This is a genomic window from Nocardia sp. NPDC004151 (assembly GCF_042874235.1).
Lineage (GTDB): Bacteria > Actinomycetota > Actinomycetes > Mycobacteriales > Mycobacteriaceae > Nocardia.
Genome location: NZ_JBIAMR010000015.1, coordinates 1 through 112,130 on the forward strand (window position 1 = coordinate 1; position 112,130 = coordinate 112,130).

At 69.0% G+C, this 112,130-nt stretch carries 107 protein-coding genes, 3 tRNA genes and 2 pseudogenes (1 of these 112 running past the window's edge); 55 read left to right on the forward strand and 57 right to left on the reverse strand.

The features are described from left to right. Positions 1-198 precede the first annotated feature (198 nt). Positions 199-642 (forward strand): MarR family transcriptional regulator, encoded by a 444-nt coding sequence (locus ACFYTS_RS28005; protein ID WP_357286206.1) that lies wholly within the window; start codon positions 199-201, stop codon positions 640-642. 42 nt (positions 643-684) lie between these two features. Here the strand turns inward: ACFYTS_RS28005 and ACFYTS_RS28010 are convergent, their stop codons facing one another. Continuing rightward, a complete protein-coding gene (locus ACFYTS_RS28010; RefSeq protein ID WP_387308399.1) occupies positions 685-2,640 on the reverse strand; it encodes a gamma-glutamyltransferase family protein in 1,956 nt (651 codons plus the stop codon). 229 nt (positions 2,641-2,869) lie between these two features. Between ACFYTS_RS28010 and ACFYTS_RS28015 the strand changes: the two genes are divergently transcribed. Beyond that, positions 2,870-4,339 (forward strand): amino acid permease, encoded by a 1,470-nt coding sequence (locus ACFYTS_RS28015; RefSeq protein ID WP_387308401.1) that lies wholly within the window; start codon positions 2,870-2,872, stop codon positions 4,337-4,339. A 276-nt stretch (positions 4,340-4,615) separates the two neighbouring features. Next, positions 4,616-5,077 (forward strand): hypothetical protein, encoded by a 462-nt coding sequence (locus tag ACFYTS_RS28020; protein WP_357286214.1) that lies wholly within the window; start codon positions 4,616-4,618, stop codon positions 5,075-5,077. Positions 5,078-5,123: 46 nt separating this feature from the next. On the opposite strand, the gene ACFYTS_RS28025 is transcribed toward ACFYTS_RS28020, so the two are convergent. Next, on the reverse strand, positions 5,124-6,788 hold the full coding sequence (locus ACFYTS_RS28025; protein ID WP_357286217.1) for an FAD-binding dehydrogenase: 1,665 nt from the start codon (positions 6,786-6,788) through the stop codon (positions 5,124-5,126). A 122-nt stretch (positions 6,789-6,910) separates the two neighbouring features. On the opposite strand from ACFYTS_RS28025, the gene ACFYTS_RS28030 reads away from it, so the two are divergent. After that, a complete protein-coding gene (locus ACFYTS_RS28030) occupies positions 6,911-8,146 on the forward strand; it encodes a DNA glycosylase AlkZ-like family protein (RefSeq protein ID WP_357286220.1) in 1,236 nt (411 codons plus the stop codon). Positions 8,147-8,176: 30 nt separating this feature from the next. Here ACFYTS_RS28030 and ACFYTS_RS28035 read toward each other — a convergent pair whose 3' ends face one another. Together ACFYTS_RS28035 and ACFYTS_RS28040 are read right to left on the reverse strand one after the other, a co-directional pair. Continuing rightward, on the reverse strand, positions 8,177-8,524 hold the full coding sequence (locus ACFYTS_RS28035) for a hypothetical protein (protein WP_357286222.1): 348 nt from the start codon (positions 8,522-8,524) through the stop codon (positions 8,177-8,179). 118 nt (positions 8,525-8,642) lie between these two features. Further along, complete coding sequence (locus ACFYTS_RS28040; protein ID WP_387308404.1) at positions 8,643-8,855, reverse strand: hypothetical protein; 213 nt, start codon at positions 8,853-8,855, stop codon at positions 8,643-8,645. Between the two features lie 96 nt (positions 8,856-8,951). On the opposite strand from ACFYTS_RS28040, the gene uvrC reads away from it, so the two are divergent. The 8 genes from uvrC to ACFYTS_RS28080 all read left to right on the forward strand — a co-directional run bounded on the left by uvrC (position 8,952) and on the right by ACFYTS_RS28080 (position 17,910). Beyond that, the gene (gene uvrC, locus ACFYTS_RS28045; RefSeq protein ID WP_387308407.1) at positions 8,952-10,949 is read left to right on the forward strand and encodes an excinuclease ABC subunit UvrC; all 1,998 of its coding nucleotides are present in this window, start codon (positions 8,952-8,954) and stop codon (positions 10,947-10,949) included. Between the two features lie 199 nt (positions 10,950-11,148). After that, complete coding sequence (gene rapZ, locus ACFYTS_RS28050; RefSeq protein ID WP_387308409.1) at positions 11,149-12,156, forward strand: RNase adapter RapZ; 1,008 nt, start codon at positions 11,149-11,151, stop codon at positions 12,154-12,156. After that, positions 12,153-13,211, forward strand: coding sequence for a uridine diphosphate-N-acetylglucosamine-binding protein YvcK (yvcK, locus tag ACFYTS_RS28055; protein WP_387308411.1), 1,059 nt, complete (start codon positions 12,153-12,155; stop codon positions 13,209-13,211). The genes rapZ and yvcK overlap by 4 nt, the downstream gene beginning before the upstream one ends. Then, positions 13,202-14,185 carry a DNA-binding protein WhiA gene (gene whiA, locus ACFYTS_RS28060; RefSeq protein ID WP_120736392.1) on the forward strand — a complete coding sequence of 328 codons (984 nt, stop codon included), beginning with the start codon at positions 13,202-13,204 and terminating at the stop codon, positions 14,183-14,185. The genes yvcK and whiA overlap by 10 nt, the downstream gene beginning before the upstream one ends. Positions 14,186-14,398: 213 nt before the next feature. Further along, positions 14,399-15,418: a type I glyceraldehyde-3-phosphate dehydrogenase gene (gene gap, locus ACFYTS_RS28065; protein ID WP_357083207.1), complete on the forward strand. Its 1,020-nt coding sequence runs from the start codon at positions 14,399-14,401 to the stop codon at positions 15,416-15,418. A 6-nt stretch (positions 15,419-15,424) separates the two neighbouring features. Next, complete coding sequence (locus ACFYTS_RS28070; protein WP_357286237.1) at positions 15,425-16,636, forward strand: phosphoglycerate kinase; 1,212 nt, start codon at positions 15,425-15,427, stop codon at positions 16,634-16,636. A gap of 3 nt (positions 16,637-16,639) precedes the next feature. Further along, the gene (gene tpiA, locus ACFYTS_RS28075; RefSeq protein ID WP_357286240.1) at positions 16,640-17,425 is read left to right on the forward strand and encodes a triose-phosphate isomerase; all 786 of its coding nucleotides are present in this window, start codon (positions 16,640-16,642) and stop codon (positions 17,423-17,425) included. A 56-nt stretch (positions 17,426-17,481) separates the two neighbouring features. Continuing rightward, a complete protein-coding gene (locus tag ACFYTS_RS28080) occupies positions 17,482-17,910 on the forward strand; it encodes a nitroreductase/quinone reductase family protein (RefSeq protein ID WP_357286242.1) in 429 nt (142 codons plus the stop codon). A gap of 244 nt (positions 17,911-18,154) precedes the next feature. Here ACFYTS_RS28080 and ACFYTS_RS28085 read toward each other — a convergent pair. Continuing rightward, a pseudogene (locus tag ACFYTS_RS28085) lies at positions 18,155-18,343 on the reverse strand (L-histidine N(alpha)-methyltransferase); the annotation flags it as partial. Between the two features lie 56 nt (positions 18,344-18,399). Between ACFYTS_RS28085 and ACFYTS_RS28090 the strand changes: the two are divergent. The 4 genes from ACFYTS_RS28090 (at position 18,400) to ACFYTS_RS28105 (ending at position 22,442) form a co-directional block, all read left to right on the forward strand. Then, positions 18,400-18,591, forward strand: a complete 192-nt coding sequence (locus ACFYTS_RS28090) for a hypothetical protein (RefSeq protein WP_387308416.1) — start codon at positions 18,400-18,402, stop codon at positions 18,589-18,591. 230 nt (positions 18,592-18,821) lie between these two features. After that, a complete protein-coding gene (locus ACFYTS_RS28095) occupies positions 18,822-19,409 on the forward strand; it encodes a TetR/AcrR family transcriptional regulator (RefSeq protein WP_357286245.1) in 588 nt (195 codons plus the stop codon). A 55-nt stretch (positions 19,410-19,464) separates the two neighbouring features. Beyond that, positions 19,465-21,144, forward strand: coding sequence for a 3-oxosteroid 1-dehydrogenase (kstD, locus tag ACFYTS_RS28100; RefSeq protein WP_387308418.1), 1,680 nt, complete (start codon positions 19,465-19,467; stop codon positions 21,142-21,144). Positions 21,145-21,341: 197 nt separating this feature from the next. Further along, positions 21,342-22,442 (forward strand): DUF5685 family protein, encoded by a 1,101-nt coding sequence (locus ACFYTS_RS28105; protein WP_387308420.1) that lies wholly within the window; start codon positions 21,342-21,344, stop codon positions 22,440-22,442. A gap of 57 nt (positions 22,443-22,499) precedes the next feature. Here ACFYTS_RS28105 and ACFYTS_RS28110 read toward each other — a convergent pair whose 3' ends face one another. Further along, positions 22,500-22,910, reverse strand: coding sequence for a hypothetical protein (locus tag ACFYTS_RS28110; protein WP_387308422.1), 411 nt, complete (start codon positions 22,908-22,910; stop codon positions 22,500-22,502). Positions 22,911-23,063: 153 nt separating this feature from the next. On the opposite strand from ACFYTS_RS28110, the gene ACFYTS_RS28115 reads away from it, so the two are divergent. From ACFYTS_RS28115 to ACFYTS_RS28125, 3 genes are read left to right on the forward strand one after another with little or no spacing between them, the layout of a single operon-like run. Beyond that, the gene (locus tag ACFYTS_RS28115; protein WP_387308424.1) at positions 23,064-23,324 is read left to right on the forward strand and encodes an FG-GAP repeat domain-containing protein; all 261 of its coding nucleotides are present in this window, start codon (positions 23,064-23,066) and stop codon (positions 23,322-23,324) included. Positions 23,325-23,350: 26 nt separating this feature from the next. Beyond that, positions 23,351-24,469, forward strand: coding sequence for a galactose oxidase-like domain-containing protein (locus ACFYTS_RS28120; protein WP_387308426.1), 1,119 nt, complete (start codon positions 23,351-23,353; stop codon positions 24,467-24,469). A gap of 35 nt (positions 24,470-24,504) precedes the next feature. Then, positions 24,505-25,281 (forward strand): enoyl-CoA hydratase-related protein, encoded by a 777-nt coding sequence (locus ACFYTS_RS28125; protein WP_387308428.1) that lies wholly within the window; start codon positions 24,505-24,507, stop codon positions 25,279-25,281. A gap of 150 nt (positions 25,282-25,431) precedes the next feature. On the opposite strand, the gene ACFYTS_RS28130 is transcribed toward ACFYTS_RS28125, so the two are convergent. Continuing rightward, positions 25,432-26,256 carry a TIGR02452 family protein gene (locus ACFYTS_RS28130; RefSeq protein ID WP_387308430.1) on the reverse strand — a complete coding sequence of 275 codons (825 nt, stop codon included), beginning with the start codon at positions 26,254-26,256 and terminating at the stop codon, positions 25,432-25,434. A gap of 118 nt (positions 26,257-26,374) precedes the next feature. Here ACFYTS_RS28130 and ACFYTS_RS28135 point away from each other — a divergent pair, with 118 nt between their 5' ends. The 5 genes from ACFYTS_RS28135 (at position 26,375) to ACFYTS_RS28155 (ending at position 30,453) form a co-directional block, all read left to right on the forward strand. Further along, on the forward strand, positions 26,375-26,737 hold the full coding sequence (locus ACFYTS_RS28135; RefSeq protein ID WP_357286259.1) for an ACT domain-containing protein: 363 nt from the start codon (positions 26,375-26,377) through the stop codon (positions 26,735-26,737). Between the two features lie 124 nt (positions 26,738-26,861). Then, positions 26,862-27,233: a BlaI/MecI/CopY family transcriptional regulator gene (locus ACFYTS_RS28140; protein WP_357083165.1), complete on the forward strand. Its 372-nt coding sequence runs from the start codon at positions 26,862-26,864 to the stop codon at positions 27,231-27,233. A gap of 283 nt (positions 27,234-27,516) precedes the next feature. Further along, positions 27,517-27,897 carry a hypothetical protein gene (locus ACFYTS_RS28145; protein ID WP_357286261.1) on the forward strand — a complete coding sequence of 127 codons (381 nt, stop codon included), beginning with the start codon at positions 27,517-27,519 and terminating at the stop codon, positions 27,895-27,897. 100 nt (positions 27,898-27,997) lie between these two features. Next, positions 27,998-29,134: a PLP-dependent cysteine synthase family protein gene (locus ACFYTS_RS28150; RefSeq protein WP_387308434.1), complete on the forward strand. Its 1,137-nt coding sequence runs from the start codon at positions 27,998-28,000 to the stop codon at positions 29,132-29,134. Between the two features lie 47 nt (positions 29,135-29,181). Next, positions 29,182-30,453: an MFS transporter gene (locus tag ACFYTS_RS28155; RefSeq protein ID WP_387308637.1), complete on the forward strand. Its 1,272-nt coding sequence runs from the start codon at positions 29,182-29,184 to the stop codon at positions 30,451-30,453. A 12-nt stretch (positions 30,454-30,465) separates the two neighbouring features. Here the strand turns inward: ACFYTS_RS28155 and ACFYTS_RS28160 are convergent, their stop codons facing one another. The 6 genes from ACFYTS_RS28160 to ACFYTS_RS28185 all read right to left on the reverse strand — a co-directional run bounded on the left by ACFYTS_RS28160 (position 30,466) and on the right by ACFYTS_RS28185 (position 37,443). After that, on the reverse strand, positions 30,466-31,407 hold the full coding sequence (locus ACFYTS_RS28160) for a M56 family metallopeptidase (RefSeq protein ID WP_357286264.1): 942 nt from the start codon (positions 31,405-31,407) through the stop codon (positions 30,466-30,468). Positions 31,408-31,700: 293 nt separating this feature from the next. Further along, a complete protein-coding gene (locus ACFYTS_RS28165; protein WP_387308436.1) occupies positions 31,701-33,800 on the reverse strand; it encodes a thiamine pyrophosphate-dependent enzyme in 2,100 nt (699 codons plus the stop codon). A 278-nt stretch (positions 33,801-34,078) separates the two neighbouring features. Continuing rightward, positions 34,079-35,563 carry an Ig-like domain-containing protein gene (locus ACFYTS_RS28170; protein WP_387308438.1) on the reverse strand — a complete coding sequence of 495 codons (1,485 nt, stop codon included), beginning with the start codon at positions 35,561-35,563 and terminating at the stop codon, positions 34,079-34,081. Positions 35,564-35,747: 184 nt separating this feature from the next. Beyond that, positions 35,748-36,305 (reverse strand): exonuclease domain-containing protein, encoded by a 558-nt coding sequence (locus tag ACFYTS_RS28175; protein WP_387308440.1) that lies wholly within the window; start codon positions 36,303-36,305, stop codon positions 35,748-35,750. 60 nt (positions 36,306-36,365) lie between these two features. Further along, positions 36,366-37,145: an META domain-containing protein gene (locus ACFYTS_RS28180; RefSeq protein WP_387308442.1), complete on the reverse strand. Its 780-nt coding sequence runs from the start codon at positions 37,143-37,145 to the stop codon at positions 36,366-36,368. A gap of 19 nt (positions 37,146-37,164) precedes the next feature. Continuing rightward, complete coding sequence (locus ACFYTS_RS28185; protein WP_387308444.1) at positions 37,165-37,443, reverse strand: lipase family protein; 279 nt, start codon at positions 37,441-37,443, stop codon at positions 37,165-37,167. Between the two features lie 56 nt (positions 37,444-37,499). Between ACFYTS_RS28185 and ACFYTS_RS28190 the strand changes: the two genes are divergently transcribed. From ACFYTS_RS28190 to ACFYTS_RS28200, 3 genes are read left to right on the forward strand one after another with little or no spacing between them, the layout of a single operon-like run. After that, a complete protein-coding gene (locus ACFYTS_RS28190; protein WP_357286281.1) occupies positions 37,500-38,126 on the forward strand; it encodes a TetR/AcrR family transcriptional regulator in 627 nt (208 codons plus the stop codon). A gap of 34 nt (positions 38,127-38,160) precedes the next feature. After that, positions 38,161-38,622: a VOC family protein gene (locus tag ACFYTS_RS28195; protein ID WP_357286284.1), complete on the forward strand. Its 462-nt coding sequence runs from the start codon at positions 38,161-38,163 to the stop codon at positions 38,620-38,622. A 12-nt stretch (positions 38,623-38,634) separates the two neighbouring features. After that, positions 38,635-39,408 (forward strand): MerR family transcriptional regulator, encoded by a 774-nt coding sequence (locus tag ACFYTS_RS28200; protein WP_387308447.1) that lies wholly within the window; start codon positions 38,635-38,637, stop codon positions 39,406-39,408. 36 nt (positions 39,409-39,444) lie between these two features. Here the strand turns inward: ACFYTS_RS28200 and ACFYTS_RS28205 are convergent, their stop codons facing one another. Further along, entirely contained in the window at positions 39,445-39,921 is a 477-nt protein-coding gene (locus tag ACFYTS_RS28205; RefSeq protein WP_387308449.1) for an excalibur calcium-binding domain-containing protein, read from the reverse strand. A gap of 210 nt (positions 39,922-40,131) precedes the next feature. Here ACFYTS_RS28205 and ACFYTS_RS28210 point away from each other — a divergent pair, with 210 nt between their 5' ends. From ACFYTS_RS28210 to ACFYTS_RS28225, 4 genes are all read left to right on the forward strand, one after another. Next, the gene (locus ACFYTS_RS28210) at positions 40,132-40,428 is read left to right on the forward strand and encodes a hypothetical protein (protein WP_387308451.1); all 297 of its coding nucleotides are present in this window, start codon (positions 40,132-40,134) and stop codon (positions 40,426-40,428) included. Between the two features lie 72 nt (positions 40,429-40,500). Continuing rightward, positions 40,501-40,586: transfer RNA gene (locus ACFYTS_RS28215), tRNA-OTHER, on the forward strand. 117 nt (positions 40,587-40,703) lie between these two features. After that, a tRNA-Met gene (locus tag ACFYTS_RS28220) sits at positions 40,704-40,780 on the forward strand. An 85-nt stretch (positions 40,781-40,865) separates the two neighbouring features. Further along, positions 40,866-40,941, forward strand: a tRNA-Glu gene (locus ACFYTS_RS28225). Positions 40,942-41,032: 91 nt separating this feature from the next. Here the strand turns inward: ACFYTS_RS28225 and ACFYTS_RS28230 are convergent. Continuing rightward, positions 41,033-42,271 (reverse strand): S8 family serine peptidase, encoded by a 1,239-nt coding sequence (locus ACFYTS_RS28230; RefSeq protein WP_387308453.1) that lies wholly within the window; start codon positions 42,269-42,271, stop codon positions 41,033-41,035. A 241-nt stretch (positions 42,272-42,512) separates the two neighbouring features. Between ACFYTS_RS28230 and ACFYTS_RS28235 the strand changes: the two genes are divergently transcribed. Both ACFYTS_RS28235 and ACFYTS_RS28240 read left to right on the forward strand, forming a co-directional pair. Continuing rightward, complete coding sequence (locus tag ACFYTS_RS28235; RefSeq protein WP_357286296.1) at positions 42,513-42,647, forward strand: LPXTG cell wall anchor domain-containing protein; 135 nt, start codon at positions 42,513-42,515, stop codon at positions 42,645-42,647. Then, complete coding sequence (locus ACFYTS_RS28240) at positions 42,644-43,036, forward strand: DUF6221 family protein (protein WP_387308455.1); 393 nt, start codon at positions 42,644-42,646, stop codon at positions 43,034-43,036. Before ACFYTS_RS28235 ends, ACFYTS_RS28240 begins: the two co-directional genes overlap by 4 nt. 99 nt (positions 43,037-43,135) lie before the next feature. On the opposite strand, the gene ACFYTS_RS28245 is transcribed toward ACFYTS_RS28240, so the two are convergent. After that, the gene (locus tag ACFYTS_RS28245; protein WP_387308457.1) at positions 43,136-43,300 is read right to left on the reverse strand and encodes a hypothetical protein; all 165 of its coding nucleotides are present in this window, start codon (positions 43,298-43,300) and stop codon (positions 43,136-43,138) included. Positions 43,301-43,616: 316 nt separating this feature from the next. On the opposite strand from ACFYTS_RS28245, the gene ACFYTS_RS28250 reads away from it, so the two are divergent. Together ACFYTS_RS28250 and secG are read left to right on the forward strand one after the other, a co-directional pair. After that, positions 43,617-45,962, forward strand: coding sequence for an ATP-binding protein (locus tag ACFYTS_RS28250; RefSeq protein WP_387308459.1), 2,346 nt, complete (start codon positions 43,617-43,619; stop codon positions 45,960-45,962). A 454-nt stretch (positions 45,963-46,416) separates the two neighbouring features. Then, entirely contained in the window at positions 46,417-46,650 is a 234-nt protein-coding gene (secG, locus tag ACFYTS_RS28255; RefSeq protein ID WP_154789531.1) for a preprotein translocase subunit SecG, read from the forward strand. 28 nt (positions 46,651-46,678) lie between these two features. On the opposite strand, the gene ACFYTS_RS28260 is transcribed toward secG, so the two are convergent. From ACFYTS_RS28260 to ACFYTS_RS28280, 5 genes and pseudogenes are all read right to left on the reverse strand, one after another. Continuing rightward, positions 46,679-47,620, reverse strand: coding sequence for an RNA-guided endonuclease InsQ/TnpB family protein (locus ACFYTS_RS28260; RefSeq protein WP_387308640.1), 942 nt, complete (start codon positions 47,618-47,620; stop codon positions 46,679-46,681). 226 nt (positions 47,621-47,846) lie between these two features. After that, complete coding sequence (locus ACFYTS_RS28265) at positions 47,847-48,032, reverse strand: hypothetical protein (RefSeq protein ID WP_387308648.1); 186 nt, start codon at positions 48,030-48,032, stop codon at positions 47,847-47,849. Further along, positions 48,033-48,170 (reverse strand): annotated as a pseudogene (locus ACFYTS_RS28270) (helix-turn-helix domain-containing protein); the annotation flags it as partial. Positions 48,171-48,235: 65 nt separating this feature from the next. Beyond that, positions 48,236-48,577, reverse strand: coding sequence for a hypothetical protein (locus ACFYTS_RS28275; RefSeq protein ID WP_357286312.1), 342 nt, complete (start codon positions 48,575-48,577; stop codon positions 48,236-48,238). Beyond that, positions 48,570-48,857, reverse strand: coding sequence for a hypothetical protein (locus ACFYTS_RS28280; RefSeq protein WP_357286315.1), 288 nt, complete (start codon positions 48,855-48,857; stop codon positions 48,570-48,572). Before ACFYTS_RS28280 ends, ACFYTS_RS28275 begins: the two co-directional genes overlap by 8 nt. A gap of 148 nt (positions 48,858-49,005) precedes the next feature. Between ACFYTS_RS28280 and ACFYTS_RS28285 the strand changes: the two genes are divergently transcribed. Beyond that, positions 49,006-49,671: a DUF1361 domain-containing protein gene (locus tag ACFYTS_RS28285; protein ID WP_357286318.1), complete on the forward strand. Its 666-nt coding sequence runs from the start codon at positions 49,006-49,008 to the stop codon at positions 49,669-49,671. An 18-nt stretch (positions 49,672-49,689) separates the two neighbouring features. On the opposite strand, the gene fadD8 is transcribed toward ACFYTS_RS28285, so the two are convergent. Genes fadD8 through ACFYTS_RS28300 form a run of 3 tightly spaced genes read right to left on the reverse strand, consistent with a single transcriptional unit; the run spans position 49,690 to position 53,405 of the window. Then, a complete protein-coding gene (fadD8, locus tag ACFYTS_RS28290; RefSeq protein WP_387308462.1) occupies positions 49,690-51,297 on the reverse strand; it encodes a fatty-acid--CoA ligase FadD8 in 1,608 nt (535 codons plus the stop codon). 23 nt (positions 51,298-51,320) lie between these two features. Beyond that, positions 51,321-52,514: a beta-ketoacyl synthase N-terminal-like domain-containing protein gene (locus tag ACFYTS_RS28295; protein WP_357286323.1), complete on the reverse strand. Its 1,194-nt coding sequence runs from the start codon at positions 52,512-52,514 to the stop codon at positions 51,321-51,323. Positions 52,515-52,556: 42 nt separating this feature from the next. Further along, positions 52,557-53,405, reverse strand: coding sequence for an SDR family NAD(P)-dependent oxidoreductase (locus ACFYTS_RS28300; protein ID WP_387308464.1), 849 nt, complete (start codon positions 53,403-53,405; stop codon positions 52,557-52,559). 53 nt (positions 53,406-53,458) lie between these two features. Between ACFYTS_RS28300 and ACFYTS_RS28305 the strand changes: the two genes are divergently transcribed. The 3 genes from ACFYTS_RS28305 to ACFYTS_RS28315 all read left to right on the forward strand — a co-directional run bounded on the left by ACFYTS_RS28305 (position 53,459) and on the right by ACFYTS_RS28315 (position 56,642). Beyond that, complete coding sequence (locus ACFYTS_RS28305; protein WP_387308465.1) at positions 53,459-54,430, forward strand: alpha/beta fold hydrolase; 972 nt, start codon at positions 53,459-53,461, stop codon at positions 54,428-54,430. A 125-nt stretch (positions 54,431-54,555) separates the two neighbouring features. Continuing rightward, positions 54,556-54,948 carry a PaaI family thioesterase gene (locus ACFYTS_RS28310; RefSeq protein ID WP_357286332.1) on the forward strand — a complete coding sequence of 131 codons (393 nt, stop codon included), beginning with the start codon at positions 54,556-54,558 and terminating at the stop codon, positions 54,946-54,948. A gap of 296 nt (positions 54,949-55,244) precedes the next feature. After that, on the forward strand, positions 55,245-56,642 hold the full coding sequence (locus ACFYTS_RS28315; RefSeq protein ID WP_357286335.1) for an amidase: 1,398 nt from the start codon (positions 55,245-55,247) through the stop codon (positions 56,640-56,642). 99 nt (positions 56,643-56,741) lie between these two features. Here the strand turns inward: ACFYTS_RS28315 and ACFYTS_RS28320 are convergent, their stop codons facing one another. From ACFYTS_RS28320 to tkt, 11 genes are all read right to left on the reverse strand, one after another. Then, on the reverse strand, positions 56,742-57,905 hold the full coding sequence (locus ACFYTS_RS28320) for a lactate 2-monooxygenase (protein ID WP_357286338.1): 1,164 nt from the start codon (positions 57,903-57,905) through the stop codon (positions 56,742-56,744). A 159-nt stretch (positions 57,906-58,064) separates the two neighbouring features. Then, a complete protein-coding gene (locus tag ACFYTS_RS28325; protein ID WP_387308467.1) occupies positions 58,065-59,489 on the reverse strand; it encodes an FAD-binding oxidoreductase in 1,425 nt (474 codons plus the stop codon). A 53-nt stretch (positions 59,490-59,542) separates the two neighbouring features. After that, complete coding sequence (locus ACFYTS_RS28330) at positions 59,543-62,464, reverse strand: BTAD domain-containing putative transcriptional regulator (RefSeq protein WP_387308468.1); 2,922 nt, start codon at positions 62,462-62,464, stop codon at positions 59,543-59,545. Positions 62,465-62,690: 226 nt separating this feature from the next. Beyond that, a complete protein-coding gene (locus ACFYTS_RS28335; protein WP_387308470.1) occupies positions 62,691-63,347 on the reverse strand; it encodes a hypothetical protein in 657 nt (218 codons plus the stop codon). A 52-nt stretch (positions 63,348-63,399) separates the two neighbouring features. Further along, entirely contained in the window at positions 63,400-66,261 is a 2,862-nt protein-coding gene (locus ACFYTS_RS28340) for a BTAD domain-containing putative transcriptional regulator (RefSeq protein WP_387308472.1), read from the reverse strand. A gap of 119 nt (positions 66,262-66,380) precedes the next feature. Continuing rightward, positions 66,381-67,190 carry a hypothetical protein gene (locus ACFYTS_RS28345; protein WP_357286351.1) on the reverse strand — a complete coding sequence of 270 codons (810 nt, stop codon included), beginning with the start codon at positions 67,188-67,190 and terminating at the stop codon, positions 66,381-66,383. A 197-nt stretch (positions 67,191-67,387) separates the two neighbouring features. After that, the gene (gene pgl / locus ACFYTS_RS28350) at positions 67,388-68,125 is read right to left on the reverse strand and encodes a 6-phosphogluconolactonase (RefSeq protein ID WP_387308474.1); all 738 of its coding nucleotides are present in this window, start codon (positions 68,123-68,125) and stop codon (positions 67,388-67,390) included. Then, positions 68,118-69,026, reverse strand: a complete 909-nt coding sequence (opcA, locus tag ACFYTS_RS28355) for a glucose-6-phosphate dehydrogenase assembly protein OpcA (RefSeq protein WP_357287695.1) — start codon at positions 69,024-69,026, stop codon at positions 68,118-68,120. Before opcA ends, pgl begins: the two co-directional genes overlap by 8 nt. A gap of 25 nt (positions 69,027-69,051) precedes the next feature. Further along, positions 69,052-70,587: a glucose-6-phosphate dehydrogenase gene (gene zwf, locus ACFYTS_RS28360; protein ID WP_357287703.1), complete on the reverse strand. Its 1,536-nt coding sequence runs from the start codon at positions 70,585-70,587 to the stop codon at positions 69,052-69,054. Positions 70,588-70,616: 29 nt separating this feature from the next. After that, on the reverse strand, positions 70,617-71,747 hold the full coding sequence (gene tal / locus ACFYTS_RS28365) for a transaldolase (protein ID WP_387308476.1): 1,131 nt from the start codon (positions 71,745-71,747) through the stop codon (positions 70,617-70,619). 5 nt (positions 71,748-71,752) lie between these two features. Further along, on the reverse strand, positions 71,753-73,894 hold the full coding sequence (tkt, locus tag ACFYTS_RS28370) for a transketolase (protein ID WP_357287690.1): 2,142 nt from the start codon (positions 73,892-73,894) through the stop codon (positions 71,753-71,755). 370 nt (positions 73,895-74,264) lie between these two features. Here tkt and ACFYTS_RS28375 point away from each other — a divergent pair, with 370 nt between their 5' ends. The 3 genes from ACFYTS_RS28375 to ACFYTS_RS28385 all read left to right on the forward strand — a co-directional run bounded on the left by ACFYTS_RS28375 (position 74,265) and on the right by ACFYTS_RS28385 (position 77,120). After that, entirely contained in the window at positions 74,265-75,281 is a 1,017-nt protein-coding gene (locus ACFYTS_RS28375) for a heme o synthase (protein ID WP_387308644.1), read from the forward strand. A 145-nt stretch (positions 75,282-75,426) separates the two neighbouring features. Beyond that, positions 75,427-76,299 (forward strand): alpha/beta fold hydrolase, encoded by an 873-nt coding sequence (locus ACFYTS_RS28380; protein WP_387308478.1) that lies wholly within the window; start codon positions 75,427-75,429, stop codon positions 76,297-76,299. A 176-nt stretch (positions 76,300-76,475) separates the two neighbouring features. Beyond that, positions 76,476-77,120: a dihydrofolate reductase family protein gene (locus ACFYTS_RS28385; protein WP_387308480.1), complete on the forward strand. Its 645-nt coding sequence runs from the start codon at positions 76,476-76,478 to the stop codon at positions 77,118-77,120. A gap of 194 nt (positions 77,121-77,314) precedes the next feature. Here ACFYTS_RS28385 and ACFYTS_RS28390 read toward each other — a convergent pair whose 3' ends face one another. The 10 genes from ACFYTS_RS28390 to ACFYTS_RS28435 form a co-directional block, all read right to left on the reverse strand. Then, a complete protein-coding gene (locus ACFYTS_RS28390) occupies positions 77,315-77,752 on the reverse strand; it encodes a hypothetical protein (protein WP_387308482.1) in 438 nt (145 codons plus the stop codon). Between the two features lie 17 nt (positions 77,753-77,769). Next, the gene (locus ACFYTS_RS28395) at positions 77,770-78,534 is read right to left on the reverse strand and encodes a hypothetical protein (protein WP_387308484.1); all 765 of its coding nucleotides are present in this window, start codon (positions 78,532-78,534) and stop codon (positions 77,770-77,772) included. 37 nt (positions 78,535-78,571) lie between these two features. Then, positions 78,572-80,152, reverse strand: a complete 1,581-nt coding sequence (locus tag ACFYTS_RS28400; RefSeq protein ID WP_387308486.1) for a long-chain fatty acid--CoA ligase — start codon at positions 80,150-80,152, stop codon at positions 78,572-78,574. 20 nt (positions 80,153-80,172) lie between these two features. Further along, positions 80,173-80,829, reverse strand: coding sequence for a 3-oxoacid CoA-transferase subunit B (locus tag ACFYTS_RS28405; protein ID WP_387308488.1), 657 nt, complete (start codon positions 80,827-80,829; stop codon positions 80,173-80,175). A gap of 1 nt (position 80,830) precedes the next feature. Continuing rightward, positions 80,831-81,595 (reverse strand): CoA transferase subunit A, encoded by a 765-nt coding sequence (locus ACFYTS_RS28410; protein ID WP_357287668.1) that lies wholly within the window; start codon positions 81,593-81,595, stop codon positions 80,831-80,833. Continuing rightward, on the reverse strand, positions 81,592-82,194 hold the full coding sequence (locus tag ACFYTS_RS28415; RefSeq protein ID WP_387308490.1) for an RBBP9/YdeN family alpha/beta hydrolase: 603 nt from the start codon (positions 82,192-82,194) through the stop codon (positions 81,592-81,594). Before ACFYTS_RS28415 ends, ACFYTS_RS28410 begins: the two co-directional genes overlap by 4 nt. 24 nt (positions 82,195-82,218) lie before the next feature. Beyond that, a complete protein-coding gene (locus tag ACFYTS_RS28420) occupies positions 82,219-83,559 on the reverse strand; it encodes an MFS transporter (RefSeq protein ID WP_387308492.1) in 1,341 nt (446 codons plus the stop codon). Between the two features lie 136 nt (positions 83,560-83,695). Further along, a complete protein-coding gene (locus tag ACFYTS_RS28425) occupies positions 83,696-84,748 on the reverse strand; it encodes a 3-keto-5-aminohexanoate cleavage protein (RefSeq protein ID WP_357287660.1) in 1,053 nt (350 codons plus the stop codon). A gap of 47 nt (positions 84,749-84,795) precedes the next feature. Next, positions 84,796-85,689, reverse strand: coding sequence for a TauD/TfdA dioxygenase family protein (locus ACFYTS_RS28430; protein WP_387308496.1), 894 nt, complete (start codon positions 85,687-85,689; stop codon positions 84,796-84,798). A 36-nt stretch (positions 85,690-85,725) separates the two neighbouring features. Next, positions 85,726-86,700, reverse strand: coding sequence for a quinone oxidoreductase family protein (locus tag ACFYTS_RS28435; RefSeq protein ID WP_387308498.1), 975 nt, complete (start codon positions 86,698-86,700; stop codon positions 85,726-85,728). A 117-nt stretch (positions 86,701-86,817) separates the two neighbouring features. On the opposite strand from ACFYTS_RS28435, the gene ACFYTS_RS28440 reads away from it, so the two are divergent. Then, positions 86,818-87,828, forward strand: a complete 1,011-nt coding sequence (locus ACFYTS_RS28440) for an AraC family transcriptional regulator (RefSeq protein WP_357287653.1) — start codon at positions 86,818-86,820, stop codon at positions 87,826-87,828. An 87-nt stretch (positions 87,829-87,915) separates the two neighbouring features. On the opposite strand, the gene ACFYTS_RS28445 is transcribed toward ACFYTS_RS28440, so the two are convergent. Next, positions 87,916-89,319, reverse strand: coding sequence for a hypothetical protein (locus ACFYTS_RS28445; protein WP_357287650.1), 1,404 nt, complete (start codon positions 89,317-89,319; stop codon positions 87,916-87,918). 212 nt (positions 89,320-89,531) lie between these two features. Beyond that, positions 89,532-90,998: an FAD-dependent monooxygenase gene (locus ACFYTS_RS28450; RefSeq protein WP_387308501.1), complete on the reverse strand. Its 1,467-nt coding sequence runs from the start codon at positions 90,996-90,998 to the stop codon at positions 89,532-89,534. A gap of 83 nt (positions 90,999-91,081) precedes the next feature. Between ACFYTS_RS28450 and ACFYTS_RS28455 the strand changes: the two genes are divergently transcribed. After that, entirely contained in the window at positions 91,082-91,687 is a 606-nt protein-coding gene (locus tag ACFYTS_RS28455) for a TetR/AcrR family transcriptional regulator (RefSeq protein ID WP_387308503.1), read from the forward strand. Positions 91,688-91,695: 8 nt separating this feature from the next. On the opposite strand, the gene ACFYTS_RS28460 is transcribed toward ACFYTS_RS28455, so the two are convergent. Continuing rightward, on the reverse strand, positions 91,696-92,661 hold the full coding sequence (locus ACFYTS_RS28460) for a quinone oxidoreductase (RefSeq protein WP_357287642.1): 966 nt from the start codon (positions 92,659-92,661) through the stop codon (positions 91,696-91,698). 108 nt (positions 92,662-92,769) lie between these two features. Here ACFYTS_RS28460 and ACFYTS_RS28465 point away from each other — a divergent pair, with 108 nt between their 5' ends. After that, positions 92,770-93,120: a hypothetical protein gene (locus ACFYTS_RS28465; RefSeq protein WP_357287639.1), complete on the forward strand. Its 351-nt coding sequence runs from the start codon at positions 92,770-92,772 to the stop codon at positions 93,118-93,120. Then, the gene (locus tag ACFYTS_RS28470; RefSeq protein ID WP_357287637.1) at positions 93,117-93,872 is read left to right on the forward strand and encodes a GntR family transcriptional regulator; all 756 of its coding nucleotides are present in this window, start codon (positions 93,117-93,119) and stop codon (positions 93,870-93,872) included. Before ACFYTS_RS28465 ends, ACFYTS_RS28470 begins: the two co-directional genes overlap by 4 nt. A gap of 67 nt (positions 93,873-93,939) precedes the next feature. On the opposite strand, the gene ACFYTS_RS28475 is transcribed toward ACFYTS_RS28470, so the two are convergent. Both ACFYTS_RS28475 and ACFYTS_RS28480 read right to left on the reverse strand, forming a co-directional pair. Continuing rightward, positions 93,940-94,389: a PTS glucose transporter subunit IIA gene (locus tag ACFYTS_RS28475; RefSeq protein WP_357287635.1), complete on the reverse strand. Its 450-nt coding sequence runs from the start codon at positions 94,387-94,389 to the stop codon at positions 93,940-93,942. A gap of 5 nt (positions 94,390-94,394) precedes the next feature. Continuing rightward, the gene (locus ACFYTS_RS28480) at positions 94,395-94,625 is read right to left on the reverse strand and encodes a PTS glucose/sucrose transporter subunit IIB (protein WP_357199242.1); all 231 of its coding nucleotides are present in this window, start codon (positions 94,623-94,625) and stop codon (positions 94,395-94,397) included. A 123-nt stretch (positions 94,626-94,748) separates the two neighbouring features. Here ACFYTS_RS28480 and ACFYTS_RS28485 point away from each other — a divergent pair, with 123 nt between their 5' ends. From ACFYTS_RS28485 to nagB, 5 genes are read left to right on the forward strand one after another with little or no spacing between them, the layout of a single operon-like run. Beyond that, complete coding sequence (locus ACFYTS_RS28485) at positions 94,749-96,038, forward strand: PTS transporter subunit EIIC (protein ID WP_357287633.1); 1,290 nt, start codon at positions 94,749-94,751, stop codon at positions 96,036-96,038. Continuing rightward, the gene (locus ACFYTS_RS28490) at positions 96,035-96,298 is read left to right on the forward strand and encodes an HPr family phosphocarrier protein (protein WP_357287631.1); all 264 of its coding nucleotides are present in this window, start codon (positions 96,035-96,037) and stop codon (positions 96,296-96,298) included. Before ACFYTS_RS28485 ends, ACFYTS_RS28490 begins: the two co-directional genes overlap by 4 nt. Further along, on the forward strand, positions 96,288-97,943 hold the full coding sequence (gene ptsP / locus ACFYTS_RS28495) for a phosphoenolpyruvate--protein phosphotransferase (RefSeq protein ID WP_387308507.1): 1,656 nt from the start codon (positions 96,288-96,290) through the stop codon (positions 97,941-97,943). Before ACFYTS_RS28490 ends, ptsP begins: the two co-directional genes overlap by 11 nt. Next, positions 97,940-99,106, forward strand: coding sequence for an N-acetylglucosamine-6-phosphate deacetylase (locus tag ACFYTS_RS28500; protein ID WP_387308509.1), 1,167 nt, complete (start codon positions 97,940-97,942; stop codon positions 99,104-99,106). The genes ptsP and ACFYTS_RS28500 overlap by 4 nt, the downstream gene beginning before the upstream one ends. Then, positions 99,094-99,876: a glucosamine-6-phosphate deaminase gene (nagB, locus tag ACFYTS_RS28505; RefSeq protein ID WP_357287625.1), complete on the forward strand. Its 783-nt coding sequence runs from the start codon at positions 99,094-99,096 to the stop codon at positions 99,874-99,876. Before ACFYTS_RS28500 ends, nagB begins: the two co-directional genes overlap by 13 nt. A 3-nt stretch (positions 99,877-99,879) precedes the next feature. On the opposite strand, the gene ACFYTS_RS28510 is transcribed toward nagB, so the two are convergent. Then, the gene (locus ACFYTS_RS28510; RefSeq protein ID WP_357083014.1) at positions 99,880-100,272 is read right to left on the reverse strand and encodes a limonene-1,2-epoxide hydrolase family protein; all 393 of its coding nucleotides are present in this window, start codon (positions 100,270-100,272) and stop codon (positions 99,880-99,882) included. Between the two features lie 172 nt (positions 100,273-100,444). Here ACFYTS_RS28510 and ACFYTS_RS28515 point away from each other — a divergent pair, with 172 nt between their 5' ends. Next, positions 100,445-101,317, forward strand: coding sequence for a class I SAM-dependent methyltransferase (locus ACFYTS_RS28515; RefSeq protein WP_387308512.1), 873 nt, complete (start codon positions 100,445-100,447; stop codon positions 101,315-101,317). Between the two features lie 409 nt (positions 101,318-101,726). On the opposite strand, the gene ACFYTS_RS28520 is transcribed toward ACFYTS_RS28515, so the two are convergent. Both ACFYTS_RS28520 and ACFYTS_RS28525 read right to left on the reverse strand, forming a co-directional pair. Then, a complete protein-coding gene (locus tag ACFYTS_RS28520; RefSeq protein WP_387308514.1) occupies positions 101,727-102,407 on the reverse strand; it encodes a class I SAM-dependent methyltransferase in 681 nt (226 codons plus the stop codon). 46 nt (positions 102,408-102,453) lie between these two features. Continuing rightward, on the reverse strand, positions 102,454-103,104 hold the full coding sequence (locus tag ACFYTS_RS28525; protein WP_387308516.1) for a TetR/AcrR family transcriptional regulator: 651 nt from the start codon (positions 103,102-103,104) through the stop codon (positions 102,454-102,456). A 120-nt stretch (positions 103,105-103,224) separates the two neighbouring features. On the opposite strand from ACFYTS_RS28525, the gene ACFYTS_RS28530 reads away from it, so the two are divergent. Then, positions 103,225-104,511 (forward strand): oxygenase MpaB family protein, encoded by a 1,287-nt coding sequence (locus ACFYTS_RS28530; RefSeq protein ID WP_387308518.1) that lies wholly within the window; start codon positions 103,225-103,227, stop codon positions 104,509-104,511. Positions 104,512-104,524: 13 nt separating this feature from the next. Continuing rightward, a complete protein-coding gene (locus tag ACFYTS_RS28535) occupies positions 104,525-105,589 on the forward strand; it encodes a lipocalin-like domain-containing protein (protein WP_387308520.1) in 1,065 nt (354 codons plus the stop codon). Between the two features lie 31 nt (positions 105,590-105,620). On the opposite strand, the gene ACFYTS_RS28540 is transcribed toward ACFYTS_RS28535, so the two are convergent. The 4 genes from ACFYTS_RS28540 to mptB form a co-directional block, all read right to left on the reverse strand. Further along, positions 105,621-106,598 carry a heme A synthase gene (locus tag ACFYTS_RS28540; protein ID WP_387308522.1) on the reverse strand — a complete coding sequence of 326 codons (978 nt, stop codon included), beginning with the start codon at positions 106,596-106,598 and terminating at the stop codon, positions 105,621-105,623. A gap of 96 nt (positions 106,599-106,694) precedes the next feature. Next, positions 106,695-107,477 carry an ABC transporter permease gene (locus tag ACFYTS_RS28545; protein ID WP_357287613.1) on the reverse strand — a complete coding sequence of 261 codons (783 nt, stop codon included), beginning with the start codon at positions 107,475-107,477 and terminating at the stop codon, positions 106,695-106,697. Continuing rightward, positions 107,474-108,406 carry an ABC transporter ATP-binding protein gene (locus ACFYTS_RS28550; protein ID WP_357287611.1) on the reverse strand — a complete coding sequence of 311 codons (933 nt, stop codon included), beginning with the start codon at positions 108,404-108,406 and terminating at the stop codon, positions 107,474-107,476. Before ACFYTS_RS28550 ends, ACFYTS_RS28545 begins: the two co-directional genes overlap by 4 nt. After that, positions 108,403-110,085, reverse strand: coding sequence for a polyprenol phosphomannose-dependent alpha 1,6 mannosyltransferase MptB (gene mptB / locus ACFYTS_RS28555; protein ID WP_387308525.1), 1,683 nt, complete (start codon positions 110,083-110,085; stop codon positions 108,403-108,405). The genes ACFYTS_RS28550 and mptB overlap by 4 nt, the downstream gene beginning before the upstream one ends. A gap of 165 nt (positions 110,086-110,250) precedes the next feature. On the opposite strand from mptB, the gene ACFYTS_RS28560 reads away from it, so the two are divergent. Further along, on the forward strand, positions 110,251-112,130 hold the 5' portion of the coding sequence (locus ACFYTS_RS28560; RefSeq protein WP_387308527.1) for an MMPL family transporter. Its footprint extends 274 nt past the window's final position; 1,880 of the gene's 2,154 nt are visible here — the first part of the coding sequence; its start codon is at positions 110,251-110,253; its stop codon lies off the right edge, out of view.

Genomic DNA, 112,130 nt, shown 5'->3' on the forward strand with positions numbered 1-112,130 from the left:
TCGATGTCTTGTGGGCCATGCTGCGCGACAACAGAGTGTTCACCCCCGCCCCGCCGGTCGCGCAAACGGCTTGACTTAGTCATTGAGATTCTCCTCATCGTCAAACTATGTGCACTATACACATCAAGTGCATGATGCATAATAGGTGCTCGGAGCCCGTCACACGTAGGGTGCAGGGGGACCGCGGAGAGGACGGAATTGACCAAGCCCAGCGAATTGCTCGAGTTCGAGACCATGCTGTTCGGCCGGTACAGCCTGATTCCGCGCAAAGGTGACAACGGCCTCGACCGCAGCGCCTATCTGCTGCTCAGCCTGCTGCGTGGGGAGGGGCCGATGTCGATCGGTCAGCTCAGTGACACGCTGGGGCTGGACGCCTCCACCCTCAATCGGCAGACCGCCGCACTCCTGCGCGCGGACCTGGCCGAACGCATCCCCGACCCCGACGGCGGCATCGCCCGCAAGTTCCGTGTCACCGCCGAAGGCGCCGCCCGGCTCGATGCCGAACGCGCGCAGAGTCTTCGGCATCTCGATGAGATCCTGGCCGGCTGGTCCGATGAGGACGTTTCGGCGCTCGCGTCGTTACTGGCCCGATTCAATGCCGATATCGAGAGCTACCGCGGGCGGCACTGGCCCCGCTCGTGAGGCTCGACGCGTCCGGCCCGTGGCCGGACGCGCCCGACGCGGCTAGCGCGGGCCGCCGAGCACCGCGCCCTCGCGGCGGGGATCCGCGCCGCCGATCCAGCCGTCGCCGTCGCGGGCCAGCGCCGAGAGCCCGCTCGATTGCGGCGCCACCGACACCTGATCGCCGGACGTGCGCAGCTTCTGGACCAGTACGTCGTGGTCGCCGTTGTCGGCGGCGTTCACCGCCGGGTGCTCGCCGCCCACGTTCGTGGTGGGCGTGTTGGCCGCGCCGAAGTCGATCATCGACACCGCCTGCTGCGGATTCAGTCCCCAATCCAGCAGGGCGACCAGGGTTTTCACCACGAACTGGATGATCACCGCCCCGCCCGGCGACCCGGTGACATGGGTGAGCGCGCCGCGGCCGCCGTCGGGATTGCGGTCGAACACCAGGGTCGGAGCCATGGAGCTGCGCGGCCGCTTGCCCGCGTCGATGCGGTTGGCGACCGGCGCGCCGTCCTTGTCCCGGGGTTCGGCGGAGAAGTCGGTGAGCTGGTTGTTGAGAATGAACCCGTCCACGAAATGGAAGGACCCGAACGCGGATTCGACCGTGGTGGTCATCGACGCCGCGTTGCCGTACTTGTCGACGATCGAGATGTGGCTGGTGCCGTGTTCGGGCTGCTGCGGCCCGTTGCCGACCGGGACCGGCCCGAAGTCGCCCGGTTTGGCGGTGCCCAGACTCCTGCCCGGGTCGATGAGCGCGGCCCGCTGCTTCAGGTAGTCCGGATTCAGCAGGGTCTGCGGTGAATTGCCCGGCAGTGGAACGAAATCCGAGTCGGCGATGTACTTGTCGCGGTCGGCGTAGGCCAGCCGCTCGGCCTCGGCGATCAGGTGCACGGCCTCGGCGGTGGGCTTGCCGCCGTCGCGCGCGGCGGTGCTGTCGCCGGATACGTCGGTCGGTTTCATCGCGGCCAGATCGAAATTCGACAGGATGCCCAGCGCCGCCTCGACGGTGATGCCGCCCGAGGACGGATTCGGCATGCCGCAGATCTCGTGAGTGCGATACGGCGAGCACACCGCGGTGCGCTTCTTGGCCTGGTACGCCGACAGATCCGCGAGTGCCAGCAGGCCGGGGGTGCGCCCGCCGGAGGTGGTGGCGGTGGTGTCGACGATATCGGCGGCGATGGCCCCGGTGTAGAAGGCGTTCGCGCCGTCGGCGGCGATGGCCGAGAGAGTCTTGGCGAAGGCCGGATTCACCAGCGTGGTGCCGGCCTGCTTCGGATTGCCGTCGGGGAGCAGGAAATACGCGCGGGCGGCGTCGTCGCGGGCCAGATCCGCGGTGGAGGCCGCGATCTGGGTGGCCATGCGCGGGGAGATCGTGAAGCCGTCGTCGGCGAGGTTCACCGCGGGGGTGAACAGGTCGCGCCAGGGTTGCCTGCCGTGCTCGGTGTGCGCGAGTTCCAGCATGCGCAGCACGCCCGGCACGCCGATGGAGCGGCCGCTGGCGCGCGCGTTGGGTTGCGGCACAGTGTGATCGGTGGGGCTGATGTAGCGCAGGTAGTCCTCGGTGGCTGCCCGGGGCGCGGTCTCGCGGCCGTCATAGGCGTCGACGGTCCTGGTCGCGGCGTCGTAGTACATGAGGAACGCGCCGCCGCCGATGCCGGTGGCCTGCGGCTCGACCAGGTTCAGCACGGTCTGCGCCACGATCAGCGCGTCCGCGGCGGTACCGCCGTCGCGCAGTACCCGGCAGGCGGCCTCGGTGGCGACGGGATTGGCGGTGGAGACCGCGAATCCGCCGGTGCGGACCGGTGTCATGCCGGTGCGGTAGCCGGTGGCGACCTCCGGACGCAGCGCCAGATTCGTGGTACTGGGCCCGGCCGGAACACCGGAGGCGACCGGAGTTCCGTTGGGGGACACCGTGCACGACGTGCTCTCGTTAGCCGACGACGAACAGGCGGTGAGCATTCCGATCGACAGCAGCAGGGCGGCAGCGCCGCTCCCGGTTCGTCGCAAGCGCCTCATGACCGGACTCTAGCCCCGTGAGCGCGCGGGGGCGGCGGTTTGACCGGTCTGCTCACCTATGGATCATCAGCACTTCCATGGCAATCGCCGATGAATCGACTCGAACCGCTGCTCGGGCAGCCGGTAACGACGGCGCTGACCCGTCCCGGAGCGCCGATATGGCCCTCAGCAAACGACAGGGTACTCTCGGACGGCCTCGTTTCACGATAGCGGAGGGTTAACCCGGCATATGACCGAGATCCGGACAACTGCCACCAGCCTCAATGCCGAGGACAGCGGCTACCACAAAGCCCTGAAACCCCGGCAATTGCAGATGATCGCCATCGGTGGCGCCATCGGCACCGGCCTGTTCCTGGGCGCCGGCGGTCGCCTCGCCAATGCCGGGCCGTCGCTTTTCCTGGTGTACCTGATCTGTGGCGCGTTCGTCTTCTTCATCCTGCGCGCCCTCGGCGAACTGGTGCTGCATCGCCCGTCCTCGGGCTCGTTCGTCTCTTACGCGCGCGAATTCTTCGGTGAGAAGGCCGCATTCGTGGCCGGGTGGATGTACTTCCTGAACTGGTCCATGACCGGCATCGTCGATACCACCGCGGTCGCCACCTATCTGCACTACTGGGGTCCCTTCCAGCCGGTCGCGCAATGGCTGCTGGCGCTGGGCGCGCTGGTCATCGTGCTCGGCATCAATCTGGCGTCGGTGAAGTGGTTCGGCGAGATGGAATTCTGGGCCGCCATGATCAAGGTGCTCGCCCTGGTCACCTTCCTGGTGGTCGGGACCGTCTTCTTCGCGGGGCGGTTCGAGGTGGACGGCCAGGCCACCGGCTTCGGCATGATCTCCGCCGCGGGCGGCTGGTTCCCGACCGGCGTGCTGCCGCTGGTCACCGTCACCTCGGGCGTGGTGTTCGCCTATGCCGCCGTGGAAATGGTCGGCATCGCGGCGGGCGAGACCGAGAACCCGGCGAAGATCATGCCGCGTGCCATCAATTCGGTCATCCTGCGTATCGCGCTGTTCTATTGCGGCTCGGTGATTCTGCTCGCGCTGCTGCTGCCCTACACCGCCTACAAGGCGGGGGAGAGCCCGTTCGTCACCTTCTTCGCCAAACTCGGTGTCGCGCACATGGGCTCGATCATGAATTTCGTGGTGCTCACCGCGGCCTTGTCGAGTTTGAACGCGGGCCTGTATTCGACCGGCCGCATTCTGCGTTCGATGGCGATGAACGGCAGCGCGCCGAAATTCACCGCGCGTATGTCGAGTGCGGGTGTGCCCTACGGCGGCATTCTGCTCACCAGTGTCATCGCATTGTTCGGTATCTGGCTGAATTACATCGTGCCGTCGCAGGCGTTCGAAATCGTGCTGAATGTTGCCTCGCTGGGCATTCTGGCGTCCTGGGCGACCATTGTGCTGTGTCAGTTGAAGCTGTTCTACCTGGCGAAGCAGGGCCTGGCCGAGCGGCCCGCGTTCCGGATGTTCGGCGCTCCCTATACCGGGATCGCGACGCTGGTGTTCCTGGGGTTGGTGCTGATCCTGATGGCTTTCGACCGGCCGGTCGGTACGTGGACGGTGGCCAGCCTGGTGATCATCGTGCCCGCGCTCGCCATCGGGTGGCGCATCGCCAGCCCGCGGGTGCTGGCCATCGCCAAGATGCGCGAGGGCTACACCGGGGAATTTCCCGTCATTCCGCCGATCCCCATGGACGACAAGTAGTTTCCGGCTCCCGGTAGTACACTGGGAAACTGCCTCCGGACCTGGTCTTTCAACGGCCGCACGCGAAATGGCGTGCGGCCGTTATGTGTTCGAGATCACTTTATGCAGAGTGCACCTATCGGCTGTGGTCATGGTCATAACTTCGGGAATGAGATTGTCCGGACTCTGAACATTTGGTTAGCGTCTGGTTCGGCGGGTCGCAGGGGGCGCGCCACCAGGGGTTACTCAACGAGGAGTGCTGTGAGTTCGTTATCGGCTGTTGCCGACGAGGTGGAAATGACACCGATAGTCACGGGGAACGGCGTTCCTGCCACATTTTTCGAGCGGGTGATCGACGGCGTGCGGGGGTTGCGCCGCGAGAGCGCTGCGGCCGAGGTGCCCGCCAAGGTACGCGAAACTCAATTCGCCGCCCTCGGCGCGATGGGGCTCGCGATGCTGCACTGCCTGCTCTCGACCACCGGCGGCCTGGACTGTGTCGCGGGCAGCATCGGCCACTTCTTCGCCGCCTGGGTCACCGGCGGTGTGGCGCTGCTGTTCGGCCTGCGGTCGCGCTGGATCTGGGTGACCGCGCTGGGCGTGTCCAGCCTGCAGGTCTTCCTGGGGGTGTTCACCCTGATGTCGGCCGAAATGCCCACGGGCGTAGGACCGTTCACCGTGCTCGGCGGCGTCATGGTCTCGGGCATCGTGCTGGCGCTGCTGCTGCGCCGCGACTGCTACCGCTGGTTCGCCGTCGACTGACGACGGTCGCCGCCCATCGGAATCCGATGGGCGGCAACCGAAGTCGTCATTTCAGGGTGCGGCCCAGGGCCCGTCCGGCGGCCCGGCCGGAGAAGATGCAGCCGCCCAGGAAGGTGCCTTCCAGCGCGTTGTAGCCGTGCACCCCGCCGCCACCGAAACCGGCGACCTCGCCGGCGGCGTACAGCCCCGGGAACGGGGTGCCGTCGGGGCGGATGACCTGCGAGTCCAGATTGGTCTGCAGGCCGCCCAGGGTCTTGCGGGTGAGGATATTGAGCCGCACGCCGATCAGCGGGCCGTGCGCCGGATCGAGGATCTTGTGCGGCGTGGCCACCCGGCCGAGCTTGTCACCCAGGTAGCGCCGGGCGTTGTTGACGGCCATGAGCTGGGCGTCCTTGCTGAATTTGTGCTCGACGTCCCGGTCGCGCGCCACGATCTGCCGTTCGATGTCGGCCGCGTCCAGCTGTGGGCCGCGCGAGATCTTGTTCATCCCCGCGATCAGTTCGGGCAGCGTATCGGCGACCACGAAGTCGACGCCGTGCTGCTTGAACGCCTCCACCGGGCCCGGCGCGCCCTTGGCCACCCGGCTCTTGAGCGTGAGCTTGAGATCCTTGCCGGTGATATCGGGATTCTGCTCCGAGCCCGAGAGCGCGAACTCCTTCTCGATGATCGACTGGGTCAGGATGAACCACGAGTAGTCGTGGCCGGTGGCCAGGATCTGCTTCATCGTGGCATTGGTGTCGAAACCCGGGAAAGCCGGTGCGGTCATGCGCTTTCCGTTGGCGTCGAACCACAGCGACGACGGCCCGGGAATGATGCGGATGGCGTGATCGGGCCACACCGGATCCCAGTTGTGGATGCCCTCGGTGTAGTGCCACATGCGATCCCGGTTCACGATCCGCCCGCCCGCGGCCTCGGTGATGCCGAGCATGCGGCCGTCGACGTACGCCGGGACGCCCGCGATCATGTGCTCCGGGCAGGGTCCGAGCCGCTCGGTGGGCCAATTGCGCCGCACCAGTTCGTGATTGTGGCCGATGCCGCCGGAGGAGACGATCACGGCGGCGGCGCGCAGATCGAACTCGCCGGTCACCGTGCGTGAGGACGCGACGCCGCGGTCCTCGGTGGAAGCCTCCAGCACGCTGCCGCGCACGCCGGTGACGGCGTCGTCCTCCACGATCAGCTCGTCGACGCGATGCCGGAACGCGAATCCGACCTGCCCGCGCCGCTCGGCCTCGAGCACGGGTTCGAGGAACACCCGCACGATTTCGGGTCCGGTGCCCCAGGTGAGGTGGAAGCGCGGCACCGAATTGCCATGCCCGTCGGCGGATTCGCCGCCGCGTTCGGCCCAGCCGACCAGCGGCGTCACCCGCAGACCGAGGTCGTGGAGGTACTGCCGCTTCTCGGTGGCCGCGAACTCCACGTAGGCGCGCGCCCACTGCCGCGCCCAGTGGTCCTCGTCCTCGCGGTCGAAGCCCGCCGAGCCCAGCCAGTCCTGCATGGCCAGCTCGAGGCTGTCCTTGACGCCGAGCCGCCGCTGTTCGGGGCTGTCCACGAAGAACAGTCCGCCCAGCGACCAGAACGCCTGCCCGCCCAGGTTGGCACGGTTCTCCTGATCCAGAATCAGGACCCGCTTACCCGCCTTGACCAGCTCGTGCGTGGCGACGAGACCGGCCAGACCGGCCCCGACCACGATGACATCCGGGTTCTCGATCATGCCCATTTCCTTGGTGTCGAAGTTCGATACACGAATGTATCCAACGAGGTCGCTACTGTACAGATGCTCGATACAGTCGTGTATCGAGCAGGGTTGTCGGTGGGTCGTGGCATGGTTCGAGTGTGCCGACATCGCCGACCGGATCCCTGTCACTCGCGGCGGCGCGCCGCATCGCACTCGCGGCCCAGGGGTTCGGGTCCGCCCGCCCCAGCGCACCGCCCACCCGGCGCACGGTCATGAAGGTCCTCGACAGCACCCGGCTGCTCCAGCTGGACTCGGTGTCGGCGGTAGTGCGGGCGCACTACGCGCCGGTGTTCAGCCGCGTCGGGGCCTACGACCGGACTCTGCTCGACGATGCCGCGTGGGGGCACAGCGCGCGCAAGCCGCGACAGCTGATCGAATACTGGGCGCACGAGGCGGCGCTGATCCCGGTGCAGGACTGGCCGCTGATGCGCTGGCGCATGGTGCAGTACCGGCACGGGCGCTGGAACGGGATGCGGCAAGTGCTGGAACGCAATCCGGGTCTGGGCGACGATGTGCTCGGCGTCGTCAAGGAGTACGGCGCGAGCACGGCGGGGGAGATCGAACGGCACCTGGAGCTGGATCGGCCACGGGCCAAGGACAATTGGGGCTGGAACTACAGCGACACCAAGGTGGTGTGCGAGGCGTTGTTCGCTGCTGGGGAGCTGACCGTGCCCCGCCGGGTCGGCTTCCAGCGGCACTACGACCTCGCGGCGAGTGTCCTACCCGCCGAAGTGGTTTCCCGCGAACCGGACGAGGCGGACGCGATCCGCGAGCTGGTGCGGCGCGCGGCCCGGGCGCACGGCGTGGGCACCGAGACCGATCTGCGCGACTACTACCGGCTCACCCGCCGCCAGACCGAGCCCGCCATCACCGATCTGCTCGACAGCGGAGAATTGGAGCGGGTCACCGTGCAGGGCTGGGACAAGCCCGCCTACCTGCACACCGAGGCTCGCACGCCCCGCCGTGTCACCGGTGCGGCCCTGTTGTGCCCCTTCGATCCGCTGATCTTCTTCCGTGATCGCACCGAGCGGCTGTTCGACTTCCACTACCGCATCGAGATCTACACGCCGGAACACAAACGGGTGCACGGCTATTACGTCTTCCCGTTCCTGCTCGACGGTGAACTCGTCGCGCGGGTGGACCTGCGCGCCGAGCGCGCGAGCGGGCGATTGCTGGTGCCGGGTGCCTTCGCCGAGCCGGGCCGCGACCACGCCCGGATCGCCGGGGCTCTGGGCCGCGCACTGCGGGAGATGGCGGACTGGCTGGAACTGGACACCGTGGAAGTGGGCGAAAAGGGCGATCTCGCACCGCGTTTGCGGCGTGAGATCGCCTAGCCATCCAGGAGCGCCCGGATCACCGACGGTTCAGAACGGGCCGTCGGTCCAGGCGTTGAGCACGATTCCGTTCTTGCCCTCGCCCCTGCACTCGATGGTCATGGGGATGAGCGGCCGCGGCGAGTCGCCCACGATGTAGGTGGGGGACTGGTAGCCGTTACCGACCTGCCGTGCCCCGAGGCACTGCACCACCGCGGCGTACCACGTGTCCGCGGGGCAGGTGAAGGTGGCGGTATCGAGCGTCCGGTCGATACGGCAGGGCGAATCGGCGTGGGCGGCCGGAGCCGCCACCGCGATCAGGCCCGCCGCGCCGATGCCGAGTGCGGAACCGATCGCGAGCGAGCGGCGGCGCGGGTGGAGATGGTGATGGTTCGTCATCGGATCAAGCTCCCTCGTGTACGGACAGATCAAGCGAACAGTTCGTCCATACTGACCCGCGAGACCCTCCGTACCGTCGAAACGCGCGGAGATCGATGTTCCGGCGTGGCGCGCTCGATCAGGCGGCCTGCAGGTCGGCCGGGGAATTCAGCACCGCCCCACCGCGGAACAGGGTGGGCGCCCGGTACCCGGCCAGCTCCCCGGACACCAGGATCGACGCGTCGGCGGACTCGGCCGTGGCGGGCACGGACACCGCCACCAGGGCGGCCGCGGCCGGGCAGACCGCTCCCACGATGGCGAGCGAGCGGCGGCGAGTACGCAGACGGATCATGTGGGGTTTGCCTCTCCTGGCGAATGATCTTGCCGGTACTTCGTCGCCGAGAGCGCCGCGGATGGGGTGTCGGAGGAACTGACTAACCTGGACCCCGTGGCAGATCCCGCGACCTACCGGCCCGCCCCGGGCACCATCCCCGTCCAACCGGGCGTCTACAAGTTCCGGGACAAGTTCGGACAGGTCATCTATGTCGGCAAGGCGAAAAGCCTGCGCCAGCGGCTGAACTCGTACTTCGCCGATGTGGCCGGGCTGCATCCGCGCACCCGCCAGATGGTGACCACCGCCGCCGGCGTCGAGTGGACCGTGGTGTCCACCGAGGTGGAAGCGCTGCAGCTGGAATACAACTGGATCAAGGAATTCGATCCGCGCTTCAATGTCCGCTACCGCGACGACAAGTCGTACCCGGTGCTGGCGGTCAGTCTGAACGAGGAGTACCCCCGCGTCTTCGTCTACCGCGGCGCGCGCAAGAAGGGTGTGCGCTACTTCGGGCCGTACGCCCACGCCTGGGCCATCCGCGAGACCCTGGATCTGCTGCTGCGGGTGTTCCCGGTGCGCACCTGCTCGGCCGGAGTCTTCAAGCGGCACAGCCAGATCGGGCGGCCGTGCCTGCTCGGCTACATCGACAAGTGCTCCGCGCCGTGCATCGGCCGGGTGAGCGCGGCCGAGCACCGCGACATCGTGGACGACTTCTGCGACTTCCTCGCAGGAAAGACCGACCGCCTGGTCAAGCAGCTGGAACGCCGTATGCACGAGGCCGCCGACGAGCTCGACTTCGAGAACGCCGCCCGGCTGCGCGACGATGTGCAGGCGCTCAAGCGCGCGCTCGAGAAGCAGGCGGTGGTGCTGGGCACCGGCACCGACGCCGACGTCATCGACTTCGCGGTCGACGAGCTCGAGGCCGCGGTCCAGATCTTCCACGTCCGCGACGGGCGGGTGCGCGGCCAGCGCGGCTGGGTGGTCGACAAGTCCGGCGACGCGATCGACGCGGCGGCGGCCGGGGGTGAGCTGCCGGCACTGGTCGAGCAGTTCCTGACCCAGTTCTACGGCGAGCAGACCGCGGTCGCGGAGCAGAGCGGTGACGAGCAGCCGGGTGCGGTGGTTCCGCGGGAAGTGCTGGTCCCGGCCCTGCCCAACGATCACGAGCAGGTGCAGCAGTGGCTGTCGGGCCTGCGGGGGTCGGCGGTGCAGCTGCGGGTGCCCCAGCGCGGGGACAAGAAGGCCCTGGCCGAGACGGTGCAGCGCAATGCGCAGGAAGCCCTCGCCCAGCACAAGCTCAAACGCGCTGGCGACCTGACCGCGCGGTCGGCGGCGCTGCAGGAACTGCAGGACGCCCTGGATCTGGACAGCGCCCCGCTGCGCATCGAGTGCGTGGACATCTCGCACGTGCAGGGCACCGATGTGGTGGCCTCGCTGGTGGTGTTCGAGGACGGGCTGGCCCGCAAGTCGGAGTATCGGCACTACACCATCAAGGAGGCCGCCGGGGAGGGCCGCTCCGACGACGTCGGCAGCATCGCCGAGGTGACGCGGCGCCGCTTCGGCAAGCTGCGCCGCGAACTCGACGCCGCCGAGGCCGCCGAGCTCGAATCCGATTCCGAGGCAACCGAACCCGGGCTGCCCGGCATCGACCCGAAGACCGGCAAGCCGCGCCGCTTCTCCTATCCGCCCAACCTGTACGTGGTGGACGGCGGTGCGCCGCAGGTGAACGCGGCCGCGGAGGTGCTCGACGAGCTGGGCATCACCGATGTCGCGGTGATCGGCCTGGCCAAGCGCCTGGAAGAGGTGTGGGTGCCCAACGAGCCGGACCCGGTGATCATGCCGCGCACCAGTGAGGCGCTGTACCTGCTGCAGCGGGTGCGCGACGAGGCGCACCGCTTCGCCATCACCTTCCACCGCTCCAAGCGGTCGCGGCGGATGACGGCGTCGGCGCTGGATTCGGTGCCGGGCCTGGGGTCGACTCGCAAGACCGCACTGGTGACGCATTTCGGATCGGTCGCCAAGCTCAAGGAGGCTACGGTGGAGCAGATCACCGAGGTCCCGGGCATCGGCGTGGCGACGGCCAGGGCGGTCCTGGACGCGTTGCGTCAGCAGTAGAGCGTCGGCGTTTCGCGGCGCGCCGGATGGGGACCCACCGGGTAGAGTGCGACACGCCGAACGGGAAATTTGCGACACGCCGTGTGTGCTGGTCGGGAGTGGAAATCACAGCTGTGTTGCGCTCCCGCCGCTCGCCTGCCGGGTTCGCGGGCGTCGGTGCAGGATGATCGAGGGAACTCCAGACACGAACCGGTAGGACATGACGCGCGTCGAAGACAGCACAGCTACTGCCGAGAACAGCCCGGCAACCGAATCAGGCGAGTCCCAGCCGAATCCCCGCAAGGGGCGGCCCGGTTCCGAACCCGCTCCGGTCGAGGTGGTCATCGTGACCGGCCTGTCCGGCGCCGGCCGCGGCACCGCGGGCAAGGTGCTCGAGGACCTGGGGTACTACGTCGCCGACAATCTGCCGCCCGAATTGATCGGCCGCATGGTCGATCTGGGCCGCTCCGCAGAACCACCGATCCGCAAACTCGCGCTGGTCATGGACGTGCGCAACCGCTTCTTCACGGGGAATCTGTCCGCGGTGGTCGAACAGCTGCGGTCCGCGGGCGTGCGCACCCGCATCCTGTTCCTCGAGGCCTCCGACGACGTGCTGATCCGCCGCTTCGGCTTCGCGCGCCGCCGCCACCCGCTACAGAGCGAGAGCGCCGACGGCACCCTGACCGCCGGCATCGCCGCCGAACGTCGCCGCCTCGACCCGGTGAAGACCGCCGCGGACGTCGTCATCGACACCACCGCGCTGTCGATCCACCAGTTGCACCGCAAGCTCGAGGAGGTCTACGGCGGTGACGCCGCCACCGTACTGCAGTTGACCGTGCAATCGTTCGGGTTCAAGTACGGAGTCCCGCTCGACGCCGACATGGTGTTCGATTTGCGTTTCCTGCCGAATCCACATTGGATTCCCGAACTCCGCGAAAAAACCGGGCAGGACGCCCCGGTCAGCGAGTATGTGTTGTCGCGCCCGGGTGCACAGGACTACCTGGGCACCGCGCACCATCTCGTCGACCTGACGACCGAGGGCTACCGCCAAGAGGGGAAGCGATACATGACCGTGGCAGTGGGCTGCACCGGCGGTAAACACCGCAGTGTGGCGATAGCGGAGGCGCTGGGTGACGCGTTGGCGGGCCGTGCGGCGGAGAGCGATTCGGGTGCCGAGCTGCCTCAAGACGTGGTGCGCGTGGTCCACCGAGATCTGGGGCGGGAATGAGTGAGAGCACTTCCGGCCGCACCGCCAATCCCGCCTTCGTGGCGCTCGGCGGTGGGCACGGGCTGTACGCGACGCTGACCGCCGTGCGGCGGCTCACGCGCAAGATCACCGCGGTGGTCACCGTCGCCGACGACGGCGGCTCTTCGGGACGCTTGCGCGCCGAGCTGGGCATGCTGCCGCCGGGCGATCTGCGAATGGCCTTGGTGGCCTTGGCCGAAGAGGCCGACGGGCACTGGGCGCGAACTTTGCAACACCGCTTCGGCGGCACCGGCGCGCTGGCCGGGCACTCGGTCGGCAATCTGATTCTGGCGGGCTTGACAGAGGAGCTGGGCGACCCCGTCGCGGCCCTGGACGAGGCCGGAAAGATTCTGCGGGTCACCGGAAGAGTGCTACCCATGTCGCCGATCGCGCTGACCATCGAGGCGGATGTCTCTGGGCTGGAAGGCGATCCGCGGGTGAGTCGCTGCATCCGCGGTCAGGTGGCGGTGGCGACCACGCCGGGCAAGGTGCGCCGGGTGCGGCTGATCCCCTCGGATCCGCCCGCCTGCCCCGAGGCGACCTCGGCGATCGAGCACGCGGACATGGTGGTGCTGGGCCCCGGGAGCTGGTTCACGAGCGTCATTCCGCACGTGCTGGTGCCCGATTTGCACGAAGCGCTGCTGCATACGCGGGCGCGGAAAGTGCTGGTGCTCAACCTCGCTGCCGAACCGGGCGAAACGGCCGGATTCTCCGCGGAACGGCACCTGCATGTATTGTCCCAGCACGCACCGGATTTCACAGTCGACCATGTTCTGGTGGACTCCGGTTCCGTACCCGAGGGTAGGGAACGCGAACATCTGGCAAGAGCTGCCGAACAGCTGCGTGCGCGAGTAACCTTCGCTGATGTCGCCGAGGCGGGGACGGACCGGCACCACCCCGGAAAGCTTGCCGCCGCACTGGATCAGGTGATCCGGCAACCTCGGCCGGAATCAGCAGGGCTTCGAGTCGAAGGACGGCATATGGGCCAACGTGTGCGGTCCGGGTTGGGTGGAAAGGAGCGCGTCTCGTGGCGATGACAGCGGAAGTGAAGGACGAGCTGAGCCGGCTCTCTGTATCACAGGTGAGCTCGCGCAAAGCGGAATTGTCCGCGCTACTGCGGTTCGCCGGTGGATTGCACATCGTCGGCGGTCGGGTGATCGTCGAAGCCGAAGTGGATATGGGTTCCATAGCGCGTCGGCTGCGTCGAGAGATCTTCGAGCTGTATGGATACGGCTCGGACGTGCATGTCCTCGGCGCCGGAGGGCTCCGGAAAACCTCCCGGTATGTAGTGCGAGTTTCCAAGGAAGGCGAGGCGCTGGCGCGCCAGACCGGTTTGCTCGACGTGCGCGGCCGGCCGGTCCGGGGCCTGCCCGCGCAAGTCGTGGGCGGCAGCATCGGCGACGCCGAAGCGGCTTGGCGCGGGGCGTTTCTCGCGCACGGCTCGCTCACCGAGCCGGGCCGGTCCTCGGCGCTCGAGGTGAGCTGCCCCGGCCCGGAGGCGGCGCTCGCGCTCGTCGGCGCGGCCCGGCGCATGGGCATCTCGGCCAAGGCGCGCGAGGTGCGCGGCACCGATCGCGTCGTGGTGCGCGACGGTGAGGCCATCGGCGCCCTGCTCACCCGCATGGGTGCGCAGGACACGCGGCTCACCTGGGAGGAGCGGCGGATGCGCCGCGAGGTCCGGGCGACCGCGAACCGGCTGGCCAATTTCGACGACGCGAACCTGCGTCGGTCGGCCCGTGCGGCGGTCGCGGCCGCGGCCCGGGTGGAGCGCGCGCTCGAGATCCTCAGCGACGATGTGCCAGACCACTTGGCCGCCGCCGGCAAGCTGCGCGTGCTGCACCGCCAGGCCTCCCTGGAGGAGCTGGGCCAGCTGGCCGATCCGCCCATGACGAAAGACGCTGTGGCGGGCCGGATCCGGCGACTGCTGTCGATGGCGGATCGGCGCGCCAAGGAACTCGGCGTGCCCGACACCGAAAGTGCCGTCACCGCAGAGCTGCTCGAAGAGGCCTGAAACGGCCGCGGTGCCGCTTACACTGAGCGGAACCGCACGGTGATTCCGTCCGGAAGCGTCGCAACCCCATGGTTGCGGCGCTTCCGGTCGTCTGTGGCGAAAATGATCGTTTTCGTATGTTCACCGTGGCGGGGGTGTGTCCGTGATGTTTCTGTTACAGGGCTAGGGTTAGCACCGCAACGGAAACGATCCGCAAAGCTGAGGAGCGAAAACGTGACTGTCCGGGTAGGTATCAACGGCTTCGGCCGTATCGGGCGCAACTTCTTCCGAGCCGTCGAGGCGCAGAAGGCCCTCGGCACCACCGACATCGAGATCGTGGCGGTCAATGACCTGACCGACAACAAGTCGCTGGCGACCCTGCTGAAGTACGACTCGATTCTGGGCCGCCTGCCGCAGGACGTTTCCCTGGACGGCGACGAGACCATCGTCGTGGGCGACCAGCGCATCACCGCGCTGGCCATCAAGGAGGGCCCCGCCGCCCTGCCGTGGGGTGACCTGGGTGTCGACGTGGTCGTCGAATCCACCGGTATCTTCACCGATGCCACCAAGGCCAAGGGCCACCTGGCCGCCGGCGCCAAGAAGGTCATCATCTCCGCGCCCGCCAAGGGTGAGGACATCACCATCGTGATGGGCGTCAACGACGACAAGTACGACGGTTCGCAGAACATCATCTCGAACGCGTCCTGCACCACCAACTGCCTTGGCCCGATCGCCAAGGTGCTCAACGACTCCTTCGGCATCGAGCGTGGTCTGATGACCACCGTGCACGCCTACACCCAGGACCAGAACCTGCAGGACGGCCCGCACTCGGATCTGCGTCGCGCCCGCGCCGCCGCGCTGAACATCGTGCCCACCGGCACCGGCGCCGCCAAGGCCATCGGCCTGGTGCTGCCCGAGCTGCTCGGCAAGCTCAACGGTTACGCGCTGCGCGTGCCGGTTCCGACCGGTTCGCTCACCGACCTGACCGTCGACCTGGCGCGCGCCGCCTCGGTCGAGGAGATCAACGCCGCCATGAAGGCCGCCGCGGACGGCCCGATGAAGGGCATCCTGAAGTACAACGTCGACCCGATCGTCTCCTCCGACATCGTGACCGACCCGCACTCCTCCATCTACGACGCGCCGCTGACCCAGGTCATCGACAACCAGGTCAAGGTCGCCTCGTGGTACGACAACGAGTGGGGCTACTCCAACCGTCTCGCCGACCTCGTCGGCCTCGTCGGCAAGTCCCTGTAAGCGCCGATGACGATCAAGACTCTCCAGGATCTGCTGAACGAGGGCGTCGAGGGCCGCGGCGTGCTGGTGCGCTCGGACCTGAACGTGCCGCTCGACAACGGCGTCATCACCGACCCGGGCCGCATCATCGCGTCCGCGCCGACCATCAAGGCGCTGGCCGAGGCCGGTGCCAAGGTCGTGGTGACCGCGCATCTGGGCCGCCCCAAGGGCGAGCCGGACCCGAAGTTCTCCCTCGCCCCGGTCGCCGCGCGACTGGCCGAGGAGCTGGGCCGCAATGTCCAGCTGGCCGGTGACGTGGTGGGCCAGGACGCGCTCGCCCGTTCCGAGGGCCTCACCGACGGTGATGTCATGCTGCTCGAGAACATCCGCTTCGACGCGCGGGAGACCAGCAAGGACGATGCCGAGCGCACCAAGCTCGCCAACGCCCTGGTCGAACTGGTCGGCGACGACGGCGCTTTCGTGTCCGACGGTTTCGGCGTGGTGCACCGCAAGCAAGCGTCGGTCTACGACGTGGCCAAGCTGCTCCCGCACTACGCGGGCAACCTGGTCGCGGCCGAGACCGAGGTGCTGAAGAAGCTCACCGAGGACCCGGCCCGCCCGTACGCGGTCGTGCTCGGCGGCTCCAAGGTCTCCGACAAGCTCGCGGTCATCGAGGCGCTCGCGCCGAAGGTCGACACGCTGGTCATCGGCGGCGGCATGTGCTTCACCTTCCTTGCCGCACAGGGCCTTTCGGTGGGCACCTCGCTGCTGCAGGAAGAGATGATCGACACCTGCAAGGACCTGCTCGACAAGTACGCCGATGTCATCCACCTGCCAGTGGACATCGTGGTGGCCGACAAGTTCGCCGCGGACGCGGAGTCGAAGACGGTGCCCGCCAACGAGATTCCGGACGGCTGGATGGGTCTGGACATCGGCCCCGACTCGGCCGCTCGCTTCGGCGCGCTGCTGACCGAGGCCAAGACGGTGTTCTGGAACGGCCCGATGGGCGTGTTCGAGTTCGAGAAGTTCTCGGCCGGTACTCGCGGTGTCGCCGAGGCGATCGCCACGGCCACCTCGAAGGGCGCGTTCACGGTCGTCGGCGGTGGCGACTCCGCCGCGGCGGTGCGCACCCTGGGTCTGCCCGATGACGGTTTCTCGCACATCTCCACCGGTGGCGGCGCGTCGTTGGAATACCTGGAGGGCAAGGAACTCCCCGGTCTCGCGGTTCTGGAGGACTGAGCCATGGCACGTAAGCCTTTGATCGCCGGCAACTGGAAGATGAACCTCAACCACCTCGAGGCCATCGCTCTGGTGCAGAAGATCGCGTTCGCGTTGCCGGAGAAGTATTTCGACAAGGTCGACGTCACGGTGGTTCCGCCGTTCGTGGACCTGCGCAGCGTGCAGACGCTGGTCGAGGGTGACCGTCTGCTGATCACCTACGGTGCCCAGGACGTCTCCACCCACGATGAGGGCGCCTACACCGGCGAGATCAGCGGGTCCATGCTCGCGAAGCTGGGTTGCAGCTTCGTCGTGGTGGGCCACTCGGAGCGGCGTCAGTACCACAACGAGGACGACGCCACCGTGCTGGCCAAGGCCAAGCAGGCGCTGAAGTACGGCATCACCCCGATCGTCTGCATCGGTGAGGGCCTGGGCGTCCGCGAGAGCAAGACCCACGTGGAGTACAACCTCGAGCAGCTGCGCGGTTCGCTCAAGGGCCTGACGGCGGAGGAGATCTCCAAGGTCGTCGTCGCCTACGAGCCGGTCTGGGCCATCGGCACCGGCAAGGTCGCCACCCCGGCCGACGCGCAGGAAGTCTGCGGCGCCATCCGCAAGGAGCTCGCCGAACTGGCGAATCCCGAAGTGGCCGCGGGCGTCCGCGTCCTCTACGGCGGCTCGGTCAACGCCAAGAACGTCGGCGAACTGGTCGGCCAGGCCGACATCGACGGCGCCCTGGTGGGCGGCGCGTCGCTGAAGGGTGACGAGTTCGCCACCCTCTCGGCCATCGCCGCCGGCGGTCCGCTGCCGTAACGGTTTCCGTCGCACAGGGCCGGGCATCCCACGGATGCCCGGCCCTTGTCGGCAGAATGACCGGTATGAGCGACTGGAATACGAACATCATCAACGAGTTCCGGGCCAATGCGGGCCGGGTGGGCGGGCCGTTCGAGGGCGCGCCGATGATCCTGGTGCACCACCGCGGCCGCAAGACCGGTCGTGAGCTGGTCACTCCCACCATGTACATGGCCGATGAACAGGACCCGGCCGTCGTCTACATCTTCGCCTCCAAGGCGGGCGCGCCGACCAACCCGGACTGGTACTACAACCTGACCACCGCGGGGAAGGCCGAGGCCGAGATCGGCACCGAGACCTTCCCGGTCATGGTCGCCGAGGTGACGGGCGCGGACCGCGACCGGATCTTCGCCGAGCAGGCCCGCCGGTACCCGGGCTTCGCCGAGTACGCGGAGAAAACGGCTGGGATCCGGACAATTCCGGTGCTGGCGCTGCGTCGCCTCTGAGTCGATTGGACCCGGGCCCGGCCTCGGGCCGGGGCCGGGGCTCGGCTCGCGGGCATCCGGGCGCGCAGGGCTGCGGCCCGGCGAGAATGCGGTGAAGCGGGCGGTCATCGCGTCGGCGGGGGATGCGCCCGAGGTGAGGGCCTGGTGGACGGCGTGGGAGTCTTCGAGCGCGTCGCGGGCGCCGAATCCGGCGGCGGGGGTGATGGCGTGGTCGGCGTCGCCCGGCGCTGCTGACGTGGACGGATTCGGCGCCCGCCAGGAAACGCATCTCGATCCACTCGTTCTCGGTGTCCCGGAGGGCGATGTGCGCGAACTTGTCCGGCACGAAGTCCGCGCCCAGGCGGGCGTTGAGGACGTGCAGCACATTGCGATTGAATTCCGCGGTGACACCGGCGGCATCGTCGTGGGCGGGGAGCAGCACCGCCGGCGGCAGGGGCGGTGCCACGAACCATCGAACCACCGAACCACTGGGCCGCCGGGTCGCCAGACATGGCCGAAGTGCTGAAAACCGCACCGGCGGAATCTATTTCGGCGAAGAACTGCAACGTGGGGGCGCGGTGGGGGTTCGACCGGCTTGGTGGTCATGCCGTACACGACGTTGTCGCCGGGGTGGACGGGGACGTGGGTGGGTTCGATCCGGGGCCGGACCACCGAATCGATGCCGTCGGCCCCGATCAGTAGCTCATCGGTGATGTCGTCGGTGAGTGCTGTCCGGGTTACCTCTCGGCCGTAGTGCATTCCGCGCCGCGGTGAGACGGGAACGCGAGTTCGGCCGAATCGCGGCATGTCAGGGGCTATGTCGCCGGTATTTGCCTGGTTTGTGAAGATCGATGGCTAGATGACTGCGAATCCACTCTTGACAGTAACTGTCATAAAGGGAGATGCTGTCGGTGACGGAAGGAGGTCTGCGGATGTCACTACGGGAGCGGCAACGGCGGCAGATCCGGGCCGAGATTCAGCGGGCGGCGTTCGAGCTGTTCGCGGCGCAGGGATTCGGCGAGGTGACCACCGAGCAGATCGCGGCGGCCGCGGGGGTGTCGGCCAGTACCTATTTCCGGCATGTGCGCAGCAAGGAGGATCTGCTGCTCGATCCCGTGCGTGAGGGCGGGGCCCGGATCGTGACGCTGCTGGAGGAGCGGGACGAGGACGAATCCGCGGATGTGGCGCTGGCGCAAGCGATTCTGACTCGATCCACGAGTTCGACCGCGCAGGACCTGGAGCAGTGGCGGGCGGCGTTCCAGACCGCACCGCATCTGCTGGAGCGGGTCGCGCTGATCACGCCGGAGCATCGGGCGCGTTTGGTGGAGCTGGTCGCGGAGCGGATGGGGCGGGACGCGGGCCAGGACAGCACGCCGGGCCTGCTGGTGCATCTCATGCTGGCGGCGGCGGAGTTCGGATACCTACAGTGGCTGCGGAATTCGGCGCATGCAGAGATGTCGCTGGCGGTGTGCGTCGAGGGTGCGCTCGACGCCGTGACAGGGGAGCGCTGGCGCGGCTGAAAAGCCTTGGCGTGTCAGTGAACAGCTTCGAACAGAACAATCAGGGTGAGGAACAATGCAGGACAACAAGGCGACCGGCCAGAGCTTCGATGTGATCGTGGTGGGATCCGGCGCGGCAGGGATGGCGGCGGCGCTGACCGCCGCGAAGCACGGGCTGACGACGGTGATCGTCGAGAAAGCCGCCCACTGGGGCGGGTCGACGGCGAGATCCGGTGGTGGCGTGTGGATTCCGGGCAACTCGGCACTGCGAGGATCCGCTCCGGCCGATGACCTCGAGGCCGCGCGGGTCTATCTGAAGGACATCATCGGTCCGGGGGTGCCGCCCGAACGCATCGACACCTTCCTCGACCGTGGCGCGGAGGCGTTCGACTTCCTCGCCGCGCATTCGCCGCTGCGGATGCGGTGGGTGCCGGGCTATTCCGACTACTACCCGGAGGCTCCCGGCGGCCGCTCGCACGGCCGATCGGTCGAGCCCACCCCGTACAACGCCACCGGGCTGGGCGCCGAATTGCGCACCCTGGAACCGGATTACGTGCGAGCCCCGAAGAATGTCGTGATCACCCAGGCCGAGTTCCGGCAGCTGCACCTGGGCTTGCGCAACCCGCGCAGCCCGCTGACCGGCGCTCGCGTCGCGGGCCGCTGGCTGGCGGCGACCGTGCTGCGCCGCCGCGTCCTCGCCCGCGGCCAGGCCCTGAGCGCCATGCTGCGCGCGGGTCTGCTGGCGGCGAACGTCCCGCTGTGGCTGGAGACGCCGTTACTCGACCTGCGTACCGAGGACGGCCGGGTCACCGGCGCGGTGGTGCGCCGCGACGGTCGCGAGCTGATGCTCACCGCCCGGCGTGGCGTGATCATCGCGGCGGGCGGTTTCGAGCACAACGAGGCCATGCGCAAGCAGTACCAGCGCGAACCCATCGGCACCGACTGGACCGTCGGCGCGAAGGCCAACACCGGCGACGGCATCCGCGCCGGCGAGAATGCCGGTGGCGCGGTCGAGTTCATGGCCGACGCCTGGTGGGGCCCGTCCATCCCGCTGCCCCGGCTGCCCTGGTTCTGCCTGGCCGAACGCAACCTGCCCGGCAGCATCGTGGTCAACGATCGCGGCGAGCGGTTCATGAACGAGTGCCTGCCCTATGTGGAGGCGACCCATGAGATGTACGGCGGCGAATACGGCCAGGGTGCGGGTCCGGGGGAGAACCTGCCCGCCTGGCTGATCTTCGACCAGCGCTACCGCAACCGCTACCAGTTCGCGGGCGTCCCGCCCCGGCAGTCGCTGCCGGGCCGCTGGTTCAAATCGGGCGCACTGACCCGCGCCGACTCGCTCCCCGAACTCGCCGAGAAGATCGGCATCCCGGTCGAGAACTTCCGCGCCACGGTGACCCGCTTCAATGAATTCGCCACCGTCGGAACCGATCCCGACTTCGGCCGCGGCAACAGCGCCTACGACAACTACTACGGCGACCCGCGCAACCGCCCGAACCCGAACCTCGGCGCGCTGGAGACCGGTCCGTACTACGCCGCCAAGCTGGTCCCCGGTGACCTCGGCACCAAGGGTGGCCTGAGCGCCGACACCGACGGCCGCGTCCTTCGGACGGACGGTTCGGTGGTCGAGGGCCTGTACGCGGCGGGCAATGCCAGCGCCCCGGTCATGGGCCACACCTACGCCGGTCCCGGCGCGACCATCGGCCCCGCCATCGTCTACGGCTACCTCGCCGCCCTGCACGCGGCGGGTAAATAGCCGCCGGGCGGCAGGCCGGCACCGCGCCGCCGTCGAGCGTGAGAACGGCGGCGGCGTGGGGCCGACCGGCCGCGAGCTGTCGCGCTGTCGCGCAACCGAATTCGATCTACACCGTCCACGCGGTGTCGGCGGGTAACACGCGGTGCGGATTCGCGATCCGCCCGACCAATGCCCCGTGAAGGGTTACCGTCGAGAGGGTGTTCGGCATCATCCGGCCCTGCCGTCACCGGCTGGGCGAGGAACTCGGGCGGGCGTGGCTGGCGCAACTGTGCGGCCTGTGCCTGGCCTTGCGGGACGACCACGGTCAGAGCGCCCGCATGGCAACCAATTACGACGGGCTGATCATTTCGGCCCTGGTGGAGGCGCAGTCCACCGCGCCGCCCACTCGCCGAGCGGCCGGGCCCTGCCCGCTGCGCGGCATGCGACGCACGGATGTCGCCACCGGCGACTGTGTCCGGCTGGCCGCCACGGTCTCACTGGTCCTGGCCGCCGCCAAGGTGCGCGATCACGTCGACGACCACGATGGGGTCGCGGGCACGGCCGGATTCCGTCCTGCCGCCCGGCGGATCGCCCAACGCTGGGTCCGTCAGGGTGAATCCACCGGCGCGGGACTGGGTTTCGATACCGGCGTCCTGGTGACGGCGGTGGACCGGCAGACCGAGATCGAGGCCGCCGCCGTGGTGGGGACCCCGTTGCTCACGGTCACCGAACCCACCGAGACCGCCACCGCGTCCGCTTTCGGGCACACCGCGGTCCTGGCGGGCCGCCCCGGTAATGTGGCCGCCCTGACCGAGGTCGGCCGATTGTTCGGCCGCATTGCGCATCTCGTGGACTCGGTCGAGGATCTGACCGATGACGTGGCCCGCGGCAAATGGAATCCGCTGGTGGCAACGGGGACCGATGTCGCCGAGGCGCACCGGTTGTGCACCGATGCCTTGCTGGGCATCGAATTGGCGTTGGCGGAAGTGGAATTCACCGATTCGCGGCTGATTCACACACTGCTGAAACACGAATTGGGTCGCTCGGCGACCCGGACCTTCGGCGGCTCCGCGCCCGCGTGCGCGAATCATGCCGTCGTCGCACCGCAGTCGCGTTGGCGTCGGCGCGGTCCGGACCCGTGGGGCCCGCCGCCGGGCTACGGCGGATACGGCCCGGGGCCCGGCTATTACGGGCGCGCGCCGCGTCGCCGCAGCGGTTGCTGCCTGCCGTGCTGCGAGGGCTGCGTGTGCTGCGGTGAGGGCTGCTGCTGTTGTGGCGAGGGCTGTTGCTGCTGTGAGGAAACCTGCCGCGACTGCTGAGGTCGACGCGGGTCCGGTGAGCCGCCCCCACCGGGTGGGCGGCTCACCGCTCGCGTATCAGTGCGACGAGCCCGAGGAGGAGCCGGTCGGGAGGAAGCCGCCGATGCTGCCGGTGCTGAAGTTCGAGGAGCCGGACACGGTGGTGGTGGTGTCCAGGGTCCAGGTGCCGCAGCCGCTGGTGAAGAAGGCGACATCGGTGGACTTGATCTCGACGGTGGCCTTGCCGCCGACCGCGCCGCCGGCCTCGATGGTGGCGCCGGTGCCGCCAGAGAGGGAGGACAGGCGCGCCCAGGCACACAGCTGGGTCGCGGTCGTGGTCTTATAGACGCCGGGCTGGATGTCGATGCCGACCTTGAAGGTGGAGTCGGAGCCGATGACGGTGGCCAGCGACGCCTCCGCGGTGCCCGCGCCGGCGAGCAGGGCGGCGGCGGTGAGCGCCAGGCCGTTGGCCCAGAGTGCCTTGTTCATGGTGAAATCCTCAGTGTGTGAAACGAGAGCGTTTCGCAGGGTAATGGGTTTCCCATTCGCCGGGAGGGTTTTCCATAACGTGGCGTAAACGGCCATCGGCGAGATCTGGACATCGGCCCCCGCATGCGCCGCGCGCCGCCGATAATGTGTTGTGTGGCAGGGCAATTCGTTCCCATTCCCGATTGGTTCTCGCGTGACAATCAGGACTGCGGCATCGCCGTCGGCGACCTGAACGGCAACGGCCGCCCCGACCTGGTGGTCTTCCTCGTCGACAACCCCGCCGGCCAGAACCAGGGCTACTACCGCATCGGCCGCGACCTCGCCCTGATGGCACCGTCACCGGCGGCTGGACCCCCTGGCAGCAGATCCCGGACTGGTACGGCTGGGAGAACCAGGGCGCCGACATCGGCCTGACCCGCATCGACGGCGAACCGGTCCTGGTGGTGCTGACCGTCGACAATCCCGACGGCCAGAACAGCGGCCGCTTCCGGCTGGCCAAGGGCCTGGCCGCGGACGGCTCGGTCGGGCAGCGGACGCCGTGGCTCGAGGTGCCCGACTGGCAGGGGTTCCTGTCGCAGACGCCGGAACTGTTCGATCCCGAGAAGCTGACCTGGTCGAAACTGCCGGTGCCCGGGCCGATCCCGATGTACGCGCATCTGGTGCTGCTCGCCGACGGCCGGATCTTCTACACCGGCGGGCAATACGGCACCAATAACGGGATGCGGCCCTCGATCTGGGATCCCGTGCTCGGTTCGGTCATCGAGGTGCCCGGCCTCTACGATCCCGAATCCCGCAGCCAATCCACCAGCGTGCTGCTGCCGCCCGCGCAGGCGCAGCGGGTCATGATCCTCGGCGGCGGCGCCGTCGACGCGCACGGCCCCGGAATGGCATTGTCCGACACACGCATCGCCGACTTGAGCGCCGCCGTACCCGCCTACCAGGCGGCCTCGCCCATGACCTACGCCCGCATGCACGTCTGCGTGGTGGTGCTGCCGGACCGCACCGTGCTGGCCACGGGCGGTTCGGCGATGGAGGAGATGGCCGACGCGGTCCCGCCCAGCGGGGAGATCTACGACCCGATCGCGGAAACCTGGACCCCGACCGCCCCGCAGCGGGTGGCGCGGCTGTACCACTCGGTGGCGCTACTGACTCCCGACGGCAAAGTGGTGACGGCCGGATCGAATCCGCGGCGCAAGACCGAGGAATTGCGCATCGAAGTGTTCTGGCCGCCCTACCTGTTCCGAGGCGCTCGACCGGAATTCGAGATGATCTCGGGCACAGTGGAATACGGTGCGACTCTGACACTGACCACGTCGGCCGCCGTCCGCGAGGTGAGCATCATGCATCCCACCTCGTGCACCCACTCCTGCGACAACAATCAGCGCCTGATCGATCTGCCGATCACCGCGACCGCGGCCGGCGCGGTCTCGGTGGCCATGCCCTCGAATCCGGCGTTGGCTCCGCCCGGCTGGTACCTCGTGGTGGTCGTGGACACCGGCGGGGTTCCCTCGGTCGGCCAATGGCTGCAACTGGGGGTGGCCGCGCCTTCGCCCGTGTGACCGCGAACGGGCGCCGCCGGCACTACCGTGGAAGCATGACCGCGGAGTACGAGTACCTGCTCGTCAAAACCGATGGTGACACCGTCACCATCACCATGAATCGGCCCGATCGGCGTAATGCGCTGTCCGCCGATCATCTGTCCGAGCTGCTGGCGGCGTTCCGTGCGGCGGGGGAGACCGACGCGTCCGGCATCGTGCTGGCCGCGGCCGGGCCCGTATTCAGCGCGGGCCACGATTTCGCGGATGTCGCGGCGCGGGACCTGCTCGGCGTTCGCGATCTGCTCACCTTGTGCCAGTCGGTCATGACCACCCTGGAAGAGGTTCCGCAGGTGGTGATCGCGCGGGTGCAGGGCCTGGCCACCGCGGCTGGTTGTCAGCTTGTCGCCTCCTGCGACCTGGCCGTCGCCGCCGATTCCGCGGGCTTCGCGCTGCCCGGCGGCAAGGGCGGCTGGTTCTGCCACACCCCGGCGGTTCCCGTCGCGCGGTCCATCGGCCGAAAGCGCTTGATGGAACTGGCTCTGACCGGCGATGTGATCGATGCTCGTACGGCGGTCGACTGGGGTTTGATCAATTACGCGGTACCGGCCGCCGACCTCGACGCCGCCGTCGCGGACCTGCTCGGCCGGGCCACGCGGGGGAGTCGCGTCAGCAAGGCGCTGGGCAAACGCACCCTCTACGCGCAGCTCGACCGCCCCGAGACGGACGCGTACACGCTCGCGCGCGAAGTCATGGCCGCCGCCTCCCAATTGCCCGGCGCGAGTGAGGGAATGGCCGCCTTCCTGGAGAAGCGCTCGCCTGTCTGGCCCGATTGACGGAAGCAGGCTGACCATCGAGCCCGGTTGCGTCTCGATCGATCCAGATCAGACATATCCAAGTCTGTAGATATTGCGATCTAAACATGAGTTGGGGGAAATGTCGCAGCTGCCGCGAGTCCCGGCGTGGGGTTCCATGGGCAACCGCGGCTACGAGGATGCGGCCGAGCCGAATCGGGCTGCGAACGCGGCGCGGTTGGCCGAGACGGGAGAGCGGTCCCAGACCGCGAAGACGACCCGCTCGAAGGCGGCGCCGTGCGCACGCAGCGCGAGGTCGAACGCTTCGGCGACCTCGTTCGGGTCATTGCGGAACACGCCGCAACCCCAGGCGCCGAGCACCAGTTCGCGCACCCCGTGGTGGGCGGCGACGGTCAGTACTCGGGTGGCGCGTTCGGCGAGGAGGCCCCGCACATCGACCGGGTGACCCGAACGGTCCGCGAGCGCACCGGCATTCGGGGCGGGTGAGGTCAGGAAAGAGGTCGTGAACGGGTGCGGGTCGAGTTCGCCGCGGTCGTCCCGGATGACCGGGACCTCGGGTGCGTAGATGACGCGATGGGTGTAGCCCGGGTCGTCGGAGGCGCGGTGGGCCTCGTAGTAGCGGGGTGTCTCGAGCAGGCATCGGTAGAGCAGTGCGCTGCGGCAGAGATCCTCTTCCTGAGCGCGGGCGCCACGAATGTAGCCGCCGCCGGGGTTGCGAGCGGACGCGAAGTTGAGCACCGCCAGGCGTTTTCCGCCCTCGGCGTGGAGGCGGCGCGCGGCCTGGACACTGCCTTCGCCGGTGACCTCGGGGCGTCCGGTGAAGGGGCCGGTGACCGGTGCGTTGAGGTCTTCCTCGGGCTCGTGGCAGACGGTCCCGGCGCGGGCCGCGGTCAGCGGGGCGCTGATGTCGACGAGGGTCCCGTCGCTGGTGTGGTAGGTGCCGAGAGCGGCGATCTGCTCGTTCTCGGTGGCGATTTGTTTTGGGCTGGTGGTCATTTCGCCGACTCTACGGGCCGGTTCGGGAACCGTCCTCCGAATTTTAGTCACTGACACCAATACTGGTCGATGCGGTGGGAGAACCGGAATTGTCGGGCCCGCCGCCTACGATGTGGCCATGACCGGCTCCCAGCGTTTGCGGATCGTCCCGTCGCAGTTCGCGGTGGATCATCTGCCGAATTCGACGTTTCCGGAGGACGACGAGTGGATCGCGCTGGTGCGAGCGCCGGAGGGGCTCACGGTGATTCGGGAGGCGCCGGCGTGGGCCGAGGGGGAGACCTGGAAGGGCTTCTACGGCATCGACGCCGGGAGTCTGAACTCGCCCGGCACGCTGGCCGCGCTGATCGGGCCGTTGGCGGAATCGTCGATCCCGGTGTTCGTCGCTTCGACCTTCCATGCCGATCTCATCCTGGTTCCGGCGCATCGGCTGGAGGAGGCGTCGGCGGCCCTGCGGGACGCGGGGCACCGCTTGGCGGACTGAGGCCGCTCCGGGCGCGGCTCGGCGGACCCGGGCAACGCCACGTGTTGTGAGGCCGGGCCGCCCACATTACTGTCTACGTACGTAGAACGTATGAATGGCGCGCCGAGGTGAGGAGACGTCGGACGTGAGTGCACGAGGCTTCGGCGATCTGGAAACCGTCATCATCGAACGGATCTGGGATCGCCCCGGGAAGACGACGGTTCGCGAGCTGTTCGACGAGCTGGCCGCCGAGCGTGACATCGCGTACACCACCGTCATGTCCACCATGGACAACCTGCACCGCAAGGGCTGGCTGGAGCGTGAGCGGGTCGGCAAGGCCTACCGCTATTGGGCCAGTCTCAGCCGCGAGGAGTACAGCGCGCGGCTCATGCGCGAGGCGCTGGGCAGTGGTGGCCGTTCGGAGTTGGTGCTCGCGCATTTCGTGGAGCAGATGAGCGCCGAGGAGTCCGAGGGGCTACGCGCGGCGCTGCGGAAGTTCACGCGCGGCAAGCGCTGATCGCCGGGGGCCGGTGGCCCTTCCTGTCGTAGGCGCGGCGCGAGTTCGGCGTGTCGGGCGTTTCGATGGCGCGAACCCCATGCGTGTCCTGTCTTTTTGCTTCGTATTCGCCTCGCGCGGACGTGAACCCGGTCACGGGGTTGCTACGAACTACGTACGTAGATAGTAGATTGTTTCGGGAGCGTGTCAACCAGGTTCCGGCGCGATGACCTCGCACGGCGCCCCGACCGCTCTACCGGTGAAAGTGACGGCGGAACAGCGAATTCGGGCAGGAGGTGGCGGCGTGAGCCGTGGCAGCGGTTCGGGCCGTTTCCTGTGGGGACTGCTGTTCGCCGTGCTGGTACTGGTCGCCGCGATCACCGACTGCGCCGCCGGGGCGGGCGCCGACCATGCGCCCGGATTGAGCCATGCCCAGACCGTCGGAGTCTCCGACGAGCCGCTGGGCGGCGAATCCGCACACTGTGACCCGCATGTCGAGCACGCCATCCGGTCGGCGTCACCCGGCGAGGAGCATGTTCCGGAGTTCACCGCCGAGCGGATCGCGGTCGAGGTCGGTCTCGCGAACCAAGGCGTCGCCACCGCCGTCCACGGTGTGCGCGGACCGCCGGGAGGTGCGGTCGGCGGCCGATTACTGCTGACGCGCTTGTGTATCGCCCGACGCTGATCGGTCAGCGGCAGGCCGGGGCCCATCGCCCGCGGCCGGAGTCCGTTGCCGTGCACGTCATTCCGCCCACTGTGGCGGTCCGATACCGAAAGCGACAGTCATGGACCGAGGTCTGCTCGACGAATTCGACATGCTCACCACCAGTTCCGGCTTGCCCGTACTGGCCCGCGAACCGCGCGCCCTGGTCGGCAATACGCCGGTGTTGTGGGTGGGCGAACCCTTCGCGCCGGCGGGGCGTGGCTTCTGGGCCAAACTCGAAGGCCGCAATCCGGGCGGCATGAAGGACCGGCCCGCATTGCACATGGTGCGTCGCGCCCGCGAGCGCGGCGAGCTCGCACCCGGCGCGCGCATCATCGAATCATCCAGTGGCACTCTGGGTCTGGGGTTGGCCCTGGCCGGACTGGTATACGGGCACCCTGTGACGGTGGTGACCGATCCCGGTCTGGAACCCATGGTCGCCCAGCTGCTCGCGGCTTACGGTGCGCGGGTGGAGCTGGTGCGGGAACCGCATCCGGAGGGCGGCTGGCAGCAGGCGCGCCGTGATCGCGTCGCCGAACTGCTGGCGGCGGAGCCGGGTTCCTGGTGCCCGGACCAGTACAGCAACCCCGACAACGTGGACGCCTACGAGTCCCTCGCGCGGGAGCTGATCGAGCAGTTGGGCGGCGTGGACGTGCTGGTGTGCGCCGTCGGGACCGGCGGCCACTCCGCCGGCATCGCGCGCGCCCTGCGCCGCACCGATCCCGCGCTGTCGTTGATCGGGGTGGACACCGTGGCCTCCACCATCTTCGGTCAGCAGGCCGGTCCCCGCCTCATGCGCGGTCTCGGTTCGAGCATCCATCCGCGCAATGTCGACTACGGTGCCTTCACCGAAATCCATTGGGTCGCACCGGCCGAGTCGGTCTGGGCCTGCCGCACCCTGGCTTCGGGCTACCTGTCCAGTGGCGGCTGGAGCGTCGGCGCGGTCGCGCTGGTCGCCGGGTGGGCGGCCCGCACCCATCCTGAGGGCACCCGCATCGCCGCCGTCTTCCCGGATGGCCCGCACCGCTACTTCGACACCGTCTACAACGACTCCTATTGCGCCGCACACGGTCTGCTGGACGCGGGCCAACCGGCGGCCCCCGATGTTATCGCCCATCCCCGCGAGCGGCAGGTCGAGCGATGGACCCGCTGCACGACCGTCATCGACCCCCGCGCACCCGAGCACCCGCGTGGGGCGACCCCGGGGCCGCTGTCGTGAGCGTCCTGGCGAAGTTCCGCGGGTTCGACCGGGCGGCCCAGCTGCTCATGGTCAACCAGTTCGGCATCAATCTCGGCTTCTACATGCTCATGCCCTATCTGGCCGGATACCTGTCCGGGCCCCTCGGCTTGGCGGCGTGGGCGGTCGGGCTGGTGCTGGGCGTGCGTAACTTCTCGCAGCAGGGCATGTTCCTGGTGGGCGGCACGCTGGCGGATCGGCTGGGGTACAAGCCGCTGATCGTGGCCGGATGTCTGTTGCGGACCGCGGGTTTCGCGCTGCTGGCGTTCGCCTCGGATCTGCCGAGCCTGATCATCGCCTCGGCGGCGACGGGTTTCGCGGGCGCGCTGTTCAATCCGGCGGTGCGCGCTTATCTCGCGGCCGAGGCGGGGGAGCGGCGGGTGGAGGCGTTCGCGGTGTTCAACGTCTTCTACCAGGCCGGGACCCTGGCGGGGCCGCTGGTCGGATTGGCGTTGCTGGCGTTGGATTTCCGGGTGACGGCGGCCGCGGCGGCGGTGGTGTTCGCGGCGCTCACCGTCGCCCAGTTGTTCGCGTTGCCCGCGCGCCGCGCGGCCGAGCCCGTCGTACGGACCTCGGTGCTCGAGGATTGGCGCACGGTGGTGGCGAATCGCCGGTTCGTGGCGTTCGCGGTGACCATGATCGGCTCGTATGTGCTCTCGTTCCAGGTGTATCTGGCGCTGCCTTTGCAGGCGGAATATCTGGCGGGCGACCGGGCGCAGGCGGTCACCTCGGCGTTGTTCGTGATCTCCGGTGTCGTCGCGGTGGCGGGGCAGCTGCGCATCACGGCCTGGTTTCGTGGCCGGTGGGGGACCGGGCGCGGTCTGGTGGTGGGGGTGGCGCTGCTGGCGGTGGCGTTCCTGCCCTTGGCGATCGTTCCGTCGGGCGGGATCTTCGGGGACACGGTGGCGCTCGGGGCGCTGCTGCTGGCGGCGGCGGTGCTGGCGGTGGGGACGGCGGCGGTGTTCCCGTTCGAGATGGACACCGTGGTGTCACTGTCGGGAAATCGGCTGGTGGCGACGCATTACGGCTTCTACAACACCGTGGTGGGCATCGGAATCCTGATCGGCAACCTGGCCACGGGCGCGTTGCTGGGCGCGGCGCACGCCGCGGGCGCGGAGTGGGCGGTCTGGCTGGGACTGGTGGTGATCGGCGCGATCGCGGCCGTGGCGCTGGCGGTGCTGGACCGTTCGGGTCGCGAGCCCGCGCGCGGCGGGCGGCATCGCAAACGCCCGTCGCAGGGGATGTCCCCGCCCGGCCGGGTGATCGACTACCCGACCCAGCCGCTGCCGGCGCGGCGCTGATATCGCCGACGGTCAGGTCAGGCAGACCTCGATGCCGATGGTGGCCGCGATGAGCGCGGCCACCGGAATGAGCATGGCGGTCAGGGTCGCGGCCACGGCCGCGGTGCGCGAGTGGGACCGGGCCACATCGGCCGGTTCGGACAGTCGCCGCACGCGGGAGCGCAGCACCGCGTGGGTGGTCTCGGACTGTTCGGGCAGCGCGGCCATGGTGAGCAGGGCTTGCAGGACCGTGTCGCGGCCGTGGATGCGCGCGGCCGCGTCGTCGGCCAGCATTTCCAGCAGGCGCGCCACCTCGGCCGCGCCGGTGGTGAACAGGTCGACCCGCGGCAGTACGGTGGCCAGGCCGCGGGTCAGGGTGAGCAGCAGGTGGTGGCGTCCGGTCAGGTGGGCGCGCTCATGGGACAGCACCGCTTCGAGGTGGTGGTCGTCGAGGGCGGTGAGCACGCCGCGGCTGACCACGATCGTATGGGGTTTGCCCGCAACGCAATACGCGGCGGGATGATCCACGTCGAGGATCACGGCGTCCAGTTCGGGGTGGTGGCGTCCGGCCAGGCGGGCCAGGCGCGCGTGCTCGAGTGTGCTGCGGTGCGATCGCCACAGTGTGGTTGCGAGCCGGAACGCGACCACCAGGCCCGCGAGGGCCGCGAAGAAGGACAGGATCAGCAGGCCGGTCTGCAGGTGCCGTCCGTAGTGGCCGACCGCCGCGTCGTGCAGGTGTAGGAGACAGGTGTCGAGGAAGCGGGCCGGCAGCACCGAGATCTTATGGGTGCCGATGTCGACCACGATGATGGTCACCGTCACCGCCCATGCCAGCAGGGTCGAGATCATCACCGCCACCCACGCCGCGACCGCGATGCGCGGTGCGGCCCCCGACGCGCTGATCCGCCGTAGCACCCGGGGCGCGAGCACCGCGACCGCGAACCCGTACAGCAAAAGACAGACGGCGACACTCATCGGCCCACCCGCGATCGCGCGGCCCGCATCCGATCTCCTCCCGTGGAATCCGCCCGAGTGTAGGGGGCAAAACTGAGGACAGCCTTACTGTCGTGCGCGAGTTTGCGAATCGTGTGCGGGTCGCCACGTGCCCCTTGCGGGCGGCCCCGCGTCTACGGTATTACGTATCTACGTAGTTGATACGTAGATGGGCTTGGTGTCGTCCTCCGACGGCACCGGGACGCCGACCGGAACCGGCGTCGACCACGGGCGGGGCCGGGCTTCCAAGCGAGCAGGCCCGGCTCCGTCCGTGGTCACCGGGGCGCGGCCAGCAGACTCAGCGCGCCCGCCTCGATCGCGTCCTCGTCCAGTAGCACCGACGATGCCGCCGGGCCCAGCGGCACGAAACTGTCGGCACTGGTGACCCGGGCGAGCCCGCCGTCGAATCCGGCGTCCAGCAGCGCCGCGCACACCGCCTCGGAAACGCCTCCGCTGCGGCGGGTTTCGTCGGCGATCAGCACCCGTCCGGTGGCGCGGGCATGGTCGAGGAGATCCGCCACCGGCAGCGGGGCCAGCCAGCGCAGGTCCAGCACCCGGGCGTGGATGTCGCGCTCGGCCAGCCGCCGCGCCACCCGCAGGCTCATCGGCACCCCGTTGCCGAAACTCACGATGGTCAGGTGCGTGCCCGCGCCGTACACCCGGGCCCGGCCGATCTCGGCATGGCGCACACCGGAAATCGGCGCCAGCCAGCCGCCGTCGCCGTCGCGATACAGGTCGCGGGTGTGATAGAGCGCGATCGGCTCCACGAACACGCACACCCGGCCGTCCACCCGGGCCGCCGCCACACACGTGCGCAGCATGGCCGCGGCGTCGTCGGCGCGCGACGGCACCGCCAGCACCAGACCGGGGATATCCCGCAGCGCGGCAAGGGAATTGTCGTTGTGGAAGTGGCCGCCGAAGCCCTTCTGATACGCCAGGCCCGCGATGCGCACCACCACCGGATTGCGATAGCGGCCGCCGGAGAAGAACGACAGGGTCGCCGCCTCGCCGCGCAATTGGTCCTCGGCATTGTGGACGTAGGCCAGGTACTGGATCTCCGGGATGGGTACGAACCCGGCCAGGCCGGCGCCGAGCGCGGTGCCCAGCACACTCTGCTCGTCGAGCAGAGTGTCGAAAACCCTTCGGGCGCCGAAACTTTGCTGCAAGCCCTTGGTGACGCCGTACACCCCGCCCTTGCGGCCCACGTCCTCGCCGAACACCAGCACGTCCGGGTCGCGGGCGAGCAGGTGCGCCAGAGTCTGATTCACCGCCTGGGCCAGGGTGAGCGGGTCGCCGTCCACCGACTCCGGACCCTCGGTGCCGCGCAGGGCGTCGATGCGGACCGCCGAGGGCCGCGCGGGAGCCAAGGGGGCCTGTATTTCGGCGGCGGAGCCCAATTTCGGTTCGTGCCAGGCACTGTCGGCGGCTTTGGCGACCTGTTCGGCGATCTCGTCATAGCGGGCCAGGATCGCGTCCGGGGTCGCCACCCCGGCGGTGACCAGCAGCCGGGCGGTCGCGGCCACCGGGTCGCGGCGCAGATCGGCGGCCATGTCGGCCGGACGCCGGTAGGCCGATTCGACATCGGAGCCCGCGTGGCCGAGCAGCCGTACCGTGCGCAGGCGCAGGAAGGCCGGTGTGCGGTGGGCGCGAACATGATCGGCGGCCGCGGTCGCCGCCGCCAGCGCCGCGGGCAGGTCCGCGCCGTCGGCGTCGAAATACGCCAGGCCGGGGCGCGAGCCGTAGGCCTGTTCGATCCAGGTGCGCGGGGTCGGCACGCTGATGCCCAGGCCGTTGTCCTCGCACACGAACAGGATCGGCATGGGCACGCCCTGGTGGGCGGTGTGGATCGCGGTATTGATCGCCCCGGCGGCGGTCGAGTGATTGGCCGAGGCGTCGCCGAAACTGCACACCACCACCGCGTCCGTGGGCCATTCGGTGCGCAGCCCCAGCTGCGCGGCCCGCCCCAGCGCGAAGGCCAGGCCGACCGCGCGCGGCAGATGCGAGGCGATGGTGGAGGTCTGCGGGATGATGTGGGCGGGCTTGCTGCCGAAAACCTTGTGCCGCCCACCGGAAATCGGGTCGGCGGCCGCCGCGGTCACGCCCAGCAGGACGTCGCGGATCGGGTCCAGGCCCGGGACCTGCCGGGTGCGGTGCACGAAGAACGCGCCCGAGCGATAGTGCAGCAGCGCCGGATCGGTGACCCGTAGCGCTGCCGCGACCGCGGCGTTGCCCTCGTGCCCGGCCGATCCGATGCTGTAGTAGCCGTGTCCGTCGCGGCCCAGCCGCCGTGCGGCCAGATCCAGGTGCCGGGAGGTGGCCTGGGCGTCGAACAGTGCCAGGGCGAGCTCACCGGTGAGTCCGGCGGCGCCGATCAATTCCCCCTGCGCGCGAGCCGGTCCCGGTGTCGCCGCGGCGACCTCCGCGCGAAACCACTGATCCAGATCCGCTTCGCGGTCGTTGATGACGCCCTCCCATATGCCCCATAGGTCGCGTACGCCGGGAACTCAGCGTAGAGGTGACGCGGCGCTACCTGCGGCAACATCCGATCCCTCGGCCAGTCCGTCCAGCCTGCCGCGAATCGGCGCGGCCGGGGACCATTTCGCGAAGATGTCGCCGGACGGCGGGGAGGGGACCGCCCGGCGACATCACCCCGCTACTTGCTCGAGCCGGTACCGCCGAGCAGGGAGCCGAGGCTGCCGGTCCCGCTGCCGGTGTCGACCCCGCCCGCGGCGGCGGCCACCACGACCGAGGCCCGGTCCGAGGACGCGTTCACGGTGCCCTGGCCGGAGTATTCGGCGGTCAGCGTGCGCTGGCCCGCGGTGGCCGGAGTCCACTGGATGGTGGCGGTGCCGTCACCGGAGACCTGCGCGGTGCCGACCACGGTGTTGCCGTCCTTGAAAGTGACGCTGCCACCGGCGTTTCCGGGCTTCACCGTCGCGGTGACCGCCACCGCCTTACCGACCTGCGCGCCCGAGACCGGGGACAGGGTGGTGGTGGAATCGGTGTTCTGGGCCGGGGCCTCGGCCACGGTGACCTGCGTGGACGTGGTGGAGCCGGTGACGCCGTCGCGGCCGGAGAAGGTCGCGGTCAGCGAGTGCGCACCCGCCGTGGCCGGGGTCCACTGGTAGGCGGCGGTGCCGTCGTTGCCCACCGGGACGACCGCGAGGGAGGCGTCGCCGTCGCGGATCTCGACGGTGCCGCCCGCCGCGGCCGGGCTCACGGTGGCCGTCAGCGTGGTCGCCTTGCCGACCTGCGCGCCGGAGGCGGCGGCCAGGCTCACCGTCGAGGTCTGGTTCTGCTCCGACACCTGCGCGGTGACCGTCCCCGAGGTCGACCCATTGGCGGCCGCGGTGCCCGCGTACTTCGCGGACAGGCCGTGGTCGCCCTTCACCGCGGGGGTCCACTGGAAGGTCGCGGTCCCGGCGGCGTCCAGCGCCCCGGAGCCGATCTTCGTCGCGCCGTCGAAGAAGTCGACCGGATCGCCCGCCGCGCCGCCGGTGACGGTCGCGGTCAACGTGGTCGCCACACCGACGCGCGCGTTCTGCACGGCGGCCAGCGTGGTGGTGGTCGCGTTCTTGCCGACTGTGATCGAGGGGCCCTTGGTGCCGTAATTGCCCGAACCGAGCGACCCGCCGTAATCCATGCCGCTGGTCAGCGCCGCACCGCGCGCACAGTTCTGTCCGACCTTGTACTGCACGGTGAAGATAGGGGAGCGGTGGAAGCCGGGGCGGTTCTGCACCGACCACTCGGTGACCCCGAACGACACGCGCACGTAGCCGTAGCCATTGCCCTCATCGGCATTGACCTCGGGATTCGCGTACGGGTAGTCGCCGTCATTGCCAGTCATCTTGGCCGAGCCCGCGACATAGGTCAGGCACGCCGCGTGCCGGTCCTTGATGTTGTAGATGAACTCGTCGGTCCAGCTGGTCCGCTCGAACTTGGTGCTGACCGTGACCGTGTCGCCCTCGGCGGGCGTGGTGTTGCTGACGGTCCGGGTGAACTGCGAGGAGCCGTCGCTCCAGGTGATCGTTCCCGGGTCCGCCTGGGCCGCGCCCGCGCCGAACAGCGCCAGCGCGCCCGCCGCCGTGGTGGTCGCCGCGCAGGCGGCCATACCGCGCGCAATAACTCTGTGTGCCATGGATTTCCTAGATGTTCGATGGTCTACGCCCGCGGAGCTGGTCCTCGGTGTGGAAATGAACATTAGGGTCGTCGGGCAGCAGAGCTGAAACATTGAAATGCCGTTAGTTCACAACATTCCGTTGTCAGTCGACCATGCATAAAAGACCATGTAGTGCAGGGTTTTCGAGCAATGGCACAAAGCGTCAGCCCGGCCACGAACCCTTACTCATCAGCTCCGCGATCAAGGCGGCGATATTCCAGGCATCGTCCCCGCCGCGATGATGTGTTCCCTCCAACGGCAGCCCGGACAGCCGCAGCGCGCCGGCCATGCCGTAGCGGCGCTTGGTCTCGCGCGCCGCGGAGAACGCCAGCTTGGCATTGGTGTGCTCGCGGCCGAACGGATAGCGCACACCCGTGCCCTGGCATTGCGCGGTGAACTGTTTGCGGTCGTAATCGCTCCAACTGGCCCACGGTCGCGAATCGGCGTGAAATTCGGTGCGCAGCCGTTCACACGCCTCGGCGAAAGTAATGCCCGCGCTCACCTGTTCGGGAGTGAGTGTCGTCAGGCTCGTACAGAATTCACTCACCGCCGAATGCTCGGGCCGCACCAGAATGCTGTGCTTGCTCACCCGTTCCCTGGTCACGGTATCGAGCACGCACAACCCGATTTCGATGATCTCGCTGGGCTGCCCCGGCGGGTTGGGTCCCTCCCAGCAGGTGGCCTCCACATCCACCACATTCAGGAATCTCGCAGTCGTCATGGAATCGGACGCTAGCGCGCCGATACCGTCCGGCGACAATGATTTTCGCCGGACCCGGTCTCACTCGGCGCGCAGTTCGATGCCGGCGCCATTGCCCGCGTTACGCAGGGTCAGCACGTCGGAATCGATGGTGGCCTTGGTTTTCCCGTCCAGCGCCTCGAGGACCTGCTGCTCGACCTCCATGACCTCGGGGGCGCACATCATGCGGGTGGTGGCGAGGGAGAAGGTGACATCCTCGCCGTCGATGGCCGCGGTGCCGGTCATCTGATTGCAGCCCGCGCTGCCGGAGACCTTGCCGTCGGGGGTGATCGTCAGGGTGGGGCGAACCTCGTCGAGAGTGGCCGAACGGACCTTGGCCTGCGTACGCAGCAGGCTGGTCACGACCCAGGTGGTGCCGACCAGCGGCTTGTCGGGGTGGGCGACCTTGCGGTCGAGCATGGTGACCGTGGAGCCGCTGCCCTTCACCGTGAGGGTGTCGCCGGACAGGGTCCAGGTGGGCTGGGAACGCAGCAGGGCGCTCTGCCATTCGTCGGCGCCCGCCAGATCGCCCGGGCACGCCATCAAGGTCGACGACAGCTCGCCGACCTGCATCGTATTGCCCTGCAGGTCGACCGAACCGTTGGCGGTATTGCAGCCCGCAGACGCCGAGACCCGGCCCTCGGTGAAGGTCAGCGTCAACGGCCCCCCGCCCGGGATCGGGGTCCCCGACACCGCCGTCGAGACGAACGTGCGACCGGCCAGCGAGGCGGGCGGCGCCTCGTCCCCACCGCCGCCCGACGAACATCCGGCGGCGGCCAGGGCGGTCAGTGCGAGCAGGATCGAAACCCGGGTTGCTGGCATGAGCCCGATCGTACGGCCGCTACACCGGCATCCCGAGCGCCGACGCGAGGGTCTGCCCGATCGTGTTCACGAACGCGCCGACCGCACCGGGGTCGAGAATGCCGGAATGCACATCGCGGTTGTGGCAGCCCTGCGGCGCGGGAACACCATGGAGGCGGTCATCGATCCACAGCGCCGCGCTCGCGGTGTTCGACACCGCCGCGATGCCGTGCTCGCTGAACAGATCACGCGTGTACTGCACGCGGGCGCCCAGGTCGTGGCAGTAAATGTCATATGCCGCCTGCGGCGAATGTGTCAACGGTCACCGTGGTCCGGATATTTGCCGCTCATGTTCACGGGGCAGGATGGGGTGTCGTGAGCGAAGTTTCCCGCCCGCGGCGCACCCAGCAGGAGCGCCGGGCAGCCACCGTGGCCAAGCTGGTGGACGCCACCATCGCGGCCATCGGCGAGGTCGGCTACCAGCGCACCACCGTGCAGGAGATCTGCGGCCGCGCCGGACTATCGGCCGGGGCCATGTTCCGTCAGTTCGACACCCGCCTGGACCTGATCGTGCGCACCGCCGAGGAGATCTTCGCTCGCCAGCTCATCGGCTACCGGGGCGCCATGGAACAGCTTGGCGCCCAGGACAATCCACTCGACGTCGCATTGCGGTTCCTGCGCCAGGCCCAGCAGTCCAACCTCACCCGCGCGCTGCGCGAGATTTTCCTGGCCGCCCGCTCGGACACCGAGCTGCGCGACCGCGTCGCACCCATCGCCGAGAACTACTACCGCGAGATCGTGGCCGCCCTCGGCGCCAGCGGCGTCCTCGCCGACTTCCCCGCCGACCTGCGCGAATCCATCTTCTTCATGATGCTGCACCTGTTCTCCGGCGAAGCCGTGGTGCGCGGGGTCTATCAGCGCCCCGATCTCGATGTCGCCATCCTGCGTCTGGTCGAGGACATGCTGGCGGTTTACTCCCGGCACACCACACCGCCGAGTTGACCTTGCCGCTACGTCAACTCCTACCGTCGAGTCCATGAGCGAACACCCCGACATCGACCGCACCATCTATCCCATGCCCATGTTCGCCACCTTCCAGGTGCGCGACATCGCCGCCACGACGGCGTTCTACGAGGCCGCCGGATTCATCGCGCTGGCAACCATTCCCGGCGACAACGGGCCGGTCGTGGTGCACCTGCGCCGCATGAAATACCAGGACTTGCTGCTCGTCCCCGGCGACCCCGTCCCCGGCAGCCCCACCGTCAGCTTCTCCGCGGGCGACGAGGATCTCGCGACCCTCGCTTCAACCTTGCGTGAGCACGCCTTCCCCGGCGTGACGATCACCGGCCCCACCGACACCGTGTGGTACACCAGCGATGTCACCATCACCGACCCCGACGGCAACCGCGTCATCCTCACCGCACCCCGCCTGGCCGAACTCGACCACGCCAAGGAATGGGCGGCCACCTTCGAGGGCGACTGGGTCGGCAAACACTGACGGGAGACCTTCATGGAGTGGACGATCCAGCAACTGGCCGACAGCGCCGGCATCACCAGCCGCACCCTGCGCCACTACGACGAGATCGGCCTCCTCCCACCTGCCCGAGTCGGCCACAACGGCTACCGCCACTACGACACCGACTCGGTCTCCCGCCTCCAGCGCATCCTCCTGCTGCGCGAACTCGGCCTGAGCCTGCCGGCCATCGCCGAAATCCTCGACCGCGTATCCGACGAGGACCCCGCCGACACCGAGGACGCCGCCCTGCAGGCCCACCTCCGCGTCCTGGAAGCCGAACGCGCCCGCATCGACGACCGAATCCTCGCCCTGCGCCACACCCTCGACACCCGAGCCGGCGCCGAAGGCTCCCTGCGCATGATGCTCGAAGGCTTCAACGACCCCTACCGCGACGAAGTCATCGCCCGCTGGGGTGAGGAGGCTTTCGAAGCCAGCAATCAGTGGTGGCATGCCAAATCCCTCCGGCAACAACGCGAATGGAAGCGCGACCTCGACGACATGATCGCCACCTGGATCACCACCTGGAAATCCGGCCACGCGCCCGACTCCACCCCCGCCCAATCCCAAGCCGCCCGCCACATCGCCTGGTTCCGCGCCACCCCCGGCACCCCTCTGGCCGACGGTGACCGCGAGCGCTCCATCGCCATGGTCACCGCCATGGCCGACATGTACGCCGACGACGAACGCTACGCCGCGGCCTATGGCGATCCGAATTGTGCAGCGTTCGTGCGGGATTCGCTCAAGGAGTACATCAGACGCTCCCTGTGACGCCCGGCGGCCGCGAGACCGCCGGATAGCCGAAACCTATCTCTCGCAAGCGATCCCGTCACCATCACGATCGAGCCCCGAGCGATAGCCGGGATCACCCCGCCGAAGCGGCGCGGCCCCCGCCCGCTTGGCCTCGGCGCAACTGCCGTAATACACCGACGGGGCATTGGTCGTCTCGGGTGCCGGCGCGGGTGCGGGTGGCTGCGGGGCGGCCGGTGGCTGCACGCCGGTCGGCGGTGCCGCCGGGGCAACGAACGGCACCGGCGCCGGAGCGGGCGCGACCTCCGTCGACGTGCTCAACGGCGCCATCTCCGACGTCGTCACCGTGGTCGTCGTCGTACTGGCAGGCGGAGCAAGGGTAGTGGTCGCTGTCACCGAGGTCAGCGCGGAACTGGTGACACCCGCAGGTGACGACGACGCCGGTCCGCAACCGGACATCACCACCGCCCCAACCGCGGCAGCGGCGACTACGGGAACGCTACGACATAGCAATCGCAAGATATGGCCCTTCATGCCGACCGACCCTGCGCCAATTCCCCGCGCCTGTACACCTTTCAGCAACGCCTTGGCACTATCTGTCCCTACAACCCCGACCTTCCCGGCAAACCGGTCCAATTCAGTTGCCGCCGTGCGTTGCTCCGGCGAACGTGGTTACATCACGAGCCGACCCGTGCGGCGAGCCGATCGATTACTTGTCGAGAAACCATCCAGCGGAGATCGTTCATGAGGCGTACACGGCCCACCGCGCAGCAGGCACGCGAGCGCTTCGATTACATGCTCACCGCAGCGTTGCGAGGCGAGCGGCCGCAACGCGAGTCCGGGCTGGATACCGACATCGAAGACCTCCTGAGTGTAGTCGCCAAGGCCTTCCCCGCCGAGGCTCCGACGGCAGTGATCGATCAAGCGAGAGCCCTCGTGAATCAACAGGTGTCCTGGATCGAAAACCCGCCCACCGAAGCAGAGGGCATCGCGGAACTCGCGAAGCGGTTCCCGGATATCGATGTCTCCGAAGGCCTGTGAAATTCGGTTGCAGCCCTTCAGCCTTCCTGCGAATGTGGTTGGACCGCGAGCTCAACGGAGCGGCGGTGAAATGGAAGGTTCCGGCCTGTGGAGGCCAGCCGGTCTTGAAAACCGGAGGCGGGCATTGTGTCCCGGGGGTTCGACTCCTCAACTTTCCGCGATGGAAGATAAACCGGTCAGGCCGGCCGGAACCCGTTGCTAGCGGTGTTGAGCCTCAGGGCTTGGGATTCGAGTTCTCTGTCTTCCGCAGGGTCCGCCATTGGGCGGATCGTTGGAGCGGTGTGGCGCAGTTAGGAAGCGCAGTGGGCTCATAACCCACAGGTCGTCGGTTCGAATCCGACCACCGCCACCAACCGGTTGAGCACATGGCGTGCACGGAGGCTGTAAACCTCCCGCCTTCGGGCACAGGTGGTTCGATTCCATCCGGCCGGACGCATGGCGTAGTTGCTCTGTCGGTATGGGCAGCCTGACTTTCACTCAGGAACCACGTCGGTTCGACTCCGACCTACGTCACTCGAGGCTGCGGACGGTGAGGCAATTGTGTGGCCGCATAACAGTGCGCCGTGCTCGAGGCCGGGCACGGCGCACTGTTATCGAGGGGCGGTTACAGGCCGCCGGTGCTGAGCAGCCGGTTTATCGTGGGTGTGGCGTTGGGGTTGGGGTTGGATTTGGGTTGCACCACGTTTTTGGTGGATTTGTCCTTGATCCAGTTGGCGATCGTCTGCCAGTACGTGTCGCCGTAGGTGGACTTGTAGAGGGCTCCGACTCCGGCGACCATCGGGGCGGCGAATGAGGAACCGCTGGACTTCACGAAGCCGCCGCCGATCGCCGGGAAGGGGACCTCACGGCCGGGTGCGTACAGCTGGACGCAGGGGCCCCAGTCCGAGCTCTGGGCGGCGCGGTCCTCGATGTCGGTGTGGGCGACCGCCACCACTCCGGCGGCGTCGGCGGGGGAGCCGAGGCAGGCATCGGCGTCGCGATTGCTCGTCGAATTCGCGATGAACAGGCCGGAGTCGGCGAGGGCGTTGAAGACCCCGCGAAGGTACGCCGCCTGGACATTGTCGAGGAATGAGCCGGTCCCGTTGACATTCAAGGAAATGTTCACCACGGCGGGCTTCTGGTGATGCGCCTGCACCCAGTCCGAGGCGTTCAGAATGGATGAAAGGTCGGCCGTCCCATCGCATCTCGTGATACGGACGGACACCAACTTCACCTTCTTGGCCACACCGAACTTGGCTCCGCCCAGTACGCCCGCCACGCCGGTGCCGTGCTGGTAACCCCCGCAATCGAGGGTCGGCGCGGTGCTGATCACCGACATGCCCTCGGAGGCTCGCCCCTCGAAGTCCGGATGACTGACATCGATGCCACCGTCGATGACGTAGGCCGTGACACCTGCTCCGGTGGCGGTGGTGGTGTAGCTCCCGTCCAGCGGCAGCGCCGACTGATTGATTCGATCAGCTGCCCACCCCGGGCCCGGTTCGGTGGTCGGGGTGTAGCCGTCGATGCTCGAGGTCGCCGCGATGACCCGGTCCTCGAGGATCATCTCGACCGCCGAATTACCCTGCAGGGCTTCGACTTGAGGCTTCGTCAGCTTCGCGGCGAAGGACCTCAGGCCGGCCGACTTCACACGCGTTTCCTTGATCTTCGCCTGTGACAGCACATCGTCGATATTCGCTCCCGCTTTCACGGAGACGACGTAGACGTCCGGGATGCCACGCCCGGGTTGTGCCCGATCCACCGAGATCGTCGGTGTGGGCGCGGCAGGTTCGGCGCCGGCGGGAATCCCCCCCGCGGCGGGTATGGCGAGCACCGCGACCAGCAGTGCCAACCAGGTCTTCTTCACTTGTTTTAACTCCCCATTTGTAGAACGCCTTGTTCCCCTGGCCGATCAGTTCGACCAGCCGGGAACGCTACTGAGCGCCAAAAGTGAACGACACACGTTTCACTCGAATATGACCGGCGTCACTCTCGCCGCCTCGGGCGGATCCTCTTATGGCAGTACATATTCGGTGACCACGGAGGACAGTGAAGGCGGCGATGCCTGGCCTGCGTGGCCCGCAGCGCGTAATGAGAGACAATCGATCATGCGCACTTCCACGGTCGTAGTGCTCGCCGTCGCCGCCGCGGTGCTGGTCGCCACGGGCGCGTCCTCGCTGTATTGGGTGTTGTGGGCCGCGCTGGTCGTGGTCGCGACCGCACTCTGGATGGTCCGGCGATGATGACCATCGAGCAGTTCATCGCCCGGCGACTCGAGCGGCAACAGGAAGCCGCCGAGTTCGCGGTGAGCCTGGAGCGCGATTTCCGGGACAGTGGCCGGGAGATCAAATACGAGTGGGTGCGTCTCGTACGGCCCAAGCACAGCCGCTCCGCCCCGTCGACGGTGTTCGTGCCGGGCACGTTGACACCGAAGCAAATGCTGCGCCACCTGGCCGTGCTGCGGCTGATCGTCAGCGAGCACACACCCGACGCGCAGCACCGGTGCTCGGTGTGCCGTGACCCCGGCGACCGCGGCCCGGTGGCCTGGCCCTGCCCGACCGTGCGTTCTATTGCCGCCCTCTGGTCCGACCACCGCGACTACAGTCCCGAGTGGGCGATCGATCGGCCATGATCGGTCGAGTCGGGCGCGACCAGGGCTGATTGCTGCGCGCCCGCCCGCACCTCATCGCGTGCTTCTACGGTATGCGGCGACCTGGTCCGGTGTATCGGATCAGCGTCTCCGCCGCGGCGCGGATGTCTGGGCGCCGAGCTGTCCGAACATCGCGATCACGCCGCCGACGGCGAAGACGGCGAATCCGGTTGCTCCATCCGCTGGGTGGCCGCTGGACTGCATCGAGAACATCATGGTCAACCAGCCGATGACGGCGATGACCACGAAATATTTTGTAAGGCAACCTAATTCACAGACGTCAGCATGGTGACGCGGGATAGCCGAACCGAACGTTCTTTACGATGGTCGCGCCCGTCCTTGGCTCGACGCGCACCACCGATGCTCGGTAGTCATCCCGGTGAGTACACGTTTCGAGAAGACGCCTGAATGACTCGGCGATAAGGCTGTTGTGCGGCTGCGGTGCACCAATGATTCCCCACCGCGTTTCACCTCGGGCAACGACATGGCGACGATCGGCTGGTCGGAAGCCCGTCAGGGGTAGCGTTCGAACCAGGTTGGCGGCGACAGGAGGGCTTGCTCGATGGAGACGTCCGTGAAGGCGGCACCCGGGAATCTGCCGCTGGAGTTGACGAGTTTCGTCGGTCGGCGCCGGGAGGTGGCCGAGGCGCGGCGGTTGCTGGCGACCTCGCTGTTGGTGACGTTGACTGGCACCGGTGGCGTGGGAAAGACCCGGTTGGCGATGCGGGTCGCGGAGGACTCCCGGCGGTCGTTCGCCGACGGGGTGTGGTTCGTTCCACTTGGTGAACTGCACGATCCCGCTCTGGTGGCGGAGACCGTGACCGCCGCGCTCGGACTGCCGGATCAACCGGGCCGATCGTTGTCCCAACTGCTGATCGATCACTTCTCGACCAGGCAGGCGCTGTTGGTCCTGGACAACTGCGAGCACCTGCTGGGTGCTGTCGCGGAGTTGGCGAAGACGCTGCTTCGGGCGTGTTCCGGGGTGCGGATCCTGGCGACGAGCCGGGAGCTGATCGGGATGGAAGGGGAGCGGATGCTGCAGGTTCCACCGTTGTCGGTTCCGGACGACCAGCAGTCTCCGCTGCTCGAGGCGATGCCCCAGTACGAGGCGGTGTCACTGTTCGCCTCCCGGGCGGCCGCGTCAGTGCCCGACTTCGCCCTCAGTGAGGCCAATTGTGCTGAGGTGGCGGGGATCTGCAGGAGGCTGGAAGGGCTTCCGTTGGCGATCGAGTTGGCGGCGGTGCGGATCCGGGTGTTGTCCGCCGGCCAGATCCTGCAACGGTTGACCGACCGGTACCAGTTGCTCACCGTCAGTTCCAGGCTCGCGCCCAACCGGCAGCAGACGTTGCGGTCGTGCGTGGACTGGAGCTACGAACTGTGCACCGAGCGGGAACAGGAGCTGTGGGCCTGGCTGTCGGTGTTCGTGGGCGGATTCGAGCTCGACGCGGCCGAGGGCGTCTGTCCCGAGGAGGTGGTCGGAGACGACCTCCTGGACACGGTGGCATCGCTTGTGGACAAGTCGATCCTGAGCCGTGAGCAGGTCGGCAACGTCGTTCGCCTGGTCATGGCCGAGACGATCCGCGACTACGGCAGGGAGAAACTGCGCGAATCCGGCGACCTTTCCCGGGCGCGGCGGCGGCACCTCTCGTGGTACGAGCAGTTGGTGAAGCGGGCCGAGATCGACTGGATCGGCCCCGACCAGGCGAGCTGGATCGAGCGATTCGATCGGGAGCAGCCGAACCTGCGGGGGGCTCTGACCTTCAGTATGACCGAATCGGTCGTCGCCACCGACCCGGATGTCACCGCGCGCATGGTGAACGCCTTGTGGCTGTTCTGGCAGTGCCGGGGTCTGTTGGCGGAAGCCCGGCACTGGATGGGCCGCTGCCTCAACGGCTCCGACACCGCGGGGGCCGAGGAACGCGTCAAGACGTTGTACGGTGACTCTTTGTTCGCGGGGATGCAGGGTCAACTCGATGAGGCCGCGGCTCTGGCGGTGGAATGCTGTTCGCTCGCAGAGCAATTGGGGCGCGCGGAGTCGATCGAGGTCGCGAACTACGCTCGAGGATATCTGGCGATGTTCACCGGAGACCTCGCGGCGGCGGCCGAGCGGTTCCAGTCGGCCCTCGCCGGCGCACCCGCCGCCGGCTCCCACCTGACCGGGACTGGACTCCAGATCGCACGATCGATAGGCGGGATTCTCGGCCTGGCGATCGCAAGCGGACTGTCAGGGGACGATGAGACCGCGGTCGCCTGTCATGAGCAGGTGCTTGCGATCACCGCACCGCGCGGTGAGTCCATCTACCGTGCGTACTCGTCATGGGCTCTCGCGCTGGCAGCACTGCAGGCGGGGGACACCGATCGGGCAACAGCCCTCGTGAAATCGGCGTTGCGGCTCCTCCGGCGGATCAAGGACCCGGTCGTGACGGGCTGGTGCCTCGAGTCGTTGGCCTGGGCCGCGATACGTGAGGACCAGTCGACCCGGGCCGCCATCCTGATGGGCGCCGCGGTGACGCTCGCGCAGACGGTCGGAAGGATCTCGGTGACCCTCCCGAACCTGCTCGACAACCACGACGAGTGCGAGCAGCTCACCCGCGAGGCACTCGGGAACCGCGCCTACCAAGACGCGTTTCGCGCCGGAACCGCCATGAGTTTCAACGAATCCATCGCGTACGCGCTCGGCGACAGCCCTGCCGACGAGCCCCCGGCGACCCCGGATGCACCGGTGTTGACCCGCCGCGAGACCGAGGTCGCCGACCTTGTCGCGAAGGGAATGACCAACAGGGAGATCGCCTCCAACTTGGTGATCTCGGTTCGCACAGCCCAGGGTCACGTCGAGCACATCCTGGCCAAGCTCGGGTTCACATCGAGAAGCCAGATCGCGGTTTGGGTCACCAAGAAGCGGAAGTGATCGACTGCGACATCGGTCCGACAGGTGAGCGAGCCTACGCCCATAAGCCAACCGGCCCACCGAATACCAGCGCAGCACGCAACTGTCGCGCAACATGTGCGCCGTGGCGGAGAACCCGGTCAACCCCAGCGCCTCGGAGTGAGGGCGTCGTGTCGGGCCAACGCTCGAACGTAGTTGCGAATACTGGCGCGTGCGAGGCATGTCATCGGCATTGCGGAATATTTGCTGAATGAGCTGTTGAGAAGTGCCTGCAACTGCCCTACCTGGTGCGGAATGATCTTGGTCTGCGCCTTGGCGTCCGCGACATCGCGGGGCGTGCAGTGTCAGATCTCGTGCCACAATTTTGCGGGACATCGCGGGACAGTCTGTGACGGGCTGGGGCACGCCCGATGAACGTGCCCCTCACCAGGGGGTTGGTAAAAAGCACCCCTGACGACCACCTATACTCCCTGGAATGCGGATGTTCCTGGATATCCTCCTAGTTATCACCAGCGTGCTGCTGGTGCTGCTGGTGCTGTTGCACCGCGCCAAGGGCGGAGGTCTGTCCAGCCTCTTCGGTGGTGGAGTGCAGTCGAGTCTGTCGGGCTCCACTGTCGTCGAGAAGAACCTCGACCGGATCACCATCTTCCTCGGCGTGATCTGGCTGATCTCCATTCTGGGGATCGGCCTCGAAATCAAATTCTCCTAGCAGCGTGCCTGGAAACCATGTGTGGTTTTCAGACACCACCCTTCTCGGGCGTCGTTGGTCCGCGCCATAACCGTGGCGTGGACCTCGGTTCCCGCTTCATCCGGGGCGGTTTCACCGGCATCCGTAAGGTGTCGGCCAGCGCCATCCCGTCGGCGGGCATTGGTGACCCGGCCTCCCGCTTGGGGGTCCGGGGATCGATGGGGTACGCGGGGTAGATTCTCGGCCAGGCCGCCAGATTGGCCGCAGCATTGTGATCGCGGTCGGCTCGAAACCCACACCGGCACGCGAACACTCGATCTGACAACGTGAGCTCTTGGTTCACAAATGTGCAGGCCGAGCACCGCTTGCCCGATGGGTACCAGCGGTCGGCGATTACAACGGTCCCGCCACGCCATTCCTGCTTGTAGCGCAACAGCTGCCCGAACGTGGCCCATCCGGTATCCGCGATCGCACGAGCCAGACGGCGGTTGGCCATCATGCCGGCCACGTTCAAGTCCTCGATTACAAGCCGGTCGTGGGTGTTGACCAGCTTGTTTGTGACTTGGTGTAGGAAATGCCGACGGATGTTGGCGACGCGATGATGGTGCCGCGCCAGGCGGGCAGCGGCGTCTTGATAGTTTCGCGACCCTCTTTGTTTGCGGGACAACAATTTCGCCAGCCGACGCTGCCGGGTCAGTCCGATCCTCAATGGCCTTGGTGCATTGTCGACACGGGCGACCTCGGTGCAGTCGTCGGTGGCGGCGACCAGGAAATTCGACAACCCGCGGTCGATGCCTACCCACCCGGTGTCATCGGAAGCCGCGCGTGGCTGGTGGCGTGAGGTGAGGTTGACGTCGGCGGCCTCGGCGGTAACGCTTACTCGCCAGCGACCCGCCCGGAATGCGATGCTGGCGTAAAGGATTCGTGCGCGGCCGTTTGCCAACATCCGCCGCAAGCGGCGTGTATCTTCACGGACTCGGATTGTTCCGATGCCGGGTAAGGTTTACCGACCGGGGAATCCCATTGCCGCCGAGGCGGATTACGGGCCGACCGGCCTTGGAGACCTTGTTGCGCAGCCGGAACGTTGGGGTGGTCGAATTCTTGCACTTGAACTGCGGGAATCCGGCCTTCCGGCCTTTTCGTTTGTCCGAGCGGGAATCGGCGAAGGCGGCCAAGGCGCGACCGCAGTCCACGGCGGCTTCTTCGAACACCTGCTGTCACACCTGATTACGCCACACCAAGCCGGTCACCTGAATCTCGGCGACCCCGGTCGGGTCGACGGCGATCACCCGGCCTGCGGCCTCGGTCTTCTTCCACGGGTTGAAGGCGTTGATCAGACTGAAACCGGTCCACGGCAGAGGGTGATCGGGGTCGGTTGTGCGGCGGTCGAGGGCGGTTCTCACCAGGTCGAGGGACTTGTTGTACGCGAACCGTGCCGCCCCAGCGTGCCGAGCAATCGCATTCTGCTGCTCGCCAGTCGGGTCGAGGCAGTAGCGGAAGGCGTGTAGCGGCTCATCAGTGGCGAGTGTGACACACACCACCGACAAGGCAGTTGGACCGTGCGCGACCGTCCAAGCACGGTGACGTGCCCGGGCGATTCGTCATGTCAGCTCCGATGACCGTGGGCCGGTGAGAGATTCGCCAAGGCGGCGGACAACGCGCGGCGGGCGTCGGCGCGGCTGATGGGGGTGTCGTCGTCGAGGGCGGCCAGCTCGATGGTGAGGAAGTCGCGGATCAGGTCGGACATACTGACGCCGCGGTGGTCGGCCTCGGCGCGGATGCGTTGATCCATCGCGTAGGGGAGCCGGACCGTGCGCAGCACCGTGACGGGGGTGTCGGGGCCGGGGATGTCGGGTTCGGGGGCGTCCTCGTCGAAGGTGAGGCTGTCGAGGAAATCGCGCGCCTCGGCTGCCGTGTTCGGGTACCCCTGGTCCGGATGGTCACTCATGGTCCGCCTCCCATTGTTCGAACTGGGCGAGAAGCCGTCCGGTCACCGGCCGGACGCCGATGACCTGCTGGTCCCACTGCGACAGCGGGCGAACCACCACCGCGAGCGGTAGCCCGGCGCCGGTGCGGCCGATGATCATGAGGGCGGGTAGTCCGCCCGTCCCGCGCACCGGTCGCGGCCAGCGCCGGCCGGGTCCGGTCAGGACCCGCAGGACCTCTTCCGGCGCGACACCGAGCCGGGCCGCGACGTCGAGGGCCCACTCTGGAATCTCATATCCCACGGCCGCATAATACGATCGTAAAACAGCTGGTCGCCACCTGTCGACCAGAGTTTCCAGAGAACCACGGGCGCGTCGATCGCGGGCGTGTTGCCCGAGCGGCGTCCTCGACACGCGGGACGAGGCGCGCCGCACAAGGCATCATGAACGAATGGACCCGGTGAAAACGGTCGCGCCGAGCCTCGCGGGGGTGCTGGACCGCAATCTGTTCTGGATGGTGTGGAACACCGTGCTGGCCTGGATCCCGGTGGCGCTGGCGCTGCTGGTGTTCCGCCGCCCGCCCGAAGATGAACGACGACTACCGATTTCGCCGTTCTGGTGGGCCGGTGTCGCGCTGTTGCTGCTGTTCCTGCCGAACGCGCCGTACGTGGTGACCGATCTGGTGCATCTGCGCGACGACATCCGCGCCGCGGGCAATGGCCCTGTGGTGACGACGATCCTGCCGGTGTACGGCGTGTTCATCGTGTCCGGATTCGTCGCCTACTACCTGGTGCTGGCCGAGATGGGCCGATTCCTGGCGGCGCGCGGACTGGCCGCGTGGCGGACCCCGGTGACCCTCGCCGTCCATTTGCTGTGCGCGGTAGGCGTTTTCCTGGGCCGCTGGGTGCGGCTGAACTCGTGGGAGCCGGTGGTGCAGCCACGCGGCACCTTCGACCGCATGATGCTGGCGTTGAGCTGGAACTGGGCCCCGGTGCTGATCGCCGCGGTGTTCGTGGCAACGGCGTTGGGCCACTTCGTGACCCGCGCCGTGGTGGAGGCGGGCGTGGACAGCGCCCGCCGGGGCGCCCGGCTGATCCGAACCCGCAGGTTCGCCTAGCCGGACGCCCGCGGGGGATCAGGCGATGCCGAGACGCTCGGCCGCCAGCACCCGGATCGCCTTCTTGTCCGGCTTGCCCAGACCGGTCAGCGGCAGCTGCTCGATGACCAGCACGTGCTTGGGCACCTGCACCGAACCCTTGCGCTGCTTGACCGCGGCCTGGATCTCGGCGGTGACGGTCTCGACCGCGGCCGGATCGGCGGCGGTGGCCGCATCGAGCACCAGGACCGCGGTCACGGCCTCACCCCACTGGGGGTCCGCCACCCCGACGACCGCGACCTCGTGCACCAAGGGGTGTTCGGAGACAACGTCTTCCACCTCACGGGGGAACACGTTGAACCCGCCGGTGACGACCATGTCCTTGGAACGCCCGACGATGAACAGGAACCCGTCCTCGTCCTGACGCGCCAGGTCACCGGTGCGCAGCCACCCGTTCTTGAAGGTGTCCGCGGTGACCTCGGGCAGGTTCAGGTAGCCGCCCGCGAGCAGCGGCCCGGAGACACAGATCTCGCCGACCTCGCCCTGGGGAACCTGCTTGTCCTCACCGTCGAGCAACGCCACCCGCACCGCGGTGGAGGGCCGGCCGCACGAGGTGAGCCGCGCCTTGTCGTGCTCGTCCTTGCCCAGGTAGCTGATCGCCATCGGCGCCTCGGACTGCCCGAAGTACTGGGCGAAGATGGGCCCGAACCGATCGATGGCCTCCTGCAACCGATTCGGGTCGATCGCGGACGCGCCGTAGTACACGGTCTCCAGCGAGGACAGGTCCCGCGTCTTGGAGTCCGGATGATCGAGCAGCGCGTACAGCATCGACGGCACCAGCATGGTCGCCGAGATCTTGTGCTCCTCGATCGCGCGCAGCACCTCGCCCGCGTCGAATCGCGGCAGCACCACGCACTGCCCGCCCAGCAGCACGACCGGCAGGAAGAACGCCGCGCCCGCGTGCGAGAGCGGCGTGCAGATCAGGAATTTGGGGTGGCGGGGCCATTCCCACTCCGAGAGCTGGATCTGCGTCATGGTGTTCATGGTCAGCGCCGTGCCGATGACACCCTTGGGCTTGCCGGTGGTGCCGCCGGTGTAGCTGATCGAGATGACGTCCGAGGGCAGCAGTTCGGTCGCCTCGACCGCGCGCGGCTCGTACTTGTCGGCGGCGGCCAGGATGTCCACGCCGACGTCGGCGAGCTGCTCGGGCACCGGGCCCAGCACCAGGATCTTGGTCAGCGTCGGCACCATGTCGACCAGTTCGCGGGCGCGCTGCACGAACGCCGGGACCGGGTCCAGGATCAGCGTCGAAATGCCCGCGTCGGCAAGCACATACGCGTGATCGTCCAGGCCGCCGATGGGGTGCAGCGCGGTGCGTCGCGAGCCCACGATCTGACCGGCGCCGATGGTGAACAGCACCTCGGGTCGGTTCAGTGCGAGCACGCCGACCGGGGTGCCGGTGGTGACGCCGTGTTCGGCGAAGGCGTCGATGTAGCGGCTCATGCCGTCGAGCACCTCACCGCCGGTGAGGATGTGGTCGCCGAGGGTGAGCACCGGACGGTTGCGATGCCGCTTCAGCCCGGCCACCAGGGCGTGCCCGTTGTGCACGGGCAGCCGGAGCATGGTGTCGGGATCGATTGCACTCATGGGGTTCTCAATTCATCCGATGGTCACGCCGTGTGGGCCGCGTACAGGGTGACGACGACCGCGCCGCCCAGGCCCAGATTGTGCGCCAGTGCGGTGCGCGCGCCCGCCACCTGACGATCGCCCGCGAGTCCGCGCAGCTGCCAGCTCAATTCGGTGCACTGCGCCAGGCCGGTCGCGCCGAGCGGGTGGCCCTTGGAGATCAGGCCGCCGGACGGGTTGACCACCCAGGTGCCACCGTAGGTCGTCGCACCCGACTCGACCAGGGCTCCGGACTCGCCCTCACCGCACATGCCCAGCGCCTCGTAGGTGATGAGCTCGTTGATGGAGAAGCAGTCGTGCAGCTCGATCACGTCGACGTCGGCGACGGTGATCCCGGCGCGCGAGAACACCTTCGACGACGCGGCGCGGGTCATGGGCGCGCCCACCACGTCGATCATGGAGCCGGTGGAGAAGGAGGTGCCGTCGTCGGTGGCCAGCTCCTGGGCCAGGATCTCGATGGCCTGGCCCTCGAGGCCGTTCGCCTTCACGAACTCCTCGCTCACCACGACCGCGGCGGCCGCGCCGTCGGACATGGGCGAGCACTGCGAGCGGGTCAGCGGGCCGTGCACCGGCTTGTCGCCGAGCACCTGCTCGAGGGTGTACGCGTCCTGGAACTGCGCGAGCGGGTTGTTGGTCGAGTGCTGGTGGTTCTTCACCGCGACCGCAGCCAGCTGCTCGGGGGTGGTGCCGTAGCGCTTCATGTGCTCGATGGCGGCATTGCCGAAGAACTGGGTGGTGATCGGCGCGGCGGAGAACTCGAAGTGCTCCTTGTTCACCTTCAGGTGGTGGTCGACCGTGGTGACCTTCGGCTTGGTGGCCGGGCCCGCCATGGCCTCCTTGGTCATCTGCTCGAAGCCGACCGCCAAGGCGACATCGGTGATGCCGGAGGCGACCCACTCGCGGGCGAACATGAGCGCGGTGGAGCCGGTCGCGCAGTTGTTGTTCACGTTCACGACCGGGATGCCGGTGAGACCGATGTCGTAGAGCGCCCGCTGACCGGCGGCCGAGGGCTGGAAGACGTAGCCGACCGCGGCGCGCTGCACCTGGTCATAGGTGACGCCCGCGTCCTTCAGCGCGCCGTTCACGGCCTCGGCGACCATCTCCGGGTAGGTCCACTCGCGGGAACCGATCTTGACGAACGGCGTCATGTTCACGCCGACGACGAAAACGCGTCGCATTGGGTTGTCCACTCCTGTTCTTCGGGAACGTAATTCGGGTGTCTAGTCGGCGCGCGGGACGCGGCCGTCGATGTCGGTGAAGCCGTACGCCTCGGCCAGGTCGGCGACCTTCCAGGCTTTCCCGGTGCGCGCCAGGCGATCCGGGTCCGCGGCCAGGGCGGTGACGGCGCGGCCGGCGAAGTGCGGGGTCTCGGCCTGATCCAGGTCGAAGGTGCCCTCGCCGGGCAGGGTGACCAGGCGGCGGCCCTGGGCGTCGGCCGGAACCATCTGCAGCAGTTCGGTATTGACGATGCCCGGCCAGATGGAGACGGCGGTGGTGCCGGTGCCCTCGAGGTCGTGGGCCATGTCGGCGGTGAGCCGGTCCACGGCGGTCTTGCCGACCCCGTAGACCGCGTTGTGCATGTGGCGGACCGCGCCGGGGGAGGACACGTTCACGATCAGGCCCCGCGACTCGATGAGCAGGGGCGCGGCGAAAACACCGGCCACGTAATGGGATCGGACGCCGATGTCGAAGCCCTCGTCCCAGGCCTTCGGCGGCACCTCCCAGAACTTGCGGCCGATCCAGCGCGCCGAGGCGGGGGAGTTGTAGACGTTGTTGACCAGTACGTCCAGTCGGCCCTGCTCGTCGCGGATCTGCGCGAAGAGTTTCTCCACCGCGGCGTCGTCACGGTGATCGCAGACCACCGCGACCCCGTGCCCGCCGAGGGCGTCGATCTCGGCGGCCGTCGCGGCCACGGTGCCCGGCAGGTGCCCGGCCGTGACGGTGCGCCCGGTGACGTACACGGTCGCCCCGGCCGCGCCCAGCTCCAGGGCGATGCCCTTGCCGATGCCCCGGCTGGCCCCGGTCACCACCGCGACCTTTCCGGCGAGAATCTTGGGTATTTCGCTCACGACCTCTGGACATTACCTTGAAATAGGAACGTGTTCTAGAAATTGGAGGCGGAGTGGAACTGACGCATCGGACGATCGACACCGGGGAGGTCCGCCTGCACGTCGCGGATCAGGGCGAGGGCTTCCCGGTCGTGTTCTGTCACGGGTTCCCGCACACCTGGTACATGTGGCACCACCAGCTCGACGCGGTCGCCGCCGCGGGCTACCGTGCCCTGGCCCCCGACCTGCGCGGATACGGCCGCACCGAGGCCCCCGCCGACCCGGAGGCCTACACCAACGCCGCCGTCATCGGCGACCTGACGGCCCTGCTCGACGACATCGGCGCCGAGAAGGCCGTCTTCGTCGGTCTGGATTTCGGCGCGCAACTGGTGTGGGAACTGAGCCTGCGCGCCCCCGAACGGGTCGCCGGCGTCGTGGTCCTGAACAACCCGTTCGCCCCGCGGCCCCCGCGCCCACCGTCGGCCTTCTGGACCAAAGCGGCCGAACGCCACTTCCTGCACCTGTCCTACTTCCAGACCCCCGGCGTCGCCGATGCCGAACTCGCCGCCGACCCGCGCGGGTTCCTGGCCCGGGTCTACTACTCGCTCTCCGGCGACTACCACTACCTCGACACCTGGAAGAACCCGCCCGGCCTCGGCTACCTCGACGTGCTCCCGCAGGCCCCCGCCCTGCCCTGGCCGTGGCTGTCCCAGGCCGAATTCGACACCCTGGTCGCCGATTTCGAGCGCACCGGCTTCACCGGCGGCCTCAACTGGTACCGCAACCTCGACCGCAACTGGGAACTCACCGAGGCCTACGCCGACGCCAAGGTGGAAGTCCCCACCTACTTCCTCTACGGCGAGAACGACCCGGACATGGAGGGCTTCTCCGGCCGCGACCCCCTGGCCACGTTGCGCGCCAACGTCACCGACCTGCGCGAGGTCCGTGATGTGCCGGGCGCGGGCCACCTGGTCCAGCTCGAACGCCCCAACGCCGTCAACGAGTTCCTGATCGAGGCGCTGAAGGGTCTCGAACTCGACCGGTAGCCGCGCGATGGTCGACCGGCGCGGGCCGGTCGATCCCGCGTCAGCGGCGCCGCGCTCGTCGCGCGCACTGATCAGGCGGGGCGAGGGCGGGCCTCGGTTAAGCTGTCCGCCTTGTGGAATCCTCGGTGAATCTCGATGGCGGCTTCGGCGCGCTCATCGGTCTGGACATGGTCGAGTTCGACCGCGACGGTGCGCGCAGCCTCTGCCGGCTCACCGTCGCGCCCGAACACCTCAATCCCCATCGCGTGCTGCACGGCGGGGCGATGTATTCGATGGCCGACCAGGGCATGGGCGCGGCGGTGTACTGCGTTCTGGGCGAAGGGGAATCCTGCGCCACCATCGAGGTGAAGATCGTCTACCTCGCCGCGGTGCGCGGCGGCGTGGTCGATTGCGAGTCCCGGGTGATCAACCGGGGCAAACGCGTCATCGCCCTGGAGTCGGAGATCCGGAACGAGGGCCGCCTCGTCGCCAAGGCGCTCGGCACCTTCGCGGTCTTCCCGGCCAGAACCGCCACATAGTCGAATTCAGCTGGTGGCCCGGCAGTTCTGGCCGTCGTGACCTCCACACCTACGTGGAACCGCTATCGGATCGCGTGGTAACCGACGTCGAGCCCGGCAAGCCCCGCCAAGACCAACTGCGGGCGCGGCCCGCGTGCGCCAGCATCAGCCCGATGATGCGACCGGTGGGTGCAGAACCGGACATTCCGGTGCAGAACCGGTCATGATTCGGCGTCCGACCACCATCTTCTGTTCGTACGACCAGTCCGGGGGTACGGTCGGGCTGAGTCGGGAGAGTCGAAGAGGAGGCCCGGATCATGGCAGCGCGAGTTCATGCGTTCACCGATGACGCGTTGGGTGAGCACGACGGCGTGGCGATCGCCGCGTTGATCCGGCGGGGGGAGCTCAGTGCCGCGGAGGTGGCCAAGGCGGCGCGGGAGCGGGCGGCTCGGGTGAATCCGGAGTTGAACGCGCTGGTGGTGGATCTGGATACGCCGCTGGTGTCGGGGGAACGGGACGCGCTGCTCTACGGTGTGCCGACCTACGTCAAGGACAACACCGACGTGTCCGGGATGCCCACCCAGCACGGCAGCGCGGCATGGCGAGCGCGGCCCGCGAAAGCGCACGGACCCTTCACGAAACAGTTCCTCAGCACCGGGATGACCGTGCTCGGGAAGACCACGTTGCCAGAGTTCGGGCTGAACGCCACGACCGAATTCGCCGATGCCGCACCGACGCACAACCCGTGGGCCACGGGATACTCCTCGGGAGCGTCCTCGGGTGGTGCGGCCGCCATGGTCGCGGCGGGCGTGGTGCCGATCGCGCACGGCAATGACGGCGGCGGCTCGATCCGCATCCCGGCCGCCTGCTGCGGGCTGGTCGGATTGAAGCCGACGCGGGGCCGCCACATCGACGGCCCGCAGGCCCGGTCCATGCCGATCAACCTCGTCTCCGAGGGTGTGCTCACGCGTACCGTCCGCGACACCGCCACGTATTTCGCTGCCGCCGAACGCTTCTGGCGGAATCCGGGGTTGCCGCCGGTGGGTCTGGTCGAAGGTCCCGCGCAACGCCGCCTGCGAATCGGTGTGCTCACCGAACCCATTACCGGCGCCCCGCTCGACCCGCAGGTCCGGGCCGTCCACGACGACACCATCGCCTTGCTGGAGAGTTTGGGCCACGAGGTGCGCCCCCTCCCGTACCCGGTGGATCGCGGCTTCGCCGACGACTTCGCCACCTATTGGGCGATGCTGGCGTTCCTGTTGGGCCGCACCGGCAAACTCACCCTCGACCGCTCCTTCGACGCCGCCCGCCTGGACCCGTTCACCCGTGGCCTGGCCGCGCGGTTCGGCGGATCCGCGCTGCGCTCGCCCGCGGTGCTCTACCGGCTCTCCCGCATCCGTCAGGCCTACGCCGCGTCCTTCCGCGATGTCGAACTCGTGGTGTCCCCGGTGCTGGCGAGCCTGACACCGCGCTTGGGCTACCTGAGCCCGGATCAGCCCTTCGACGAGGTCTTCGACCGGCTGCTCAACTACGTCACCTATACGCCGCTGGCGAATGTGACCGGAGCCCCGGCGCTGTCGCTCCCGATGGGCGCGTCCGCCGACGGCCTCCCCATCGGCATGATGTTCTCCGCCGCGCACGGCGACGAACGCACCCTCCTCGAACTCGCCTACACCCTGGAAGCCGAGCGGCCCTTCGCCCGCATCCAGCAGTGACCCGCGGCCCGTGTGACAGGAGATATTGCCCTTCAAGGCAATTCGGCGGATTACCGGACCCGGGCGGGTCCGGTCAATGCACAGTGCCGAATCGCCGCGCTAGACCGTGACGGGCCGCAGCGCGTCCGGTGTCAGATCCTTCAGTGTCGGATACCCGTCCACGGCCATGATCAGATCCGCTTCCGCCAGCAGCGTGCGCAGCACGTGCACGATCCCGTCGGCCCCGCCCAATGCCAGCCCGTACGCGTAGGGCCGGCCGATGCCGACCGCCGACGCGCCCAGCGCGAGCGCCTTGATGATGTCCGCGCCGGACCGGACCCCGGAGTCGAACAGCACGGGCAGGCCGTCCGCGGCCGCCACCACGCCCGGCAGCATGTCCAGGGCCGGGAGCCCGCCATTGGCTTGGCGGCCACCGTGATTGGAGCAGTAGATGCCGTCCACGCCCAGATCCTTGGCGCGGCGGGCGTCATCGGGGTGACCGATGCCCTTCACGATCAGCGGCAGCTTGGTCAGCGACCGCAGCCACGGCAGGTCGGCCCAGGTGAGCGGATTGCCGAAGACCTGGATCCAGCGCAGGATCGCCGTCTGCGGATCCTCCTCGGGCGACTTGGCCAGGCTCGCCCGGAAGACCGGGTCGGTGAAGTAGTTGGCCAGGCAGTGTCCGCGCAGCTGCGGGAAGTTGCCGGTCGACAGGTCGCGCGGCCGCCACCCGGTCACCCAGGTGTCGAGGGTGACGACGATGCCCTGGAACCCGGCCTTCTCGGCGCGCTCGACGAGGCTCGCGGCCAGGTCACGGTCGGTGGGGGTGTAGAGCTGGAAGAAGCCGGGGGTGTCACCGAATTCGGCGGCGACATCCTCCATCGGGTCCACCGTGAGCGTGGACGCCACCATCGGCACCCCGGTGCGCGCCGCCGCCCGCGCCGTGGCCAGATCCCCGTGCCCGTCCTGCGCGCACAGCCCGATCACCCCGACCGGCGCCAGGAAAACCGGTGCGGCCCAGGTACTCCCGAACAACTCGACGGACAGGTCGCGCTCCTTCGCGCCGACGAACATGCGCGGCATCAGCCCCCAGCGATCGAACGCCGCCACATTGGCATTCTGGGTCCGCTCGTCGCCCGCGCCGCCCGCCACGTACGAGTACACCGACGGTGGCATCGCCGCCCGCGCCCGCTCGGCCAGATCCGCGTAGCTCACCGGCATCGCCGGCACCACTCCGCGCAACCCGTTGAAGTAGATCTCGTTCTGAAAATCACCGAATGCCACGCGCAACCTCCTTGTTCACGCACCGCCGCCGGAGCGCCCCGTCATTCTGCCAGCAGACCCTACCGGTGGGTAAGAAGTTGGGCGGCGGGACCTGCCGCACCCCGCGTGGTCTCTCGACCAGCGGCAGGTCCCGTCGGCGCTCGGAGCGGAAACCGGAGCTCAGCGCACCGGCGGATGCCAGCGCGCGGCCGGGGCGAACACCCCGGCCGGGTCGTAGCGGCGGCGCGTGTCGACGAGGCGATCGCGCTGCGGCTCGGTCCAGGCCGCCAGGGTGTCCGGCGCCCCGCCGAGCGGATTCAGGCCGAAGTTCGGCGTGGCCGCGCCCAGACTCCACCGGTCCATCGCCGACGCCACCCGGTCGAGCGCCGCGGGGACCACGTCGGCGATCGGCGGGGCCAGCACGCCGACGGCGAAGACTTGGAACGCCGCGTGACGACCCGCGATCGTATTGAGCGACTGCGGGTCTCGCGCGATCGCGCCGCCGAACACCCGGATCTCGGCCATGCTGATCGGCGCCCCCACGACTACTCCGAGCAGGGCGTCGAGCGCCGCGTCCGGCAGTTCCCGCAGCAAGGTCCCGCGATCCAGTGCGGGCATCGGATGCGTCGGGTCATTATGGATGGAAGCCAATGCCGTGTAAGGCATTTCGGCGACGGTGTCCAGCAGCGGCGCGGCGAGCGGGCGCAGCGGGGCCAGCAGCGCCGCACCCTCGGCGGCGTCACCGACGTGGGCGTAGCGCAGGTGCAGGACGGTGGCTCCGCGCAACGGTTCCGGGATCTCGGGCAGCGGCGGCAGATTCAGGATCGCGACCGAACTGGTGACCGTCTCCGGTGCGGCCGCCACCCAATTCCGCCACGCCCGCAGCACGACCGCCGCGTCCTCGATGCGGTACGTGAGGCTACCGGCGTACAGGGTGTGGATCGGGAAGAGCCGGAACGTCATCTGGGTGACGATGCCGAAGGCCGCGCCACCGCCCAGCAGGGCCCGGAACAGTTCGGGTTCGGTGTCGGGGGTGACGCGGCGCAGGGTCGCGTCGGCGGTCACCACCTCCATGGCGGTGACATGGTCGGCGGCGAAACCGTAGGTGCGCGCGATCGGGCCCAGACCGCCGCCGAGGGTGTACCCGACGACGCCGACGCTGGTCGAGGACCCGGCGAGCCCGGCCAGCCCGAACGGGGCGGCGGCGTCGAGGACCTGCTGCCAGCGCACCCCCGCACCCACGGTCGCCGTGCGCTGATCACGGTCGATCGAGATCGCGTCGAGCAGGGTGGTGTCGATGAGGATGCTGTCGGAGGGTGTCGGCAGCACGCCGTGACCGGTAGCCCGCACCGCGACGGTGTAACCCGTCTCGACGGCGACGCGGACGGTGGCCGCCACGTCGGCGGCGCTGCTGGCCACCACGACGGCCGCGGCCGCGTGCTCGATCGCCGCATTGAATCCGGCCGCCGAGCGCTGATACCCGTCCTCGCCGGGGGTGTGGACGGCACCGGCGACGGCGGCGCGCAGGCGTTCGACGACGATGGCGGCCGGAATCGGATGTCGGTCGAGGCCGGCCGGCGCGGCCGGATCGAAGACGCTGGACATGAGGCTCCTGAAAGTCGATGGTGCTGATCGATATTCAGGAGACCGCACGACGCTTATCGCGAACTTAGCTGCCGCCCAGCATCACCGGCGGGCTCGGAGGCGAGGGTGCTGACCAGCGCGTTCACTTCGGTGCGAGTCAATATCGCGCCCGCCGCGACACCCTCCTCGAACTCGGCCTCCGACAGCGCCGACCGGACCTCGGAGGCCTCGCGGACCGCATCGACCGGATCCATCACCTCCGGCAGGAACCCGATCCGTCCACCCAGCGCGCGGACCGCCCCGAGCATCCGGGCGCCGTCCGCGGGTCGGCCGCCGCGTGCCGCGAGCGCCGCGGCCAGCTGCACCATCACCAGCCACGACGTCACGTCCCCGTCCAGTTCCAACGCGGTCTGCATGGTGCGCAACGCGGTCCGCGCGTCGGCGATGTCACCGGCGTCCAGTGCGCAGCGGGCCAGCGTCCACGACGCGGAAGCCCCCGACCAGCGGTGCCCGCAGCGCTCGGCGACCGCGACGGCCTCCCGCAGCGCTGCCCGAGCTTCCTCGGGACGGTTGCTGAACCGCAGGATCATGCCCTCGATCATCAAGGCCTCCGCCAACTGCCATGGTCTGCCGTCCGCGCGGGCGGCGGTGACAGCGGCCGCGGCGGTGACGGCCGCCTCGGGTGTGGGCTCGGCGATCGCGCGCATGTAGGTGGTCCACGACCACATCCAGGCGGCGGTGTCGAGATCGCCCGCTGCGGTCGCCACCTGCTCGGCCTGCGCGGTGGCCGCCGCACCCCGGTGCGGATCGCCGGAAAGATAGTGCAGCCCGCCCAATCCGCCGAGCGCCATGGACAGCGTCCCGGGTTCGACCCCGTGCCCGGGCGCCGCGCTCGCGTCGAGGGCGCTGGTGATGGCCGCGATGCCCTCTGCGATGAACCCGCGCCGGTACCAGAACCAGTGCAGGGCCGCGGCCAGCCGCAGCACGTACCCGGGGTCGCCGGCCGCGAAGGCGGACGTGATGGCGGCACGGTGCTCGGCGACATCGGCGCCGAGCGCGTCCATCAGCTCCGCCGAGCGCGCGTCCCGCAGCGGGACCGCGGCGGCCTCCGCCCGGTCCAGCACGCAGCGGCGGTGCGCCGCGCGCACCCGCTCGAGCTCGTCGGCTTCGCAACGGGCGAGCGCGAATTCGCGGATGCTCTGCAACATCCGGTAGCGGCGCGGCGACGACGCGGGCTGCACCCGCAGCAGCGACCGGCGCACCAGACCGGTCAGCGGTTCCAGCACGGCCATCGAGTTCGCGACACCGTGTACGGCTGCGGCGGCGTCGATGTCGAAGCTTCCGGCGAAGACCGCGACGTCGCGCAGCAGCCGCGCTTCGGTGGGGTCGAGCAGGCGGTAGCTCCAGTCGATGGTGTCGGCGAGGCGGCGTTGCCGCACGGGTGCGGTGCGAGCGCCTCCGGAGAGCAGCGTGAATCGGTCGGCCAGGCCGTCGGCGATCTGCTGCTCGGACAGCACCCGCAGCTGCGCGGCGGCCAGTTCCACGGCGAGGGGGATGCCGTCGAGGTCGGCGCAGATCCGCCGGACCGGTTCGCGCACCGACTCGTTCAATGACCAGCCTGCCACCACACCCGCGGCCCGCGCGGCGAACAGCTCGACGGCGTCGGACTCGTCGAGCGGCGCCACCTCGAAGACGTGCTCGCCGTCGACCGCGAGCGGCTCGCGGCTGGTGGCGAGGACCCGGATGCCGGGGCATCGGATCAGGAGGGTGTGCACCACGTGGGCGACCCCGTCGAGGACATGTTCGCAATTGTCCAGCAGCAGTGTGCCTTCCCGGTTCGCGACGATGTCGGCGAGGCGATCGGGTGTGCTCGCGCCGAGGACCTGCAGCGACTCGGCGATCGTGGCGGCGACCAGGTCGTCGGATTCGATCGGGGCCAGATCGACCCACCACGGCTCGTCCTCGGAGCCCGTGACCCGGGGCAGCCTCCGGCAGGTCTCGACCGCCAGCCGAGTCTTGCCGACCCCGCCCGTGCCGACCAGGGTCACCAGACGGGTGGCGCCGACCGCGCGGCCGATGTCGTCGAGTTCGGCCGTGCGGCCGACCAATTGGGTCCGCGGCACCGGCATGGGACAGGCCGGCGCGGTCTCGGGCACGGTGACAACGACGCGGGCGGGGGCCTCCGATCCGCGCAGCAGCTCCTCGTCATGGCGCAGGATGGCGGTCTCGAGCTCGCGCAGCCGGAGCCCGGGTTCGATACCCAGCTCGGTGTCGAGCCGGCCGCGGATATCCCGCAGCGCCGCCAGCGCGTCGGATTGGCGTCCGGCCCGGTAGCGGGCCAGCGCCGTCAACTCCCAGACCCGTTCGTCGAGCGGATGCGCGACCGCCAAGGTCTCCGCGTCGAGCAGCGCGGCTTCGGTGTAGCCCGTCTCGAGCCGCAACTCCACCAGCGCTTTTCGCGCCCGGAGCTCGAGCGCGGTGAGACGGGAGATCTCCGGCCGCACGAAGTCGGCGTCGGCGATATCGGCGTACGGCGCGCCGCGCCACTCGTGGAGCGCGGCCTCGTACGCCCGCAGCGCCGTCGTGGTATCACCTGTGGCACAGGCTGCTTCGGCTGTCGCGAGGTGCCCGGTGAAGCGATGCGCGTCGATTCGGTCGGCGGCCAGATCCAACTGGTAGCTGGTGGCGGACCGGACGATCACGCCCGCCGCACCGCGCCGCCGGTCGGGCTCGAGTCGATCGCGCAGCTTGGAGATCCCGAAATGCAGTGACCCCGCCGACGGTTCCACGGCGTCGTGCCACACCTGCTCGAGCAGCCGGTCCGCCGACACCTCCCGCGGGAACGCCGCGATCAAAGCCGCCAGCAGACTGCGCTGCCGCAGCCCGCCCAGATCGACCGGCCGTCCCTCGACCGTGGCCGCCAGCCCGCCCAGGACGTGCAAACGCACCCGCGGCCGCGCACCGTTCTCCTCGCCGTCACCCGGTAGATCACCCACGAATCACCTCACTAGCTCTCACTCGGCAATCTATCGCTGTGAGAACCGCGAAACGTATCAGCGTGCCGCACCACGCACCCGGCCCACACGACTCGGGCAGGGTGGAGCTACCGATCGGCTTGCCATCCACCCACTCGGACGCGATTGCCGCCCGCCGCGTGGACCTGGGAACCAGCCCCGCGAACCCGGACGCCCGGCACTCTGTCGGGCGATGGCCCGCAACCGGCTAGCTGTCGGTCGACGGCGCCGGGTAGCCGATCAGTCCCCGGGCATGGCCCAGGGCGTGGCGTCCGGCGATCATGCCGGGGGACAGCGATTGCCGGGCGATCGCGCCGCCGAGGGCCCGGATCTCGGCGAAGGTGATCGGCTGCCCGGCCGCGGCCGCCAGCAGCGCGTCGATGGCCGGGACGGGCATCGGATACGCCGGGTCATGGTGGATGCATGTGGTGTCCAGCAATGGTGTGGCCACCTGCCGCAGCGGCGCGAGCAACTCGGCGCCCCGGGCCGGATCGCCCAGATGGGCGTAGCGCAGGTGCAGGACCGTGGCCCCGTGCAGCGACGCGGGGAGGACGGGGACGGCGGGCAGGTTCAGCACCGCGACGGAGCTGGTGACGCAGTCCGGCGCGGTCGCCAGCCAGCCCCGCCAGGCCCGCAGCACGGTTCCCGAGTCCTCGACGCGATAGGTGAGTCCACCCGCGTACAGGGCGCCGGACCTGGTCGAGACGAGGACGGCGGGAGCGGCATCCGCGGCCGGGTGCCGGTAGGCGTCGGCTCCCGGCGTCGGCACCGCGCCCGCGACCGCCGCCCGCACTCGCTCGGCGACCCGATAGGCCGGAAGCGGACGCGCACCGGTGGGCGCGGGCGGATCGCAGACGCTGGACATGAAGCTCCTGTCACTCGACGGGGTCGTTGACGTCCAGCAGAATGCGTGCCTCTTAGCGCGAACTTAGCGCCCTGCCCGGCAGGCTCGCGGACTCGCCGAGAATGGAGCTGACCAGCACATTCACCTCGTCGCGGGACATCATCGCGCCCGCAGCCAAGCTCGCCTCGAATGCCGGTGGGGACAGCGCGTTCTCGACGGCGGCGGCCTCATGAGCCGCGTCGACCGGGTCCATCACCTCCGGCTGGAATCCGACCCGGATGCCCAGGGCACGGACCGCGCCGAGCAGGCGGGCCCCGTCGGCGGGGCGGTCGGTGCGCGTCGCCAGGGCCGCGGCCAGGTGAGCCATCACCAGCCACGAGGTGACGTCGCCGTCGAGCTCGACCGCGGTGTGCATGGTGCGCAGGGCGGTTCGGGCTTCGGCGTGGTCGTCGGCCTCGAGGGCGCAGCGGGTCAGGGTCCAGGAGGCCGAGGCGACGGTGAGGCGGTGGCCGCAGCGTTCGGCGACCGCGATCGCCTCGGTCAGGGCGACGCGCGCCGCGGCGGGACGATTCGCGTAGCGCAGGATTCGGCCCTCCACCATGAGTGCGTCGGCCAGCTGCCAGGGGCGGCCGTCGCGGCGGGCGGAGGCGACGGCCGCGGCGGCGTCCGCGGCCGTGTCACGCGTCGGGTCGGCGACCGCGCGCAGATAGGTGGTCCAGGTGCGCATCCAGGTGGCCGTGTCGCGATCGCCCTCCGCGTACGCGATGGAGGCGGCGCGCTCCGCCATCGCCACGCCGCGCACCGGATCGCCGGAAAGATAATGCAGCCCACCCAGCCCGCCCAGTGCGAGGGACAGGGTCGCGGCGTCCACGCCGTGGTCGGGCGGTTCGCTCGAGGCGAGCGCCGTCGTGATGGCCGGGATGCCCTCCTCGATGAATCCGCGCCGGTACCAGAACCAGTACAGCGCCGCCGCCAGCCGCAGCACGTACGCGGGGTCGCCGGCGGCGAACGCGGAGGCGATGGCGGCGCGGTGTTCGGCGACATCGCGGTTGAGAGTGTCCATCGACTGCGCCGATCTGGCGTCGCGCAGATGCGCGGCCGCGGCCTGCGCCCGCTCCAGCACACACTGCCGGTGCGCGGCCCGGGCCCGCTCGAGCTCCTCGGCTTCGCAACGGGTGAGCGCGAATTCGCGAATCGTCTGCAGCAGCCGGTACCGGCGCGGCGACGAGGCGGGCTGTACCCGCAGCAGGGACCGCCGCACCAGACCGGTCAGCGGGGCCAGGACGGCCATCGACGAGGTCGCCCCGTGGACGGCGGCGGCCGCGTCGATGTCGAAACTCCCGGCGAAGACCGAGATATCGCGCAACAGCCGCGCTTCGGCGGGATCGAGCAGCCGGTAACTCCAGTCGATGGTGTCGGCCAGGCGGCGCTGCCGCACGGGCGCGGTGCGCGACCCTCCCTCGAGCAGCGTGAACCGGTCGGCCAGGCCGTCGGCGATCTGCTGCTCGGACAGCACCCGCAGCTGGGCCGCGGCCAACTCCACGGCGAGCGGGATACCGTCGAGGTCGGCACAGATGCGCCGAACCGGTTCGCGCACGCGGTCTTCGAGGCTCCAGCCCTCGACCATGCCCGCCGCCCGCGCGGCGAACAACAGGACGGCCTCGGACTCGTCCAGCGTCGGAACGTCGATGACACGCTCCCCGTCGAGGGCGAGCGGTTCGCGGCTGGTGGCGATGATGCGGACCCGCGGGCAGCGGGTCAGCAGGACGTTCACCACCTCGGCGACCCCGTCCAGAACGTGTTCGCAATTGTCCAGCAGCACTGTGCATTTCCGCGTCGCGACGATGTCGGCCAACCGCGCGGGCGTGCTCGCGCCGCATACCTGCATGGCCGCGGCCACGGTGGCGGCGACCAGTTCATCGGATTCGATCGGTGCCAGATCGACCCACCACGGCTGATCCTCGGCGGCCGGGCTCCTGGGCAGGCGGCGGCAGGTCTCCACCGCCAGGCGGGTCTTGCCGACCCCGCCGGTACCGACCAGGGTCACCAGTCGGCTCTCGCACACCGCGCGATAGATCTCGTCGAGTTCGTCCGCACGCCCGATCAATTGGGTACGGGGAACCGGCATCGGGCAGGTCGCCGCGATCAACGGGGTGACGGCCTGGACCGCGGCCGCCGACCCGGGCAGCAAATCCTCGTCATGGCGCAGGATCGCGGTCTCGAGTTCGCGCAACCCGACTCCCGGCTCGATGCCGAGTTCGGTGTCGAGCAGCCGCCGCACATCCCGCAATGCCGCCAGCGCCTCGGACTGCCGCCCGGCCCGGTAGCGCGCCAGCGCCGCGAGCTCCCACACCCGTTCGTCGAGCGGATGCGCGGCCACCAGCGCCTCGGCGTCGGCGAGCGCGGCCTCGATCCGACCCGTGTCGAGTCGCAACTCCACCAAGGCTTTCCGGGCCCGCAGTTCCAGCCCGGCCAGCCGCGCGATCTCCGGCCGCACGAAATCGGCGTCGGCGATATCGGCGTAGGGCGCGCCCTTCCACTCGCGCAACGCCGTTTCGTAGGCGCGCAGCCCGGCCTCGGAATCCCCAGCCGCGCACGCCGATTCGGCGTCGGCGAGCTGCCTGGCGAAGCGGTGCGCATCGATCCGATCCGCGTCCAGGGCCAGCTGGTACCGCGTCCCGGACCGCACGATCACCCCTTCGGCGCCGCGCCGCCGATCGGGTTCGAGCCGGTCGCGCAGCTTCGAGATCCCGAAATGCAGTGAGCTGAAGGAGGGTTCGGCCGCATCGTGCCACACCTGTTCGAGCAGCCGGTCCGCGGACACTTCCCGCGGATAGGCCGCGATCAGGGCCGCCAGCAGACTCCGCTGCCGCAACCCGCCCAGGTCGACCGGCCGCCCCGACACCGTCGCGGCCAGCCCACCCAGGACATTCACCAACACCTCCGGCCGAACGCCGACCCCCTCGGCGCCACTCGGCGGACCACCCACGAATCACCTCGCTACTACTCTCCCGCAATCTATCCCGCCGCTCGCGCGGCGGTATGGACGGGCGTTCAGTAGTGGGCGTTGAGGTATTCCGCCGCGTGGGTCGTCCACAACACGTTCGTGCCGGGCATGTTGTGGCCGGAGTACCGGACGTGCTCGCCGTCGGGCCACGGCGTCAGGTAGCCGAGCAGGCCGCGCACCGCGGTGGTGTAGCGGTCCAGATTGGCAACCGGGTTCTCGAGCAGGAAGTTCAGCAGCTCGTGGAACAGCATCGGGGTGAGGTTGCCGATGCGCGCGCCCTCGACGAGAGAGAAGGGGGAGATGGCGGTGTCGATGGCGCGCAGCGGGGAGTCGCCGGGGGAGGAGGTGATGATGTCGTCGGGGTTGGCGTACTCGCGCACGTCCAGGCCCGCCGGCCAGTCGCCGCGCTGCCCGTGCAGGCCGTAGGTGTGCGGCGGGCACAGGTTGCCGACCGACTGGCCCTTGCGGCGCATGGGGTTGGCGATGTTCACCGTGAACGCGATCTCGAGCGGCGACCCGTCGACATTGGTGTAGACGCCCGCGCGCACACCCTGCAGGATCGTGGCGGCCACGATCCCGCCGAGCGAATAGCTCAGCAGGCCACACACATTCGGCGAATCCTGGATGGCCTTGACCCCGGCCGCGACCCCGAGCCGCACCGAGGTGTTCAGCGAGGACCCCCAGGTGCTGGGCGCCGGGCCGATCTCGGCGGGCCAGTCCGGTTCGAACGCGCTGAACTTGCTCGAGTCGAGCAGCTTGGCGACATCGTGCAGCATGCCCGCCGGTGTCCCGTCCGAATTGCGCTGCTCCCCGGTGCCGCGCAGGGTGATGATGTCGATCATGGCGTTCGCCTCCATGCACCGAACCTTTCGGCGCGGATTCGACGCTAGAAGCGTCCTACCAGCTAATCGCGAGTAGTCGGCTACCCGTTTACAGCGGTGGGGCCGATCAGGGCATGCGGGACGCCGTGCGTCGGCCGGGAGGCCCGGAATTTCGGCGGAAACGACGAACGGCGGGCCCGGATCGATCGATCCGGGCCCGCCGTTCGGTGGAATTAGCGCGGCAGGTCCGCCGCGGCGCTCTCGTCCAGCAGCCAGGTGGTGGACTCGGTGCCGATCGCACCCGCCGCCGGGATATCGAGCGGCGACGCCCCGTTGAGGGCGGCGGCCACCGCGGCCGCCTTCGCCTCACCGGACACGATCAGCATGACGTGGCGCGACTTGCGGATCGCGGGCAGCGTCAGCGTGATCCGCACGGCCGGCGGCTTGGGCGAATTGGTCTCCGCGACAACCAGCTCGTGTTCCTCGCGGGTGGCGTCGGTGTGCGGGAACAGCGAGTTGATGTGCCCTTCCCCGCCCATGCCGAGCAGGTGCAGGTCGAACGCGCCATGCTCGGCCAGGTGCGCGTGCACGGTGGCCGAGTACTCGCCCGCGGCCTCCAGCGGGTCCGGATAGTCGCCGCTCGAGGTCTCGGTCGGGTGCACCCGGGACGGGTCGACCGGGACGTGGTCGAGCAGTGCGTGGCGGGCCTGGAGCTCGTTGCGCTCCGGATCGCCGGTGGGCACGAAACGCTCGTCGCCCCAGAAGATGTCGAGCTTGGCCCAGTCGATGTCGCCGGGGGCCTTGCGTACCAGTTCCAGCAGCGCGATGCCGGTGCCGCCGCCGGTCAGGACCACCGAGGCGGAGCCGCGCAGTCGCTGTGCCTCCACCACCTGCGCGACGAAGCGGGCGGCCGCGGCCATCACCAGATCGTCGACGGTGGTGAATGTTTCCGTGACGGCGGGCTTACTCATAGGTCACCCTTTCGATTCCGGTGAGGGCCTCGGCGTAGATGTCGTCGGCGTCGAGGTGACGCAGTTCCTCGGCCAGGCAGTCCTTGGTCTCGCGGCGCGCCAGAGCGAAACGCTGGTCGGGTTCGCCGGTGCGGGACAGGGTCGCGGTGCGGCCGTGCTGCGGGCGGGAGATGGCGATCGACACCGAGGGCCGGTGCATCTCCACCTTCAGCTCGCCGGTGCGCCGCACCACCGGGCAGTCCAGCCGCGCGGCCAGCCAGCCCGCCAGCATGTCCAGCGCCGGTTCTTCCTTCAGACCCGAAATCGTCACCGACTCAACGGTTTCGAACGGGGCCTCGTCGAGCGCCGCCGCCAGCAGTGCCCGCCAGTAGGTGACCCGGCTCCACGCCAGATCGGTGTCGCCGGTCGCGTAGGAGCGCCGGCGACCCTTGATGGTGGCCTGCGGATCGGCCGCGAAGGTGGCGTCGGTGATCCGGCGGGTCGCCAGGCGGCCCACCGAATCCTTGGACGGGAACTCCGGCGCGCCCCGCGGCCACCACGCCACCACGGGGGTGTCGGGCAGCAGGAACGGGATCACCACGCTGGCCTCGTGCGGCACCAGATCGCCCTGCAGCCGCAGCACGATCACCTCGGCCGCGCCCGCGTCGCCACCCACGCGGATCTGCGCGTCCAGTCGCGTCTGGGCCATGCGGTCGCCGCGCGCCAGCACGATCACCCGGCAGGGGTGTTCACGGCTGGCGTCGTTGGCCGCGTCGATGGCGTCCTCGGCCTCGGAGCTGTCGAGGGTGCACACCACCAGGGTGAGCACCCGGCCCATGGTGACCACGCCATTGGATTCCCGCAGTTGCACAAGGCGTTTCGACACCTCGCGGGTGTCGGTGTCGGGCATGTCGATGATCATCGGGCGGGCTCCTGGATGGGTGTGGTCACGGCCGCCGCCATTCCCGCCCGCTGCGCGCGAGCATCTCGTCGGCGGATTCCGGACCCCAGCCGCCCGCCTCGTACGGGTCGGGTTTGCCGGTCGCGGCCCAGTGTTCGAGCGCGGGATCGAGGATGCGCCAGGACAATTCGACCTCCTCGTTGACCGGGAACAGCGACGGCACCCCGAGCAGCACGTCCAGGATGAGCCGCTCGTAGGCCTCGGGGGAGTCCTCGGTGAACGCCTCGCCGTAGCTGAAGTCCATGTTCACGTCGCGCACCTCCATGGACGACCCGGGCACCTTGGACCCGAATCGCATGGTGATGCCCTCGTCCGGCTGCACCCGGATGACCAGCGCGTTCTGTCCGAGTTCCTCGGTCATGGTCTGGTCGAAGGGCAGGTGCGGGGCGCGCTTGAAAACCACCGCGATCTCGGTGACGCGCCGGCCCAGACGCTTGCCGGTGCGCAGGTAGAACGGCACGCCCGCCCAGCGGCGGGTCGCCACGGACAGGGTGATGGCCGCGTAGGTCTCGGTGCGGGAGTTGGGGTCGAAGCCCTCCTCCTGCAGCAGGCCCACCACCGGCTCACTGCCCTGCCAGCCCGCCGTGTACTGGCCGCGCGCGGTCGTCTCGTCCAGCGGCGCAACGAGTTTCGTCGCCGAGAGCACCTTGATCTTCTCGATCTGCAGCTGCTTGGGCTGGAAGCTCACGGGCTCTTCCATGGCCGTCAGCGCCAGCAGCTGCAGCAGGTGATTCTGGATGACGTCACGGGCCGCGCCGATGCCGTCGTAGTACCCCGCGCGACCACCCAGGCCGATGTCCTCGGCCATGGTGATCTGCACGTGGTCCACATAGTTGGCGTTCCAGATCGGATCCCACAGCTGGTTGGCGAAGCGCAGCGCCAGAATGTTCTGGACCGTCTCCTTGCCCAGATAGTGGTCGATGCGGAACACCGACCGCTCCGGGAACACCGTGTTGACCAGTGCGTTGAGTTCCTGCGCGCTGTTCAGGTCGTGCCCGAACGGCTTCTCGATCACCACTCGCCGCCACGGACCCGGTTGCCCCGCAGGGGTATCGGTCGGCTTGGCCAGCCCGTTCTTGGACAGCTGTTCCAGCACGATGGGGAAGTCGCTGGGCGGGATCGACAGGTAGAAGGCGGTATTGCCGCCCGTGCCGCGATCCCGGTCCAGATCTTTGAGGGTGGTAGCCAGCTTGTGGAAGGCCGCGTCGTCCTCGAACGTGCCGCGGACGAAACGCAGACCCTCCTTGAGCTGCTGCCACACCTCCTCGCGGAAGGGGGTGCGCGCCGAGGACGACACGGACTCGTGAACCAGGTTCGCGAAGTCCTCGTCGGTCCAGTCCCGGCGCGCGAATCCGATCAGCGAGAAGCCCGGGGGCAGCAGCCCCCGGTTCGCCAGATCGTAGATGGCCGGCAGCACTTTGCGCCGCGACAGGTCACCGGTAACGCCGAATATCACCACGTTGCACGGTCCGGCGATGCGGGGCACCCGGCTGTCGCGATCATCGCGCAGCGGGTTGGGCATCGCGACCGTCGTCGCCGCGCGAGCCACGGTCAGTTGCCTCCCGCGACCTGCAGCTTTTCGGTGGTGGCGTCGAGCAGTTCCTGCCAGGAGGCGACGAACTTGTCGACGCCCTCGGTCTCGAGCACACCGAACACGTCGTCCAGGTCGATGCCCACCGCGACCAGCTGGTCGAAGACCGCCTGTGCCTGCTCCGCCTTGCCGACGGCCGCGTTCGGCACGATCACGCCGTGGTCGGCGACGGCCTCGAGGGTCTTCTCCGGCAGCGTGTTCACGGTGTCGGGGGCGACCAGCTCGGTCACGTACATGGTGTCGGAGTACTCGGGGTTCTTCACACCGGTCGAGGCCCACAGCGCGCGCTGCTTGTTGCCGCCCTGCGACGCCAGCTTGTTGAACACGTCGGTGTGCTTGCCGCCGTCGAAGATGTCCTGGTAGGCGGCATAGGCCAAGTGCGCGTTGGCGATTCCGGCCTTGCCGCGCAGCGCCAGGGCCTCCGGGGTGCCGATGGCCTCGAGCCGCTTGTCGATCTCGGTGTCCACACGGGAGACGAAGAACGAGGCGACGGACTGGACCTTGGCGATGTCGTGCCCGGCGATGGTGGCGTTGCGCAGACCGTCGAGGTAGGCGCCCATCACCGCGATATAGCGCCGCACCGAGAAGATCAGCGTCACGTTCACGCTGATGCCCTCGGAGATGACCCGGGTGATGGCCGGGAGGCCGGCCTCGGTCGCCGGGATCTTGATGAACAGGTTGGGCCGGTCCACGATCTTCCACAGCTCGATGGCCTGGGCCACTGTGCCGTCGGTGTCGAAGGCCAGGCGCGGGTCGACCTCGATGGAGACGCGGCCGTCGGCGCCCTTGGACGCGGCGAAGACGTCGGCGAACACGTCGCAGGCCGCGCGCACGTCATCGGTGGTGATGGTGCGGATGGCCGAGTCGACGTCCGCGCCGCGCGCGGCGAGTTCGGTGACCTGCTCGTCGTAGGCGTGACCCTTCGACAGCGCGCCCTGGAAGATGGTCGGGTTGGTGGTGACGCCGACGACATTGCGGGAGTCGATCAGGCCCTTCAGATTTCCGGACTTGATGCGGTCGCGCGACAGGTCGTCCAGCCACACCGAAACCCCGGCGGCCGACAGGGCCGCGGTGTTCGTGTTCTGGGTCATGACAACTATCCCTTCACCTTGGCGAGCGAGCGGGTGGCAGCGGCGACCACGGCATCGGCGGTGATGCCGAACTCGCGGAACAGCGTCTTGAAGTCGGCCGAGGCACCGAAGTGCTCGATGGAGACGTTCTCACCGGCGTCGCCGGTGAAACGGTGCCACGGCATCGCGATGCCGGCCTCCACCGTGACGCGGGCCCGCACCGACGGCGGCAGCACCTCGTCGCGGTAGGACTGCTCCTGCGCGTCGAACCACTCCACACACGGCATGGACACCACGCGGGTGCCGATGCCCTGTGCCTCGAGCGTAGCGCGCGCGTCGACCGCGAGCTGCAGTTCCGAACCGGTGGCGATCAGGATTACCTGCGGTGTGCCGGTGGAGGATTCGGCCAGGATGTAGCCGCCCTTGCGGACGCCCTCGTAGCTGGTGCCCTCCTGGATCGGCAGGTCCTGACGGGTCAGCGCCAGCGCGGACGGGCCGTCCTGGTGCGGCGGCTCGGAGACCAGGAAGTGCGAATGCCGTTCGGCGCTATCGCGTTCCAGGATGGTGCGCCAGGCGTAGGTGGTCTCGTTGGCGTCACCCGGGCGGACCACGTTCAGGCCGGGGATGGCGCGCAGCGCGGCCAGGTGCTCGATCGGCTGGTGGGTGGGGCCGTCCTCGCCCAGGCCGATGGAGTCGTGGGTCCACACGTAGGTGACCGGGGTGCGCATGAGCGCGCCCAGGCGCACCGCGGGACGCATGTAGTCGGAGAACACCAGGAAGGTGCCACCGTACGGGCGGGTCGGTCCGTGCAGCGCGATGCCGTTCAGGATCGAGCCCATGGCGTGCTCACGCACACCGAAGTGCAGGGTCCGGCCGTACGGGTTGGCCTTCCACGCGCCCGTGGAGATCGACTCCGGGCCGAAGGACGCCGCACCCGGCATGGTGGTGTTGTTGGACTCGGCGAGGTCGGCCGAACCGCCCCACAGCTCCGGCAGCACCGGGGCCAGCGCCGCGAGCACCGCGCCGGACGCCTTACGGGTCGCCATGGCCTTGCCCGGCTCGTGCTCCGGCAGGGTCTCGGTCCAGCCCTCGGGCAGACGACGCTCCTGCAGGCGGTCGAACAGCGCCTTGTTCTCCGGGTTCGCGGTCGCCCACGCCTCGAACTGCTCCTGCCAGGCCGCGCGGGCGGCCTTGCCGCGGTCGGCGACGTTGCCGCGCGAGTGCGCGATCACGGCGGCGTCCACGTCGAAGCTCTTCTCCGGGTCGAAGCCCAGGATCTTCTTGGTGGCCGCGACCTCGTCGACGCCCAGCGCGGCGCCGTGCGAGGAACCGGTGTTCATCTTGTTCGGGGCCGGGAAGCCGATGATGGTGCGCAGCAGGATGATCGACGGCTTGTCGGTCACGGCCTGCGCGGCGGCGATGGCTTCCTCGATGGCGGTGACGTTCTCGCCGCCCTCGACGGTCTGCACGTGCCAGCCGTAGGCCTGGTAGCGCGCCGCCACGTCCTCGGTGAACGCGATGCGGGTGTCGTCCTCGATGGAGATCCTGTTGTCGTCGTAGAAGACGACCAGGTTGCCCAGCTGCTGGGTGCCCGCCAGCGAGGACGCCTCGGAGGTGACGCCCTCCTCCATGTCACCGTCGGAGGCGACGACATAGATGAAGTGATCGAACGCACTCTCGCCCTGCGCCGCCTCGGGATCGAACAGGCCGCGCTCACGCCGCGACGCCATTGCCATGCCCACCGCCGACGCCAGGCCCTGGCCCAGCGGGCCGGTGGTGATCTCGACGTGGTCGGTGTGGCGGTACTCCGGGTGGCCCGGGGTCAGCGAACCCCACTTGCGCAGGTGCTCGAGGTCGGTCAGCTCGAGACCCATGCCGGCCAGGTACAGCTGGATGTAGAGGGTGAGGCTGGAGTGGCCGCACGACAGGACGAAACGGTCGCGACCCACCCACGCCGGATCCGCCGGATCCAGGCGCATCACGCGCTGGAACAGGGTGTAGGCCAGCGGGGCGAGGCTCATCGCGGTGCCCGGGTGGCCGTTGCCGGCGTTCTGGACCGCATCGGCGGCGAGGACCCGGGCCGTGTCGACGGCTCTGGTGTCCAGATCGGTCCAGTCGGTGGGGTGGTTCGGCTGAGTGAGCGCGCGGATGTCGTCTGTGACTGACACGACCGAGGTTCTCCTGACCATTCGTCAACGATGCGGTTGTGGGCGGCGGCGGGAATCGCTGCGTTCGATCCGGGTGCGACGCGGCCGCACCGATCTACAACCACCCTAAAGGGCGGCGTTTCGTGGTCATAAGGGAACCCGCATTCACTTGCCGCCGTGTCGTCGGTTCGTGGCGTTTCGCGGACCTGTTCGTGACTGCCCGGTGTACGCGTCGCGAACCGGTCTCGGTGCGCGTCGGGGTGGACCTGGTCGGGAGCATGGTCGCCGTGGGTCTACCATGCTCTGTAGTAGTGGCCGCGCCGCACCGTGTCCGGATTTCGCACCGGACCGGGTCTGGATCGCGCACCACTGAATCCAGACCGATCGGATGATGCACGGCGTGCGAGGAGAAACTGTGGGGATTGGGCAACAGCCGGGTGGCGCTCACGGCTCCTCCGGGGCGGTGCTCGCCGACCGGGTGACGGGCAGCGGTCCCCTCTCGGCGGCGACCAGGCGGGTGCTCGCCTACATTGCGCTGACCAAGCCCCGGGTCATCGAATTGCTGCTCGTCGCAACGATTCCCACCATGCTGCTGGCCGACCGCGGCGATGTCGACATCCGCCTGATCCTGGTCACCCTGTTCGGCGGCTGGATGGGCGCGGCCAGCGCCAACACCCTCAACTGTGTCGCCGACGCCGACATCGACAAGGTGATGAAGCGGACCTCGAAGCGTCCGCTGGCCCGCGAGGCCGTCCCCACCCGCAACGCCTTCGTGTTCGGCGTCACCCTCGGCTTGGCGTCGTTTGCCTGGCTGTGGTGGCAGGCCAACCTGCTCTCCGGCGCGCTGGTCGTGGCGACCATCCTGTTCTACGTCTTCGTCTACACCCTCGGCCTCAAGCGCCGCACCTCGCAGAACGTGGTGTGGGGCGGCGCGGCGGGCTGCATGCCCGCCCTGGTCGGCTGGTCCGCGGTCAGCGGCAATATCGGCTGGCCCGCCATCGTGCTGTTCCTGGTCATCTTCTTCTGGACGCCGCCGCACACCTGGGCGCTGGCCATGCGGTACAAGGAGGACTACAAGGCCGCGGGCGTCCCGATGCTCCCGGTCGTGGCCACCGAGCAGACCGTCACCCGGCAGATCGTCCTCTACACCTGGGCGACCGTGCTGGCCACCTTCGCCCTGGTCCCCGCGGCGGGCGTGATCTACGCCGCGACCGCGCTGGTCGCGGGCGCCTGGTTCCTGCTGATGGCGCACCAGCTGTACTCCGGTGTCCGCAAGGGCGAATCGGTCAAGCCGCTGCGACTGTTCCTGCAGTCCAACAACTATCTGGCCGTCGTGTTCTGCGGTCTGGCAGTGGACTCGGTGCTGGGCTGGAACACCATCGGACACACCCTCTTCGGCTGGTCCTGATCCCCGCCGCCGGGCGGCGGTGAAGTTTCGGGGCCGCCGGGCGGCGGTGAAGTTTCGGGCGTGCGTGTCGATTCGGCTCGTCGCTGTTCGATGAGAAGGTGAAGGGCGGAACCTCCGCCCTCGCACCGAGAGGAACAGCCGCCTGATGACCGAACACATCCTGGCTCTGCCCGACGTCGACCTCGCCTACGATCTCCGGGGGCCCGCGCCGTCGGAGATCGCACACCGGCCGCTGCTGATGATCGGCCAGCCGATGACCGCGGAAGGTTTCACCGCGCTGGCGGCGTACTTCCCGGACCGGACCGTCATCACCTACGACCCGCGCGGGCTCGGCCGCAGCGTCCGCAAGGACGGCCGGACCGACAACTCCCCGACCGTGCAGGCCGAGGACGTCCACGCCCTCGTCGCCGCCCTGGACGTCGGCCCGGTGGACCTTTTTGCCAGCAGCGGCGGCGCGGTCACCGCCCTGGCCCTGGTCACCGCCCACCCCGCCGATATCGCCACCCTGGTGGCCCACGAACCCCCCATCCTGTCGGTCCTGCCCGACGCCGACGCCGCGGCGCGGGGCCAGGCCCAGGTCAGCGACGCCTACCAGGCCAAGGGCTCGTTCGCGGGGATGGCCGCTTTCATCGCGTACACCTCCTGGCAGGGCGAGTTCACTGACGCCTTCTTCGCCCAGCCTCCGGCCGACCCGGCCATGTTCGGCATGCCCGCCGAGGATGACGGCACCCGAGACGACCCGCTGCTGTCCGATCGCTCTTGGGCGATCACCGGCTACGTCCCCGACACCGCGGCCCTGAAGGCCGCGCCCACCCGCGTCGTCATCGCCGTCGGCGCGGAAACCGCGGGCACTCTCACCGCGCGGACCGCCGAGGCCACCGCGGCCCTGCTCGACTCCACCCCGGCGGTGTTCCCCAGCCACCACGGTGGTTTCACCGGCCCCGACTCGGGTTACCCCGGTCAGCCCGAGCTCTTTGCCCACCGCCTGCGCGAACTGCTCGACGAGAGCCGGGCGTAATCATCCGGACGGTTCCCCGGGTGCGTCTCGTGCCCGGGGGGTATTCGGTTGATGGACTTGTGGTCTCGGCGACACCCTGTGCGGTTGGTCCGGACGCGCGTGTCGATCCGGCGCAGCGCCGATCGATGAGAGGGTAGGGGCGGAACCGCCGCCCACTCACCCGAGAGGCCAGCGTCATGCCGAAACTCCGCGTCCACAACATCGCCGTCTCCCTCGACGGCTTCGCCGCAGGTCCCGACCAGGGCCCCGACGCCCCGCTGGGCCGCGGCGGCGAACGCCTCCACGACTGGGTCTTCCGCACCCGCTACGGCCGCGACATGATCGGCGATCCGGGCGGCGATCCCGGCCCCGACAACGACATCCTCGCCGCCGGTGACCACAACATCGGCGCCACCATCATGGGCCGCAACATGTTCGGCCCCGTCCGCGGCTACTGGCCTGACGATTCCTGGACCGGCTGGTGGGGCGACACCCCGCCTTACCACCACGACACCTTCGTCATGACCCATCACCCGCGCCCCGACCTCCCCATGAAGGGCGGCACTACCTTCCGCTTCGTCTCCGGCACCCTCGAGGATGTCCTCGCCCGAGCCTTCGAGGCGGCCCAGGGCCAGGACGTCCGGCTCGCCGGAGGCGCCTCCGCCATCCGCCAGTACCTCGCCGCGGGCCTGGTCGACGAGATGAACCTGGCGATCGTCCCGACGCTGCTCGGGTCCGGTGAGCGCCTGTTCGACAACCTCGGCACCCTGCCGGGCTACCGTGTCGTGGATATGGTCTCCACCGCCGCCGTCACTCACGTGTGGCTCGCCAGGAGCGCGTGACGCAGCCGGCCCCGGACAGCGGGTTTCGCCGAGATCGGACTCCTCGGTAGGTGATGTGCCGAGATGCGCTTCAAGCCTGGCGGTTTCGAAGGTCGTACCCTTTCGGCGCAGGAGGCCGCAAGGGTACGACCGGCTCGGGGGCGGCTACCGCGTGGGCCGAGACCAGCAGTCCGCCAAAGGAATACCAACGGCGGTCAGGGTACGGGTTGGCCGTCTGCTCCGATCAGGTGCCACGCGCCCATCAGGCCGTGGCCGCGGGCGTCGCCGGGGGCGGAGTCAGCGGCGAAGTAGTAGAGGGGCCGGCCCGCGTAGGCTGCTTGCGCGGTCCCGTCCGGCCGGGTGATGGTGGTGATCTTGTCCGCGGCGACACCGGGGCCGGCGATCACCGGTCCGGGCAGCACCGGCCATTTCGCGAGGCAGTCGCCGACGCATGCCGAGGTGCCGGGACTGTCCTTCGCGAACGCATACAGAGAATTTCCCGCGCTGTCTGCCAAAACATCTCGGCCGGCGGAGGAGCTCACTCGGAGAGCGGCGGGCGATGCGGCCGGCGGTGAGGTGTCGGCGGCCGAGCAGGCCGTGGCCGTGGCGAAACAGGTCAGGACGAGGGCGAGTGTCGCGTGCTGGATTCTCATCGAGGATCTCCTATCGACTATTTGGCCGCCGGGGCGGACTGTGCCGGGTCCTTGCAGTAGGGGAGATCGGGCGGGCAGGGCGCGAGGATGGTGGAGAAGTACTGGATGGCGGAGAACAGGGTGATGGGGCCGCCCGCCACCACGATCCCGCCCATCGATCCGACCGCGCCGAGCGTGGCCATGCCGAGCACGCACCCGGCGACGGTCGCGCCGACGAACGGCACCAGCAGTGCGATGACCGGGCTGGACAGGACGGCTCCGGCGGCCGCGCCGACCAGACAGCCCACGCCCGCGCCGACGACCGCGCCGAGCACGGCGCTGACCGCCGCGCCGATGGCGGCGCGCTGGGCGAACGCGCCGAGCGCTTGAGCGTCACGGGGAGTGAAGGATTCGGCGATCTGCGCGGCCGCCCGGTCGACGGCCACCACGTCGGCGGCGGTCACCGGTGCGACGCGCTGGGGATTGTCCTTCGACGGGGTCAGCGTCGCGGTGCCGCCGTCGATCCTGGCGGTGATCGGGTAGGCGGTGTCGTCGATCCGGTAGGTGAGCGGGATGGCGGCGACGAGCTGATTGTCGCCGTCGAGCAGGGCGAGCTGCTGGTCGAGCTGACGCAGGGTGCCGCCAGTGACGGTCAGCACGGCGGCGTCACCTGCCCTGCTCACCTCGTACTTCACTGCCGCGGAGGGCTTCTCTCCCACCGGCGCCGCGTGGGCGGTCACGGCGGTGCTGACCAGGGCCGAGGCGGCGAGCGCCGCGGTGACGGCCGTGTTCCTGATGTTCATGACTGTTGTCCTCATCCTCAGTGATGAATGTCGGGTCTCACCGAGAGGTGGTGAGCCGGTTGTGTGCTTGGGCGAGTTCGCGTTTGAGGATCTTGCCGCTGGCGGTCATCGGGAGCGTGGCGGTGAATTCGATGACGCGCGGATACTTGTAGGCGGCCAGCTCCGCACGACACCAGTCGATGAGCTCGACCTCGGTGACGGTGGCCCCGGGTTCCGGTACGACGCAGGCTTTGATCTCCTCGCCGTAGTGCTCGTCGGGGATGCCGATGACGGCGGCGAGCGAGACCCCGGGATGGGTGTGCAGGACTTCTTCGATCTCACGGGGATAGACGTTGAATCCGCCGCGCACGATCATGTCCTTGGCCCGGTCGACGATGTAGTAGCAGCCGTCGGCGTCGCGGCGGGCGAGATCGCCGGTGCGGAGCCAGCCGTCGCGCATGACCTCCGCGGTGGCATCGGGTCGGCGGTGGTAGCCCTTCATGACATTGTGGCCGCGCAGCGCGATCTCACCGATCTCCCCGGCCCCCGCGACGGTGTTCCACTGCGGGTCGATGAGCCGGACCTCGATGCCCCACACGGGAATTCCGATCGATCCCGGGCGAGGATCTCGGTCCGGGTCCGCGAACAACGCCAGTGGGGAGGTCTCGGACAGCCCATACCCCTCGAGCACAGGCACCCCGAATCGCTGTGCGAACCGTGTCAGAATCTCGACCGGAAGTGCGGCGCCGCCGGATACGGCCTTGCGCAGTGTCGCCGCGATGCGGTCGATGTCGACGGTGTCGTCCAGCGCCCGGAGCAGCGCCCAGTACATGGTCGGCACGCCGGCGAAGAAGGTGACCTGTTCCGCGGCGAGCACCCGCAGCGCGGCGGCCGCGTCGAACCGGGGCATGAGCACCAGGGTCGCGCCGACCGACAGTCCGGCGTTCATGTTGATCGTCTGGCCGAAGGAATGGAAGAGCGGCAGCGTGACCAGGTGCGTGTCATGGCGATCGGGGACGTTGTCGAAGAGCCGGTTGGCGGTCAGCGCGTTCATCACCATATTGGCGTGGGTGAGCTCGGCGCCCTTGGGGCGGCCGGTGGTTCCACTGGTATAGAGGATGACCGCGGTGTCCTCGGGACGGCGGGCGACGGTGTCGAACGTGCGAGGCTGGGCCGCGACGGCCCGGGCGAGGGTGTCGATGCCCGGATACGGTGCCGGGGCGTGCGGATCGGCGGTGATCAGGACCATGTCCCGGCAGCCCGGCGCCTGCTGGAATCCCTCCCGGCCGTGCTCGCCCATGGGCAGTCCGGGCGTGCCTTCGTGGCAGAGATACAGAACCGCTTCGGAATCATCGAGGTGGTAAGCGATTTCGCGGGGGCGTAGGAGGATGTTGAGCGGGACGACCACGGCGCCCGCTTTGACGATCCCGTAGTAGCAGATCACGAATTCCGGCAGATTCGGGCACGAGAGGGCGACGGTGTCGCCGGGCCGGACACCGCGGTCGGTGAGCAGGCGGGCGACCTGGTTGGCGCGTGCGTCGAGTTCGGAATAGGTCAGCCGCTCGCCGTCGAGCACGACGGCATTGGTGCCCGGGTAGCGGCGTGCGGAATCCTCGAGCAGGAGAGCGAGATTGAGCACAGAGAACCTCTCGGGGACGGTCAGGCCAGGGTGGTGAGCGGGGCGGCGGTGGCCACGCGGACATCGGATTCGGTGACGCCGGGGGCGCATTCGCGCAGCACCAGCCCGGTGGCGGTGACATCGATGACGGCGAGATCGGTAATGATCCGGTGCACCACCGCTTCGCCGGTGAGCGGGAGCGTGCAGCGCGGCACGATCTTCGACGCTCCGGTCTTGTCGGTGTGCTCCATGAGCACGATGACCCGGCGGGCGCCGTGTACCAGGTCCATCGCGCCGCCCATGCCTTTCACCAGGTGACCCGGCACCATCCAATTCGCCAGATCACCGGTGGCCGAGACCTGCATGCCGCCCAGGACGGCGGTGTCGATGTGGCCGCCGCGGATCATGCCGAAGCTGGTCGCGGAGTCGAAGAAGGACGCCCCAGCGACGACTGTCACGGTTTCCTTCCCGGCATTGATCAGGTCGGCGTCTACCGCGGTTTCGTGCGGGTAGGGCCCGGTGCCGAGGATGCCGTTCTCCGAGTGCAGGGTGACGCGCACGCCATCGGGCAGGTGACCGGGGATCAGAGTCGGCAGTCCGATACCCAGGTTGACGTATTCGCCGGGTTGCAGGTCGCGGGCCGCGCGGGCGGCCATGGCGGTACGGGACCAGCCGAGAACCGTGGTGGCAGTGGTCATGTCAGGGCTCCTGGGCGACGGTGCGCTTCTCGATGTGCTTGGTTTGCGGTCCGGTGTGCACGATGCGGTCGACGAATATGCCGGGCAGGTGTATCCGGTCCGGGTCGAGTTCGCCTGCGGGTACCAGGTTTTCGACCTGGGCGATGCAGACGCGACCGGCCGTGGCCGCCAGCGGGTTGAAGTTGCGGGCGGCCTTGTCGAACACGAGGTTGCCGTCGGTGTCGCCAACGAGCGCGTGGACCAGGGCGTAATCGGCGGTGAGGGCTTCCTCGAGCACGTATCGCCGATGGTCCCGCGGACCGCCGAAGGCCCTGACTTCCTTGGCGGGCGACGCCACGGCGACCGATCCGTCCGCGGCGTACCGCCACGGCAGGCCGCCGTCGGAGACCGGGGTGCCCACTCCGGCCGGGGTGAAGAACGCGGGGATTCCGGCCCCGCCGGCGCGCAGTTTCTCGGCCAACGACCCCTGCGGTGTCAGCTCGACCTCGAGTTCGCCGGACAGATATTGGCGAGCGAATTCGCTGTTCTCACCCACATAGGAGGCGATAATCCGGCGGATCCGTTTGTCGGCCAGCAGGATCCCCAGCCCGAATCGGTCCGTGCCGCAGTTGTTGGAAATGATCTCGAGGTCGGTGACCTCGGTCGCGGCCAGTGCCTCGATGAGTGCGTCGGGGATCCCGCACAGCCCGAACCCACCGACCGCCAGGCGTGAGCCGGACGTGATGTCGGAGACCGCTGCCCGGGCGGAGTCGACGATCTTGCTCACCGCGCGGCCCCCGCACCCGGCTTCACGACCGCGGTGGTGTCGATGAGGTCCCGCAGAAGTTCCTCCGCGCGTGGCCAATAGCCGTACCCGGAGGCGGGATTGAGGTGACCCACGTCGCCGAGGTCGACCAGGCGGCTTCCCCACGCCTCGGCCATGCCGGCCACCCGTCGGTAGGACGCGAGCGGGTCGGTGGTGGAGGCGGCCACGATACTGGGGAACGGCAGCCGTCGCCACGGCATCGGATTCCAGCCGGCGGCCTTCAGCTCGTCCGGTGCCGGATAGCCCTGCGGCAGTGGTGTTTCGAAATCCGGTGGCGTGGCCAGCAGTGCGCCCCGCACGGGACGGGTGGCCTGTTGTGCCCAGTGCACCGTGATCATCGCCCCCGCGCTGTGGGCGACCAGCACCACGGGGCCGTCGATATCGGCGAGCACGGTGTCGAGTGCGGCGACTCTGCCGGCACACGACAGGCTGTCGTGTTCGAGCGGCGGGACCGTGCGAACCTTGTCCAGACGTTCGGCGAGGTGGGTCTGCCAGTGGTCGGGCACATGATCGCGCAGACCGGGCACGATCACCACGGTGTGTTCGGCGGATTCAGTCATGGGGTGCGACAGTTCCTTTCGAGGTCAGAGGGTGGTGGGCGCTGGTTCGAGGGCGGCCAGCCGGGCCAGCCCCGCCGGATAGACGCGCTTGCCCAGCATCAGGGCGGCGAGGGCGGCCAGATAGGCGAGCGGTGCGATGCGCAGCGCGGTCGTCAGTCCGAGGTGATCGGCCAGGACACCGACGACGAACGGTCCCAGCGCCAGTCCCAGCAGGCTGTTGGCAAGCGTGAGGGTTCCCAGGGCCGAGGCCCGGACCGAGGGATGGGTGAGGTTGGCGACCATGGCCGCGGTGGGGCCCGAGGAGCCGCCGGAGAAGAAGGCGCCGATGCCGATCAGCACCAATTGCATTGGGCCGGTGCCGATCCCGAATCCGATGCCCAGGCACAGCAGCGAAATGGCGCAGAACACCATGGCGGCGCTCCACTTGCGTGCCAAGTCGCGGCGGCCGACGCGGTCGGTGATCATGCCGCAGATGATCATGCCGGTCCCGATGAGCAGGGAGAACACGGCGGCGACCGCACCTGCCCGGTCCGGGGCCAAACCGTAGGAGCGGTTGATGAAGCTCGGCATCCAGGCCAGCAGGACCGCGGCGGTGAAGATCTGCAGGGCGCTGCCCACATAAGCGCACAGCACCGCCGGATTGGTGAACAGCGTCGACACCGGGGCCCGGTAGCCGATGCCGGGCCGCACCGGGCTCGGTCCCTGTTCGGCGGCGTGCAGGGCCAGTTTCGTCTCCGAGACCACGGCGCGGAACAGCGCGGCCAGGATCAGGCCGGCGATCGCCATGGCCGCGAACGACCACCGCCAGCCCAGATGCACGGCGATAACGCCGCCCAGCCCGACGCCGAGCACCGATCCGAATGAACCGCCGGCCATAAACGCGCCGCTGAGCGCGGCATGCACCCGGGGCGCGAATACGCTGAGCACCACGGCGATACCGACGCTGCCGTACGCGGCCTCGCCGACCCCGACCAGGAAACGCGCGCCCAGCATCTGTCCGTAACCGGTGGCGAGCGCGCACAGCAGGGTCGCCGCGCTCCACAGCACGGCCATGAGCACCAGGCTGCGCACGCGTCCCCAGCGATCGGCCAGGATCGACAGCGGCAGGGTGAGGATGCCGACCATGAGCGCGACGATGCTGGTGAGCGACGCCAGCTGGGAATCCGACAGTGCCCATGCGGTTTTGAGGAAGGGGAAGACCGCGCTGAGGACCTGCCGGGACATGTAGTCGGCCAGTAGCAGCCCGAAGGCCAGCGCGAACACCAGCCAGGGATAGCGGCGACGGGCCGGAGACGCGGGGGTGTCCGCCGGAACCGGGACGACGGCGTGGCGGTACGTCCCGGCGGCGGTGGTGTGCAACTCCATTGGTGCTCCTACGAATCCGGTGCACCGAGACGGTGGTGCGGCGCACCGGAGCTGAGAGAAGAACAGGGGCTTCGCGCACTGCGGAGTGCGCCCCGGCTCGGGCGGCGGCGCGATCGTCCGCCCGAGCCCGAATCGGTCAGGCGTGGTGAGTGAATCCGACCTGGCCGGGCCTGCGATTGGGGGCGAATCCGATCTTCGCCAGGGTCTCGTCGGCGTCGCTGTAGCGCTCATCGAGCTTGTAGATCTGACGGGCTTCCTTGCCGGTGGCGACCTCGCGGCCGAGTTCGCCGGCGATGCGGACCAGCTGCTCGACCTGCTGCACCGAGGTCATCTTCTGGCCTCTGCGGCCCCAGAGCGTGTCCTCGTTGCCGCAGCGGGCGTGCAGGCCCATCGCGATGGCCATGGTGTTGACCGGCAGGCAGCTGCGCATGAGCGTCTCGAGGGTCAGCACGGCGCCGTCGGGCACGCGGCGGATGAACTCCGTCATGTTGTAGGGGTTGGGTCCGTCGAAGCCGCCGCCGATCGCGACCCAGGTCAGCATCAGCGGGCCGGTGTAGACGCCGCGGCGGATCAATCGCTCCACCGTCTCCAGCTGCGGGATGCTGGAGAGCTGGAAGTGCGGCTGAATACCCTTGGCCTGCAACCGCTTCAGGTGCTCCTCCACCCAGGCCGGACCGGCCGGGACCACCATCTCCCGGTAGGCGTCGTATACCTCGGGGCGCGTGAAGGAGGTACCGGCGATGTCGTCGTCGGTCATCAGTTCGACGATGTTCATCTGGCTGGTGTTGATTGCGATGGTGACCTGATCGGGTGCCGGATCCAGTTCGGCGAGCAGATGGCGGGCATCGTCGGACAGCCACTTCGCGTCCGCGCCTTCGCCTTCCGGCGCGAAGGAGATGGAGCCGCCGACCTGCAGGATCATCTCCGGGACCGCCTCGCGCAGCCGGCCGAGCAGTTCGTTGAATTTCGACAGCCGCTTGGAGCCCTTGCCGTCAAGTTCGCGGACGTGGATGTGCAGCACGGTGGCCCCGGCCTCGTAGCAGTCCACCGCGGCCTGCACGTGCTCGTCCATGGTCAGCGGCAGATCTTCGCGGAAGTCGTCGAGTTCCCATTCCGGGCCGTAGGGCGCAACGGTGATGACCAGTTTCTCCTGGTTCTCCGGGAACAGCGAATCATCGTGGAAATGCATGGAAATACTCCGATCGGAAATCGAACAAGGTTGGGAGAGAGAAGAATTCAGAAGGGAGCGTCGCCGATGATCCCGGCACGTTCCATCTTCCGGACCGCCGGCCAGTAGTCCTGGACCGCGTAATGCTGGGTGGAGCGGTTGTCCCAGATGGCGAAGCTGTTCTTCGTCCACCGCCAGCGCACCTGGTATTCGGGAATGGTGGCCTGCCGCATCAGATAGTGCAGCAGCTCCGCCGCGCCGGGCGCGTAGTCGGCGCCGAAGCGCACATGCTCGGCGGTATGGTAGTTCACCAGGTGGGTGGTGAAGGAGTTGACGAACAGGATCTGCTCACCGGTCTCCGGATGGGTGCGCACCACCGGGTGCTCGGCATCGGGGAACCGCCGCGCGAGTTCGTGACGCTGGTCCATCGGCATGCGTGCGCCGAAGCTGGCCTCGATGCTGTGGCGCGCTCGCAGGCCCCGAATGCGGTCGCGCACCTCCACAGGCAGCCGGCGATAGGCCTCGACCATGTTCACCCAGATGGTGTCCCCGCCCACCGGCGGCGTCTCCACACAGCGCAGAACGGCACCCATCGGCGGGTTCACCCGCCAGGTGGCGTCGCAGTGGTAGGCGTTCTCGTAGTGCTCGGGTGGGCTGTCGAGGTCCTTGTAGATGCGCACCAGTCCCGGATGGTCGGGATCGCTGCCCGCCACGGGGTGATCCTCGAGCGCGCCGAAACGCTGTGCGAGAGCGACATGATCGGCTCGGCTGATGTCCTGATCGCGCACGAACAGCACCTTGTATTCCAGCAGCAGGGCGCGCAGCTGGGCGAACAGCGCATCGTCGTGCGCCGCCCGCGCGAGGTCGACATCGAAGAGTTCGGCGCCGATCGAGCAGGTCAGCGGCTGGACGCCGATCGAACCGCGCGTCGACGAATCCGATAGTGGGGCGAGGGTTGTCATGGGTTCCTCCCAATGGTGGGCCCTGGGGCCGGGTGATCAGACAGTGAGGACCGAGGAGCCGACGCTGCGTCCGGCTTCCAGGTCGCGGTGCGCGCGCGCCGCGTCGGACAGCTCGTAGCGCTGATTGATCTCGATGCGGATGCGTCCGGCCGCGACATGGGCGAAGAGCTCACCGGCCAGTTCGGCCCGCTCGATGGGATCGGCGATGTAATCGGCTAGTGCGGGACGGGTGACGAACAGCGAGCCCTTGACCGCCAGACGCATGGGGTCGATCGGCGGCACCGGGCCGGAGGCGGTGCCGAAGCACACCAGCAGCCCGCGCCGTGCCAGGGAATCCAGTGACGCGTCGAAGGTGGCCTTGCCGATGCTGTCGTACACCACCGGCACGCCCGCGCCACCGGTGAGCTCCCGGACCCGGGCGGCGATGTCCTCGTGGGTGTGCAGCAGCACGTGATCGCAGCCGTTCGCGCGGGCGACCTCGGCCTTCTCCTCGCTCGACACCGTTCCGATCACCGTGAGCCCCAGCAACTTCGCCCACTGCGTGAAGATCGATCCGACTCCGCCCGCGGCCGCGTGCAACAGCACCGTGTCCCCGGCGCGCAGGGGATGGATGCGGCGCAGCAGGTAGGCCGTGGTCAGTCCGCGCATGGTCATCGATGCGGCCACATCGAAGCCGATCTCGTCCGGCAGCGCGATCAGGTGCTCGGCGGGCATCACCCGCTCGGTGCTGTAGGCGCCCAGGGGGCTGCCGGTGTAGGTGACCCGATCGCCGGGCGCGAATCCGTCGACGCCGGGGCCGACGGCCTCGATCACACCGGCGCCCTCGACACCCATGCCCGCCGGCAGGGCCGCCGGGTACAAACCGCTGCGAAAATAGGTGTCCGCGAAGTTCAGTCCCACCGCCTCGTGGCGGATGCGCACCTCGCCGGGCCCGGGCGTTCCCACCTCGACCTCTTCCCAGCGCAACACCTCCGGGCCGCCGGTCTCGTAGAAGCGAACAGCTTGTGCCACAACAAATCTCCTCTTCACGGTCGCTGTGATGGAACCCACAGTAGGGCGGACGAAGGCATGATGCTTATCCTGACGGGACAGAATTCTGATCACCTCGGGACATCATCGGGAGGTGCGTTGAGGCCGCTGGCCCGCTACGCAGCGCTGCACAGTTACGTCGAACTGGGTCGGTCGCTGGGCCTGGACTCGATCGCGTCGATGCGCGCGGCCGGCCTGGATCCGGCGAGCTTGAGCCTGCAGGACCGCTGGGTGCCCGCCGCCGCCATCGCCGATCTGCTCGAACGCTCTGCGTTCGCCAGCGGGCACGAGGATTTCGGTCTGCGCTTGGCCGAGCGCCGCCGTTTCGCCAATCTCGGTCCACTGAGCCTGGTGATCCGCGACGAACCCGATGTCCGCGGCGCGCTGCGGGTCCTTTCGCGCCACGAGAACATGTACAACGAGGCCCTGCACACCCGGCTGACCGAGCACAACGCCATCGCCACGATCCGCCTCGCCCTCGATCTGGGCGGGCCCGGCGGCACCCGGCAGGCCATCGAACTGGCCGTGGGCGTCCTACACGGACTGTTGCGCGGTTTCCTCGGAACCGATTGGCAGCCACTGGAAGTCCGTTTCAGCCACCCCGCGCCCCGCGATCGCCGCACGCACTACCGAGTGCTCGGCTCGAACATCGTGTTCGATGCCGATTTCAACGGGATCCTCACCTACGCGACCGATCTCGACTCGCCGAACGCCATGTCCGATCCGCAGCTACGGACGTACGCTCAGCAGCTGCTCGACTCGACCCCGGACACCCACACCACGACCACCCTCGACCGCGTCAGGGAACTCATCGAACTGCTGCTGCCCACCGGCCGCTGCTCTGTCGATCAGATCGCGCGCAGCCTCGGCGTCGACCGCCGCACGATCCATCGCCATCTCGCCGCAGAAGGACACACCTTCACCACCCTGCTCGACGACATCCGCGCCGAACTCGCCCGGCACCTGGTCGCCAACCGCCGCCACACGCTCACCGAGATCGCCGAACTGCTCGCCTTCTCCACCCCCGGCAACTTCACCCGCTGGTTCCGCAACCGCCACGGCCGCACCCCGACCCAATGGCGTGCCGCCGCGGGAATATCCACCGAGTGATCCGATGCGGTGCCACCTGGGCGCTGGTCATCGGCGCCGCGTCCGGCCTGAAATTCGTCCGGCGCCCTGATCTGGCACCGGCCGGGCTCAGGGGCAGGGACGCAGCGGGAAGCAGGCCGCGGGGATGGTCGTGTGCGGCAATGTCGGATCGGTCGAGTGTCCCGAGGTGGGCGCATCGACCACCGTCGAATGTGACGGCTGCGGTTGCTTGTTCGGCGATTTCGTCGGAGTGTCCCGGCCCACGCAGGCGACGGCGATCAGCAGGATGATCAACGCCAGCAGCAGCCCGCCGAGGATCGGCAGGTCGCGACGGCGCTTGCGGCCGTCCCCGCTCGGCTGCGGCTCGTTCCAGAGGGGGAACCGGTCGCGCTCCTGCTGAGCGGTCGGCACCGACCACTGCGGGGGACCGGACTGGGCGGGCTCGGGCCGGGTTCGGGGGCCCGCGCCGATGCCCGGCCGGGGCTGCGGCGGCGCCGGCGGCTGCCCGGCCGGTGGCGGTCCCGGCGGTGGTCCGGCCTGGGCCGCGCCCGGAACGGGCGTCGGGGGCGGCGGGGTGCGGCCGGGTCCCTGCGGGGGTTCGGAGGTGCCCGCCAGTGCGCGGTAGGCCCGCTCGGCGGCGGTGGCGGAGGTCGCGCCCGCGATGGCGGCGCCGACACCGGGACCGCGCCCAGCGGCCGATTCCTGCTGCGCCACAGGGCGATCGCCCGGCCGGGGCGTGCCCGAGGCGCCGCTACGCGATTCGGCGCTGCCGTGCCCGGTCGCGCCCGGCTCTCGCCTGGACAGCGGGGGTCTGCTCTCCTCGGGGGTCGAAGCGGCCGGCGGCACCGAGGGAACCATCACCTCGGTGGGCCGGTTCGCGAACGGCAGCGGTGCGTCGCGCGCGGAGTCCGGCACGGGGAAGCCCTCCGACACCAGGTCCGAATACGTTGCGGCGGCGGCGAACCCGAGCGCGCCCAGCGCCTGCCCGACCTGCGCGGCGTCCCACGACGCGGGCGCGCCCTCGGCGAGGGAGGTGAAATAGGCGCGCAGGGAAGACGGCCCATCACCGATGAGTACGTCTATACCCGTTGGCAGATCGCCCTTTTCCAGCTTGACCCGGCTGCCCAGCTGCGGAACCAGCAGCACCAGCCCGCTGACCGGCACCGCCTCCCGGCCGGGGGCCGAACGCAATTGCTCGGCCAGGTCCATGGTCTGGCGGTGCACCCCGTCGAGCGGATCGCCGTCGCCGTCGATCGGCGCGGGCTCCCCGTCCACGGTCCACGGCTCGTCCTGCGCGCACGACAGCGTCCCGGTGACCCGCTCGGTGAATCCGTGCACACCGACCACCACACAGGTCTGCGGCGTCCACACCACCACGTCGGCGTCCTGGCACTGCACCACGGCGATACCGGGCACGGCGTGTGGCCCGCTCCAGGATTTGAGCCAGTTCACCACGGTGCGCTCGGTGCTCGACAGCCGCGACGGGTCGTCGTTACGGACCTTCACCAACATCCAGACCACCTCTGACCGATGCGCCTCTACCTGCCGGCCGCCCGAACCCTCGCCGCGACCACCTTACGGGGTCGCGACTCCTTCGCGTGGCCGAAAATGTTCGGTCCGGGCGAATCGTCTTGCGCGGCAGCATGATCATTCTGCACGGTTCACGCGGCTCCCGGGTTCCCAGGGGTTGCACAGCTCGGGGCAGGGAACCCGGGACGCGTGAGCTACCGCGCGGTAACGGTGGCGACGGCGCCGAGATGGCCGTCGGGGCGGACGATCATCCAGGTGCCGTCGGCGGCGCCGTAGGCGCGGCGCGCGTGCCCCTCGGCATCGCTGAATTCGCCCTCGACCAGCGCGGTTTCGGTTCCGACCAGGCGCACGGTCCGCAGATCGGTCACCGGGGAGCGGGCCGGATCGCCGGTCGTGTCCTGCCCGAACACCAGCAGGGTGGCGTGCGGACCGCGGAACAAGTCGAACAATCGGACGGTCTTGCCGTTCGCGTCGATCAGTGGTGCGTCCGGTGCGCGGTCCCCTGGACGCACTGCGGGCGAATTGTCCTGAGCGTCCCGATAACTGATGTCGAGCTGATGGGTGCCCTCGCGATCCATGGCGTCCGGATCGCCCTTCACGGTCTTGTCGAGCAGCTCGGAACTCAGGCCCAGCACCCGTGCGGCCACCGCCCGCCGCTCGGTCTCGTAGCTGTCGAGCAGGGCGTCGGTCGCGGCCCCTGGATCACGCAGCGCGGCGGCGAGTTTCCAGCCCAGGTTGTAGGCGTCCTGAACGCCGGTATTGAGCCCCTGCCCGCCGGTCGGCGGATGCACGTGCGCCGCGTCCCCGGCCAGGAACACCCGCCCGGACCGATAGCGCTGCGCCAGACGGACATTCGGCCGCCACACCGTCGACCAGCTCAGGTCGCTGAGCACGATGTCGTCGCGGCGCGACCGGCGCGTCACATACTCCTGCAACACCTCCAGGCCGGTTCCGGAGTCGGCGTCGAGTCCGGTCGCGAACTGGAATTTCCGCCCGCCGGGCAAGGGCATCAACGCGATTCCGTCCATGGGGGAGTCGGAATCGGCGAACCAGTAGCCCACCGAATGATCGAGCGTGTCCGCGCACACATCCCCGAGCAGCAGGCGAATCGACTCGTCGGTGACGCCCTCGAACGCGATCCCGAGCGCCTTGCGCACGGTGCTGCGCCCGCCGTCCGCGCCCACCAGGTATCCGGCCCGCACCTGCTCGGTCACGCCGTCGTGCTCCATCGTCACCGTCACCCCGTCCGCGTCGGCGCTGAAATCGGCCAGCGCCGTGCCGGATTCGACTCGCACCCCGAACTCCGCCAGCCGCTCGCGCAGCACCCGCTCGGTGTCGGCCTGGGCGAGCACCCACGGATTCGGGTGTGGCACATCGGCGCTGGGCTCGCGCCAGGCGCTCATCCGTCGCTCCATCACGAACTCCCCGTCCAGGTGAACCAGCAGCGGGGCCTGCGGCGCGCCCTGGGCGAGCACCGCGTCGAGTACGCCGAGATCGTCGAAGACCTCGAGGGTGCGCGGCTGCAGTCCGTCCCCGCGCGATCCGGCGAAGAACTCCGCGGCGCGGTCCACGATGCGCACCGCGACTCCGCGCCGCGCCAGATCGATGGCGAGGGTGAGTCCGGTCGGCCCGGCTCCCGCAATGATGACCTGCGGATTCATGGCAACTCCAATACTGAATACAAATTCACTGAACGTGAATTCAGTATTCTGGGTGGTACCTTCCGCTGTCAAGGAGGTGGATCGTGGCAGCACGCCGCAGTGAGAGGTCGGCCGAGACCGAGCAGGCGCTCAAAGCCGCCGCCCGGCGGCTGTTCGCCGAGCGCGGCTATCTGAACACGAAGATCACCGACATCACCGCCGCGGCCGATCGCGCCGCGGGCTCGTTCTACAACCACTTCGCGAGCAAGGAAGAACTGCTCCAGGCGCTGTTGAAGGACCTGGCCGACGAGAGCGACATCTCCGCCGCCGATCCCGCGCACATCGCCGACTTCACCGATCCGGCCTCGGTGCGCTACCACATCGCGAGCTACTGGGCCTTCGCCCGCAAGAACTGGCCGGTGCTGCGCGCTGTCCAGCAGGCCGCCTTGGTCAACGACGACTTCGCCCACATCGCAACACGTTTCGCGACCGAACAGCGCGACGAGGTGGCCGACCATCTCGACGGCTTCGGCCCGTCGGGCCCGCGCCTACCCGGCTCCGACGACGCGAGCCTGTCCATGATGTTCGCCTCGGCGACGGGCCTGCTGCAGGCGGTCGAGGAGGGCGGCCTGGCGCTCACCGACGAGCAGGCCGTGGACGCCCTCACCCGATTCGTCTACCGCGGCCTCACCGGCCGCGATCTGGACTGACGAAAACCTCAGGGCACCAGCACGATCGAGCCCGTGGTCCGGCGACCCTCCAGGTCCCGGTGCGCCTGCTCGGCGTCGGCGAGCGGATAGCTGCCGCCCACCCGCACCCGCAGCGTCCCCTCGGCGATGGCGTTCATGATGTCGCCTGCCCGCCACAGCAATTCGGCCCGATCGCGGGTGTAGTGCACCAGTGTCGGCCGGGTCACGAACAGTGAGCCCAGCGGGTTGAGCCGCTGCAGATCGAACGGCGGCACCGGCCCGCTCGCCCCGCCGAACAGCGCCACCATGCCCCGGATCCGCGTCGCGGCCAGGCTGGATTCGAAGGTGGACGCGCCGACCCCGTCGTAGGCCGCGGCCACGCCCTCCCCGCCGGTGAGTTCGCGGGCGCGCGCGGCGACGTCGCCGTCGTAGCGCAACACTTCGGCGGCCCCGGCCTCGCGCGACAGCTTCTCCTTGTCGTCGGTCGACACCGTGGTGATCACCCGCACCCCGCGCGCGCTCAGCAGCTGGGTCAGGATCAATCCGACCCCGCCCGCGCCCGCGTGCACGAGCACCGTCTCGCCCGGCTCGGGCCGGTAGATCGACTCGATCAGGTAGTGCGCGGTCATGCCCTGCAACAGCGCCGACGCCGCCACCGGCGCGTCCACCCCGTCGGGCACCGGAATCGCCACGGCCGCAGGCACGACCACCCGTTCGGCGTAACTGCCCGGCGCGGCCGCCCACGCCACCCGGTCCCCGACGCGAAAGTCGGTGACGCCGTCCCCGATCGCCTCCACCACGCCGCTGCCCTCGGCGCCCGGGATGTAGGGCACCGGCTGCGGGTAGCGGCCGGTCCGAATGTAGGTGTCGATGAAGTTGATTCCGATGGCCTGCGTCCGCACCAGCAGCTGCCCCGGACCCGCCTGCGGGTCGGGCACCTCCACCAGCCGCAGGACCTCGGGACCGCCGTGCTCGGAAACCTGGATGGCGCGCATGCCGACCAGTCTGACACCGGCGCGGAATCGGTGTGTGCGGCGGCACGCCGAGTGTGAGATGCACGGCGGTCCATGGACGCTGATTTACCGGTGGGTAAACTGCGACACATGAGCGCTACCGCCGCCCCGGCACCCGAGAAGCTGTCGCCGTCCGTCGTGGATTCCGTCAAGGGATTCGTCGCCGAGCACGGCGGTTCGGCGACCGCGGTGCTGCAGCCCATCGGCCGCATCGGCGTCCGTGTCACCCTCGTCGGCGCCGACGGCGTGCTGGGCGACCGGGTCGTCGGCTCGCTGGAGTCCGCCAAGTCCCTCGTCGAGACCATCGACGGCCTGACCGAGGCCGACGAATGGGACCGCGAGCTGATCTCCAAGGTGACCCCCGCGAAGGGGCACTGGGCCAGGATGGCGGGCTGGGTCGCGCGTCAGAAGCGATTCCCCAAGGCGCGCAACGAGAAATGACCGCGCCCGCAGCCGGCGGGGGCGGAAAGGACCGGAACGAGGTGCCGGGTCGGGTGACCAAACAGGCGCAGTTGCGGTCGGCCCTCACCACCCTGTGCGCCACCCTGCGTCCCGGTGAGATGCTGCCCAGCGAACGCCAGCTCTGCGACGACTACCGCGTCAGCCGCATGACCGTGCGCGAGGTGCTGGGCCAGCTCGAATCCGAGGGCGTCATCACCCGCGTCCCCGGCAAGGGCACCTTCGTGGCCGAACGGGTGGCCCGATCACGGCTGCACATGGCGTCGTTCACCGACGACATGCGCCGCCTGGGCCGCACCCCCGGCACCGTGGTGCTGCACACCGATTACGCGGTGCCGCCCGCCGCCTCGGCGAGCGCGCTGGGGCTGGCGGCGAACACCAAGGCGTATCACCTGGTCCGGCTGCGGCTGGCCGACGGCCTGCCCATGTCGATCGACGACGGCTGGTACCGCGTCGATCTGCTGCCGGATCTGCTGGACCACGAACTGACGCAGTCGCTGTACGCGCTGCTGTCGCGGGAGTACGACTGCCCGATCGACCGGGCCGAGCAGAGCGTGCGCGCGGTGGCCGCCGACGAACGGCACGCGGGCTGGCTGGGCACCGAAACCGGTTCCCCGCTCCTGGCTTTCGACCGCATCTCGTACTCGCGTGATCGGGCCGTCGAGCACGCGCAGTCCTGGTACCGGGCCGACCGCTACCAGGTGTACATGACCGTCTCGGCCGAGGACGCCTAGCGACCCGACGCCTGGAAACGACTGAGCCGCTGTCCCATCCGGGACAGCGGCTCTTGTCGTCGCGGGATCAGATGGTGAAAAGGACCGCGCCCGTGGCGATCTCACCGGCGACGACCCCGCGGGCCGAACCGGGGGTGCTGTCCATGACCACCACCGGCACCGCGGCGCTCAGACCCAGGCGGCGAACCGCGTTGGGGGAGAAGGTGATCAGTGGATCGCCGACTTCGACCCGATCGCCCTCGGCGGCCTTGACCTCGAACAGATCCGGCTTGCCGACGGTATCGATGCCGACGTGCAGCAGCACGCCGGTGCCGTCGGCGGTCACGATGACCGCCGCGTGCGGATGCAGCTTCACGATCGATCCGGCGACCGGGGCGACCACGGTGGTCGCGGTATCGGTGTCGGGGGGTTCGATGGCCGCGCCCGCGCCCACCATCTCCGCGGAGAAGACCGGATCGGGAACCTCGGACAGGGGCATGGAGCGGCCGTCGAGCGGCGCGAGAATCTCGGTGCTCATGGCCGTCAGATCATGTCGTTGATGTCTTCGGCGAGCGCGTCGGCGGTGGGTCCGACGACGACCTGCACCGCGTCGCCCATCTTCACCACGCCGTGCGCGCCGGCGGCCTTGAGCGCCTTGTCGTCGACCTTGCCCGCGTCCTTGACCTCCACGCGCAAGCGGGTGATACAGCCCTCCACCTCGACGATATTGTCGGCGCCACCCAGGCCCGCGACGATTTGATCCACTTTCGACATATTTCCTCCGTGCGTGTCGAGTAGACAAAGCTGGTTATAACCAGTATATGTCTGGTTATAACCAGTGACGCTAGCTGATCGTAGGCAGTGCGCGTGACACCATTCACAAACTGAGGACCCGCCATGGCCGACGCCGCCGCCGAGAGCTCTCGTAAGAAGCTCGATTTATCCGGACTGCAGAAGCTCGGCCGTAGCTTGATGCTGCCGATTGCCACGCTACCCGCCGCAGGCCTGTTGTTGAGGCTGGGGCAGGACGACATGCTCGGCCGATTCTCGCCCCTCCACTCGGTCGCCGCGGTGCTCGCGGGCGCGGGCGGGACCCTGATCGACAACCTTCCACTGCTGTTCGCGGTGGGTATCGCCATCGGCTGGGCGAAGAAGTCCGACGGGTCCACAGCGCTGGCCGCGGTGGTCGGATACCTTGCCTTCACCGGCGTCCTCAAGGCCATGTCACCGGTAGTGCTGGATGGTAGCTGTGGTCCGGTGCTGGGTTGGTTGTTCCGTGCGGCGCACTGGGATTGCCCCGTCGTGGCCGACATGGCCACCGCCAAGGCCTCGCAACTGGTGAACTTCGGCGTTCTCGGCGGCATCGTCATGGGTTTGACCGCGGCCTCGCTGTGGTCCCGCTTCCACCGCACCCAGCTGCCCGACTACCTCGGCTTCTTCTCCGGCCGCCGCCTGGTGCCCATCCTCACCGCGTGCGCCGCGGTCGTCATCGGCGTGCTCATGTCGTTCATCTACCCCGCCTTCAATGCCGCGCTCACCTGGCTGGGCACCACCGTCGCCGACCACTCGGTCGCCGGTGGCGGCGTGTTCGGCTTCGCCAACCGCATGCTGCTGCCGCTGGGCCTGCACCACATCATCAACTCGGTGGTGTGGTTCGTGATCGGCGACTACAACGGCGCCCACGGCGACATCCCGCGCTTCCTGGCCGGCGACCCGTCCGCGGGCACCTTCATGACCGGCTTCTTCCCGATCATGATGTTCGGCCTGCCCGCCGCGGCCATCGCCATCTGGCGGCATGCGCGCCCGGAGCACCGCAAGATGATCGGCGGCATCATGCTGTCCACCGGTCTGACCGCGTTCCTCACCGGAATCACCGAGCCACTGGAGTTCTCGTTCATCTTCGTGGCGTGGCCGCTGCTGCTGATCCACGCCCTCTTCACCGGATCCTCGCTGGCGCTGACCAACGCGCTGGGCATCCACGACGGCTTCACCTTCTCGGCCGGCGCCATCGACTACCTGCTGAACTTCGGCAAGGCCACGCACCCGCTGCTGCTGATCCCGATCGGACTCGGGTACGCGGCGCTGTACTACCTCACCTTCAGCTTCATCATCAAGCGCTGGAACCTGCCGACACCCGGCCGGGAACCGGACGAGTCCGAAATCGAGAAGGAGAACATCGCAGCATGATCACCCGAACCGCCGTCATCGCCTCGAAGACCGGACTGCATGCTCGGCCCGCTGCCCTGTTCGCCAAGGCCGCCGGGGAGGCCGGTGTGCCCGTGAAGATCTCGAAGGAGGGCAAGGAACCCGTCGCCGCCAACTCATTGCTGCAGATCATGACCCTCGGCGCCGAACAGGGCGACACCGTCACCCTGCACGCCGAGGACGGGGCCGAGGCGGCCCTCGATAAGCTGGTCGTGATGCTGGAGACAGATCTTGACGCGTGAGGTGCGCGGCGTCGCCGCCGCCCCCGGGATCGCGATCGGATCGGTGAAGTGGCTGGCCGCCGCGCCCGTCACCGGTCCGGACGACGCACCCGGGAGCGACGTCGAAGCCGAGATCGCGCGCGCGGAAACCGCTTTCGAGACCGTCGCGGGCCGGTACTCCGCGCAGGCGCTCGAGGCCGCCGGGCCGGCGGCCGACATCCTGTTCATGACCTCCGCGCTGGCCGCCGACCCGGCCCTGCTGGACCAGGTGCGCGCCGAGATCCGGGGCGGGACGCCGACCGCGCACTCCGTCACCCGGGCGGTCGCGCACTTCGGGGAACAGCTCACCGCGCTCGGCGGGATGATGGCCGAACGGGCCTCGGACCTGCGTGACGTGGGGCAGCGGGTGGTCGCGGAACTGCTGGGCGTGGATCCGCCAGGAATCCCCGACAGCGCAACGCCTTTCATTCTCGCCGCCCAGGATCTCGCGCCCGCGGACACCGCGACGCTCGATCCCGAGCGGGTGATCGGCCTGCTCACCGTGGCGGGCGGGCCCACCTCGCACACCGCGATTCTGGCCAAGGCCCTGGGCATTCCGGCCGTGGTGGCCGCGCCGGAGGCGGCCGGGATCGCCGAGGGCACGGAGATCGTGCTGGACGGGACCTCCGGTGTCGTGGAGCTCGAACCGAACGCGGCCCGTCGCCGGGAAGTCGCGGCTTTTCGGGCGCGTCAGGCGGACGCGCCGACCGGTCCGGGGCGCACGTCCGACGGCCACGCGGTGCCCCTGCTCGCCAATGTCGGCTCCGCCGCCGATGCGCGGCTCGCCGTCGAACTGGGGGCCGAGGGCGTCGGCCTGTTCCGGACCGAATTCCTGTTCCTGGACCGGAAGTCCGCGCCGACCGTGGCCGAGCAGACCGAGCGATACACGGAGATCTTCCGGGTCCTGGGCGACCGGCCGGTCATTGTCCGCACCCTCGACGCGGGCTCGGACAAGCCGCTGCCGTACCTCGACCTGCCGGCCGAGGAGAACCCGGCGCTGGGTGTGCGCGGACTGCGATTGAGCAGCGTCGATGAGGGGACGCTGCTCGGCCAGCTGACCGCGATCGACGCCGCGGTCAAGGCGACCGGGACCCCGGTCAAGGTCATGGCGCCCATGGTCGCCACCGTGGAGGAGGCGGCCTACTTCGCCGCCCGCGCCCGCGAGGCCGGGCTCGAGACGCCCGGCATCATGATCGAGATCCCCGCCGCCGCACTGCGTTCCGAGCAGCTCGGGGCGGAGGTGGAGTTCTTCTCCCTCGGGACCAACGACCTGTCGCAGTACCTGTTCGGCGCGGACCGGATGTCCTCGGCGGTGGCGGCGCTGCACGATCCGTGGCAGCCCGCGCTGGCCGCGACCATCGCTCTGGCGGTGTCCGGGGCCGCGAAGCAGGGCGTGAAAGTCGGGGTCTGCGGGGAGTCCGCGTCCAATCCCGACTTCGCTTGTGTGCTGGTGGGTCTCGGGGTGGAGACGCTGTCCATGGCGCCCCGCTCCCTCGCCGGGGTGCGCGCCCGGCTCGCCTCGGTGACCCGGGCCCAGTGTGAAGCCGCCGCGGCGGCGGTGGTGTCGGCCCGCACCGCCGCGGACGCCTTATCGGCCGCGCGAGCCGCCCTGGGGGCGGATACGTGAGGACCACCCTGCGGGGCCGGGTCGTCACACTCACCGAGGTGGGCGAGCTCGCCGACGGGGTGGTGTCGTTCGACGGCCCGTTTCTCGACTATGTCGGTCCGGCAGCGGAATTCGACTCTCAGCTGCCGGAGACGAACGAGGAGTCGCCGATCATCCTGCCGGGGTTGATCGACGTGCACTGCCACGGTGGCGGCGGATTCGGCTTCCCCGAGACCGATGCCGAGGGTGTGGCCGCCGCCGCCCGCTATCACCGTGGGCGCGGCACCACCACCCTGGTCGCCTCGCTGGTGTCGGCCACCGAAGCCGAACTGCGCGACCGCATCGATGTGCTCGGCACCGCCGTGGACGCGGGCCTGCTGGCCGGTATCCACCTGGAGGGCCCGTTCATCAGCCAGCACCGGCGCGGGGCCCACGATCCGGACCGGATCCTGCCCGGTGATCCGGCTTTGCTGGAGCGGCTGCTGGACTACGCGGGCGGGCGCATCCTGTCGGTGACCGTGGCCCCGGAAACCGCGAACTTCGACCAGGTGGCCAGCGTGCTCGCCGACGCGAATGTGATTCTCTCCCTGGGACACACCGTCGCCGACTACGCGCGGTCGGTGCACGCGCTGCGACGCGGGCGGCGGGTGTCGATCACCCACCTGTTCAATGCCATGCCCGAGCTGGCGCACCGCGACGCCAACTTCCTCACCGCCGCCATGGCCGCCGCCGGGCGTGGGGATGTGGTGGCCGAGGTGATCGGCGACGGCGTGCATCTGGCCGACGGGGTCGTGCGCATGGTCTTCGACACCATCGGCCCCGACAATCTGGCCCTCATCACCGATGCGATGGCCGCCGCGGGCCAGCCCGACGGCCGCTACCAGCTGGGCAGTCTGGATGTCGTCGTGAAGGACGGCGTCTCCCGCATCTACGACCCGAACGGCGAGGGACCCATCGCCGGTGGCACCGCCACCGCGTCGGATGTCCTGCGCCGCACCGTCTTCCAGGCCGGTGTCGACCTGACCGCGGCCGTGACCGCCGCCTGCGCCACCCCCGCCCGGCTGCTCGGCCTGGCCGGTGACCTCGGCGCGCTGTCGGTGGGGATGCGCGCCGACCTGCTGGTCACCGACCACTTCCTGGATCCCGTGAGCGTGTACAAGAACGGAGCGATATGGAACTCGTGATCACCGACAACGCCGCCGAGGCCGGTGTCCTGGCCGGCCGCATCATGGCCGACCACGTCCGCCGCGGAGCCCGCGCCATCGGTCTGGCCACGGGGTCCTCGCCTTTGGGCGCGTATCGGGAGCTGATCCGGCAGCACCGGGAGGAAGGGCTGAGTTTCGCCGGGGTGCAGGCGTTCCTGCTCGACGAGTACATCGGCCTGCCGCCGGGGCACCCCCAGTCCTACCGTCAGTTCATCCGCGACGAATTCACCGCCCACGTCGACTTCGCGGACGCCGACGTGCACAGCCCCGACGGCAATGCCGCCGACATCCCCGCCGCCGCGGCCGATTACGAGCGCGCCATCGCCGCGAACGGCCCGATCTCGGTGCAGATCCTGGGCATCGGCGCCAATGGCCACCTGGGCTTCAACGAGCCCGGCTCCTCGCTGCGCTCGCGGACCCGCGTGAAGACCCTGACGCCGAAGACCCGCGAGGACAATGCCCGCTTCTTCGACGACGACCTCGCGCAGGTGCCCACCCACGTGCTCACCCAGGGCCTCGGAACCATCAGCGACGCAGGCCATCTGCTGATGATCGCCACCGGCGACGGCAAGGCCGAGGCGGTCGCGACCGCCGTGGAGGGCCCGGTCTCGGCGTTCTGCCCCGCCTCGATCCTGCAGATGCACCCGCACGTCACGGTCATCGTCGACCCGGCCGCCGCGGCGAACCTGAAGGCCGTCGACTACTACCGTTTCGCGGTCGCGAACAAGCCTTCCTGGCAGAGTTTCTGACCGCTACGCGCCCGCCTGCATGGCCGCGAACGGGGCCATGTCGAAGTAGTCCCGCCACGCCGCGATCTTCCCGTCGCGCACCTCGAACACGCCGGTGACCGGCAGTTCGACCTTGTTGTCGCCGAGGCTGAATCGATCCGTGCGCTCGTTGAGCACGATGTTCCCGGTGACGGCCTGATGGTGGATCGAGAACTCGATCCCGCCGAACGCGCCGATGAACCCGCGCAGGAACTCCAGGATCGCGGCCTTGCCGACGAACGGATCCATCGGAATGTTGTGATACACGGCGTCCTCGGTGAAGAACTCCGCGATGGATTCCGGTGTGCCGGTGAGCCATTCGGCGCACAACGCGTTGACGACCTCGGCGGGGGACTGGCTGGCGTGTTCGATGCTCACTGCTGCGGGAGACCTTTCCTACGACGGACCTGACCTACAGCAGCCAAACTCCCGCCCCACCCCGGCACTGTCAACCCTCTTCTCGCCATGAGACTCGACCCCACGCCTGTCTCACCGACCCGCCCCGGCCTGCCGCTGCACGAAATCCCTCCTCACCGCCAATAATGATCCAGTGACCGAGCGCGCAGCGAGCCGCACCGCCATCCTGGTCTGCCAGGGCCGGGCTGTCGCCGACGGCCGACTGGGTATCGGCCGATTCTCCGACCCCATCGCCACCGAACTCCTGACCGACGACGAACGCGCCCTCGTCACCCTCGTCCGAGCCGGCGCGGTCCCGGCTTCCTTCGGCCCCCGCATGGAATACGAACTCCTCTCCGCCACGGCCGAAGTCATGGCGGTCCGCACCATCGCCATCGACGACGCCGTGCTGGCCGCCGCCAATCCCCAACTCGTCATCCTCGGTGCGGGCTTGGACGCCCGCGCCTGGCGGATGCCCGACCTGCGCGGCACCCCCGTCTACGAAGTCGACCACCCGTCCTCCCAGGCGGAGAAACGTGCCCGCCTCGGCGACCACGAATCCACTGCCGACATCCACTTCGTCGCGGTCGACTTCGCCAAGGACTCCCTCCCCGCCGCCCTGGCCGCCGCCGGCCACAACGACTCCGTCCCCACCACCTGGATCTGGGAAGGCGTCGTCCCCTACCTGACCCCGGCCCAGGTCGCCGCGACGGTAGCCGCGATCGCGCAGCGCAGCGCCCCCGCCAGCCGCCTGATCGTCACCTACCCCACCCCCAACCGCGCCTACAAGTACGGCCGCAAGGCCATGCAGCTCATCCTCACCCTCTCCGGCCGCCCCAACCCCATGGCCCACGAACCCCAACGCTCCACCTGGACCCCCCAAGCACTGTCAGCCCTCCTCGCGGCCCACGGCTTCACCGTCACCACCGACCGAGACCTCGAATCCCTGGCCGTGGAAACGAAAGTCGAGGGCAAACACCGCTCCCTCCGAGCCGACGGCCACATCCTCACCGCCGACCGCACCTGACGGGCGCGTGCCTACCCGGCCTTCCGACGACGCGGTGCGCGGATTCGATATAGGGGAGGACTATTTCGAGGAAGTCGATGGGGGCGGAGGAGAAGGGGAGGTAGCCGGTGGGGAGGGTGCGGAGTTCGGAGTCTGGGGCTGGTGGGGGTCAGCGTCAACGTCCTGGTCGCGGAACTGGGCGTTTAGAAGGGCACGTTCTTCCATCACTTCGGCTCCCGCGCCAACTACCTGCTGGCCTTGCGCCGCCACCATCGCCGAACCCGACTTCGAAGCCCCCTCCTGGCCGCACCCCGCCCAGGCCGCCCGCCTCTGGATCGGCATGGTCGCCGAAGCCGCCCTCCTCGAACTCCACGCCGACCGCCGCCAACCCGACGTCCGAGCGGCCCTCACCCCTTCCTGTGCTGACAGTTCAGCGTCGAGAATCGGGGGTCGCGGCAGCCTCGGACGCGTAATGGGAGGTCACCGCCTCCTGGCCCGTGTAGTTCGGCCCCGCGGACGGGTCCGCGCCCAGGTAGCGGAAGTCCCAGCGGGGCGTGCCGTGGCCGGTCCGGGTCAGACGGTGGGTTCGTGCGGAGTAGCTGAAACCGCTGTGGCGCAGGGCTGTCGAGAGTCGGCGGCCCAGCGGGGATCCGGTGGCATCGCGAATCGCGTCGGCGTCGAAATTGATCGCGAGGTGGCCGTCGGCTGCGAGCCACGACGACATGCGGGTCAGCGCGTCGAGTTTGTCGCCGACGTAGTGGATGGCGTGGACGCTGGTGATCAGGTCCATCGGGGCGTCGGGCTCCCAGGACAGGACCGAACCGGTGACCAGGTCGACGCCGGGGCGAGGTGTTCCGCCGAAGTAGCCGACCAGGTCCAATCCGGTGATCCGGGTGTGCCCGGACAGGGCCTCGGCCGCCTCGAAAAGCGCCAGGGCGCTGCCGCATCCGACATCCAGCCACCGCTGCGGGCCCGGCCGTGCGCTCAGCCAGGCGACGGGGTCGAAGCCGAGTTCGCGGCGGTAGGCGGGGAGGCGGCGGTCGCGGTTCATGGCGGAGTTCGCCACTACCGCGGTCCGTTCCAGGTGGGCGTCATCGAGCAGGTCGGGCACCTCACCCATCTTGCCGGGTGCGGATGAACGTCGACCAGCCGATCGCTCAGCTCCGTTCGGGTGCGGTGAGCAGCGCCAGGACCGTGTTGATCTGTTCGGGTGTCGGGGTCGGCAGGCTGTCGTGGCCGTGGATGAAACCGATGCCCAGATAGACCATGGCGCCCGCGCGCAGCCGGGCGGCTTCGGGGTCGAAACCCAGTTCGGCCAGGGCGGATTGGATGACCTGGAAGATTTGGCGGTCCAGCTCACGCACGCCGTCGGCGACCTGCGGGCGGGTCCGTGACCACTCGCGCACCGTGGCCTCGACCAGCCAGTTACGTTCCACGAGCAGGGCGCCCATCGCTTCGATGCGCTGTTCCACCGGAATCGAGTCGACCGCGGCGAGGTCGGCGATCACCCGGCCCTGGGTGGTGATCCAGTGGTCGGCCATGGCTTCCTCGAGCCGGCCGATGTCGTCGAAATGCCAGTAGAAGCTGCCCTTGGTGACCCCGAGCTCCGCGCACAGGCGCGGAATGCGCAGCGCGGCCGGTCCTTCGCGGGCCAGCAGGGCGAGTGCGCCGTCCACCCAGTCCTCGTAGGAGAGCCGTGGGGCGCGGCGGCCTCCGGCGCGTGCGGTGGTCGCCGAATCGCGTTGCTGCGTTTCGGCCTTCCTGGACCTGCGTGGTGTGGCGGCCGCGCGCGGTGGCTCGGCGGTCATCGGGGCCTGTTCATGATCTGCACTCCTCGATCGTAGAAGGCGGATTCCATACTTCAGGGTACCGATTCCATACTTCGGAGTATGGTGTGATTCGTTCAGGATCGGATCGAAAGGATCCCCATGTCGGTGGACACTCCCTTACCTCCCACTGCTGACCAGTCCGTTCCGGCGCGCTGCCCGACCGCCTTCCGCTATTGGGAGGGCCGGAACACGCCCGCCGCCAAGCGTTTCGAACGCGTTCTCACCGCGCTCACCGGCAGCGGGCCGTTCCCCACCGACGCGCAGGCGAGCGCATTGTGCGAGGACCTGTTCACCAGTGACCCGGTCGCCGAACGCTTCGTGGCAGAGGTGATGCACGGCGAGGCCGGGCCGCGGGCCGGGCGCGCCCTGCTCGACGCCGCGCTCGCGTCCGGCCTCGACGCGGTGCCCGACGCGCCCACGGCCATGCGGGAGCTGTTCGCCGAGTTCGACACTCGCCCCGCCTGGCTGGACCCGGACCTGGTGGAGCAGGGCGCGGCCATCTGGCGGCGGTGGGGCACCATGCTGTTCAGCTTCGCCGGGGCCGAGACCCTGGAGATGTACACCGAGGCCGCCGTCGCCACCCCGCTCTCACTGGCCGGCGGATACGCCGGGGACAGCGCGCTGCGGCGTTTCCTCGAGACCTGCCGCTTCTGGATCGACGTCTCCCAGCCGGGGGCGCTGCTGACCCCCGGGTCCGCCGGCCGCGCCACCGCGATGAAGGTCCGGGTCATGCACGTCTCGGTGCGGGCACGCGTCGCCGGGCATCCGGAGTGGGACACGCAACGGTGGGGGTTGCCGATCAGCCAGACCTACCAGCTGCTGACTCTGCTCGGCGGCAGCGTCACCCCGGCCCTGGGCCTGTGGCTGCTCGGCTATCAGACCACGCCCTCGGAAATCCGTGCGCTCCTGCATTTCCAGCGCTACCTGGGCCATCTGCTCGGCGTGCGGGTGCGCTGGTATCCCGAGTCGATCGCCGACGGCCTGCGGGTGCTGGCCATGACGATCGTCGCCAGATCCTACGATGCCGGAGCCCACGGCGCGGAGCTGATCGAATCGTATCCGGCGGCGTTCGCACCGCGTGCGAATCAGCATGGGCTGCAACGTGTGCGCGCCGCCTACGGCTACCGGATCAACTCCGTCTACGCGGCGATGTACATGGCCCCCGGCACCCGACGCCGCTACCGCATGCCCGCGGTGTTCCCGTGGATTCTGGTGCCGGTGGCGCGGTTTCCGCTGATCACCGCGATGGAAGTGGCGCGGCGGACCTGCCCGCCGTTCGCGCGGCTGCACGAGCGCGTCATGGTGCGCCACCGCGAGAACTGGTACCGCGCCCAAATGCTGGGCCGGGAAGCGCAATTCGACGCCACCGGCGCGTTGCGGCGCTGAAAGGAGCCGGACAGTGACGAGTATCGGTATCACCGAGGTCTGGAACGGACCGGGACGTCGCGACGGCGTCCTCACGACCGTCGAACCCCACCACAACGGATGGCATCCATCGCCGAGCCGAATGGCGTTCGAGCACTGGTACTTCGACGCGCAACTCGACAGCGGCCACGTCGTCGTCGGCTTCCTCATCAAACGCCGCCCGGAGGACCTGCCGTGGGCGCGGCCCTGGGTCGAATTGATCGTCTACACGCCCGACGGCGACCGGTTGCAGACGTCCAAGCGGTATTCGCCCGCGGCGACCAGCTTTTCGGCCGACCGGTGCGATGTGCGCATCGGCGATAATCGTGCCTGGTCGGAGGTCACCGCCGATGGGCTGCCCAGGCATCACGTGCGCTTGGCCGAAGGTGGCCTGGCCTTCGAGCTGACCTTCGAGAACGAGACGCCCGCGTGGATGCCGGGCAAGGGCGAGACTCGCTTCGCCGGTGGCGAGAGCTTCGGGTGGATGGTCGGCGCACCGCGTGCAAGAGTGCACGGCACGCTGGAAATCGATGGGCGACGGTCGACGGTGACCGGCCGCGGCTACGCCGACCACAACTGGGGCACCGGCGATATGAAACGCATCATCGATCGCTGGCATTGGGGTCGGCTCTACACCGACGACTACTCGCTGCTGTACGCGCAGGTTCTGACCCAGCCCAGGCAGGGCTCGCACGCCATCGCGCCGTTGATGCTCGCGTGTCAGGACGAAGTCGTGTTGTCCACGGGCGAGGCGGTTCTCACCGAGGGGCCGAAACGCCACGACCCGATCGCCGGGCGCGACTATCCGGAATGGATCGAGCTGCGCGTACCGGACCAGCTGGATTTACGTCTCACCGTCGACGCGGTCATTCACGCTCACGACCTGCTCGACGATGTCCCGGTCGTGCGATCGCGTGCCCTGCGCCCACTCCTGCACAGGCTGATCGGCCACCCGGCCTACTTCCGGTTCCGGTCCACCTTCGAGTTGACCGTCCACAACGGCGCCGCGCCCTACCGCGAATCCGGTACGACGCTGCACGAACTGGTCGCCCTGCGCTGAACCGCGCGGCAAGTGGCCGAGGTTGCGAGACCTACACGGCGCTCTGACCCGCCGGCATCGGCGCCGAGGCGGGCAGCGGTTCGCGAGTGCGCATCGCCGCCCACAGGGCGGCGGTGGCCGCGATGCAGGCAGCGGCGCCGCCCACGTGGACGACGACCAGCACGGCGGGCACGTGGGTGAAGTACTGGACGATGCCGACCAACGCCTGCGCGCACACCAGCGCGATCACCAGGATCATCCGCTGACGAAGGGTCTTGTTCATGCCGATCGCTGCCAGCCCGCACGCCAGGCCGACCAGCAACGCGAGATAGGCGACGAGAAGTTCGGCGTGCAGGTGCACCAGGGTCACGATCTCGACCTGGAGCCGCTCGACCTGCCGCTCGGCACTCTTGTCACCCGCGTGCGGGCCCGCGCCCGTGACCAGCGTGCCCGCGATCAGGGTGGCGGTCATCGCGACACCGCTCAGTGCGGTGAGCAGCCGCAGCGGCCGGGGCACTCGCACGGTGTCGATGCCGTCGTCGGGTTCGCCGACCTTGGCCCACAGCAGCGTGGCCAGCCACACCATCAACATCGACGCCAGCAGGTGCACCGCGACCGTCCACCACAGCAGCCCGGTGCGCACGGTGATACCGCCGATCACCGCCTGCAGCACGGTGCCGCCCGGCATCAGCCACGCGTAGATCTGCACCTCACGCCGCCGTCGTGCCCGAGTGACCGCGAGCACGATCGCCGCGGCGGCCAGCGACACCACGAAAGTCAGCATGCGATTGCTGAATTCGACGACCTGATGCACCACCGGCACCTCGGCCACCGCGGTCGGCACGAAGCTGCCGGGGAAGCATTGCGGCCAGGTGGGGCAGCCCAGGCCCGACGCGGTGACGCGGACGACCGCACCGGTCACCGAGATTCCGGCCTGGGACAGGATGACCAGGAAGGCGATGAGCCGCTGCACCCGCAGGGAGGGCATCGGGAACAGGTCGGCAAGTCGCTGGAAGGCGCGAGACAGCACGCACCGATGGTAGCGGGGGCGTATTTCGCCCCGTCACCCGCCCTACTACAACGTGTCGTTAAACACCCGGTCGCGGACCGGGTTTCGCGGCCCGTCTCAGTCGAACTTGAAGAACCGGGTGGCCAGCCACCCCGCGAGACCACCCCAGCCCGCGAGCACCGCCAGCCCGTACCAGTCGACGCTGGTGCGCATCGCCCGATCCAGACACTCCGACAGCGCCCCGGACGGAATGATCCGCGCGATCACGCTCACCGCGCGCGGCAGATCGTCGGACATGAACACCAGGCTCGCGGTCCCGAGCATCACGAACCACAGGATGTTGGCCAGCGCCAGCACCACCTCGGCCTTGAGCGTCCCGCCCAGCAGCAGCCCCAGCGCCGCGAAGGTCGCGGTCCCGAGCCCGATCACCACCGCGCCCAGCAGCAGCCCGCCCAGCGACGGCCGCCAGCCCAGCGCGGCCCCGATGCCGCCCAGCAGGATCGACTGCAACACCACCACGATCAGCACCGCCGAGCACTTGCCCGCGACGATGCCCCACCGCGGCAGGGGAGTCGCCCCGAGCCGCTTCAACGCGCCGTATCGGCGATCGAAGCCGACCGCGATGGCCTGCCCGGTGAACGCGGTCGACATGATCGCCACCATCATCACCGCGGGCACGACCCGATCCACCCGATGCTCGCCCAGTCCGCTGACCGGCAGCAGCGTCAGCCCGATCAGCAGCGTGATCGGAATGAACATGGTGAGCAGCAGCTGTTCCCCGTTGCGCAGCAACAGGATCAGTTCCATGCGCGTCTGCGCCGCCAGCATCTTCGCGCGCGTGGTCGGCTGCGGGGCGGGGGAGAAGGTGCCCGCCGCGAATCGGTTCTCGGTCTCGGTCACCCGCGCAGCTCCCGCCCGGTCAGTTCGAGGAACACGTCTTCCAGCCGGCGCTGGTCGATGCGAATGTCGGTGGGCAGCACGTCGATTCGCGCGCACCACGCGGTCATGGTGGCCAGCACCTGCGGGGTGATGTCGCCTTGCAGCAGGTAGGAGCCGGGCGCGGTCTCGCGCGGGGTGAACCCTTCCGGCAGCGCGGCTTCCAGCAGCGACAGGTCGAGTTTCGGGGGCGCGGTGAACGCCAGCCGCCCTTCGGCGCCGTGCGAGGTGACCTCGGCGGGCGTGCCCTGGGCGACGACCCGTCCGTGGTCGATGATGACGAGCTGGTCGGCGAGCTGTTCGGCCTCGTCCATCATGTGCGTGGTGAGCAGGACGCTGACCCCGTCGCGGCGCAGCGCGTCGATGAGCTCCCACACCAGATGCCGCGCCTGCGCGTCGAGTCCGGCGGTCGGCTCGTCGAGGAACACGATCTCGGGCCGCCCGACCAGCGCGCACGCCAACGCGAGCCGCTGCTGCTGCCCGCCTGATAGTCGCCGATACGGCGTCCGGCGAGCGTCCTTGAGCCCGAGCGTGTCCAGCAGCCAGGCCGGGTCGAGCGGATTCGCGGAGTAGGACGCGACGAGATCGAGCATCTCCCCGGCCTTGGACCCCGGATACGCCCCGCCGCCCTGCAGCATCACCCCGATGCGCGGTCGCAGCTGATCGGAGTCGGCGATCGGGTCGAGCCCCAGCACCCGCACGCTCCCGGCGTCGGGCGACACGAACCCCTCGCACATCTCGGTGGTGGTCGTCTTGCCCGCCCCGTTGGGTCCGAGCAGGGCCAGCACCTGCGCGCGTTCGATGTCGAAGCTGATGCCGTCGACCGCGGTGGTCTCGCCGTAGCGTTTCACGACGCCGTCGACGCGTACGGCGGGTCCGGATGCTGCGGTCACGAGGACACACCGTAAGGCGTGGGCTGCTGTGACCGAGCCGACACCCCCGGCTGATTGCGCCACGGCAGCACATTTCGGGTGAGGAAGATCAGGGAGCCGCCGACGATCAGGGTGGCGATGGCCGATTCGACGATCTGGAAGACGTAGAAGTCGGCGCCGCGCGGCATCACCATCACCGAGACGATCACCGACAGGACGACCGCGGGGACCCGGAAGGCGGGGCGGTTGGCCCACGCGGCGAGGGGGACGATCGCCCACAGCAGGTACCAGGGTTGAACGACCGGGAACAGCAGCACGATCGCGCCGAGTGAAACACCCAGTGCGCCGATCGGATTCAAGCGTCCGGTCCAGGCGGCGATGAGCATGCGCACAGTCACGAATCCCGCGACGGATGAAGCGATGGGGCGCGTGATGTCGAGCAGGGCAGTGGTGTGGTCGCCGAGCCCGAGCAGCACCCCGCCGAATCCGGTGATGATCCCGATCGCCGTTGGCAACGACAGGTAGCTGCGCACTGCGGTTGCGGTGCCTACGGTATTGACCCACCCGAACCCCAGACCGCTGGCGAAACTCACGAACAGTGTCGTAACCAGCGCGACCGAGCCGAGTACCGCACCCGCGAGCAGCACCTGTTTGAGTCCGCGCCCCCACCGTCGGGCCAGCGCCATGCCCACGAACCCGAGGCACACCAGCGAGGTGATCTTCACCGCCGACGACAGCGTGATCACCACGGTGCCGAATATCAGCAGCGCCCACGCCCGCCGATCGAACTCCGGTGAGTCGTCGATGGCCCGCAGGCAGAACTCCAGGCCCGCCAGCATCAGCCCGAGCATGAGCGCGTCATTGTGCACCCCGCCGACCAGGTGGAACAGCACCAGCGGATTGGCCGCGCCCAGCCACAGCGCGCTCACCGGCGCGACCCCGCACCGGCGCGAGAGCCGCGGCAGCGCCCACACGATCAATGCGACGCCCGCCAGCGCGAGCGCCCGGTGCAGCCACACCCCGAGCACGATGTTGTCGCCGGTGATCTGCGCGATCCCGCGACCCATCCAGAGGAACAGCGGCCCGTAGGGCGCGGCGGTGGAGCGCCAGATATTGGGCACGTTGTTGGTCAGCACATTGTCGAGCCCGAGCCCGTCGACCGGTCCCACCGAATAGGGGTCCAGGCCGCGGTTCGCGATCTCGCTCTGCGCCAGATACGAATACACGTCATTGCTGAACATGGGCGGCGCGACGCTGAGCGGAATGATCCACAGCAGCAGCGTCCGATCCATCTGCGAGCGGCTGAGCCGGTGTCGCGGATCCCCGCCCCACCCGCCGACCGCGAAGCGTCCCAGCAGCAGCCACGCCATGATCACCAGGACGGTGCCGATCATGCACATGGCCAGCGTGGAGGTGCCGGCGCGGGCGAAGAAGCCGAGTACCCGCAGCCCGGAGGTCGGGTTCTGATGCACCGGCTGCGCGCCGACGCCGAGCGCCGAAATCGCCATGATGACCGCGCCGGTCGCCCCGAGCAGCCGGATTCGCATCAGCTGCAGGGTTTCTCGCCGGTCCAGGCCGGGCACGTCGTGGTCGACGCTGTGCAGCACGGCGACGGTGTGATCGGCGGCAGGGACGTCCAGGCCCAGGGCCCGGCGTCCGATATCGATGACTCTGCGCCCCGCGCCTTCCGCTACCGCCACAGGACCGAAGCCTAGTCCGGAGCCGCGGGTCGGACGCCGATCGCATGGCCATAGCGGGGGGTCGAGGGTGTGCCCGGTAGTTGCCATCGGTCACACCCGCTTGCTTCTGATACCCCCAGGGGTATAGTCGTGCCATACCCCTGGGGGTATAGAAGGGAGTCTCAGATGCGAAGTACGACAGTCGGCGTCGCCGACGCTTCTCCGAGCACGGCCGCCCCCGGCGGTCTCCTGGGCCGCCTCGGTGCGGTCATGGCCGACCACGCCCGCTGGGTGTTCGGTTTCTGGCTGGTTCTGTCGGTGGCGCTCGGCGCGGCCGCGCCGTCGGTGTTCGACTCCCTCGCGGGTGCGGGCTGGCAGGCCGACGGCTCCGAATCCGTGCAGGTCCGCGACCTCGCGCAGGAACACTTCGGTGGCAACTCGGCCGCGGCCGTGCAGGTGGTGATCCACTCCGATACCGCGACCATGGACAGCCGTGACGCACAGCGCCTGGTCACCGACATCACCGCGATCCTGCAGGCGGACAGCCGTTTCGGCGCGATCGTCGCACCCACGCCCGGCCAATCGGTGAGCCGCGACGGCCACACCGGCATCCTGCTGGCGGGCGCGAACGCGAGCACCGACGACATGGTCACCGCGGTCACCGACCTCGGCCCGAAGCTGAAGAACATCTCCGCCGAGGGCTTCGACATCTACCCGACCGGCTCCCCCGCGCTGTGGAGCGACTTCAACAAGGCCAACCACGACGCGATGATGAAGGCGGAGATGTTCTCCTGGCCGGTCACTCTGGCGATCATGGTGCTGGCCTTCGGCTCCCTGGTGGCCGCCGGTCTGCCGCTGCTGCTGACCCTCACCGGCCTCGTCGCCTCCGCGGGCGGGCTGGTCCTGCTCAACCAGATCACGCCGATCTCGGTGTGGGCCATGAACTTCGCCATGATGTTCGCCCTGGCCCTGGGCATCGACTACGCGTTGTTCCTGGTCTCGCGCTTCCGTGACGCGATCCGCGGCGACACCCCACCGCGCACCGCGGTGGCGGTCACCATGGCCACCGCGGGCAAGGCGGTCCTGCTCTCCGGTCTGACCGTGCTGGTCAGCCTGTCGGCCGTGCTGGTGGTGCCCGCGCCCGCCGTGCGCACGATGGCGGTCGGCATCATGTTCGCGGTCTCATTCGTCCTGCTGGCGACGCTGACCCTGCTGCCCGCCGTGCTGGGCGCGCTGGGCAAGCGGGTGAACGCGGGCTCGCTGCCGTATGTGGCGCGCCAGCAGCATCGTTCGCCGGTCTTCGCCAAGTGGGGCCAGCTGCTGCACCGCCACCCGTGGCCGTTCGCCATCGGTTCGCTGCTGGTGCTGATCGCGCTCGCGATTCCGGTGACGAGCCTGAAGGTGGCCATGCCCTCGATTCAGGTGGTGCCCGCGGATTCGTCCGTGCGCCAGGGCTACGAGCTGGTGCAGCGCGAATTCGGGCTGGGCGCTCCGGGCATGCTGCAGATCGTGGCCCCGGCCTCCGACGCCGCCGATGTCACGCGAATCGCGGCCTCGGACAGCCGGATCGGTATGGTCTCGCCGCCACAGCCCGCGGGCGACGGCAGCGGACTGGTTCTGATCCAGGCGACTCCGACCGTCGATCCCTCGGATCCGGCCATGAGCGACATCGTCGACTCCCTGCGCACGGCTCTCCCGGCCGACGCGTTGGTCGGTGGCGCGGTCGCCGAGAATCTGGACCTGCAAAAGGCCCTGAACGACTACCTGCCTTTGGTCGTCGGCATCATCCTGGTGCTGGGCTTCCTGCTGCTCCTGGTCGCCCTGCGCGCACCGCTCATCGCGCTGCTCGGCGCGGGTGTCAGCCTGCTGTCCACCGCGGCCGCGTTCGGCGTGGCGAAGCTGGTGTTCCAGGACGGCCATGGCGCGAGCCTGCTCGGCTTCACCCCGCAGGGTTTCCTGGACGGCTGGGGCCCGGTGTTCTTCTTCGCCATGATCTTCGCGATCGCCATGGATTACACGGTCTTCCTGCTGGCCACGGCGAAGGAGCATTACGAGCGCTCGGGTGA

Coding starts and splice junctions, on each gene's coding strand:
- ACFYTS_RS28420 (WP_387308492.1), bottom strand. CDS start 83,559: ATGGAGTTGCACACCACCGCCGCCGGGACGTACCGCCACGCCGTCGTC.
- ACFYTS_RS28175 (WP_387308440.1), bottom strand. CDS start 36,305: ATGACGACTGCGAGATTCCTGAATGTGGTGGATGTGGAGGCCACCTGC.
- ACFYTS_RS28210 (WP_387308451.1), top strand. CDS start 40,132: ATGAGGCGTACACGGCCCACCGCGCAGCAGGCACGCGAGCGCTTCGAT.
- rapZ (WP_387308409.1), top strand. CDS start 11,149: ATGACGCGCGTCGAAGACAGCACAGCTACTGCCGAGAACAGCCCGGCA.
- ACFYTS_RS28275 (WP_357286312.1), bottom strand. CDS start 48,577: ATGAGTGACCATCCGGACCAGGGGTACCCGAACACGGCAGCCGAGGCG.
- ACFYTS_RS28235 (WP_357286296.1), top strand. CDS start 42,513: ATGCGCACTTCCACGGTCGTAGTGCTCGCCGTCGCCGCCGCGGTGCTG.
- ACFYTS_RS28025 (WP_357286217.1), bottom strand. CDS start 6,788: ATGATCGAGAACCCGGATGTCATCGTGGTCGGGGCCGGTCTGGCCGGT.
- ACFYTS_RS28460 (WP_357287642.1), bottom strand. CDS start 92,661: ATGCGCGCCATCCAGGTTTCCGAGCACGGCGGTCCCGAGGTCCTGCGG.
- ACFYTS_RS28325 (WP_387308467.1), bottom strand. CDS start 59,489: ATGTCCAGCGTCTTCGATCCGGCCGCGCCGGCCGGCCTCGACCGACAT.
- ACFYTS_RS28195 (WP_357286284.1), top strand. CDS start 38,161: ATGAGCGAACACCCCGACATCGACCGCACCATCTATCCCATGCCCATG.
- ACFYTS_RS28015 (WP_387308401.1), top strand. CDS start 2,870: ATGACCGAGATCCGGACAACTGCCACCAGCCTCAATGCCGAGGACAGC.
- ACFYTS_RS28470 (WP_357287637.1), top strand. CDS start 93,117: ATGACCGCGCCCGCAGCCGGCGGGGGCGGAAAGGACCGGAACGAGGTG.
- yvcK (WP_387308411.1), top strand. CDS start 12,153: ATGAGTGAGAGCACTTCCGGCCGCACCGCCAATCCCGCCTTCGTGGCG.
- ACFYTS_RS28485 (WP_357287633.1), top strand. CDS start 94,749: ATGGCCGACGCCGCCGCCGAGAGCTCTCGTAAGAAGCTCGATTTATCC.
- ACFYTS_RS28090 (WP_387308416.1), top strand. CDS start 18,400: ATGGCCGAAGTGCTGAAAACCGCACCGGCGGAATCTATTTCGGCGAAG.
- ACFYTS_RS28390 (WP_387308482.1), bottom strand. CDS start 77,752: ATGAGAATCCAGCACGCGACACTCGCCCTCGTCCTGACCTGTTTCGCC.
- tpiA (WP_357286240.1), top strand. CDS start 16,640: ATGGCACGTAAGCCTTTGATCGCCGGCAACTGGAAGATGAACCTCAAC.
- ACFYTS_RS28250 (WP_387308459.1), top strand. CDS start 43,617: ATGGAGACGTCCGTGAAGGCGGCACCCGGGAATCTGCCGCTGGAGTTG.
- ACFYTS_RS28530 (WP_387308518.1), top strand. CDS start 103,225: ATGTCGGTGGACACTCCCTTACCTCCCACTGCTGACCAGTCCGTTCCG.
- ACFYTS_RS28295 (WP_357286323.1), bottom strand. CDS start 52,514: ATGCGACGCGTTTTCGTCGTCGGCGTGAACATGACGCCGTTCGTCAAG.
- ACFYTS_RS28480 (WP_357199242.1), bottom strand. CDS start 94,625: ATGTCGAAAGTGGATCAAATCGTCGCGGGCCTGGGTGGCGCCGACAAT.
- ACFYTS_RS28380 (WP_387308478.1), top strand. CDS start 75,427: ATGACCGAACACATCCTGGCTCTGCCCGACGTCGACCTCGCCTACGAT.
- ACFYTS_RS28020 (WP_357286214.1), top strand. CDS start 4,616: ATGACACCGATAGTCACGGGGAACGGCGTTCCTGCCACATTTTTCGAG.
- opcA (WP_357287695.1), bottom strand. CDS start 69,026: ATGATCATCGACATGCCCGACACCGACACCCGCGAGGTGTCGAAACGC.
- ACFYTS_RS28450 (WP_387308501.1), bottom strand. CDS start 90,998: ATGAATCCGCAGGTCATCATTGCGGGAGCCGGGCCGACCGGACTCACC.
- tal (WP_387308476.1), bottom strand. CDS start 71,747: ATGACCCAGAACACGAACACCGCGGCCCTGTCGGCCGCCGGGGTTTCG.
- fadD8 (WP_387308462.1), bottom strand. CDS start 51,297: ATGAGTGCAATCGATCCCGACACCATGCTCCGGCTGCCCGTGCACAAC.
- ACFYTS_RS28155 (WP_387308637.1), top strand. CDS start 29,182: ATGGTCAACCAGTTCGGCATCAATCTCGGCTTCTACATGCTCATGCCC.
- secG (WP_154789531.1), top strand. CDS start 46,417: ATGCGGATGTTCCTGGATATCCTCCTAGTTATCACCAGCGTGCTGCTG.
- ACFYTS_RS28475 (WP_357287635.1), bottom strand. CDS start 94,389: ATGAGCACCGAGATTCTCGCGCCGCTCGACGGCCGCTCCATGCCCCTG.
- ACFYTS_RS28170 (WP_387308438.1), bottom strand. CDS start 35,563: ATGGCACACAGAGTTATTGCGCGCGGTATGGCCGCCTGCGCGGCGACC.
- ACFYTS_RS28040 (WP_387308404.1), bottom strand. CDS start 8,855: ATGATCCGTCTGCGTACTCGCCGCCGCTCGCTCGCCATCGTGGGAGCG.
- ACFYTS_RS28345 (WP_357286351.1), bottom strand. CDS start 67,190: ATGGAGGCGAACGCCATGATCGACATCATCACCCTGCGCGGCACCGGG.
- pgl (WP_387308474.1), bottom strand. CDS start 68,125: ATGAGTAAGCCCGCCGTCACGGAAACATTCACCACCGTCGACGATCTG.
- kstD (WP_387308418.1), top strand. CDS start 19,465: ATGCAGGACAACAAGGCGACCGGCCAGAGCTTCGATGTGATCGTGGTG.
- nagB (WP_357287625.1), top strand. CDS start 99,094: ATGGAACTCGTGATCACCGACAACGCCGCCGAGGCCGGTGTCCTGGCC.
- ACFYTS_RS28425 (WP_357287660.1), bottom strand. CDS start 84,748: ATGCATTTCCACGATGATTCGCTGTTCCCGGAGAACCAGGAGAAACTG.
- ACFYTS_RS28080 (WP_357286242.1), top strand. CDS start 17,482: ATGACCGGTATGAGCGACTGGAATACGAACATCATCAACGAGTTCCGG.
- zwf (WP_357287703.1), bottom strand. CDS start 70,587: ATGCCCAACCCGCTGCGCGATGATCGCGACAGCCGGGTGCCCCGCATC.
- ACFYTS_RS28525 (WP_387308516.1), bottom strand. CDS start 103,104: ATGACCGCCGAGCCACCGCGCGCGGCCGCCACACCACGCAGGTCCAGG.
- ACFYTS_RS28160 (WP_357286264.1), bottom strand. CDS start 31,407: ATGAGTGTCGCCGTCTGTCTTTTGCTGTACGGGTTCGCGGTCGCGGTG.
- ACFYTS_RS28125 (WP_387308428.1), top strand. CDS start 24,505: ATGACCGCGGAGTACGAGTACCTGCTCGTCAAAACCGATGGTGACACC.
- ACFYTS_RS28405 (WP_387308488.1), bottom strand. CDS start 80,829: ATGACCACTGCCACCACGGTTCTCGGCTGGTCCCGTACCGCCATGGCC.
- ACFYTS_RS28415 (WP_387308490.1), bottom strand. CDS start 82,194: ATGACTGAATCCGCCGAACACACCGTGGTGATCGTGCCCGGTCTGCGC.
- ACFYTS_RS28135 (WP_357286259.1), top strand. CDS start 26,375: ATGACCGGCTCCCAGCGTTTGCGGATCGTCCCGTCGCAGTTCGCGGTG.
- ACFYTS_RS28395 (WP_387308484.1), bottom strand. CDS start 78,534: ATGAACATCAGGAACACGGCCGTCACCGCGGCGCTCGCCGCCTCGGCC.
- ACFYTS_RS28180 (WP_387308442.1), bottom strand. CDS start 37,145: ATGCCAGCAACCCGGGTTTCGATCCTGCTCGCACTGACCGCCCTGGCC.
- ACFYTS_RS28035 (WP_357286222.1), bottom strand. CDS start 8,524: ATGACGAACCATCACCATCTCCACCCGCGCCGCCGCTCGCTCGCGATC.
- ACFYTS_RS28430 (WP_387308496.1), bottom strand. CDS start 85,689: ATGACAACCCTCGCCCCACTATCGGATTCGTCGACGCGCGGTTCGATC.
- ACFYTS_RS28335 (WP_387308470.1), bottom strand. CDS start 63,347: ATGTCCAGCGTCTGCGATCCGCCCGCGCCCACCGGTGCGCGTCCGCTT.
- ACFYTS_RS28285 (WP_357286318.1), top strand. CDS start 49,006: ATGGACCCGGTGAAAACGGTCGCGCCGAGCCTCGCGGGGGTGCTGGAC.
- ACFYTS_RS28200 (WP_387308447.1), top strand. CDS start 38,635: ATGGAGTGGACGATCCAGCAACTGGCCGACAGCGCCGGCATCACCAGC.
- ACFYTS_RS28130 (WP_387308430.1), bottom strand. CDS start 26,256: ATGACCACCAGCCCAAAACAAATCGCCACCGAGAACGAGCAGATCGCC.
- ACFYTS_RS28110 (WP_387308422.1), bottom strand. CDS start 22,910: ATGAACAAGGCACTCTGGGCCAACGGCCTGGCGCTCACCGCCGCCGCC.
- ACFYTS_RS28205 (WP_387308449.1), bottom strand. CDS start 39,921: ATGAAGGGCCATATCTTGCGATTGCTATGTCGTAGCGTTCCCGTAGTC.
- ACFYTS_RS28490 (WP_357287631.1), top strand. CDS start 96,035: ATGATCACCCGAACCGCCGTCATCGCCTCGAAGACCGGACTGCATGCT.
- ACFYTS_RS28095 (WP_357286245.1), top strand. CDS start 18,822: ATGTCACTACGGGAGCGGCAACGGCGGCAGATCCGGGCCGAGATTCAG.
- ACFYTS_RS28315 (WP_357286335.1), top strand. CDS start 55,245: ATGGCAGCGCGAGTTCATGCGTTCACCGATGACGCGTTGGGTGAGCAC.
- ACFYTS_RS28010 (WP_387308399.1), bottom strand. CDS start 2,640: ATGAGGCGCTTGCGACGAACCGGGAGCGGCGCTGCCGCCCTGCTGCTG.
- ACFYTS_RS28150 (WP_387308434.1), top strand. CDS start 27,998: ATGGACCGAGGTCTGCTCGACGAATTCGACATGCTCACCACCAGTTCC.
- ACFYTS_RS28465 (WP_357287639.1), top strand. CDS start 92,770: ATGAGCGCTACCGCCGCCCCGGCACCCGAGAAGCTGTCGCCGTCCGTC.
- ACFYTS_RS28070 (WP_357286237.1), top strand. CDS start 15,425: ATGACGATCAAGACTCTCCAGGATCTGCTGAACGAGGGCGTCGAGGGC.
- ACFYTS_RS28240 (WP_387308455.1), top strand. CDS start 42,644: ATGATGACCATCGAGCAGTTCATCGCCCGGCGACTCGAGCGGCAACAG.
- ACFYTS_RS28385 (WP_387308480.1), top strand. CDS start 76,476: ATGCCGAAACTCCGCGTCCACAACATCGCCGTCTCCCTCGACGGCTTC.
- ACFYTS_RS28375 (WP_387308644.1), top strand. CDS start 74,265: ATGCACGGCGTGCGAGGAGAAACTGTGGGGATTGGGCAACAGCCGGGT.
- ACFYTS_RS28445 (WP_357287650.1), bottom strand. CDS start 89,319: ATGTTGGTGAAGGTCCGTAACGACGACCCGTCGCGGCTGTCGAGCACC.